Origin of the sequence: Affinirhizobium straminoryzae (assembly GCF_007004135.1) — a bacterium.
Lineage (GTDB): Bacteria > Pseudomonadota > Alphaproteobacteria > Rhizobiales > Rhizobiaceae > Neorhizobium > Neorhizobium straminoryzae.
In genome coordinates this window covers 54,368-150,553 of record NZ_VJMG01000030.1, presented here as the reverse complement: position 1 = coordinate 150,553, position 96,186 = coordinate 54,368, and the positions used below count along the sequence as shown (strand labels likewise).

Genomic DNA, 96,186 nt, shown 5'->3' with positions numbered 1-96,186 from the left:
CGTGAAGGTCCGGTTAACCCTCACCGCCGGTGGCGCACCTCTTACAACAGGGAGACGGCGGGGAAAAGATCAATCCTCCGCCTCCGCTTTCCCCAGCTTCCTCATCGATCCCGCGATTTCCACCACCAGATCGGGCAGGCCTTCGATCTCGCTCCAGCCCTTGCGGCCGCCCTTCGGGATCTCGGCCGAGGAGGCGGGCAGCATGGCGGAAGAAAAGCCCAGCTTTTCGGCTTCCTTGAGGCGCTGTGCCGTCTGCGAGACCGGACGCACCGCTCCCGACAGGCTGACCTCGCCGAAATAGACCCGCTCGGCCGGCAGGGGGGCTGCGGCCAGCGAGGAGACAAGTGCTGCCGCCACCGCCACATCGGCCGCCGGTTCCGAAATGCGGTAGCCCCCGGCCACATTGAGATAGACGTCGTGCTGGCCGAGACGCACGCCGCAATGGGCTTCCAGTACGGCAAGGATCATCGACAGGCGTGCCGAATCCCAGCCGACGACGGCGCGTCGCGGCGTGCCGAGCGAGGTGGGCGCCACGAGCGCCTGCACCTCCACCAGCACGGGACGCGTCCCTTCCATGCCGGCGAAGACGGCAGCACCCGGGGCCTTGGCATTGCGCTCGCCGAGAAAGAGTTCGGACGGGTTGGACACTTCCCGCAGGCCCTTGTCCGACATTTCGAACACGCCGATCTCGTCGGTCGGCCCGAAACGGTTCTTCACCGTGCGCAGGATGCGGTAATGATGGCCGCGGTCGCCCTCGAAATAAAGCACCGCATCGACCATGTGCTCGACGACGCGCGGGCCGGCGATCTGGCCTTCCTTCGTCACGTGACCGACCAGCACCATGGCGGCCCCCGTCTGCTTGGCAAAGCGGATCATCGCCTGCACGCCGGTGCGCACCTGGGTGACCGTTCCCGGCGCGGAATCGGCGGTATCGCTCCACAGCGTCTGGATGGAATCGATGATCACGAGGTCCGGCCGCTTGCCCTCGGCAAGGGTCGCCAGAATGTCCTCCACATTGGTTTCCGCCGCCAGCAGCACGTCGGAAGACGCCGCTCCCAGCCGCTGGGCGCGCAGGCGCACCTGTGCGACCGCCTCTTCGCCCGAGACATAGATGATCCGGTGGCCGCGCCGCGAGAGCGCCGCTGCCGCCTGCATCAGGAGAGTCGACTTGCCGATGCCGGGATCGCCGCCGACCAGAACGGCAGAGCCGCGCACGAAACCGCCACCCGTCACCCGGTCCAGTTCGTCAATGCCGGTCTGTACGCGCGGCGCTTCCTCCGTCTCACCGGACAGCGTCGTCAGCGCCACGGGCCGCCCCTTCTTCGGTGCCTTGCCGGGACCGCCGCCGATGCCCCCCATCGGGTCTTCCTCGACGATGGTGTTCCACTCGCCGCAGCCATCGCACTTGCCGGCCCAGCGGGTATGTACCGTGCCGCAGTTCTGGCACACGAATTGGGTCTTGGGTTTTGCCATCGAAAGGATCAGTCTTCTTGTTGTTCTTCGGGAAAGAGGTCGGCCGAGAGAGGCTGGTGGCCGTGCAGAACGCTGAGGATGATCACCTCCTCCGCCGTCGTGCGGAAGTAGATGCAGCGTCTGCGAAAGGGCAGTGCCTTCAAGCCGCTGCGCAGGTCATCACGTGGAACGCCGGGAAAGCCGCTTGCTGCTATCCATGCGATCTTGCTTGTTAGTTGACGCACGAAACGGCTTGCTGCGATGATGTCGCTTTCGCCAATATGGACAAAGATGTCGACGAGGTCCTGATCCGCGAGCCGCGTGTAGATCAGCTTTTTCGGTTTAATCGCCGCATCCCCCGCTCGATGACCGAATCAGCGATTGCATCCGCGTTTTCGAACGGAAGGGTATCGCCAGCTGCGACTTGAGCATCGGCGGCATCGATCGCCTGCCGAACATGCTCATCATCACGGTCCAGCAACTGCAGCCCCGCCCGCACCACGTCCTCGGCGCTTCGGTAGACACCGCTGCGCAGCTTCGCATCGATGAAGGCCTGTTCTTCCTCGGTCAGGTGGATCTCGGTCATTTCGATCTCCTTTTGTTCTCTTATAGCGCAGCATCCGCGCCCTGACCAGTGGGGACGAAAAGGCTCAGATGTCGTCTTCGCCGAGGCTCCGGCGCTCGTAGCGAAGCCCAAGGCCGGTGAGCAGTTCGTAGCCGATCGTGCCGGCAGCGGCCGCCACGTCGTCCAGCGCCATGTTGGGACCGAACAGTTCGATGTAATCGCCGGCGCGGATCGCAGGAATGGCCACATCCGTGACGTCGAAGATGGTGAGATCCATGGTGATGCGGCCAAGCACCGGCACGCGCGTTCCGGCGATGAAGCCGAAGGCGCCTGCCGGCACGCTGGCGCGCAGCGGTATGCCGCTGCCCGAAAGATTGCGCAGATAGCCATCGGCATAGCCGACAGACGCGACGGCGAGACGGCTGTCGCGGGCGAGGCGGTGCGTGCCGCCATAGCTGACGGTTTCGCCGGCTTTCGCCTCGCGGATCTGCACGATGCGCGCTTCGGCGGTGGCAACCGGCCGCATCGGATTGCCCATGCCGATGCAGGCCTGCCCGCCGTAGAGAGCAATCCCCGGCCGCGTCAGGTCGAAGTGATAGTCCGGCCCGAGGAAGATGCCGGCCGAGGCGGAGAGGCTGGCTTCGACGCCATCGAAGGCGGCGCTCACCGTCCGGAACAGATCGAGCTGCCTGCGGTTGGCCTCGGCGTCCGGCGTGTCGCCGCTGTGCAGATGAGAGAGAACAAGCACCGGTTCGAAACTCGTCGGGCGCGAGACGTCGTCGGCGAGCGCCAGTGCTTCGTCGACCGAAAGCCCCAGCCGGTTGAAACCGGTGTCGACCTGCAGCGCGCAGGGATAGGGACCATGCTCGGCAAGCACCGACATCCAGAAGGCCAGCTGTTCCTCGGAGGCGAGCACCGGAACAAGATCACTGTCGAAGAAGGTTTTCTCCTGTCCAGGCCAGATGCCGGACAGCACGAAGATCCGCGCCTCCGGCGCATAGGCGCGCAGCGTCTCGCCTTCGCTGGCGGAGGCCACGAAGAAATCGCGCGCCCCGGCCTCGTAGAGCGTCAGCCCGCAATCCTCGATGCCGAGCCCGTAGGCGTCGGCCTTCACCACCGCGCCGGCCCGCGCCCTGCCCGAGCGTGCCGCCATGTCGCGCCAGTTTTCGGCAAGCGCTTCCAGGTTGACGGTGAGACGGAGCGGGGCGGCATCGAAGGGATCGGTTTCCATCAGCTCATCGCGTCCGTCGGTCATTCGCATCATCCTTTGTCATTCATCGGGCGTCACCGGGCCGCTTTCCCGATCCGGTGCCGCAAAACCGGGTACAGGCGGGCGCGACCCTATCACGTCTGGAGCGGACGAAAACGATGATCCCGTGAATTCTTCGCACATGCACAGCGTTTGCGCGCAAAGGGATGACAGCCGAATGCCAGGGTTTCAAAATGCAGTTCTGTCCGGGCGCGCTCGCAATAGTGTCACATCTGGCCAGTAGAAGCGCGCCTCTGTCAGAACCGCGCCCGTTGCGATCAAGGAATCGATATCATGCAGCAGCATCCGGCATTCATCATCGAAGGCGCAACCGTGGTCTTTGCGGATCGCCTTGCGCCCGCCTGCGTCCACGTCGAAGACGGCCGCATCACCGCCATCGACGGCGCCCGCGACGGGGCATTCGTGATCGACGGCCGCGGCCAGATGCTTGCACCGGCCTTCGTGGACATTCATGGCGATGCCTTCGAGCGGCAGATCATGCCACGACCGGGCACGATGCTGCCAGTGGCGCCGGCGCTTCTGGAAACCGACCGGCAGCTTGCTGCAAACGGCATCGCAACCGCCTATCATGCACTGACGCTGAGCTGGGAGCCGGGGCTGCGTTCGGTGGAGAACGGTCGCGCCATCGTCGCCGGGCTTGAACAGCTGGCGCCGCGCCTCACCGTCGACAACCGCGTGCAGCTGCGCTGGGAAACCTTCTGCTTCGAGGCGATCGATCTCATCCGCGACGCGCTTGCCGGTCCGCGTCTGCCCTCGATTGCCTTCAACGACCATACCTCGATGCTGCTGCTCGATCCGGCGGTCCGGATGCAGGAGCGGCCGTTCGAGTTCGATCCGGCCTATCCGGCGCTGGAGCCGGAAAATCCGGTCTTCGCCGACAAGATGGCCGAGCGCGGCAAGCGGGCAAAGATACCTGCTGCCGATATGGTGGCGCTGACGCGTTCCGTCTGGGAGCGGCGTTCCGAGGTGCAGGCAGCGATTGACACGGTTGCTGCCCTTGGCCGCGCCGCCGATGCCCCGATGCTCTCGCATGACGACAGCCAGATCGAGACGCGCGATTTCTATCGCGGCCATGGTGCGCGCATCAGCGAGTTCCCGATGAACCGGCGGGTGGCCGAGGCGGCGCGCGCAGCCGGCGATTTCATTGTGTTCGGTGCGCCGAATGCCACGCGCGGCGGCAGCCATCTCGCCTCCATCGGTGCTGCCGACATGATCCGCGAAGGCCTCTGCGATATCCTCGCCTCCGATTACTATTATCCGGCCATGCTGCTGGGGCTTGCCCGCCTGCTGGCGGATGGCGTGGCGCCGCTGCATGCGCTCTGGCCGCTGGTTTCGGCCAATCCGGCCCGCGCCTCGGGGCTTGCGGATCGTGGCGTCGTCGAGGTCGGCCGCCGGGCCGATCTGGTGCTGGTCGAGTGGCCTGACGGCGGCGTGCCCTCCGTGCGGCGCACCTTCGTTGAAGGCCGCGAGGCCTATCGTGCCGTGCCGGCAGGGCATTGAGGCGCAAGGGCTGCGGCTTGATCCGTGACGCGGGTCAGCTCTCGGCGGACAGAGCCGCAGTCCCCCCTCTCTCTTCCTGGGAAATGTTTGCTCAGAAAGAGTGCGATCGCAGCGCGACCGGATAGATCGCCCGGTGTCCGTCCTCCAGTTCCACGAGGCGGCACTCCACGCCATAGATCTCCGCGATCATCTCCGGGTGAAGAACCTCGGCCGTGCGGCCGTGGTGGCGGATGTGGCCGTCGCTCAGGATCAGCGTTGCATCCGCATAGCGGCTGGCGAGATTCATGTCGTGCAGGATGGCGAGCGTGACGATGCCTTCGCGCCGCGTCACCTCGCGCACCGCGTCCAGCATCTGCAACTGGTTGGCCAGATCGAGCGCCGAGGTGGGCTCGTCCAGCAGCAGCAGGTCCGGCCGGCGCACCAGCGCGAGGGCGAGCGCGATCATCTGCCGTTCGCCGCCGGAGAGTTGCGACGGCTGCTTGCCGGCGAAATGGACAAGGTTCAGCGCCTCGAGAATCTGCCGGGCGCGGCGAAAACTGCCGCTTTCGGTCTTCCAGCCATGCCGGCCGCTGTTCTGGGCGAGAATCAGGAGGTCGAGCACCGTCATCTGCACATCGAGATGGGCGAGATCCTGCGCGACATAGCCCACCTTCTCGGCGCGTTCGGCGGGCGTGCTGTTCAGAAGATCGAAGCTGCCGAGCATGGCTTTGCCGCGGGCCTTGCGCAGGCCGCAGAGCCCCCGCACGAAGGTGGATTTGCCGGCGCCATTGGGGCCGAGCACGGCCAGGATTTCGCCAGGCCGCGCGCTCATCCGCGCATCCCGGATCACTGTCTGGCTGCCGATCGTGACGCTGTAATCTTCGACGACGAGGCTCATCGCAGGCTTCCCCGGCTCTTGCGCAGGATCAGGAAGATGAAGAAGGGAAGTCCAGCCAGCGAGGTCACCATGCCGAGCGGCAACACCGCGCCGGGCAGGATCACCTTGGACAGCAGCGAGGCGATCGTCACGAACAGGGCACCGACCGCCATGGTGGAGGCGATGGTGAAGCGGTAATCCTCACCGGTCAGCATGCGCGCCACATGCGGCGCGACAAGACCGATGAAGCCGATGATCCCGACCACGGCGGTGACAGAACCGGCGAGCAGCGCCGAAAGCACCAGCATCAGGGCCCGCAGCCGCCGCACCCGAACGCCGAAGACGATGGCCTGTTCGCCAAAGCTGCGCAGCGCCGTCAGCTGCCAGGCATGGAACAGCACGACGGGGAGCACGGCGAGCACGACGCTGCCGGTGATCGTCAGCTTCAGCCAGGTCGCCCGCTGCAGCGAGCCCATCAGCCAGAAGACGATGCTCTGCAACTGGTCGATGCTGGCGGTGTATTGCACGAGCGACAGAAGCGCGCTGAAGACGAAATGCAGCGCAATCCCGAGAAGCGTGATGATCTGCACATTGCGCGCGCCCTGCGAGAGGCCGAGCACCAGCAGGACGGCGAGAAGCGCAAAGACGAAGGCGTTGATCGAGATGACCAGCTCCGGCGGCACGCCGGGCAGAAGGGTCGAGACGGCAAAGCCGGCCGCGAGCGTCAGCGCCGCGCCAAAGCCCGCCGCCGAGGAAACGCCGAGCGTGAAGGGTTCCGCCAGCGGGTTGTCGAGGATCGTCTGCATCAGCAGACCGGCGAGAGACAGGCCGATGCCGGTGACCGCCGCCATCAGCGTCATCGGCATGCGCAGGCTCCAGACGATGAAGACCGCGCCGGGATCGGCATGCGCCGGGCTGAACAGGGCGGCCAGGACCTGCGAGAGGCTGAGCGTGCCGGAACCGATCATGATATCCAGCACGCCGAAGATGCAGGCCGCCCCGAAAAGGGCGGCAATGATGGCCACGCGTCGCCACGTTGCGGCATCCTGGCGAAAGCCAAGGTCTTCGGCAGGCTGCGCGATGTTGAGTGACGTCATGGCAGAGCGACCGTCACTTGCCGGCGAGCCTTGCCCCGAAGACAACAGGCACGTCGCCAAGGCCGGTCATCCGGGTCAGGATCGTCTTCAGGTCGGCATCGGGATCGATGGCCTTCGTCTCGTCCGGATGCAGCGCCTTGGCCAGATATTCGATGGCATAGATGTTCCAGACGCTGGAATAGAGCTGGTGGTAAAGGCCCACCACGTGGCCGTCCTGCACCGCCTTGATGTGCTCGAATCCCTTGCGCGCCATCAGCCGGGACATGCCCTGTTCGACGCTGGCCCGGTCGATGTCGAAGCCGAAGGCGGGCGAGACGGCCGCCTTGTCCTCGAACGGCGTGCCGCTCATCATGTAGACGTCCGGCTGGGCGCCGATGATGCTTTCCAGCGCCACGTCGCCGGTGCGGCCGCTCAGCATCCTGGTGCCGAGGTTTTCGCCGCCGGCGGCCTGAACGAGCTTGCCCCAATAGACATCGCCATGGGTGAAGCAGCAGAAATCGGCGCCCTTGCGACCGGCAAGCGCCTCGATGAACACCTTGGGCTTGGCCGTGCCGGCAATGGCGTCATCCACCGCCTTCTGGTGGCTGCGATAGAAGCCGGCATACTCTTCTGCTTCCTTCTCGCGGTTCAGCACCTTGCCCAGCAGCTCGACGCTCTTGACCGCATTGACCGCGGGCTCCATTTCGCTGTCGATCATCAGAACCGGCACGCCGAGCGCCTTCAGGCTGTCCAGCACATGGGCATCCTCCAGCGCCTGCTTGACGCGCGCATGCACGATGACGAGATCCGGCCTGGCCGCCACGATCTGCTCCATGTTCATCTGGCCGTCATCGCCGAACTTCATGTCGACCGGCCGTGCCGCCGATTCAGGCCATTTCTTCTGGAAAAGCGCCCAGCCCTGGCGATCGGAGCGCGACAGGATGTTGTTCCAGGCAACGACGCGCTGCAGCGGGTCCTGGCGGTCGAGCAGTGCCAGCGTGAAGAGATCGCGGCCATCCTGCAGCACGACGCGCTTCGGCTCCGACTTGATCTCGACGCTGCGGCCGGCAAAATCGGTAACCGTCAGCGGATAATCGGTGGCATGGGCGGTGAGGGCCGGCAGGGCAAACAGGCTTGCCTGGAGGGCCAGGCGCAAACGCGAAAAGAGCTTCATTGCTGTATCCAAGAAAGGGCTGGGAGGAAGGGCCGGGGATGGAAACGGATGGTGCGGCGCTTCTTGCGCCGAAAGATGATGTTGTCAATCAGGTTAACTTCACTTTTGCTCGATAGGTCGCGACAAGGGACAAGGCGCCGCAGGCGGGCTGTGCATGGCAGCCGGCTGCAAGGATGGGCAGCCGGACCTCACTTTTGTTCAAGACGGAGCGGGCAGGGCGCATTATGCTGATGTCATGCACAATGTTTCCCAGCAGCAGGCGGCCGAGGCGACGCCCGTCTCCCGGACGGAGCAGACCCGTTTCTGGCGCGACCGGCGTTTCCGCAACATGGAATGCCTGACGGCTTCCTTCATCACGCACGAATTTTCCCCGCATTCGCACGATACGTTTTCGATTGGCGCGATCGAGACCGGGTGCCAGGTGGCGATGATCCGCGGCGCGCGGGAGCATACTGGCCCCGGTGCGCTCTATCTGATCAATCCCGGCGAGATCCATGACGGTCAGCCCGGTGCGCCGGACGGTTATCGCTACCGGATGATCTATCCGGACCCGGCGCTTCTGACGGAGATCATCGAGGATATGACGGGCCGGGCCTTTCACGGCATGCCGAGCTTTTCACGCCAGCTTTTGACGGATGCGCCGCTCGCCACCGCCTTCAACCGGGCGCACCGTGCCATCGAGGAAGGCACCGCGCTGGAGGGGGAGGAGAGCATGTATGGCGTGCTTGCCACCATGTTCGCCCGTCACGGCAGCGCCATTATCAGCACGCGGGACTATCACGAACCGCTCGCCATGCGGCGGGTGAAGGATTTCATCGCCCGGCATTTCGACGCGGATATCGGGCTGGAAACCCTGGCGAAGGTGGCGGGTCTCAGCCGCGCCCACATGATCCGTGCCTTCCGAAAGCATTACTTCATCACGCCGCATGCCTACCAGACCGATCTGCGCATCCGGCATGCCCGCCACCTGCTGCGCAGCGGCGCGACACCATCCGACACGGCGGCGGCCTGCGGCTTTGCCGATCAGGCGCATCTGACGCGGCATTTCAAGGCGCGCACCGGGCTGACGCCGGCCGTCTTCCGCGCCGGCTGATCACTTTCCTTCAAGACCCGCGCCAGTCCGGACCTTTACAGCCTGTCTCGACAGGAGGTCTTCATGACATCACGGCATTTTCGGCGCGAGCTGCTCGACGGTTTGCGCGCCATTCTTCCCCTCGTGCTGGCGGCGCTGCCGATCGGCTTCGTGTTCGGCACGGTTGCGGCCGGCAATGGCCTTTCGCCGCTGGAAACCGTGCTGATGAGCGCGCTGGTGTTTGCCGGCGGCTCGCAATTCGTCGCCATGGATCTGTGGACACATCCGGCTTCCTGGAGTGCGCTCGGCTTTGCGGCGCTTCTCGTCAACCTCCGCCATATCCTGATGGGCGCCTCGCTGGCACGCAGTCTCGGCCTGTTCCGTCGCTGGCAGACGGTACCGGCGCTTCTCGTCATGGCGGACGAGAACTGGGCGCTGGCGGAAGCCCGCGCCCGCCGTCAGCCGCTGAGCCCGGCCTTCTATCTCGGCCTCGCGCTTCCCTTCTACTGCGGCTGGGTTCTGGCGAGCCTCGGCGGCTCGCTGTTCGGGGCGCTGCTGGGCGATGTCGCGGTCTATGGGCTCGACTTTGCCTTTCCGGCCGTCTTCATCGTGCTGCTGATGGGCTTCTGGAAGGGCGCCGATACGGGGCGGGTGCTCGCGGCCAGTGCGGTTGCGGCGCTGACCGTTCACAGCCTTGTGCCGGGCGCCTGGTATATCGCCGCAGGCGCGCTGGCGGGGCTTGTCGCAGCACTCCTCTCCCCGGTCCGGCAGGAGGTGGCGGCATGACGCTCGATCCCGCAACCCTTGCCGCCATCCTCGCCATGATGGCCGCCACCGTCTTCACCCGCCTCATCGGCGCACTGCTCGTCAGCCGGTTCACGCTGTCGCCGCGTCTGGAGCGGGCGCTGACGGCGGTGCCGCCTGCCGTGCTGATGGCCGTGGTGACCCCGACCGCGATTGCCACCGGTCCGGCCGAAACCATCGCCTGCCTCGTTGCGGCGCTGGCTGCGCTGCGTCTTCCGCTTCTGCCGGCGGCGGGTGCCGGTGTCGTCACCGTGGCGCTGCTGCGCGCCGCGGGGCTCTGACGCCCTTAGCCCCCGGCCTCCACCGGCATGAAGCGGGTGCGAAAGGCGGTGGGGCTGAGGCCAAGCCGCTTGCGAAAATGGTGGCGCAGTGCATGGGCGGAGCCGAAGCCGACGGCATGGGCGATCTCCTCCATCGGCGCGTCGCGCGCGCAAAGCAGCTGTTTGGCCCGTTCCATCCGTTCTGCTGCCAGCCAGTCGCCGGGGGAAACACCGGTTGCCTCGATGAAGCGGCGGATGAAGGTGCGCTCGCTCATCCGGCAGCTGCTGGCCATGCGGGCGATCGTCCAGTCGCCGGCAAGATCCTGCCGCACCTGATCGAGAAGGGGCGCGATCTCGCTGCCCGGCCGCAGCGCCACCGGTCGCTCCAGGAACTGCGCCTGGCCGCCGCTGCGGTGGGCCGGCATCACGATGCGCCGGGCCACCGAATTGGCGGCTGCCGCGCCAAAATCCCGGCGGACGATCTCGATCAGAAGATCGATGCCGGCTGCGCTGCCGGCGGCGGTGAAGATGCGGTCGTGAATGCGGTAGAGCGAGGTCTCGTCCACGCTCACCTGCGGGCGCCTTTGCTGCAGCTTCTCGGCATAGCGCCAGTGGGTCGCGGCGATGGCGCCGTCCAGCAGGCCGGTTTCGGCCAGCACCACGGCGCCCGAACAAAGCGAAACAAGCCGCGCGCCACGCACATGGGCCGCACGCAGCCGCGCGCAAAGATCGTCCGGCACCGGAAGATCGATGCCCCGCCAGCCCGGCACGACGATCATGTCCGCCCGATCGATCAGACTGACGTCGCCATCGGCCGTCACCGTCAGGCCGCCCTGCGCCCGCAACGGCCCGTTCTCGATGGCGGCGCTGGCGAAGCGATACCAGCCCGGCCCCATTTCCGGCCGGCTTAGCCCGAACACCTCTGCGACAATGCCGAATTCAAACGTGCACAGCCCGTCATAGACGAGCGCGACGACCAGCGGACCGCTAAGGGCAGGGGACAGGTTTGGCATGATCTCTACGCATATTGTCAAAGTTGCCAATTGGCAAGCCGGGCGGATTTGCCGATGGTCTGGCCGTTCACAGGACTGCTCTGCTCAAGGGAGATCGATCGATGCCAAGTTCCGTCACCGCCGTTGCCGCTGCCCCGAGCGAGGCGGCGCGCGCCCATTTCGCCGCAAGCTTCACCTTCGAGACCGATTGCTGGGATGTGCATGACGCGCTCGCCAAGGGCGCAGATTTCGTATTGCTTGATGTGCGCAGCCCTGCTCTTTATGCCGCCGGCCATGTGCCGGGCGCCATCAGCCTGCCGCATGGCAAGATCACCGCGCACCGCATGTCGGCGTGGCCGCAAGGCACGCTGTTCGTGACCTACTGCGCCGGCCCCCATTGCAATGGTGCTGCACGTGGAGCCCTGCGGCTTGCCGAACTTGGCCTCCCGGTCAAGCTGATGGCCGGCGGCATCACCGGCTGGCTGGACGAGGGGTTTGCGCTGGCGACGGGGGAAATCTCCTGACGTGCGGTCCCCAATGATCGGCCCGAACGGAAACGCCCCGCTTTTCGGGCGGGGCGCTGTCTTGTGGATCAATGTTCCTCGTACTGGGTAAAACTCGGGTCGGCCAGATCCGCGAAGCGGGTATATTCCGACTGGAAGGCGAGCTTGACAGTACCGGTCGGTCCGTGACGCTGCTTGGCGATGATCACGTCGGCCGTGCCCTTCACCTTGTCCATATGCGCTTCCCATTCCGGATATTTCGGGTCGTTCGGGTCGCGCGGTTCCATGTTCTTCACATAGTATTCCTCGCGGAACACGAAGAGCACCACGTCGGCGTCCTGCTCGATCGAGCCGGATTCGCGAAGGTCGGAAAGCTGCGGGCGCTTGTCCTCGCGATTTTCCACCTGACGCGAGAGCTGCGAGAGCGCGATGATCGGAACGTTCAGTTCCTTGCCGAGCGCCTTCAGGCCGGTGGTGATCTGGGTCACTTCCTGCACGCGGTTTTCCCCGGATTTGCCGGAGCCGGTCATCAGCTGGATATAGTCCACCACCAGCACATCGAGGCCGCGCTGGCGCTTCAGGCGCCGGGCGCGCGCCGACAGCTGGGCAATCGAGATGCCACCGGTCTGGTCGATGAACAGCGGCACCTTCTGCATCATCTGGCTGCAGGCGACGAGCTTTTCGAAATCGGCCTCGGTGATGTCGCCGCGGCGGATTTTCGAGGAGGAGACTTCCGTCTGCTCGGAAATGATACGGGTGGCCAGCTGTTCGGACGACATTTCGAGCGAATAGAAGCCGACGACACCGCCATTCTTGGCCTTGAAGGAGCCGTCCGGCAGCACCTCCGGCTCGTAAGCCGCCGCAATATTGTAGGCGATGTTGGTGGCGAGCGAGGTCTTACCCATGCCCGGACGACCCGCAAGTACGATCAGGTCGGAGCGCTGCAACCCGCCCATCTTGGCATCGAGCGACATGATGCCCGTCGAAATGCCGGAAAGGTGGCCGTCGCGCTCGAAGGCGGCGCCGGCCATGTCGATCGCCTGCGCCACCGCATCGGAGAAGGACTGGAAGCCGCCGTCGTAGCGGCCGGTTTCCGCCAGTTCGAACAGCCGGCGTTCGGTGTCCTCGATCTGCGCCTGCGGCGGCATGTCGAGCGGTGCATCATAGGCGATGTTGACCATGTCTTCGCCGATGGTGATCAGCGCGCGGCGCAGCGCCAGATCGTAAATGGCGCGGCCATAGTCTTCCGCATTGATGATGGTGACCGCTTCGCCGGCGAGACGCCCAAGATATTGCGCAAGCGTGAGGTCGCCCACCTTGGTGTCGGCGGGCAGGAAGGTCTTGATCGTCACCGGATGGGCGATCTTGCCCATGCGGATGATGTCGCCCGCCACCTCGAAGATCTTGCGGTGCAGCGGCTCGTGAAAATGCACCGGCTTCAGGAAGTCCGAAACGCGGTAATAGGCATCATTGTTGACAAGGATCGCGCCCAGCAGAGCCTGCTCGGCCTCGAGGTTGTTCGGGGCTTCGCGATAATGCGGTTCATTGGAGAGAGCGGGCGCGAGTTTGCGCGCGGCTTCGTTCATCGTATCGATCCAATCATTTTCATGTCGGGCATGTCTGGTGGTGTTCCACTCTACCGGACCGGCGCGCCGATCACAAACGATGGCCGTGAACTCACAACGATTCACAGGCCGCAGAAGCATCGACCGGAAAATGCGGCCATGCCCCGATAAATCCGTTGACTGTGATACGCGCCGAATCAGGAAGGCGAGACGCCAACTATAGCGCCTTCACCACCGTGGCGGGATGTTTCAAGACGGCTGCTTTGACATTTGCCAAATTTGCATGGCTGTCGTGCGAGCTATGCTCTTGAAGGCTTGTGGCTCCCGATATAGATAGCGGTTAAATAATTAGGATACTAATTGTAAGGTCGTATTATCAATGTCACGTCATACACTCAACGAGCGCCTGTTCGATGAAATGTCCGCCTTCAACAGGCGGCTCAGGGCGCTGTTCGACCTGCGGGCGCGGGAAACCGGGCTGACGCTGACGCGCGCCCGCGCGCTCTTTGCCCTCGGCCGTCGCGGCGTGCTGAGCCAGAAGGATCTGGCCGAAGAACTGGAGATCGAAACGCCGACGCTGGTGCGCGTGCTGGACGGCATGGAAAAGCAGAACCTCATCGAACGGCGCGCCGGCGATGGCGATCGCCGGGTGAAGGAAATCCACGTCACGCCGGACGGGGAGGTGGTGAGCCGCGACGTGCAGGATCTGGCGCGCAGCCTGCGCAACCGTCTGGTGGAAGGCATTGCGGAAGAGGACCTCGACACCGCCCTGCACGTTCTCCTGCAACTGAACCGGAACCTTGCCGTTTCCAGCGCCGAGGAGCAGAAGGCATGAGCACCGCCATCACCGTCAGTCGCGACGCAGACCAGGAGAGCGGTGCTCGGCGCCCGGAAGATGCCGCTGTGGCGCCGCAAGCTGTCCCGCAGGCAGCAAATGTCGCGCCCGCCGCAAAATCCTTGCCGGCCCAGCCGGTGCCGATCGAGGAGCGCCCGCTCTGGCTGACGCTCGCCTATATTGCCTCCGGCCTCCTGATGTTCATGACCCAGGGGCTCGGCATGAACATCGTCTCGGCCAATCTCTACCAGCTGCAGGGCACCTTCTCCGCCACGGTCGCGGAAGTCGCGGCGCTCTCGGCCGCCTATATGGCGCCCTATGCGAGCCTGTCGCTGGCGCTGTTCAAGATCCGCGTGCAATACGGCCTGCGGCCCTTCGCGGAACTCAGCATCGGCGCCTTCGTGCTGGCCTCGTGCCTGAACCTGTTCGTCACCGACCTGCATTCGGCGCTCGTCGTGCGCTTCGTCAGCGGTATGGCAGCCGCCCCCCTCTCTTCACTTGGCTTTCTCTACATCCTCGAAGCCTTTCCGCCGCAGAGAAAGCTGACGGTCGGTCTCAGCATCGCGCTCACAGGCACGCTGCTGGCGGCGCCGGTCGCCCGCATCATCTCGCCCGGCCTGCTCGATATCGATGGCTACGAGGCGCTCTATACGATGGAACTCGGCCTGGCGCTGATGGCGCTGCCGGTCATCTACATGCTGCCGCTGACCGCACCGCCCCGCGTCAAGGCGATCGAGCGGCTCGATATCTTCACCTATCTGCTGCTGGCCGTCGGTCTTGGCGCGTTTGCCGTCTTTTTCACGCTCGGCCGCTTCTACTGGTGGTTCGAGGCGCCGTGGCTCGGCGCGCTGGTGGCGCTTGCCATCGTGTCGCTGACACTGTTCGGCATGATCGAGCTGCGCCGCCAGAACCCGCTGCTCGACCTGCGCTGGATCTTCTCCTGGCCGAACCTGCATCTGGCCGGTGTGCTGATCGTCTTCCGCGCCGTCACTGCCGAGCAGTCCAGCACCATGGTCAGCTTCCTGCAGCAGCTTGGCATCCAGAATGACCAGATGGCGACCCTGTTTTCGCTGATCTTGCTTTGCTCGGTGCTGGGTGGCGCGGCCTGTGCCGTGCTGATGGTGCGCAGCCAGTCCGGCCTCGCCCATGTCATCGCACTCTCGCTGATCGCACTCGGCGCCTTCCTCGACAGCCAGTCGAACAATCTCACCCGGCCGGAACAGTTCTATCTCAGCCAGTCGATGATCGCCTTCGGCGCCGCCATGTTCCTGCCCCCGGTGATGCTGCGCGGTTTTGGCGCCGCCCTGCAGAAGGGGCCACCCTACCTCGTCAACTTCATCGCGATCTTCCTGTTTACCCAGATCAGCGGTTCGGTCATCGCAACGGGCCTGCTCGGCACCTTCGTGACGATCCGTGAAAAGGTCCATTCGACCCTGCTGGTCGAAAACGTCCTTCTGACGGATCCGGACGTCGCCCAGCGCGTCGCGCAGCTCTCCGGCGCCTATGCCAAGGCGCTGACGGACAAGACCCTTCTGAACGCCGAGGGACTGGCGCTGCTCGGCCAGCAGGTGTCCCGCGAGGCCTATATGCTGGCCTACAACGATACCTTTCTGCTGGTCGGTGTTGCCTCCGCGCTCGCGCTGATCGGTCTTCTCATCCATCTCGCCTGGGATCGGCTTGTTGCCTGGTCCACGCGCCGGCGTGCCGGTGCCGAGGCGGTTTCCAACGCTTAAGGTCTCACATCATGTTGAAACGCATTTTTTCTCCCGCCACCCTGATCCTGCTCGTTGTCGGCATCGTGGGCCTCGGGCTCGTCCTGTATGCCTGGCGCCTGCCGCCCTTTACCAGCAGCATAGAGATGACCGATAATGCCTATGTGCGCGGTTACGTGACCACGCTCAGTCCGCAGGTCAGCGGCTATGTCGTGGAGGTCCCGGTCAAGGATTATCAGAGCGTCAAGGCCGGCGACGTCGTGACGAGGATCGACGACCGGATCTACCGGCAGAAGCTGGCACAGGCCGAGGCGACGCTCGACAGCCAGAAGGCGGCGCTTGCCAATTCCCATCAGCAGGAAGTCTCCGCCAAGGCCAATATCGCCTCCAGCGAGGCGGCGGTGACGAGCGTGGAGGCGGCATTCACCCAGGCCCGCCTTGCCGAGGAGCGTCAGCAGAACCTTTCCAGGAGTGGTGTCGGTACCGCAAGTGGCCAGGAGGAGGCCGAGGCCAATCTCGAAAAGGCGCGCGCCGCCGTGCAGCAGGCCGAGGCCGCCCTCGAAGTCTCCCGCCAGCAGTTGCAGACCATCATCGTCAACCGCGCCTCGCTGGAAGCCGCCGTCGCCAGCGCCGAGGCGGCCGTCGAACTCGCCCGCATCGATCTCGACAACACCGCGATAAGGGCACCGCGCGATGGTCATGTCGGCGAGGTCGGCGCCCGCGTCGGCCAGTACGTGACGGCCGGCACCCAGTTGATGGCGGTGGTACCCGACGACGTCTGGGTGATCGCCAGCTTCAAGGAGACCCAGTTGCAGGGCATGCAGGCCGGCCAGCCGGTGACGATCAGCGTCGATGCGCTCGGCCACCGCAGGCTGACGGGTTACATCGAGCGCTTCTCGCCGGCGGCGGCCTCGGAATTCGCCGTTATCCGCTCCGACAATGCCACCGGTAATTTCGTGAAGATCGCCCAGCGTGTCGGTGTCCGCATCCGCTTCGACGACGGGCAGGATGCGATCCGCGATCTGCAGCCCGGTCTTTCTGTGATCGTGCGTGTCGACAAAACGCAGGCGCCGCGCAGCCTCGGCTGATCACCCTGTCAGCGAGCCAAAAAAGAAGCCCCGGATCTTGCGATCCGGGGCTCTTTTCATGCCATGATAGGCCGATCCAATCAGGCGTCGTCGCCGTCTTCGTCGTCCGGGTTGAAGAAGTCTTCCGGACGCAGGGCGTCTTCGTCCACGCCGTAGATGGCGTCGACGGAGTTGAGGTTTTCGCCCTTGGCCTGGCGCTCGGCTTCTTCGGCCGAACGGGCAACGTTGAGGGCGATTTCGATTTCGACTTCGGCATGCAGGTGCAGGGTGACGTTGTGCAGGCCGATCGACTTGATCGGGTTGTTCAGGTCAACCTGGTTGCGGGCAATGTTGAAGCCTTCGGCAGCCAGAACATCGACGATGTCGCGGGCGGCAACCGAACCGTACAGCTGGCCGGTTTCGCCAGCAGCGCGAACGACGATGAAGGACTTGCCTTCGAGGGCTTCGGCCACCTTCTGGGCTTCCGACTTGCGCTCGAGGTTGCGGGCTTCCAGCGTGGCGCGCTCGGATTCGAAGCGCTTCTTGTTGGCGTCGTTGGCGCGCAGCGCCTTGCCCTGCGGCAGCAGGAAGTTACGGGCGTAACCGTCGCGAACCTTGACGGTTTCGCCCATCTGGCCGAGCTTGGCGATGCGTTCGAGAAGAATGACGTGCATGGGTCTTGTCCTTTCAGATCAGGTCTTGGAGTCGGTGGATTTGGTATCGCGGGCCGGCGTCAGGGCGATCGTCCGGCGCGTATCGGTGAGCCCGATGACGAGGACGGCAATGGCCGGCAGCAGCATCATCGTGGAGAGGTAGATCAAGACGAGGCCCGGCAGGCGCCAGTCCTTGTCGCGCAGGCGAAAGTGCAGGGCGGCAAAGCCCGCCATCAGGAAGCCTGCGCCGAATGTGCCGCAGAGCGTCGCACCGATCATCGCCGGAACGCCGCCGAGGAAGGTCAGCACGATGCCGCACAGGAAGATGAAGATGGCATTGCGGTTCATGCGCAGCGCCGACGGCATGTCCTCGCGCGGACGAAGCGCCCGGCCGCTGCGCGAGACGATGCGCACGGCGAAATAGAAGGCGGCAAACAGCAGCATTACCCACAGGCCGCCCTGGACGATCGGCAGCATCAGCAAGATCATCCGCTTGGTCTGGGCGAGCGCTGCCGCATCCGGCACCATGGCCGGGTTCTGCTGGTTGAAGGTCTCCACCATGGCATCGACCAGCGCATTGGTCAGCGTCGGTCCATAGCCGATCACGACGCCGAGGATGACCACCGCAAGCGTCACCAGACCGCACAGATGCAGCAGGATGTCGGAGATCGGATACCAGGCCATCAGGTTGTCCGGACCGCCCAGTTCGGAGGCTGGACGCGCCAGATTGGCGAGATGGGACAGCCAGCCTGCCGGCACCAGCGTGAAGATCGCCATGGCAAGCGCGAACATTGGCGACACCAGGATGGCGCCGAGGATGGCAGCGGTGACGATGGCGACGATGGCGGTGCGATTGCCCCAGCCGAGGCCGGCGACCAGAACGGGAAGGGCGGAGGAGGCGTAAAGCACGGACGCGAACGAGGGCTGCGCATTCGCGCCCATCACGAGCAGCGTTGCGGCAATGCCGGCAAGAATGCCGGTCGTCAGCACTGTCTGGTTCAATCCGTACACGTCTCGCTGTCCTGCCTGTTCAAGCAGTTAGGGGAGCGGCCTGACAATTCTGTTTCAGGCACGTCATCCCCAACATGGGGTTTTCAAGGGTTCCGATCCGCGCCCATCGCGGAAGGGAGAATGCCGCCGGCGCGAAGTGCCGGCGGCAAGGGGTCGATCAGGATACGACGTAGGGCAGCAGGCCGAGGAAGCGGGCGCGCTTGATGGCCTGGGCCAGTTCGCGCTGCTTCTTCTGGGAAACGGCCGTGATGCGGGACGGAACGATCTTGCCGCGCTCGGAAATGTAGCGCTGCAGGAGACGAACGTCCTTGTAGTCGATCTTCGGTGCGTTGGCGCCCGAGAAGGGGCAGGTCTTGCGGCGGCGGTGGAACGGACGGCGTGCCGGAGCAGAGGATGCGTCAGCCATGGGTAATTCTCCTTGAAGCTCTCGGATTATGCACGATCTTCGCGCGGACGACGCTCGAAGCCGCCTTCACGCGGGCCGCGGTCTTCGCGGGGACCACGGTCCGAACGCGGGCCACGATCGCCGAATTCGCGGCGCGGGCCACGATCGTCGCCGTCACGACGCGGACGGTCGTCGCGGTCGCGCTTCTGCATCATGGCAGACGCACCTTCTTCGTGCTTCTCGACGGCGATCGTCATGTAGCGAAGAACGTCTTCGTTGATGCGCATCTGGCGCTCCATCTCGTGCACGGCCGGAGCCGGTGCGTCGATGTCCATCAGCGCGTAGTGAGCCTTGCGGTTCTTCTTGATGCGGTACGTCAGGGACTTGAGGCCCCAGTTTTCGATGCGCCCGACCTTGCCGCCATGAGCTTCGATGACACCCTTGTACTGTTCGACGAGGGCATCAACCTGCTGCGCGGACATATCCTGCCGGGCAAGGAATACGTGTTCGTAAAGAGCCATATCAGCTTGCCTTTCTTGCGGTTGTCTTGGCCCGGTAATCGGCGGCTAAGCCTCAACGACTGGTCTTGGAAGGAGCATTGCAGCCCCGGCAAGAAAAGCGTTACGATCGAGACGGTCGAGAGCGGAGACACGGGAGGCCGGAACCCTTGTGGTTCCTGCGGTTCCATGTACGGAACCGGCCCTCCGTTCAGCCACCAGCCAGAAGACCGGGCATTTCGAACAGCGCGCTTATACGCGCATTTTCCGGGAACGCAAGGCTTTTGCAGATTTTCTCCGCCGCGTTTGGCAATGCCCCATCGTCAGGGCAGGAGGCCTGCGTCGCGCAGGCGGGCCGCATGGGTGCGGCTGACGGGCAGCCGCTCGTCGGTCAGCGTCTCCACCTCGAGGCGGCCGTTGACCCGGTGGATCGCCCTTATCGCATCGACGGCCACCCAGTGCGAGCGATGCAGCTGCACGCCGTTCACGACACCCGCCTCCTCGATGGCGTCGCTGAGGCGCATCAGCAGCAGCGCCTTGCCCTTCAGCGTGGTCACCTCGACATAGTGGTCGCGTACGGTGAGGCTGACGATGCGTCCCCGCTTGTCGAGCGGCAGGCGGCGCACCAGAGCCGCGGCGGGGGCCAGAGCGGGGGCGGGTGGCATTTCCGGCTGCGCGGCCGTCGTCTCCTGCGCCTTTTCCTGCGGCGCCTCATCGGCGCGCCGGAACACGAATAAGATCACGGTGATCGTCATGGCGATCACAAGGGCATAGCCGAAGATGGTGATGAGCGTGCGTAGCGGATCGGCCCCCAAGCCGAAGACGACGTTTTGGATGACCGTGACGCCGAGACCGGCGGCAAGCCCCGCCGCAAGGCCGACCGGCACCAGCGCGCTTTGTCGGCGGATGCCGCGACGGGAAAGGGCAATGCTCGTCAGCGTCCCGGCGAAGTTCGCCAGGCCGAAGGTGAGGAGAACCATCGTTGCCCAGTAAAGAAGTCGCCCCACCGGCGGCAGTGCCTCATAGGTACCGAAGGGGCCGGAAAGGCTGAGGATGATGATTGCGCCGGCCAGCAGCACATGCGTCTTTGCGGAGACGAGATCGGCCTGCATTTCACGAAGCGCCAGTCGCAGGCTACTTCCGCCTGCGTATTTTTCCGGCCGTTCACGCATGCCGTTTTGATTCCCGTCCCGCTTTTCCGCTGTCTGCCGCCGGTTGCGGCCGCCGGCTGCCGTGCAGGGAGTATAAAATGCAATTCCTCGTCAAAGTCATCACGGGCGCTCCGGTCTGGGTGTGGTTCCTGCTGGTTTTTCTGTGCCTTCTCGGCGCTGCGCGCCTGCGCGACAGCCGGGTGTCGCCGCTGCGCCTGCTTCTGCCCTCGGTGATCTTCGTGCTGCTCGCCTGCGGCAAGCTGATCGCCGCGCACGGCGATCCCGCGGCGCTGGCCGGTGCCTTTCTCGGCGCCTTGATCGGGGCAGCGGCAGTCGCAGTGGTCAAGCCCGAGCGTCAGACGGAGCTGCTGCCGGATGGCCGCATCCTCATTTCCGGCGAATGGCATTCGCTGGCGCTGATTCTGCTGTTGTTCTGGACGAACTATGCCTATGCGGTGATGGCGGTGATCGCGCCGGCTGCGATCGCGACGCCGACCGCCCGGCTGGTCCTCTCGCTTCTCAACGTCTTCTCCACGGGGTTCATGCTCTGCCGCAGCCTCGCCCATCTGCGAAAGGTGCAGCGCCTGCAGCGTCCCGAGGTCGCGAAGGGGTGAGGGAGCGCCAGTCTGCCAGGGTTCTCTGGGGCTCGGCCAGGTCCAGCAGGCCGAAGCCGTCGTAGACAGGTGCATCACTATCCGCGAGGGCGACTGCGCATGTATGTTTCGATCACCGGTTTCCGGGCCCATTCCGTCTGGCACATGCCTCGCTTCTGGTGGCATGCGGTCGCGGCGATGCAGCAGGTGAAGGCAGCGCCCGGCCTCATCGAGGCGGATGCCCGCAGCATGGCGGGCGTGCAGCACACGCGCTCGGCCTGGACGGATCGCGCCGCCATGCTGGCCTTCATGGCATCCGGATCACACCGGCAGGCGATGCGGGTCTTTCCCGCGATCGGCGCCGGCTATGCCTTCGGCTTCGAGGCCGAACAGATGCCGGACTGGGCCACGGTCCGGGCGCTGTGGCTTGAGGAAGGAGAGCGCCGGGCCAGCGAGGCGGCCCGACGGCAGGTGGCGTCAGGCCTCAGATCGGGGCCGGATACTGACGGTGGATGGCGGCAATCGCCTTCATCACCTCATCCGACAGCTTGACGTCGGCCGAGCCGATGTTGAGCTTCAGCTGCTCCATCGAGGTCGCGCCGATGATGGCGGCGGCCGTGAACGGGCGCGTCAGGCAGAAGGCAAGCGCCATCTGCGAGGGGTCGAGCCCGTGGGTGCGGGCAAGCTCCACATAAGCGCGTGTTGCCGGCTCCTGCAGCGGCACGAGGCGTCCGCCGATATCGCCGTTGATCGAGCCGCGCGAGCCGGCAGGCTTGCCGCCATCGAGATACTTGCCGGACAGGATGCCGCCGGCGAGCGGCGAATAGGCGAGGAGGCCCACATCCTCGTGATGCGAAAGCTCAGCCATGTCGAGATCGAAGTGGCGGTAGAGCAGGCTGTACTCGTTCTGGACGGTGGCAACGCGCGGCAGGCCGAGCTGTTCGGCGATGGTCAGGAAGGCCTGCGTGCCCCAGGTCGTCTCGTTCGACAGGCCGATGGCGCGGATCTTGCCAGCCTTCACGCATTCGCCCAGCGCTTCCAGCTTCTCGGTGATTTCGGCCTTGGTCCTGGCCTTGTCCTGGTTGAAGGGGTTGTAGCCCCAGGCGCCGCGGAAGTGGAAATGGCCGCGGTTCGGCCAGTGGATCTGGTAGAGATCGATGTAATCGGTCTTGAGGCGCGCAAGGCTCGCATCCACCGCCTCGCGGATCGTATCGGCCGTGATCGGCGCGCCGCCGCGGATATAGGGACGCCCGGCACCGGCAACCTTGGTGGCCAGCACCACCTTGTTACGCTTGCCGGTCTTTTCGAACCAGTTGCCGATCAGCCGTTCGGTGTCGGCATAGGTGTCGGGCGAAAGGGGCGTGGTCGGGTAGAGTTCCGCTGTATCGAAGAAATTCACACCGTGATCGAGCGCATAATCCATCTGCTCGAAGGCTTCGGCTTGCGTGTTCTGCGAACCCCAGGTCATCGTTCCGAGGCAGATTTCGGACACGCTGAGTTCGGTTCGGCCGAGCGTCTTGTATTTCATGAGATCGTTCCCGTCTTTCAGGGGTTAGGGGCAGGCATTAAGCTTGGGACCGGTGCTGGGTCCCGGGAGGCGCAGCGAATGTAAGCCGGTTTTGCTGCAACGCAAGGGAAACCGATATTGCAACGCGTTCGCCGGAGGCTGCGGGCGCCGATGCACCGTGCCATGGCAAAAACCCTGTTCACGAGGGGCAAAAGGCTTGCATTGGCGGGCCTGGCGCTTGCTGCCGGCCTTGACTTGGCCGGAGAGAATGTGAATGGAAAGGCAAAAAAGGGAAGGATTACGACCCAATGAGCATCGCATTTACATTTCCCGGCCAGGGAAGCCAGGTCGTCGGCATGGGCAAGGATCTCGCAGACGCCTTCCCGGAGGCTCGCGCGGTTTTCCAGGAGGTTGACGAAGCGCTTGGCCAGAAGCTCTCCGACATCATGTGGAACGGACCCGAGGACCAGCTGACGCTGACGGCCAATGCGCAGCCGGCGCTGATGGCGGTGTCGATGGCGGTGATGCGCGTTCTGGAAGCCGGCGGCCTGAAACTCGCCGACAAGGTGTCCTATGTCGCCGGCCATTCGCTCGGCGAATATTCGGCGCTGTGCGCTGCCGGCACCTTCACGATTGCCGATACCGCCCGCCTGCTGCGCATCCGTGGCGATGCCATGCAGTCGGCCGTGCCGGTCGGCGAGGGTGCGATGGCGGCGATCATCGGGCTGGAACATGCCGATGTGGAAGCCGTCTGCGCCGAGGCGAAGGCCGCCGGCGTCTGCCAGATCGCCAATGACAATGGCGGCGGCCAGCTCGTCATTTCCGGATCCAGGGCAGCCGTGGAAAAGGCTGCCGCGCTTGCCTCGGAAAAGGGCGCCAAGCGCGCCCTCATGCTGCCGGTGTCGGCGCCCTTCCATTCGGACCTGATGGCACCCGCCGCCGATGCCATGCGCCACGCGCTGGACAAGGTTGCCAAGCAGGATCCGGTCGTGCCCGTCATCGCCAATGTGCGCGCCGCGCCCGTCCGCGATGCAAACGAGATCGCAACCCTGCTCGTTACCCAGGTGACCGGGCAGGTGCGCTGGCGCGAAACCGTGGAATGGTTCGGCGCCAATGGTGTGACGACGCTCTATGAAATCGGGACCGGCAAGGTGCTGACCGGGCTTGCCCGCCGTATCGACAAGACTGTCACTGGCATTGCCGTCAACGGTCCGGCCGATATCGAGGCCGCCCTCAAGACCCTGCTCGGCTGAACGCAAAAGGATTGAAACATGTTTGACTTGACCGGCCGCAAGGCTCTCGTCACCGGCGCAACCGGCGGCATCGGTGAGGAAATTGCCCGCATGCTGCATGCCCAGGGCGCAACGGTCGGCCTGCACGGCACGCGCGCCGAGAAGCTGGAAGCACTGGCTGGCGAACTCGGCGAGCGCGCTCATATCTTCCCCGCCAATCTTGGCGACCGGGATCAGGTGAAGGCGCTCGGCGAAAAGGCCGAAGCCGAGCTTGGCGGCGTCGACATCCTCGTCAACAATGCCGGCATCACCAAGGACGGTCTCTTCGTGCGCATGAGCGACGAGGACTGGGACGCGGTTCTGGAAGTCAACCTGACGGCGACCTTCCGCCTGACGCGCGAACTGACCCATCCGATGATGCGCCGCCGCTTCGGCCGCATCATCAACATCACCTCGGTGGTCGGCGTCACCGGCAATCCGGGCCAGGCCAACTACTGCGCCTCCAAGGCCGGCATGATCGGCTTTTCGAAGTCGCTCGCCCAGGAAATCGCCAGCCGCAACGTCACTGTCAACTGCGTGGCGCCCGGCTTCATCGAAAGCGCGATGACCGGCAAGCTGAACGACAAGCAGAAGGAAGGCATTCTGGGCGCCATTCCGATGAAGCGCATGGGCGCCGGTGCCGACATCGCTGCCGCCGTTCTCTACCTCGCCTCCAACGAGGCCGGTTATGTTACGGGCCAGACGCTGCACGTCAACGGCGGCATGGCAATGATCTGAGTGGCTTGCGCCGCCCCGCATGCCGCAGGCGCATTGCCTGTTGGTGGCCGGGTGGCGGGCCATTTTCTGGCTTTGCGACACGGTGAAACCGTGTTAAGCGGGCCATGACTGTGAACAGTCACCCCGAAAACTGACAGGCTGTCTGTTGATCTATGGAAGCTTGAAGTCTTTTCTCGGGTGAGCGAGTTTGCCCTGGAGCCGGCCTGAACATAGGCGGTCAGGGTTTCAACAGGGTGCGGATGCCGGTGAGGCAGTCCGAAAAGACAAAGGTCGAGGAAACCGACATGAGCGATATCGCAGAGCGCGTAAAGAAAATTGTCATTGATCATCTCGGCGTCGATGCCGACAAAGTTGTCGAAGGCGCGAGCTTCATCGACGACCTGGGCGCCGACTCGCTCGACACCGTTGAACTCGTCATGGCTTTCGAAGAAGAGTTCGGCGTTGAAATTCCGGACGATGCCGCTGACTCGATCCTGACGGTTGGCGACGCCGTCAAGTTCATCGAGAAGGCCCAGGCCTGATTTCGATCGACAGGTTAGGACCCGTCGCAAGATGAGGTTCCTCGACGGCCCGGCACGTTCGGGCCGTTTCAGTATTGTGATATTGCATAAGACATGCAGGGGTGGGACGCTGGCATGAGGCGTGTCGTTATCACTGGTACCGGTATGGTATCTCCTCTGGGTTGCGGAACGGACATCAGCTGGTCGCGATTGCTGGCCGGTCAGAATGCCGCGCGCCGCGTGACCGAATTCGAGGTCGAAGATCTGCCGGCCAAGATTGCCTGCCGCATTCCGACGGATCCCGGTACTGAAGGCGCCTTCATCGCCGACGACTGGATGGAGCCGAAGGAACAGCGCAAGGTTGACCCCTTCATCATCTACGGCGTGGCTGCTGCCGACATGGCGCTGGCCGATGCCGGATGGCAGCCGAAGACGGACGAGGACCAGTGTGCCACCGGCGTGCTGATCGGCTCCGGCATCGGCGGCATCGAGGGCATCGTGGACGCCGGCTATACCCTGCGCGACAAGGGCCCCCGCCGCATCTCGCCCTTCTTCATTCCCGGCCGCCTGATCAACCTGGTCTCCGGCCATGTCTCGATCAAGCACAAGCTGCGCGGCCCGAACCATTCGGTCGTCACCGCCTGCTCGACCGGCGCGCATGCCATCGGCGACGCCGCCCGCCTGATCGCCTTCGGCGATGCCGACGTGATGGTGGCCGGCGGCGCGGAATCGCCGATCAGCCGCATTTCACTGGCCGGCTTTGCCGCCTGCAAGGCGCTGTCGACCCAGCACAATGACGATCCGCAGAAGGCCTCACGCCCCTATGACCGCGACCGCGACGGCTTCGTCATGGGCGAGGGGGCAGGTATCGTTGTTCTGGAGGAACTGGAACATGCCAAGGCCCGCGGCGCCAAGATCTATGCCGAGGTGATCGGTTACGGTCTGTCGGGCGATGCCTTCCATATCACCGCCCCGTGCGAGGATGGCGACGGCGCCTTCCGCTGCATGACGATGGCGCTGAAGCGGGCGGGCCTGAAGCCCTCCGACATCGATTACATCAATGCTCATGGCACCTCGACCATGGCCGACACGATCGAGCTTGGCGCTGTCGAGCGTCTGGTCGGCGATGCGGCCTCGAAGGTGTCGATGTCCTCCACCAAGTCCGCCGTCGGCCACCTCCTGGGGGCTGCCGGTGCCATCGAGGCGATCTTCTCGACGCTTGCGATCCGCGACAACATCGCGCCGCCGACGCTCAACCTCTACAATCCGGACGTGGAAACGAAGATCGATCTGGTGCCGCACGTGGCGCGCAAGCGCGAGATCAATGTGGCACTTTCCAATTCCTTCGGCTTCGGCGGCACGAACGCCTCGCTCGTGCTGCGCCGCTACGAAGGCTGATCGACAGACGGGTCTGCCGGGCTGGTCAGCCGGGCTGTCGTCTTCTGAACCCTGTTTTCGCCGCATTGCTTGCCCAAAAGGCAGGCAATGCAAGAGTATCAGAAGGAGTGCCGGTGACCGACACGAACCACAGCAGCGACTCGTCTTCCGGCCGCAGCGATACCGGCGGCCCCTTCATTCCCAAGTCGCCGAACGAGGCGCTGAAGCCCGAGCGCGTGCCGGAACCGCCGCGCCGCTCGAAGAAGGCGCGCAGCCAGATCGTCATCTTCCTCAACTTCCTGATGACGATGATGGTGTTTGCCTGCGTGGCCGCCGTCGCCGGGTTCTATTACGTCATCACCGCCTATCAGAATCCGGGTCCGCTGGAGACCAACACGCATGTGGTCATCCGCGAGGGCGCTGGCCTCGTCGAGATCGCCCAGACGCTGGAGCGCAATGGTATCATCTCGGATGCCCGCATCTTCCGCTATGTCACCGATACCAATCTCGGCAAGAACCGCACGCTGAAGGCCGGCGAGTATGAGATCAAGGCCGGCGCCTCGATGAAGGACGTGGCCGAACTGCTGGAATCCGGCAAGTCCATCCTCTATTCCGTCTCCATGCCGGAAGGGCTGACGGTGCAGCAGATGATGAGCCGGCTGGCCGCCGATCCGGTGCTGGAAGGCAGCCTGCCGCAGGAACAGCCGCCGGAAGGCAGCCTGCGCCCGGATACCTACAAATTCACGCGCGGCACCAAGCGCACCGAGATCCTCGCCCAGATGCGCGCGGCGCAGGAACGTCTCGTCGACCAGATCTGGGCCAAGCGCGACCCGGATCTGCCGATCAAGACGAAGGAGGAATTCGTCGTCCTCGCTTCCATCGTCGAGAAGGAAACCGGCAAGGATGACGAGCGCGCCCATGTGGCCTCGGTCTTCATCAACCGCCTCAACAAGGGCATGCGCCTGCAATCCGACCCGACGATCCTCTACGGTCTGTTCGGCGGCGCCGGCAAGCCGGCAGATCGGGCGATCTACAAGTCGGATCTCGACAAGCAGACGCCCTACAACACCTACCAGATCAAGGGGCTGCCGCCGACGCCGATCGCCAATCCGGGCCGCGCCGCGCTCGAAGCCGTGGCCAATCCCTGGCGCACGAAGGATCTGTATTTCGTGGCCGATGGCACCGGTGGCCATGTGTTTGCGGCAACGCTCGACGAGCACAATGCCAATGTGCGCCGCTGGCGCAAGATCCAGGCCGAGCGCGGCAATGCCGGGACGGCCGACGAGGACGTGGTGGATGGACAGCCGGGCGGCAAGGATGCCGAAAAGCCTGCCTCCAACTAAGCGCGCTGTCGCGACGATGGCGACGGGCGGGGAAGGATTTGACGCATGACTGTTCAGTCCATGACGGGCTTTGCCCGCCGCGAAGGCACCGCCGGCCGTCATCGCTGGGTCTGGGAACTGCGCTCGGTCAATGGCAAGGGCCTTGACCTGAGACTGAGGCTTCCCCCCGGATTCGAGCCTCTGGAGGCCGAGGTGCGCCGGCTGACCGCGGCACGGCTCACGCGCGGCAATCTGCAGATGTCGCTGTCGGTCACGGTGGCGGAAGCGCGCATCGAAGCGGTCCTCAATCGCGATGCGCTGAACGCAGTCATAGCGCTCCGTGACGAACTCGGGCCGCTTGTCGATCCTTCTCCGTTGAAGCTGGACAGCCTGCTTGGCATTCGCGGTCTCGTCGATATCCGCGAGGCCGAGGAAAGCGCCGAGGCTGCCGCCGAGCGCGATGCGGCCATCCTTTCCGGGCTGGAAGCCGCACTTGATGACCTGGTTGCCATGCGCACCGGGGAAGGCCAGGCGCTGGTCGCCGTTCTGTCGGAGCAGGTGCGCACCATCGAGCGGCTTGCCGCCGTGGTGGAACAGGATCCCTCCCGCTCGCCGGAGGAGATCGCCCGCCGGCTTGCCTCCCAGGTGGCGACGCTGATGGACGCTGCCGGCACGCTGGACCGCGACCGGCTCTATGGGGAAGTGGCGCTGCTCGCCACCAAGGCGGACCTGCGCGAGGAGATCGACCGGCTGAAGGCGCATGTGGCGGCCGCCGACGAACTGCTTGCCAGGGGCGGGCCGATCGGGCGCCGGCTTGACTTTCTTGCACAGGAATTTAATCGCGAGTCCAACACGATCTGTTCCAAATCCAATTCCGCTCAGGTAACGGCGGCTGGTATAGAACTGAAGGTCGTGATCGACCAGTTTCGCGAGCAGATCCAGAATTTGGAGTAGTGCATGAGCCCGGCGCCGTCCTCGCCTGCCGTCAAGATCGCCCGTCGTGGCCTGATGCTGGTTCTCTCCTCGCCGTCGGGCGCGGGAAAGTCCACCATCGCCCGCAACCTGCTCGACACGGATCGAAGCCTCGAAATTTCCGTCAGCGTCACCACGCGGGCGAAACGCGGCAGCGAGATTGCCGGCAAGCATTACCACTTCATCAGCGTCCAGCAGTTCGAGAAGATGCGTGACGCCGGTGATCTGCTGGAATGGGCGGAGGTTCATGGCAATTTCTACGGCACGCCGCGCGAGCCGGTGGAAAAGGCAATGGCGGAAGGCCGCGACATGCTGTTCGACATCGACTGGCAGGGTGCCCGCCAGCTGCAGGAAAAGATGAAGGCCGATGTCGTCTCCATCTTCGTTCTGCCGCCGACCATGACGGAACTGCAGTCTCGCCTGCATCGCCGCGCCGAGGACACCGAGGAGGTGATCCGCACGCGGCTTCTCAATTCCCGGGCCGAGATCGAGCACTGGCGCGAATATGATTACGTCATCGTCAATGATGACCTTGATGAAGCCTTTGGCCATGTGAGCTGTATCGTCAATGCCGAGCGGATCCGCCGCGATCGGCGCTATGGCCTGTTTGACTTCGTCGGAAGCCTGCTGCAGGAAGAGCCTGATCTCTCCGGCCGCTGAGGCCGTTTTTCGACGGAACGACCCAGTGATGAACCGCAGCCCTGCGGTTCGCAGCTGGCCTTCACAGAAGGTTGGCGATCGTCACGAATTCCTCGACCGACAGCGTTTCGGCCCGCCTTGCCGGATCGATCCCGGCGCGCGTCAGGAGCGCCTCGCCGCCGAGCGGCTTCAGGCTCTGGCGCAGCATCTTGCGGCGCTGGCCGAAGGCGGCCTGCGTCACCCGCTCCAGCTTCTCCACATCGCAGGGCAGGGGCGTTTCGCGCGGCACGAGATGCACCACGCTGGAGGTCACCTTCGGCGGCGGCGTAAAGGCCTGCGGCGGCACGTCGAAGGCCATGCGGGCCTCGGTGCGCCAGCCGCAGAGAACGCCAAGGCGGCCGTAATGATTGTCGTCTTCCTTCGCCACGATCCGCTGGCCGACTTCCTTCTGGAACATCAGCGTCAGCGACCGCCAGAAGGGCGGCCACTGGCGCGGCAGAAGCCAGTTCACCAGCAGCTGGGTGCCGACATTGTAGGGCAGATTGGCAATGATGCGGATCGGGCCTTCCGGGGCCAGCGCCTCGAAATCCGTCTTCAGCGCGTCGCCCTCGATCACCTCGAGGCGGCCCGGATAATAATCCGCGACCTCGGCCAAGGCCGGCAGGCAGCGGGAATCGCGTTCCACGGCGATCACCTTCTTCGCCCCGAGCGACAGAATGGCGCGCGTCAGGCCGCCGGGGCCGGGGCCGACCTCGAACACCGTGCAGTCCTCCAGCGGACCGGCGGTGCGCGCGATCTTCTGAGTCAGGTTCAGGTCGAGCAGAAAGTTCTGGCCGAGCGCCTTGCGGGCATCGAGACCGTGGCGGTCGATCACCTCGCGCAGCGGCGGAAGTCCGTCAAGGGTCGCCATCAGGTGCGGTTTTCTTCTGTCTGTGAAGCGAGTTTGGCAGCAAGCTTCAGGGCGGCGATCAGGCTTGCCTCGCGGGCAATACCCTTGCCGGCGAGCCCAAAGGCCGTGCCGTGATCGGGCGATGTGCGGATGAAGGGAAGGCCGAGCGTCACATTGACCGAATCGTCGAAACCCAGCGCCTTGGCCGGAATGAGCGCCTGGTCGTGATACATGCACACGGCCACGTCATAGCGGCTGCGGGCCTCGTCGTGGAACATGGTGTCCGCGGGCAGCGGGCCGAAGGCGTTGATGCCGTCCTGGCGCAGGGTCGCAATCGCAGGCGCGATGAGGTATCGGTCCTCGAGACCCATGGCACCATCCTCACCCGCATGCGGGTTGAGGCCTGCCACGGCGAGACGTGGCTGCGTCAGGCCGAAGCGCGTGCGCAGGTCACGATCGGCAATCCGGCAGGTTTCCAGGATCGCTTCGCGCGTCAGCGCAGCCGGAACGTCCTTCAACGGAATATGGATCGTGACCGGAATGGCGCGCAGTTTTGGCCCGGCCAGCATCATGACGGGTGTGCAGGCTTTTCCTGTTGCCCGCATGGCGAGGTCCGCAAGGAACTCCGTATGGCCGGGAAAACCGAAGCCCGCCTCGTAGAGCACGGATTTTGCGATGGGATTGGTCACGACGGCAGCGGCCTCGCCCTTGAAGCAGAGTGCAACGGCGGTTTCGATCGCGCTGATCGTGCTTCTGGCTGCGGCCACATGCGGTCGGCCGGCTTCGATCGGATGGCCGACAGGCACGTCCAGAACGGGAAGGGCGCGCGCAAAGATTTCCGCAGCAGAGGCAGCGTCGCTTTGCTCCAGGGCGACAGTCACGCCCAGAAGATTGGCCCGTGCCGCAAGCACCTGTCGGTCGCCCACATAGAGAAAGGGGCGCAGATTGTGCGTCTCGCGCTGAAGCCAGGCGGCAAGTGCGATGTCGGGGCCTATGCCGGCCGGATCACCCTGCGTGAGGGCGAGGGGACGTGCCGTCAGGGCTGCCCCGCTCAAGGATAGACGATCTGTGCCTGCTGGCGCAGCTCCGCGAGATACTTGGCGTCGTTCGGATTTTCGCCACCCTTCTTCTGCTTGCCGATATCCTCGGCGCGGAAGACGATTTCGGCGGCGGTGTCGTCGGACACCTGGCGCTGGCTGCAGATGGCAAGGAATTCCACACCGCGCTCGGTCACGCGGGCGCCAGTTGTGCCATTCGCCGCCGGCTTTTCGATCAGCGGCCGCCATTCCTCCGGCAGTTCCGGCTTCATGACACGGCCGAGATCCCGAACGGAGACGTCGAGCATGGTCTTGGCAAAGTCCTTGGCCTTGTCGCAGCCCGGAAAATTGGGACGTGCCTTGTCCGCTTCCGCCTTGCGCTTGGCGAGAATCTCGTTGCGGCGGGATGCGGGTACGACGAAAATGATCTGCTGCAGGAAATATTCGGTGGTAACCGGCTTTTCCTTGTTTTCCTGCATGCGCTTGACCAGTTCGTCAGGCGACATCTTGCCGCTCGAGCCATAGCGCGCGTTGACGAGACGCGGCCAGCTCATCTGAACGGCGATGAAGGCCTTGAAATGATCGACGCCGACGCCGGCCCGATCCAGAATCTGGGTCATCTGGGCGGCAGACAGCTTGTTGCCCTGCGCGAAACGCTCGAAGGCGCGATCGACATCCTCGGTGCTGACCGACATGCGAAGCCGCGCAATTTCCTCGCGCTTCAGCGCCTCGTCGATCAACTGATCCTTGGCCATCTTCTGCAGGTTGCCGGTCTGGCGCTGCAGCTTCAGGAAGGCGACGCGTCGTGCGACGTCGGTATTGATGATCGGCGTCTTGTTGACGACCACCACGACCTCGCTTGCCGCAAGCGCCACACGGGGCGCCGGATCCACGACGAAGGCCATAGCGAGTGCGGTAGCGGCGAGTGCTGCCCGGCGCAAGGCAATGCTGGCAAACATCATTCGTCCCTTCTTGGCGTGCGGCGGCCCCTTCGGGCCGCCGGCTCAGTCGATTTCAGTTCTCGGTGTGGATTGCATAAACCATGCGGCGAAACAATGACAAGCACAAGGGTGCCGACATTAGTTGGTCGTGTTGCCGGTTGAGCCGACCTTGACGTCGCCCAGCGTACGGAACGTCAGACGCGCCGTCACGGTCCAGTCGTTCGGGTCGGTATTGGCCGGCTGGTCGCTGTAGGCCACGGTGAAGACCGTGCACTCGTCCGCATAGCTCAGACCCACGCCGCGACGCACCACATCCTGCTTCTGGATGTCCCAGGTGGCCGACGTTGCGAAGGACCAGTTCTGGTTGATCTTCAGGTTGTTGGAGGCCTTCAGATATTCCGCTGTGGTTGCTACGCCGTATTCGGGCTGGGGCTGGATGTTGGTGTAGATCAGCGAACCGCTGACGCGCGGCAGGTTATAGCTGAAGGAGGCGTCCGCCCGACGCAGTTCGAGCGTCTTCTCGTCGAAACGGCCCTGCGTCGAAATGCTGTAGCCATGCGGCAGGTCGATTGCCGCCATGGTGACGAAATCCGAGACATTGGTCTCAAGACCCGATTCGGCACCGGCATTGACCAGGTCGGATGTGGCAAAGGAATTCAGACCGGCGAGCTGATAGGACTGTCCGAAGATGCCACGCAGTCCGATGCCGTTGTCGAAGTTGCCGGAATAGCGGATGCCGACATTGGCGCGCGTTCCGCCTTCGATGCGGTCATAGCCCGAGAACTTGTCGCGGTCGAACAAGGTGGTGGCGTCGAAGACGAAGCTCTGCGCATCCTCGTTTGGCAAGCCGCCGGCGTGCTGTTCGTCCGGACGCGCGAAAATCTGCGCGATAGGCTCGATCACATGCGTGGCATGATCGGTCGTGATCAGCACGGGATAACGGGCTTCCATGCCTGCGGTCAGCATGTAGCGCGTGGAGGCACCGGAACCGGAGAAGTCGCCGGCATAGGTAGAGGTGCCGAAGCTCGGCGCGGTCGAGGCGGTGCTGCGCAGCGCATCGCCGCGGGCCGCCAGGATCGGCGTTACAAGCAGGCCTTCGTCGGTCGTGAAGGTGCGCTTCCACTCCGCCTCGGCCGTCATGCGGCTGTAGCTGCCTTCCAGGCCGCGATAGCGGGCGAAGCCGCCTTCGGTATAGAAATCGTCCTTGCGGCGCGACATGTTGGTGATGTTGGCGTTGAACGACAGTTCCCCGCCCGCCACCGGCTCGGGCGCATAGTAGCTGTAGTCGATGACCGGATAGACGATCGCCTGCTGCTTTTCGGCGTTGCTGTTGTAATCAGCATCCTGCACGTCGAAGTAGTAGCTGTGCAGATCGAAATAGTTCCGCGTCCCGATGCCCGTCAGGTACAGGTCATTGGTGAAATTGGTCGTATTGAGATCGTTCAGCTTGTAGGTCTTGGAGAAGTTATTGTCCGACTGGAGCATCACGTTCCAGCCGAAGGTCCAGCGCGGATTGATCTTGAACTCCGCCTTGGATGCGATCATCTCGCGGCTATTGGCCCGGGCATCGCTGGTGCCGGCATTGAAGACGTTCGAACTCTGCTGGTCGATATAGGCAAATCGCAGCGTGTGATCGCCGGTCTCGAAACGGTTGCGGACCTCGCCCTGCAACAGCAGGCCCTGCTTGGTGTAATAGGTCGGGCTCAGCGTCGCATCCATGCTCGGCGAGATGACCTGATAATAGGGAACCGTCGTGCCGAAACCCAGCTTGTCGGTGAGGCTTGCACTCGGGAACAGGAAGCCGGACTTGCGTTCCACCGTTTCGTCGGGAACCGTGATGAAAGGCACATAGCCGATCGGCATGCCGAACAGCTCGAAGCGGGCATGTTCGAGGCGAATCGTGTGGTTCTTGCCGTCGCGGATGACGCGCTGCGCCTTGACCTGCCAGAGCGGCGCCTTGTCCGGCCGCTGTGCGCAGGGCAGGCAGGCCGTATAGACCCCGTTGTTCAGGATCATCTTCTCGTCGGGCAACTGCTCGGCGCTCTCGGCAGCCATGCGTGTGTTGTCGGTGGTCTCGACACGCAGCGAATTCACGAAGCCCTGACCGAAGTCGTCGGTCACATCCAGCGAATCGGCATAGACGCGGTTGCCGTCCGGTTCGATCAGTTCGATATTGCCGGTCGCCATCACACGACCGGTCTTCTGGTCATATTCCACGCGCTGGGCCACCATGCGGTGGCGATTGTAATAGAGCTGCACGCCGCCGGTGGCGGTCACGTGCTGGCTGTCCTGATTATAGACGAGTTCATTGGCCCGCAGGAGCATTTTCGCTCCATCGGCTTCCTGAGGCACGAGGCGAGACGCCTGTGCGTGAACGGGCGACGGGTTGACGACCAATACGCATGCAGCCGTGCTGGTGAGCAAGGCGGCAAGAAGCCGTCTGATGTTCCCGCGGTCATGTACCGCCACTAGCCATCCTCCTGATGAAGCAGGATTGTTGCGCCGATTGCCATCGCGACCACGACCGGAATCCAGACGGCCACGAAGGGGGGCACAACGCCACTGCTTCCGAATGCTTTTACAAGCACGGTTACCACATAAAGCACGAAGCCACAGACGATTCCACCCAGAATCACCGAACGCGATTGTGCCATTCGGCTGAAGCGGAGGGAAACCGTCGCAGCGATCAGGGTCATTGCCACCAGAAGCAGCGGCAAGGACAGGAGCGAATGAAATTGGGTCTCGAAGGGCTTGGTGGAGATGCCGAACGAGCGAACAACTTCGATTTTTCGTAAAATGTCAAAGAAAGCAACGTTCTCCGGCTTCGACAGCGATTCCTGCAGATAGGCCTTCCGAAGGTTCGTGCGCACCTTGACCTCCGGCAGGCGAGCCGGGGGCGCATCGGTGCGCGTTTCCAGAACATTGTTAAGCAGCCAGTAACCATCCTCCAAGGTCGCGGTCTGCGCATCCTGCCGAAGCGTGATCCGACCCTGTGGATCAAAGTGGACAATGACCACGTCGATCAGCTGCGTTCCGCCGTTTTCAAAGCCCTTGGCGCCGATGACGGTATCGTCCGTGTTGCTGATCTGGCGGATCCACGGCAGGAAATTGGAGGCGCGGCTGGCATTGCTGGCCTTGCGCCAGTCCGATTCCATGGTGGAAGAGAGGTTCTGTCCCCAGGCGGCCAGCGGATTGATCACGGTCACCGTGGCAAGGCCGATCAGGAAGGCGCCGGCGACGAAGGGCAGCACGAACTGCCAGACAGAAAGACCGGCGGCGCGCGTCACCACGAGTTCGGAGCGACGGTTGAGGGTGATCAGCGTGGTCATGCCGATGAACAGGGTCAGCGTCGGAACGGTCTGCTGCACGATCAGCGGCAGGCGCAGCGCGCTCATCAGCAGGCCGCCCGGCACGGTGTAGCCGACGAAGCCGGACATGCGGCGGCTTGTCTCGCTGAAATCGGCCAGGAAGATGATCCCGCAGACGCCCAGGAGGAACCAGAGGGCGGTGATCATGTAGCGCTTGAAGAAATACCAGCTCAGCGTCCGCGCGATCATGGCTGTCCGCCTCCCTTCGAGCCGGACGCCATCTGGCGCAGTCCGCTTTCGGCCTTGTTCATCCAGCGACCGGTGTGATTGGCAAGGAAGGATGGCAGGCGAAGGCCGCGGTTGGTCATCAGCATCACGACGCAGATCGCCCCGAAGGCGGCCGGAACCAGATAGACCAGCGGCACCATGGCAGCGTTCGTCTTGGTCAGATTCACGATATAGAAGCTCAGCCAGCGCAGTGCGAAGGCCAGAATGAGCGCCAGCACCATCGGATGCATGCGGGTGCGGCGGCTGGAGCGTACATTACCGGCGACAACCAGGGAGATCAGGCCGAACACCACGGGCAGCATCCAGTCCGAGAGGCGGCGGTGCAGTTCCGAACGGAAGGCGCCCGGAGAGCTCAGGAAGGCCTTGTCGGTCGGGTCGGGCTTCAGCAGGAAGGCGAGGCTGCGATCGCTGGAAAACACCGCCTTGTCGCCCGTCGTCTCGTTCATGGAGGACAGGTCGAAGGCATAGGAGAGGAATTTCACGATGGAGATTCGGCCGTCCTTGGCTTTCCGGTGCACCTCGCCGTCACGCATTGTCAGCGTCGTGCCGCTCTCGTCGATCGAGCCTTCCCGCGCATAATAGATGAGTTCCATGTTCGGATCGCGGTAATCCACCAGGAACAGACCCTTCAGGATGCGGCCGGAATGGCGCTCCGAGATCTGCACATAGAGATTGTCCTCGATGCTGCGGAAGGTCTTTTCCTCGATCACCGAGGAGAGGAGATCCGCATAGGCCTCCGCCACCATGTCGCGCGCCTTGGTGCGCGAAGCCGGCTCGACGAAATTGGTGATCAGGAAGGAGAAGGCCGCCATGCCGATCGCCAGCAGCATCACCGGGCGGTAGAGCACCGAGCGCGGCGCGCCCGCCGCATCGATCACCGCCAGCTCCGAATCGTTGTTCATCGCGTTCAGCGTCTGCGTCACGCCGATCACGACGGCAAACGGCAGCACCACCGGTATGATTGTCGGCAGGATGAAGGTCGCGAGCAGGACGAACGAGCCCATCGACTGGCCGGTATCGGTGACGAGATTGATCCGCCCGAGCACCTGGATGGTCCATATGATCGTCAGCACCGGAATGAGGGTGATGAAGAACATCTGGAACGCTCGCCGAAAAATGTAGAGTTCGAGAAGCTTCATTCGGGTCCGGTCGGTAATGGCCTGGTGACGGCTGGTTCGCGGGTTCTAAGCAATTCGGTGCGCCATGGCGACAGCCGTCCTGTCACAAAACTGTTTGCTACCGGTGTTTTTTTTGTGTCTGTGTCATTTCGAAATAGCTGGCGACACCCGCATAGACGACGGCTGACGACAGGAAGCCAAGGATGACATCCGACAGATAGTGGCCGCCGAAGGACAGGCGAAGGCTGGCCGGAACGAGGCAGAGCAGCAGAAGCGGCGGCCCCACGACCGGTCGCAGGCGGGCTGGAAGCAGCACCACGAGACAGACGAGCCAGCCGGCGCTGGCCGCTTCCCCGGAAATGAACGAGCAGTTGTTGACGCAGCTGCCATGGAAGGTGCCTGCCGCGGTGAAAAACTCCGTGCCGCCGAAGAGATCCGTATTGTAGGGCCGCGAGCGACCGGAGATCGTCTTGAGAATCAGGTTTACCAGCACATAGGGACCGAGAAGGAAGGCTGTGAGCGCGATCGAGTAGCGCCGGGTCTTGCCCGCATCATAGGTCGCGCCGTGGTGCTGCAGGTTTTCAAGCAGCAACATCAGGATCACGATCGCGACCACGACGGGCAGGTAGAAGAAGAACTTGCGCAGCGCGATCAGGATCCCTTCGCTGGAATAGGCGAAGCTGCCGCAGATGCGGCCCGCGACCGTGTTCGCGCCGCAATCGATCGGATGGAAGAAGCTCTGCGCCACGGCGATGTCTATGCCCGGAAACAGGTAGAAGACGGCGAGAAGAACCCACCAGGCACAAAACAGCGTGACGAACCAAGCCTGCGGCCGCCGGAAACTTTGCCGAAGCCGCGGTCCGGAAAACAGGTTGGATGACTGGAACGCGTCTGCCAAAGTGTTTATTCCTTCCCCTATGATCGTTCCGAGCCTGGTAGCGGTTACGCAGATCGCATGACAACATTAAGACGTCGCCTTGCCAATGCCTGTCCGCTCTCTTGTCCTCGGCGGCCCATCCTCCCAGATTGGCCGTGAAGTCTTACATCATCCTCTGCCTCCGGAGAAGAAATGTCCGTTCAGTATACAATTCGTTTCGCACAGTTCGCAACCGTCAGTAGCGGTCTCGCCATCGGCCTGAAAGTGTCCGGTGATCATGCCGTGGCCGGGGCGGAATTTGCAGATCCTGCGCAGGTGCTCGGCCGTGCGGGCGAGGTTGCCGGCTTCTCCGCCAAGTCGATGAGCGTGCTCGATGTCCTGGCGCCACATCAGTCGCCGTTCGACCGGCTGGTGGTGCTGGGGCTTGGAAAGCCGGCGGACATCAGCGCCTATGACTGGCTGCGGGCCGGCGGCAAGGCGTCGAGCATGATCAAGCGTGCCGAGACGGTCACCATTTTCCTTGATGCGCCAGGCCTTGAGGTGGATGCAACCAAGGCCGTGGATTTTGCCACCGGCCTGCTGCTGCGGGCCTACAGCTTCGACAGCTTCAAGACGAAGAAGGCCGATGACGAGGACAAGAGCGCCAAGGCGGTCGAGATCACCATCGTCACCGCCCATCACGAGGCCGCAGCCGCGGGCTTCGGCTTTGCAGAGGCAGTGGCCGGCGGTGTCAACCTGGCCCGCGAGCTGGTGAACCTGCCGCCGAACGTTCTCGGCCCGATCGAATTCGCCGAGCGTGCAAGCGCGCTTCAGGCACTCGGCGTCGAGGTGGAGATCCTGACGGAAACCGAGATGCGCGCGCTCGGCATGGGCGCGCTGCTCGGCGTGGCGCAGGGTTCGGCCCGTCCGCCGCGCATGGCGATCATGCAGTGGAAGGGCGGCAAGACGGACGAGGCGCCGCTCGCCTTCATCGGCAAGGGCGTTGTTTTCGATACCGGCGGCATTTCGATCAAGCCGGCCGCCAACATGGAAGACATGAAGGGCGACATGGGCGGGGCTGCCGCCGTGACCGGCCTCATGCACACGCTGGCCGCCCGCAAGGCGAAGGTGAATGCCGTCGGCATCATCGGGCTTGTGGAAAACATGCCGGATGGCAATGCCCAGCGCCCCGGCGATATCGTCACCTCCATGTCCGGCCAGACGATCGAGATCATCAATACCGATGCGGAAGGCCGTCTCGTGCTCGCCGATGCGCTCTGGTATGCCAAGGAACGCTTCAAGCCGCGCTTCATGATCAACCTCGCCACGCTGACGGGGGCAATCCTGGTGGCGCTCGGCAACCTGCATGCCGGCCTGTTCTCCAACGATGACGAACTCGCGGCCAGCCTGCTTGCCGCCGGCGAGACGAGCGGGGAGAAGCTTTGGCGCATGCCGCTCGGCAAGGATTACGACAAGATCATCGATTCCCGCTTCGCCGACATGAAGAACAGCGGCGGGCGCTATGCCGGCTCGATCACGGCGGCGCAGTTCCTCAAGCGCTTCGTCGGTGACACGCCCTGGGCGCATCTCGATGTGGCCGGCACGGCCATGGGCTCGCCCGCCAGCGAGATCAACCAGTCCTGGGGCTCGGGCTATGGCGTGCGCCTGCTCGACCAGCTGGTGCGCGACCGCTACGAGGCGTGAACGGCACCATGACCGAGGTCCTCTTCTACCATCTGACCGAATCGAAGCTGGAGGATGCGCTGCCCGCGCTCCTCGAAAAGAGCGTCGAGCGCGGCTGGCGCGTCGTGCTCCAGACGGTGGAAGAGGCCCGGCGCGACCGGCTCGACCAGCATTTGTGGACGTTTCGGGAAGACAGCTTCCTGCCGCACGGGACCGATACCGGCGTTCTTGCCGCAGAACAGCCTGTGCTGCTGACGGTGAAGGACCACAATCCGAACGGGGCGAGCGTCCGCTTTCTGGTGGATGGTGCCGATCCCGGCGATCTCTCGTCCTATGAACGTGTCGTCTTCATGTTCGACGGTCATGATGCCGCCCAGCTGGAGGGCGCGCGGAGCCACTGGAAGCGCCTGAAGGGGGAGGGCCACCGGCTGACCTACTGGCAGCAGTCGGATGACGGGCGCTGGATCAAGAAGGCGTGAGCGGGGATGGGGATGGTCGAGCCGCTGATGACGGTGCGTGACGGCCCCTTGTGCGCCGCAGCACGGCTTGCTAGCTGATGGCATCCCACAGAAACAGGAGCCTGGAAGCCATGACTGCCAATACCCGCAAGGCCGATCATCCCGTCGCCGAGGTCTTCACCGGCCGCTGGTCGCCGCGTGCCTTCACCGATGCCACGATCTCGGAGCAGGAACTGCTCGGTCTTCTGGAAGCTGCCCGCTGGGCGCCGTCCGCCTTCAACGCCCAGCCCTGGCGCTTCATCTATGCGCTGCGCGGTGATGCCGTCTGGCAGCCGATCCTCGGCGCACTGCTGCCCTTCAACCAGAGCTGGGCCGAAAAGGCGTCCGCCCTCGTCATCGTTGCCTCGGCCACCCGCTTCACGGCACCCGGCAAGACCGAGCCGAGCGACAACGGCAGCCATACCTTCGATGCCGGCACGGCCTGGGGTTATCTTGCGCTGCAGGCCCACATGGCCGGCTGGGCCTCGCATGCCATGGCGGGTTTCGACAAGCAGGCCATGGCGAAGGCCGTGAACCTGCCGGAAGGCCACGTGCTGCACGCGGCTGTTGCGATCGGCAAGCAGGGCGATGCCTCTCTGCTGCCGGAAGCCCTGCAGGCCCGCGAAGTGGCAAGCCCGCGCCTGCCGCTGTCCGAAACCGTCGTGCACGGCGTCTTCAAGGACTGAGCCGAGTCACGATCGACGGGCATGAACCGGAGGACCGGTCTTCCACGGGGAGGGCCGGTCTTTTTTGTCTGCTGCGGTTCAGGCCTATGCCGGGAGTAGGCGGCATAGAGCGTTTCCGGGGAAAACGGGATCACCGGAAATGCTCTATCTCTTTGTTTTCACGCAACCCGGATGCAAAACCGCTGACGCACTTTTGGCTCGGACGTGCTCTCGCATCGCCCCGATCGAGTGACATCTGGCTCCGGCCTCCGGTTTCCCGATTGATGAACAACGGCGATGAAGGCTATCGGCCGGCTCGCGCTAATCGCACAGGCGGGGGCGACTTATATCCGGTGTGGAAATTGTCCCGCAAACCGGAGTGTCTCCCGATGCACGAACCTCGCGAACTTACCCCCGTCCCGGCCGGTGCCGAACCGCTCACCATGGCGCGCCGCGATCTTCTGAAGATCACCGGCGTCGGTCTTGCCGCCGCCGGTGCCGCAAGCCTTGCCACGACCGCGACCGCGCAGGCCCAGTCCACGGCCGCAGACTGGGACAAGGTGTTCCCGAAGAGCGACAAGGTCGATCACCAGAAGGTCAGCTTCAGGAATCGCTACGGCATCACGCTGTCGGGTGATCTCTATCTGCCGAAGAACCGCGCCGGCCAGGCGCTGGCGGCAATCGTTGTCGGAGGTCCCTTCGGTGCCGTCAAGGAGCAGTCCTCCGGCCTCTATGCCCAGATCATGGCGGAGCGCGGCTTTGCGACGCTGGCCTTCGACGGCTCCTTCACCGGCGAAAGCGGCGGCGAGCCGCGCAACATTGCCTCGCCCGACATCAATACCGAGGATTTCAGCGCTGCCGTGGACTATCTCGGCCTGCGCCCCGAGGTCGACCGCGAGCGGATCGGCATGATCGGCGTTTGCGGTTGGGGTGGTTTCGCGCTGAATGCGGTTGCCGTCGACAAGCGCGTGAAGGCCGTCGTCGCCAGCACGATGTATGACATGACGCGCGTGATGTCGAAGGGCTACAATGACAGCGTGACACTCGAACAGCGCACGCAGACGCTGGATCGGCTGAGCCGTCAGCGCTGGGTCGACGTGGCGAGCGGCAACACCGTCTACCAGCAGCCCTACAATGTACTGAAGGGCGGCGAGCCGCAATTCCTGGTCGATTACCACGATTACTACATGACGCCGCGTGGCTATCACAAGCGGGCCGTCAATTCCGGCAACGCCTGGTCGCAGACGACGCCGCTGTCCTTCATGAACATGCCGATCCTCACCTATATCGCGGAAATCTCGCCGCGTCCGGTGCTGTTCGTGCATGGGGAAAAGGCCCATTCCCGCTATTTCGCGGAAACCGCCTTTGCGGCTGCGGCCGAGCCGAAGGAACTGATGATCATTCCCGGCGCAAGCCATGTGGATCTCTATGATCAGGTCGACAAGATCCCGTTCGACAAGCTCGAATCCTTCTTCGGCCAGCACCTCAGCGCCTGACGCCCGCGCCTGTCGAAAGACAGAAAGGCCGCCCCGGGGCAGAGCGCTGCATCCCCGGGGCGGCCTTCCTGTGGCTGATGCCTTTCCTGCCGGTGATGAACGACCACCGGCCGATAGGCGTGGATCATGCGTGGCGGCGCATATCGCTGCGGGAGACTGCCGGAACGGTCGCGCGGGTTTTGGCGCGGCCGGCTGCCGGCGGTGTGTCGGAAGACAGCGTAAAGCGGTCGATGAGGCGGGAAAGCTGAAGTGCATCATCGGCCAGCCGGTTGGTGCTTGCCGTGGTTTCCTCCACCATCGCGGCATTGCGCTGGGTCACCTGATCCATCTGCCCGACGGCGGAATTGATTTCCTGCAGGCGGCCGGATTGCTGGTTGGAGGTGGCGGCGATTTCGTGCACCTCGCCATTGATGCTGTCGACATGGCCGCGGATCTGGGCGAGCGCGTCGCCCGTGGCGGTTACAAGCTTCACGCCCGAGGCCACTTCATTGCCGGACTTGGTAATGAGGGCCTTGATGTCCTTGGCCGCACCTGCCGAGCGCTGGGCAAGTTCGCGGACTTCCTGCGCCACGACGGCAAAACCCTTGCCGGCTTCCCCGGCGCGCGCGGCTTCCACGCCGGCATTGAGTGCCAGCAGGTTCGTCTGGAAGGCAATCTCGTCGATCACGTTGATGATCTGGCCGATTTGTCCGGAGGCCTGCTCGATCCGCTCCATGGCGGCAATCGCATCGCCCACCACCACGCTGGAAGCCTCGGTGCTGCGGCGTGCCTCATCCACCTTGCGGGTTGCTTCCCGGGCGCGGTCGGTCGCCTGGCGGACTGAGACGGTGATTTCCTCAAGCGCCGAGGAGGTTTCTTCCAGGGCCGCGGCCTGCTGCTCCGTGCGACGGGCGAGGTCATCCGAGGCGTGGCGCAGCTCGCCGGAGCCGGAATTGATCTGGTCGATCGACTGGCGTACCTCGGTCACGATCGAGCGCAGCGTATCCACGGTGGTGTTCACATTGTGCTGGAGTTCGGCGAATGCGCCGGTGAAGCTGCCGCGCATGCCGTCGGTGAGATCACCCTCGGCCAGGCGCCCCATCACGCGGCGTGTTTCGGCAAGACCGGCATCGATCGATTCGACCAGTTCGTTCATCGAGGCGGCAAAGGCGTTGAGATCGGCAAACTCGAAATCGCGGTTCATGCGGATGCTGAAGTCGCCCTCGACGGCCGCCGAGACGATCTGGCCCACGGCGGTGCGCAGGTCATGGCACTTCTCGTTGAAATGCTGTTCCTCTGCGCCAAGCGCCTGCACGCGAATACCGTTGTCCCTGAAGACGCCGACGGCCTTGGCCATCTGGCCGATCTCGTTGCGTCGTTCGAGATAGGGAATGGCAACCGCAAAATCACCCGCCGCCAGCCGGCGCATGATCGCCGTCATGCGGTCGATGGGGCGCGAGACATCACGGGACACGAAGATCATCGCACCGATGCCGGCAAGTGCACCGATCGAGAGCAGGATGGCGTTCTTGATGAGCGATGCCGTGAATTCGCTGGCACTTTCGGCATACATGTCTTCCGCAGCCTTCACATTGGCATCGCGGAAGGCATCGGCATAATCGTCCATGCGCTCGTAGCTCTTGACCATCTCGCCGGTCAGCAGGGCGGAGGCCTTCTGCTTTTCGCCGGCGCGCGAAAGGGCCAGCAGCTGTTCGTGCAGGCGCAGATATTCGGCTGCGGCCTGCTTGAACCCGTCGAAGGCGCGGCGCTCTTCCGCCAGCGATATCATCGGCTCGTAGGTCGCCATGCGATCCTTCAGTTTCTTGACCTCGCGTGCCAGCACCGCCTCGGCCTCTTCCAGCGCCTTTGGCTCGGTGGTCAGGATATGGCGTGTCTGCAGGCCGCGCAGATTGGCGATCGAGATGTTCAGGCGGTTCGTGATGTCGACCGCCGGTACGGCATCGTTGGCAAGCCCGTCGACATTGGTGAAGATGCCGCGCATGGAGGACAGCGCAACACCTCCCTGCAGCAGAAGCAGCAGAAGAAGAAGGGCGAAGGCAGATGTCAGGGATGTCTTCAGGGACAGAGCACGAAGCATTGCATGGGTCCAGAACAGGGGCGTGCCGTCATCATGGCGGCAGGTGCCGGAAACCGGAGGGACAGGGCCATCATCGGCCACATCCATGATGGCAGACACGCGTCATCCGTCACGGCGCGCGGCGCCGCGGGGCGGACACTGCGCGGAGCGCATGTCGGGCAGGATGGCAAGCCTGTCATTCCATCCCGCAGGATGGAGGCTCATGACCCGCTTGCCGTGTATAAAACGGAGAATGCGAGCGATGATGTTCAAGCTTTACTTAAGATTGTGCTAATTGACGTCGTTTCGCATATGCGGCAACGAAGTTTTATTACTTTCGCCCTAAGAATTGAGGGGTAAACGGATCTCGGCTTCTGCCAAGATCCGGCGCGAAAGCGGAAGACGCGCCTTGTCACTCCAAAAGACGGGCGAGGCAAGCCAGGATCAGCCTGCCATCGCCGCTTCATATTCGGCGGAAAGTTCCAGCCACTGTTCCTCGCAATCCGAAAGCTTCTGCGCGGCATCGCTGCGTTGCTTGGCCTTTTCTGCGGCCTTTGCCGGCGATTTCTCGTAGAGAGCCGGATCGGCCAGATCCTTGTCCAGCGCCTGGATCAGCTTCTCCAGCTTGGCGGTCATGGCTTCGAGATCGGTGATCTTCTTCTTCAGCGGCGCAAGCGAGGCGCGCTTTTCGGCATTGGCCTTGCGCTGGTCGGATTTCGAAACCGGCTCTTCGGCACCGGCCTGCGGCTTGTCGTCCTTGCGGCGCGAGGAGGCGACGATGATCGAGCGGTAATCCTCGAGATCGCCGTCGAAGGGGGCAACTGTGCCGTCATTGACCAGCCACAGGCGGTCGACGGTCGCTTCGATCAGATGGCGGTCGTGGCTGATCAGGATGACGGCGCCGTTGTACTCGTTCAGCGCCTCGATCAGCGCGCGGCGGCTGTCGATGTCGAGATGGTTGGTCGGCTCGTCGAGGATCAGGAGGTTCGGCGCGTGGAAGGCGGCAAGGCCCATCAGCAGGCGCGCCTTCTCGCCACCGGAAAGATCCTTGGCGGCCGTATCCATCTTTTCGGTGGCAAGTCCCATCTGGGCAACGCGGGCCCGCACCTTCGCCTCCGGCTGGTCCGGCATCAGGCGGCGCACATGGTCGGCGGCGGACTGATCGGGGATCAGGTCGTCCAGCTGGTGCTGTGCAAAGAAGCCGATCTTCAGGTTGGGCGCCACCTTCAGGTTGCCGGCTTCGGCATCCAGCCTGCCGCAGATGAATTTTGCGAAGGTGGACTTGCCGTTGCCGTTCGAGCCCAGCAGCGCGATGCGATCGTCATTGTCGATCCGAAGCGTGATGTTCTTCAGGATCGGCTTGCCCGGCGCATAGCCGACGGCACCCTTGTCGATGGCGATGATCGGCGAGGCGGGCTGCCGGTCCGGTTCCGGAAAGGTGATCGGGTGGACGTGATCCTCGATGACGGCCGACACGGTGCCCATGCGTTCCAGCGCCTTGATGCGGCTCTGCGCCTGGCGGGCCTTGGAGGCCTTGTAGCGGAAGCGGTCGATATAGCTCTGGATATGCTTGCGGGCGGCGTCGCTCTTGGCCTTCGCCTTCATCTGCAACTCGTCGGCTTCCGCCTTCTGCCGCTCGAAACTGTCATAGCCGCCGCGATAGAAGGTGAGCTTCTTCTGGTCGAGATGCACGATGGCGTTGACGGCATTGTTCAGCAGGTCGCGGTCATGGCTGATGATGACGACGGTGTGCGGATAGCGCCGGATATAATCTTCCAGCCACAGCGTGCCTTCCAGGTCGAGATAGTTGGTGGGCTCGTCGAGCAGCAGCAGGTCCGGTTCGGAAAACAGAACCGCGGCAAGGGCGACGCGCATGCGCCATCCGCCAGAGAAGGAGGAGGCGGGGCGGCGCTGCGCCTCCGCGTTGAAGCCGAGGCCGGCGAGAATGCTTGCGGCGCGCGCTTCGGCCGAATGGGCGTCGATATCGACGAGGCGTGTCTGGATTTCGGCAATGCGGTTGGGATCGGTCGCCGTCTCGGCCTCGGCAAGAAGCGCGGTGCGCTCCTTGTCGGCGGCAAGCACGATCTCGATCAGCGCATCCTCGGTGCCGGGCGCCTCCTGCGCCACCTGGCCGATGCGCGCATTCCTGGGCAGTGCGACCGATCCGCTTTCGGCGGCGAGATCCCCGGTAATGACGCGGAAGAGCGTGGATTTTCCCGCGCCATTGCGCCCCACGAGGCCAGCCTTGGTGCCGGTCGGCAGACTGACGCTCGCATGGTCCAGAAGAAGGCGGCCCGCGACGCGCGCGGAAAGGTCGGTAATCGTGATCATGCGCCGGGTTTTGGCCGAAGTTTTTCAGCGATGCAAGAGAGGCGACCCGTCGCGACCACGCTATTGCCAGCGCTGGCCGTCTGCGAGCACGAAATAGACGAGATCGATCGCGATACTGGGCTTGCCGAGACTGGTCAGGATCGTATGCACCTGGCCGCGATGATGGGTCTGATGGTTGAAGACATGCGCCAGGATCGGTCCGAGCCGCAGCTCGACCTTGGTCGGCGTGCTGATCGGCGTATAGGAAATGATGCGGGAAAGCTCCGCCTCCTGCAGGCCGTTCAGCCAGTCGATGATGCGCCGGTCCTCCGCCTCGCGTGCGGCGCGCAGTTCGGCGAAGTCCTCGAAGAGAACGGCGTCGAGGCCGGTCGGTGCCTCGCCTTCTCCGGTGAAGCGCTTCAGCCAGATGCGGTCGGCGGCTAGCAGGTGATTCAGCGTGCGCTCGGCCGAGCCGAAGAAGGCGCCCATGTCGGCGCGGTAATCCTCGCCGCTCAGCGTGGCGCAGGCCTCGTAGACCCGCTCATTGGCCCAGCGGTTGTAATCGGCAAACATCTGGAAGTGGCGAAGCATGCAGGTCTCCTTTTTGATTGGGGCGGGACGCTAACCGAAAAATGCTGCACTGCGTGTGATGCGACCGATGAAATTTCCTGATTTGATCGAGGCTGCCGTCTTGTTCCACCATGGAGCGCGACGATGGGGTCGATAAGGCCGCCAAAAGGGCGGCAGGGGAGCCGGGATAGCATGACCAGAATTCTGTATTCGCTGTGTGGTCGCGACGAGAGCCGGCCGTTTTCGCCGCATTGCTGGAAGGTGTCGCTGGCGCTCGCCCACAAGGGGCTGGACTTCATCGAGAAACCGGTGGCCTTCACCGAGATCCCCAAGCTGGAGGGCGGTTTTTCCAGGACCGTGCCGATTCTGAAGGACGGTGACAGACTGGTCCGCGACAGTTTCGACATCGCCCTCTATCTCGAGGACACCTATCCCGATCGGCCGACCCTGTTCGGCGGCGAGGGCGGCAAGGCGCTGTCGCGTCTGGTCGAAGGCTTTTCCCAGACGCTGATCCACCCGGTGCTGACGAAGATTGCCGTGAAGGACATTCACGACATGCTGGCGGAACCGGATCAGGTCTATTTTCGCGAAAGCCGCGAGGCGAGGCTCGGCCAGACGCTGGAGGCCTTCAGTGCTGCGCGTGAGGCGGCGCTGGCCGATCTTTCCCTGCGTCTGGAGCCCGTGCGTCACACGCTGAAGCTTCAGCCTTTCATCGGCGGTGCTACCCCGTTGTTTGCCGACTACATCCTGTTCGGCGCGCTGCAATGGGCGCGGGTCACGACGGGGCTTGCCCTTCTGCCGGACGAGGATCCGGTGGCGCTCTGGTTCGGGCGCTGCCTCGATCTTCATGGCGGAATGGGCCGGGCGGTGGCCTGAAGCGCGGAGCCGCCGGCCTTTGTGACGCAGGCGTGAAATTCGCATCTCCCCCTTGTCTTCGTGATTCGGGGCGGCTAAACACCGCCCACTTATCCCTGAAGAACAAGGATTTTCCGAAATGGCGATCGAACGCACTTTCTCCATGATCAAGCCCGACGCAACGAAGCGCAACCTGACCGGTGCCATCACCAAGGTCTTCGAAGAGAATGGCCTGCGCGTCATCGCTTCCAAGCGCGTCTGGATGAGCAAGCGCGAAGCCGAAGGCTTCTACGCCGTTCACAAGGAACGTCCGTTCTTCGGCGAACTGGTTGAAGGCATGACCTCCGGCCCGACCGTCGTTCAGGTTCTCGAAGGCGAAAACGCCATCCTGAAGAACCGCGAGATCATGGGCGCCACCAACCCGGCCAACGCCGCCGAAGGCACCATCCGCAAGACCTTCGCGCTCTCCATCGGCGAAAACTCGGTTCACGGCTCGGATGCTCCGGAAACCGCTGCCCAGGAAATCGCCTACTGGTTCTCCGAAACCGAAATCGTCGGCTGATCAGGCCCGGCTGCCGGTGTGACGGCAGATGACATTGCGAGGCCGCCTGCGACGGGATCGTCTCGGGCGGCCTTTTTCGTTTGAGGAAAGGCCCTGCCATGCTGCCCTGGATCGAGCTTGATCGCGCATCGGTGCCCGGCGATACGGCCGAACTGCGGCTGAAGCAGCGCGGCAGCGAATTTTCCATCATGCTCGGCGCCAACGAGCTGATGAACAGCCGTCTCAGCGGTTCGGAAGAGGCGCTGGCCACGCTGGCCGCCGAGCGACTCGGTCCGCAGCCGGCGCCGGTCGTTCTGATCGGTGGCCTCGGCATGGGCTTTACGCTGCGCGCGGCACTGCGCGTGCTGCCGGCCGAGGCGAAGGTGATCGTCGCAGAACTCGTGCCGGCAGTGGTCGCCTGGGCGCGGGGACCGATGGCCGCGGTCTTTCAGGGCTGCCTCGACGATCCGCGCGTTTCCGTTCACGTCGGCGATGTCGGCGCGCTGATCCGCAGCTCGAAATCGGCCTTCGACGCCATTCTTCTCGATGTCGACAACGGCCCGGACGGACTGACCCGCAGCAGCAATGACGGCCTCTACGATCATGCCGGACTGCGCGGCGCGCAGGTGGCGCTGAGGCCGAAGGGCGTGCTCGGCGTCTGGTCCTCGGGGCCGGACGACCGGTTCACGCGCCGCCTGAAGGAGTGCGGCTTTGCCGCCGAAGCGCTCTCCGTGCGGGCCAGCACGAAGCGCAGCGGTGCCCGCCATGTGATCTGGATGGCTGTCCGCCCCTGATCGTCACGCGCTCTCTCAGTCCTGCAGCCCCTCCAGCGCCGCGGCTACGCGCGGCAGGGCCTCGTCCGGGATCGGCAGTACCGGGCGGTGCGGGGCGGCGTGGAACAGGTCGAGCGTCGCGGCCATGGCATACATCACGCGAAAACTGCCGAATTGCTTGAACAGGGTCCAGAGCGGGTCGAAGGCCTGGTTCAGACGGTGCGCTTCGGCGGCATCGCCGGCCTGGGCGGCGCGGGTCAGCGCCAGAGCCTGGGCTGGCAGAAGGCCGGCGACCACGCTGTACCAGGCATCGGCGCCGGACAGCAGCGCCTCTGCCGCCCCCCAGTCACCGCTATAGCCGATGGCAAAGCCCTGCGGCAGGCGGGCGCGGAGCGCGGCCATTTCCGCCTCGAAACTGGCATCGACCGGCAGCGGCATTTTTACCGTCGCAATCTGCGGAATGGCGGAGAGCCGTACGATCAGGTCCGGGCTGAAGGTGAATTTCGTGGTGCCGGGATTGTTGTAGATGACCAGCGGCAGATCCGTCGCACCGGCCACCGCGGCAAAATGGGCAAACACCTCGTCCTCCGTCAGCGGCGTGTAGGAAACGGGGGCCAGCAGCAGGCCGTTGGCGCCGGCCTTGGCCGCATCTCCGGCGAGCGCCATGGCCTCGTCGGTGCGCAGCGCCCCGACGCCGACGATCAGCGGCGTGCGGCCGGCGAGCGTCTTAACCGCGATCTCGACGGCGCGGCGCCGCTCCGGACGCGACAGATAGGCATAGCCACCGGTGCTGCCGAGCAGGCCGATGGAATCGACGCCGGCGGTCGCGAGACGATCGACCAGGCGCGACAGGGCGTCCGGCTGCACGATGCCGTCCGCATCGGTCGGCGTGGGCGGAAAGGCGGAAAGACCACGGAACATGCTGCACCCTCGTCTGGCTGATGATGCCTCTGGTAGCACCGGCGCCGCGCGAGGTGAAGGCGGCTCAGGCCGGGCAATCCTGCACCGGCGTCAGGTCAATGTGGCCGCCGGGCTTGAACACCTTCGGGTTCATGTCATAGGCCGGGCCGACGACGATGGAATTGGCCGGCAGGATGCTCTGGTCGATGGTGGCGAGAACCCTGGTTTCCAGCTGCTGCAATACCTTGCCGTGGGCATCGGCCAGATCGATCTTCACCTCATAGGAACGCCCCTCGCGCACGCATTGCAGGTTGGGGCTTTCCAGCACGATCTTTTCCATCTTCGGATAAAGCTTTGCTTCCGTCACCAGGGGTGCGCCGCCGCGCGGGTTCTCGAAGCGGGCAATCGCCATGCCGCCGTCCGGCAGAGCGGCGGTCGGCCGCAGCGTCACGACGTAATTCGCCTTGGAGAGGCGATAGTTGAACACGAAGATGTGGCCGGAAAATTCCGCCAGCTTCTCCATCTCCCGCTGGCAGCCGGCAAGCGCCAGCAGGCCGAGCGCAGCCATGGTGATCTTTCTTCTCATTCCTGTTCCCCTTTCCTGCGTCGGTAATGGCGGGCGGCCTTGGCGCGGTTGCCGCACACGGCCATGTCGCACCAGAAGCGGCTCCTGTTCTTGCTGCGGTCGAGAAACAGCCAGCCGCAATGGCCGCAGATCTTCAGGCGGTCCGGCTCCGGCAAGGCGAGCAGCCTGAGCGCCGAGCGCACTGTCTGCCCCTCCAGACCATCCGCGTCGCAGGACAGCCGCAGCAGGCAGGCGCCCTGTTCCAGAAGATCGGCCAGCGTGTGGTCGGTGGATCCTCCCTCGGCCTCGGCCCGGAAATGCCGGTCGATTGCCTCGCGAAAGGTCAGAAAGACGTGTCGTGCCTCCGGGCGCACCGGCTTCAACGGCCCGAACAGCGCGCGCTCGGCGGAAAATTCCATTGCCGCCTGCGGGAAGGCGTCGAACTGTGCGGGGTCCGCAAAACGGTCGATGCTGCGGGCGGGGTCGAAGCGCAGGATCACGCTGTTGGCGACATCGAGCGCCAATGCGCCGCCGGCGAAACGGTGAGGGGTCCAGGAAAAGCTCATGCCTCAATATAACTGGTAAAATTGCGTTTACCAGTTATAATTCTCAGCACCCATTCCGGCTGGATCGCGCCATGCTCTACGCCCTGCAACAGCTTTTGAATGCCGTGCCGATCGCCAGCCTCTATGCGGCGCTCGCCTTCGGCTACGCGATTGCCTTTGCCGTCACCAAGCGGGCGGACATCAGCTATGGCGCGCTGTTTGCCGCCGCCGGCCACCTGTTCCTGCTGGTCGCCCATGCCGGCTGGAATGTTCTGTTCCTCACCTTTCCGGCAGCGCTCTCGCTGGGGGGCCTTGCGGCCGTGACGCTGGTGGCGGGCGGTGGTGTGGTCATCGGCCGGCAGGTGGTCGCGCCGCTGGCCCGCGTCTCGCCGAACGCGCTCACCGTTGCCTCGCTCGGCCTGCTGCTGGTCCTGATGGAAGCGGCACGGCTCGCCTCCGGCACGCGCGAACTCTGGCTGCCGCCCTTTCTCAATACGCCGCTCCGTCTCTGGCGCGGAGAGGAGGGCACGGCAAGTCTGACGCTCTTGCAGGCGCTGAACAGCCTTGTTCTGCTGCTGCTGGTCGCGGGCGGCGGATGGTTTCTCGCGGCAAGCCGCTGGGGGCGACACTGGCGCGCCGTCTGCGACGATCCGCTGGCCGCCGAACTCTGCGGGGTGCAGGCTGCCCGTATCTTTGCCGGCGCCTATGGGCTGGCTGCGCTGTTTGCGGCGCTCGCCGGCCTGCTCGCCACCGCCCATTACGGCACCATGGATTTCGGCGCCGGCATCCTCTTCGGGCTGAAGATCGTGCTGATCGCGGCGGCCGGTGGCCACAGCCATCCCCTGCGTGCGGCCGCGGGCGCCGCCCTGTTCGGCTTCGGCGAAACGCTGTGGAGCGGCTATGGCCCGGTTGCCTGGCGCGATACGGTCATGCTTGGCGCCCTGGTGGCGCTGCTGGTGATCAGCCGGAGGGAAAGGGTTCTGGTGTGAGACGAGTCAGCGCGTGATCCACTTGTCCCGCGCCCGATCGTCGGCATCCTTGGCCGAGACCCAGCCGCCTGCGGAGCCATCCTGCAGGTGCTCCTTCTTCCAGAAGGGGGCGGCGGTCTTCAGAAAATCCATTACGAAGCTGGCGCCGTCGAAGGCCGCCTGCCGGTGCGGGGCCGAGGCCACCACCATCACGATGGTCTCGCCCGGCGCGATCTTTCCATAGCGGTGCACGGCAGTGAGGCCGAGCAGGGAGAAGCGCGAAATCGCTTCCTCGCCGATGCGACGCATTTCGGCCTCCGCCATGCCGGGATAATGCTCCAGCTCCAGCGCCGTCAGGCTACCGCCTTCATCGCGGCAGAGGCCGGTAAAGGTGACGACCGCGCCGATATCCGCCCGCCCGGCCGTCAGCCGGTCAATTTCCGTCTGGAGGTCGAAATTTTCGCGCTGGACGCGGATGGTGGGTGTCGTCATGTCGAATGCCTCACCTTGTCCGGCACCTATGCCGTTTCGTGCGATGCCCGGCAGGGCATAGGGGGCTGCTCCCGGGCTTCACCCGCCCGTCATCGGCGGAAAAATGCCGATTTCACGGGCGCCGGCAATCGGTTCGTCGTGATCGACATGCTCCTGATTGACAGCAACCCGGATCACCTCCGGATATTGCAGGGCCGCTTCATAGCCGTCACCGAGCGTCTTCAGGTGCTGCAGCAGGTCGCCGGCCGTCACGACGCTGTCCGGCAGGTCGAGGTCCTCTTCCGGCTTGTCGATGCGCTCGCGCACCCAGGCGAAATAGACGAGCTTCACCTTCATTCTTCGTCCACCACATGCTTGAGGCCGGCCTTGAAGTAGTCATAGCCGGTATAGATCGTCAGGATGGCCGCAAGCCACAGCAGGGTAATGCCAAGCGTGGTCGTGTGAAGGCCGAACTTGTCGCCGGCGGGGCCCGCCAGCAGGAAGGCGATCGACACCATCTGGATTGCCGTCTTCCATTTGGCGATACGGGTGACCGGCACCGCCACCTTGAGGCCCGCCAGATATTCGCGAAGGCCCGATACGAGAATCTCGCGGCACAGAATGGTGATGGCGGCCCAGAGCGACCAGCCGGCAATCGTGCCGTCTGCGGCCATCAGCAGCAGCACGGAGGCCACCAGCAGCTTGTCGGCGATCGGATCGAGCATGCGGCCGATATTGGAGGTCTGGTTCCAGATGCGGGCGAGATAGCCGTCGAGGTAATCGGTGATCGAGGCAATGACGAAGATGCCGAGCGCCGTCCAGCGCGCCACGTCGGAACTCTGCAGCCGGCCTTCCACGAAAAAGCACGCGACGACGACCGGCACGGCCACGATGCGCGCATAGGTCAGGAGGTTGGGAATGTTGTATGCGCGCGATGCCATGACGAACCTGCTACCTGCTTGCTGGGCCCTTAGTTGATGCTTCGAAGGCCAAGCGTCAACTGCAATTCTGGCGGAATTCGCCCAGTAGCGACGATCACGGCGCGCGGCTTTCGTGAAAATGATTGTAGATCTGTTTGGCGACCGCCTCGGAAATGCCCTCCACGGCCATCAGGTCGTTGATGCCGGCACGCGACACGGCCTTGGCGGTGCCGAAGTGTTGCAACAGGGCACGCTTGCGGCTCGGGCCGATGCCGGAAATCTCGTCCAGCGGGTTCTTCACCATCTCCTTCTTGCGCCGCGCCCGGTGTGAACCGATGGCGAAACGGTGCGCCTCGTCGCGCAGGCGCTGGATGAAGTAGAGCACCGGGTCACGCGGCGGCAGCGAAAAATCGCTGCGGCCATCGGCAAAGAAGCGCTCTCTGCCGGCATCGCGATCGACACCCTTGGCGACGCCGATGGCGGTCACCACTTCGCGGATGCCAAGCTCGTCCAGAATGGCGCGCACTGCCGTCATCTGTCCCTGGCCGCCGTCGATCAGGATCACGTCGGGCCAGGCAGGAAAACCTGCATCGACGGCTTCTTCGGCCGCAGGCTGCGCCGTGCGGTCCGGCAGGCCCTCTTCCTTCAGCAGGCGCGTGAAGCGGCGGGTCATCACCTCGCGCATCATGCCAAAATCGTCGCCGGGGGTGATGTCGGTCGATTTGATGTTGAACTTGCGGTACTGGCCCTTCACGAAGCCTTCGGGCCCTGCCACCACCATGCCGCCCACCGCATTGGTGCCCATGATGTGCGAGTTGTCGTAGATCTCGATGCGGCGCGGCACATAAGCGAGGCCGAAGGTTTCGGCAAAGCCCTTCAGCAGCCGTTCCTGCGAGGCGGTTTCCGCCAGCTTGCGGCCATGCGCCTCGCGGGCATTGGCGAGAACATGGTCGACCAGGTCGCGCTTTTCGCCCCGCTGCGGCACCAGGATCGCCACCTTGTGCGCGGCCTTTTCCGTCAGCGCCTGGGACAGCAGGTCCTGTTCCTCGACGGTTTCCGACAGCAGGATCTGCCTGGGCACAGGCTTGTCGTCATAGAACTGCGCGAGGAAGGCGTTCAGCACCTCGGCGCCGGAAAGCTGCGGGTCGGCCTTCGGGAAATAGGCCTGGTTGCCCCAGTTCTGGCCGGCCCGGAAGAAGAAGACCTGGATGCAGGTAAGCCCGCCTTCGTGGTGGATGGCGAAAACATCCGCCTCCTCGACACCGGCGGGGTTGATGCCCTGGTGGCTCTGCACGTGGGAGAGCGCCGCCAGCCGGTCGCGATAGACCGCGGCGCGCTCGAAATCGAGATCTTCCGAGGCTTCCGCCATCTGCCGGGCGATCGCTTCCTTGACGTTCTGGCTGCGACCGGAGAGAAAATCCTTGGCCTCGTCGACCAGCCCCGCATAATCCGCGTCGGAGACCTCGTGCGTGCAGGGGCCGGAACAGCGCTTGATCTGGTAGAGCAGGCAGGGGCGGGTGCGAGCCTCGAACACGCTGTCGGTGCAGGTACGCAGCAGGAAGGCGCGCTGCAGCGAGTTGATCGTGCGGCCGACCGCGCTTGCCGAGGCGAAGGGACCGAAATAGTCTCCCTTGCGGGCACGCGCGCCCCGGTGCTTGTAGATCGCCGGCGCGCGGTGATCGCCGGTGATCATGATATAGGGAAAGCTCTTGTCGTCGCGCAGCAGCACGTTGTAGCGCGGGCGCAGGCGCTTGATGAGGTTGGCTTCCAGCAGCAGTGCCTCGGTTTCCGTCCGCGTGGTGACGAATTCCATCTGCACCGTCTCGCGCACCATCTTCGACAGGCGGTTGGAATGGACGCGGCCCTGCGCATAATTGGTCACGCGCTTCTTCAGGCTGCGCGCCTTGCCGACATAGAGCACGTCGCCGGCCGCGTTGAACATGCGGTAGACGCCGGGAGCATTGGGCAGATGCTTGACGAATTCGGCGATCAGCTCGGCGCCCGTCAGCCCGCTTTCATTGGCAAGGCCGTGATTCCATTCGATGCCGGCTACCGCGCGCGCGACATCGCCCTCCGGGGGGAGCATGTCGTCGTCATCATCGTCCGATTCGTCATAAAGAACGCCGCCGTCAGGCAGTTTCGTTCCATTCATTCAACAATCTCCGCCACATCAGGCGTTTCCCAGGCCAGGTGCTGGCCTCCATCCAGAGCGATCATTTGGCCCGTGATGGATGGAGTGTCAAAAAGAAATCGGATCGTGCGGCCGAATTCGCAAGGGGCGGGGCCGCGCTTCAGCGGCACGCCGGCCACCTGCTTGTCAAAATCCGCCTGGGCCTGACGCTCGCTCTTGAAGGAGGGGCCGGGGCCGATCGCATTGACCCGGACGCGCGGCGCATAGGCCTGCGCCAGCGTCTGCGTGGCGGTCCAAAGCGCCGCCTTGGAGAGGGTATAGGAATAGAAGTGCGGCGTGAGCTTCCAGACGCGCTGGTCGATGATGTTGACGATCAGGCCCTCGCGATCGGCCGGCAGCTGACGCAGCAGGGCCGCGGAGAGAATGGAGGGTGCCCGCACATGGATGGCGAAATGACGGTCGAAGGTCTCGGCATCGAAGGTTTCGGCCGTATCCTTCTGGAAGATCGATGCGCTGTTGACGAGGCCGGTAAGGGGGCCGAGTTGAGCCGCGGCCAGATCGATGAGCGCATCTGCTGCGGACGCATCGAGAAGGTTTGCCTGAACGGCCACGACTCGGTGACCCTCGGCCCGCAGACTCGCGGCCACCGATTGCGCCTCCTCGATCGAGCGGTCTGCGTGGATGGCAACGCCATAGCCATTGCGGGCCAGATCTTCGCAGATCGCCTTGCCCATGCGGCGCGCGGCGCCGGTTACAAGTACGGTAGGGGAAGAAGTCACGGATGATCTTGTCCTGTCGGCCTGCTTCGGGGTCATTCTGAGATGCAAGTGCTTTACGCCCGGATCAAGGCCGCGGATTGCTTGGATGTTGTTCTTTTTATTTCAGTATTATTACGTTGTATTCACGCGACCGTGACAAATAAAATCGAAGTTTATCGTCAATTAACCTTTCGTTAGGGTTAATAAATTCCATGTTGCGGGCAAGCAACATCCAGATTCAGCCATGTCTGTGCCACAATCAATTCACAATTCGGTACTTTCAATTCCTCAATTGGCCACCAAATTCCAACTCAACGAGCAGGGAGCGATGGCGTTGTCGCCTGAGAGAACAGCGCCTCCCGGCCCGCATTGAAAAGGAGATAAAGTATGCGTACTCTCGTAGCGTCCCTGATGGTTTCCGCCGCCAGCCTCATCGCCGTTTCGGCACAGGCCGCCGACGCCGTCACGCAGGTTCCGCAGGCTCCGGCTGCTTACGATGCGCCGGCCCCGGCTGCGACCTGGTCTGGTTTCTACCTCGGCGGTAACGGCGCCTATGACTGGGGCAAGGTCAAGGGTGACTCCACCAAGCCGAGCGCTGATGGCTGGGGTGGTGGCATTTACGGCGGTTACAACTGGCAGAGCGGCCAGATCGTTTACGGTGCTGAAGCCGACCTCGGCTACAACGACCAGAAGGGCTCCGCAAACGGCGTTACCACCGAAGAAAAGCTGAACGGCTCGGTCCGCGGCCGCGTCGGTTACGACCTGAACCCCTTCATGATCTACGGCACGGCTGGTCTGGCTGTTGGCAACCACGAAGTATCGAGCGCTGCCGGTTCTGACAGCAAGACCTCGGTCGGCTACACGGTTGGCGCCGGTGTCGAAGCTTTCGTGACCTCCAACATCACGGCTCGCCTCGAATACCGCTACACCGACTACAACGACAAGAACTACAACCTCGGCGGCACGAATGTTTCGCGCGGCTTCGACGACCAGTCGGTCAAGGTCGGTATCGGCGTAAAGTTCTGATCCGTCTCCAGCAGATCGAGAAGGGCCGGGGGGACACCTCCGGCCCTTTTTGCGTTGTATTGCCGTGTGACGTGTGGCGTGTCCGCGTGCAGTCCCTCCTGGTGCGGATAAGCCGGGCGCTTCGCCTCCGTGCCGCCACCCGCTGTTCTCGCCGGGCGTTGCCAGCCCCCAGCTTCCGCGGAACAAGGATCACGCGGCCGTCTTCATCTTCTGCTCGTGGAACAGGGCAGAGAACTGGCGTGGCCAGGCGGCAAGCCTGGGGCGGCCGACGGACCAGCGCCCGGCGTAGCGCAGATGCAGGTAGCCGATCAGGGCCGCCAGCGCGAAATGACCGCCGTTCAGCTTCTTCTCGGTCTTTGGCACGTGATTTTCCAGATAGTCGAGGCCGCGCGCCACCTTCACCCAATGGCGATCGATCCAGGGCTGGTACACCTTCTCCTCCGGCCGCAGCCGGCGTTCATAGGTGATGCAGAGCAGGCTGTCGGTAATGCCGTCGCAGAGCGCTTCCAGCATTTCGGCCTCGGCGCGCTTCTCCAGGCGCTTCGGGTAAAGCCGCCCCTGCGAGAGGCGGTCGAAGTAATGCATGATGGCGACGCTGTCGCACAGCGGCACTTCCCCGCTGCGGATCAGCATAGGAATTTTGCCCAGAGGGTTGCAGCCGGCCAGTTCCGGTGGCTCCTTTCCGTCTGTCGCGTTGACCTCCTCAAGGTTGATTCCAAGGTGGCGAGCAGCCATCCGGCATTTCGCCGAGTAGGGCGAAGCAGGCGAATAGAGTAGACGCACAACACAATCCTATCCAATATTTCCTCCGCCTTCCGATATAATGCAAATCAAAATTTGTCGCTAATAGATTCTTAATATTCACAGATAGATTATCTCGTATTGATCCATTTCGCATTCTAGACTCTGGCGGATGGAGAATTATTTGTGAAAAATCGAGTCTAGATGCTGTTTTGCCGAATAAGTGCATATCCTGGTACCGGAGATGTTTGACTGCGATCCCTTCGCGGTTGCAGCAATACATATTCCGGGCTTTTGCGGGGTTTTTGCATTGTGCAATGCCACCTTCGCTGCGATGCGTTGCGCCTGCTGGCGCGCATCTGCAAGGTCCGCAGAAAGCAAAAAAGGCAGCCGCTATGGCTGCCTTCCGGTTGTAGATGAACGAGGTGGTCGATGTCAGGAGCGTCGGGGCCGGCGCTTCTTCAGGCGGCCGGCTTCATGCTGGCGTGATCGGGAAAAAGCGCGGAAAATTTCTCCGGCCAGGCGGCGAGGTTGGGGCGTCCTTCGGCCCACTGGCCGGCAAAACGCAGGTCAAGGTAACCGATCAGGGCTGCCAGCGCGAAATGACCGCCATGCAGTTTCTTTTCCGTCTTCGGCAGGTTCTTTTCCAGATGGTCGAGACCGCGCACGACCTTCTTCCACTGCTTGTCGATCCAGTCCTGGTGAATCTTCTCTTCCGGACGGAAGCGGCGCTCGTAAATGATGGCGAGCAGGCAGTCGGTGATGCCGTCGCAGAGCGCTTCCAGCACTTCCGCATCGGTACGCTTCTCCGGCTTCTTCGGATAGAGCGCGCCATCCGATTCCCTGTCCAGGAAATGCATGATGGCCACGCTGTCATAGATCGGGGCGTCACCTTCTCGGATCAGGACCGGGATCTTGCCGAGCGGATTGTTGTCGACCAGTTCGGCAGGCTCGGCGCCGGTATCGGTGCGCACTTCCTCGACCGCGATGCCGAGATGGCGTGCGGCCATGCGGCACTTGGCCGAATAGGGGGAGGCGGGTGAATAGAGAAGTTTCATTGTCAGGGTCCTGTCGGGAGGGTCAGCGTGCCGGCGGCACGGTGATGCGGTTGAGTGAGCAGCCCTTGCGGTCCACCTCGGCGCAGGGGCGGAAGGCAAGATCCTTGGACATGCAGATGCGCACCTCTTCCAGCTGGTTGCGCTCGCAGCTCACGGCGATGGAGGAGGCGCCGAGCCCGGGATTGTCGCGGATAAAACTCTGTTCGATCTGGTCGGCGGTGAAGGTCTGTGCGGTGGTTGCGGTGACGATGCCGGCCGGCAGGCGGATTTTCTCGAAGGCCGCGCGGGTCTTGTCGAAATAGGCCTTCTGGCCGAGGCCGGAGCAGCTGCCGTGCTTGCGCCATTCATGGCCGATCAGGCCCATCGAGGGCATGATGTCGAAATAGGCGCGCCCCAGCGTTTCCGGCACCCGGCGTGGCTCCGTCGTCGCGCAGGATTGCGGATAGTCGTTTTCGTTCTGCGGCCAGAGGCCATGCACGATGAAGGCGAACTTTTTCTCCGGACCGCACTGTTCCTTGCTGTCCTTGCCTTTCGGCGAGGCGCAGTAGGTGGGCGACCAGGACAGCGACAGCACGTAGAAATCGAAGCGGGCGGCGGTATCGTCCGCTGCCGCGGGCAGGGCGGCCAGCATCAGAATGGCTGTCGTCAGGCAGCAAAGGAAACGGCGGATCATCATCGAAGCCTCCTCATCTCGCAACCGACCATGTCTCAGGCCGCTCGGCCCGGTCAAGTCCGTCGTGGGCGGGATGCGGACAAAGGCTCAGATCTCCTCGGGCTTTTCCTCGCCGCGCAGCCAGAAGGTGCGGGAGGAGGCGAAGCGATCCTGCGCCAGAATGTCCTTCAGCACGGGCAGAACGCGGTGCAGCTCGTCCTTCAGCGTGAAGGGCGGATTGACAACGATCAGGCCGGAACCGGAAAGCCCGGTCGCATCGCGATCGCTCTTCACCGAAAGTTCGGTGCACAGCATCTTCGGAATCTCGAGCGCCTGCAGCGCCTCGTGAAACGCCTTGATCGGCGCCCCCTTCTTCAGCGGATACCACAGGCAATAGGTGCCACCCGGAAAGCGTCGCCAGGCGGTGCCGAGCCCCTTCGCCAGCCGCTCGTATTCGCCCTCGATCTCGAAGGGCGGATCGACCAGCACGATGCCGCGCTTTTCCTTGGGCGGCAGATGGGCGCCGAGCGACAGCCAGCCGTCGAGTTCGGTCACGCGCACCTGAAAGTCGCCTTCGAACAGTCGGGCAAGGCGCAGGTAATCGTCCGGATGCAGCTCCATCGCCGCCAGCCGGTCCTGCGGGCGAAACAGCATGCGGGCCAGCTTCGGCGAGCCCGGATAGCGGGTGATCGCGCCCTTCGGGTTCAGCTCCCGCACGGCATCCAGATAGGGGGCCAGGATCTCGGCGGCCTGCGGCTCCAGCTCGGCCTCCATCAGCCGGCCGATGCCATCGCGCCATTCGCCGGTCTTCTGCGCCTCCTCGGAGGAAAGGTCGTAGAGCCCGATGCCGGCATGGGTGTCCAGCACCCGAAACGCCTTGTCCTTCTTCTGCATGTAGCGGATCAGCAGGCAGAGGACGGCGTGTTTCAGGACATCGGCGAAATTGCCGGCATGGTAGATGTGCCGATAGTTCATGACGGGGCCTTCTGGCTCTCTTGAATAGATTTGATGCATCGCAAAAGCGGCTTTCTGCGACGGTCTGCTTGTCCTATAGGAAAGGCATGAACGTTGCGACCCCGATCTCTTCGAAAAACACCGCCACCGCGTCCGCGGTGAGGGCCACCGTCTGCCCCCATGACTGTCCGTCTGCCTGCGCGCTCGAGGTCGATCTGACCGCCGAGGGACGTGTCGGCCGCGTGCGGGGCGCCAATGCCAACAGCTATACCGCGGGTGTCATCTGCGCCAAGGTGGCGCGCTATGCCGAGCGGCTCTACCATCCGGACCGGCTTCTCACGCCGAAGCGCCGCAAGGGCGCCAAAGGGGAGGGTGTCTGGCAGGAGATCTCCTGGGAGGCCGCCCTCGACGAGATTGCCAACGCCTTCGTGAAGGCGGAAGCCGCCCATGGCAGCGAGGCGATCTGGCCTTATTTCTATGCCGGCACGATGGGCCAGGTGCAGCGCGATTCCATCGAGCGGCTGCGCCATGCCAAGCGCTATTCCGGCTTCTTCGGCTCGATCTGCACCAACATGGCCTGGACGGGCTATGTGCTCGGCACCGGCGCGCTGCGCGGTCCCGATCCGCGCGAGATGGCAAAATCCGATTGCATCGTCATCTGGGGCACCAATCCGGTTGCCACCCAGGTCAACGTGATGACCCATGCGGTGAAGGCGCGCAAGGAGCGCGGCGCCAAAATCGTCGTCGTCGATATCTACGACAGCCCGACGATGAAGCAGGCCGATATCAAGGTCATCCTGAAGCCCGGCACCGATGCGGCGCTTGCCTGCGCGATCATGCACATCGCCTTCCGCGACGGGTATGCCGACCGCGCCTACATGGACACGTTTGCCGACGATCCCGCCGGTCTCGAAGCGCATCTCAAGACCAGGACGCCGGAATGGGCCTCTGCCATCACCGGCCTCCCGGTCGAGGAGATCGAGACCTTCGCGCGCCTCGTCGGCACGACGAAAAAGACCTTCTTCCGTCTGGGCTACGGGTTTACCCGCCAGCGCAACGGCACCATGTCCATGCATGCCGCGCTCTCCATCGCCACCGTCCTGGGGTCATGGCAGTATGAAGGCGGCGGTGCCTTCCACAACAATGGCGAGATCTTCCGGCTCGACAAGCGCGAACTGATGGGCACCGGCTATCTCGATCCGTCGATCCGCATGCTCGACCAGTCGCAGATCGGCCGCGTTCTGACGGGCGATCCGGTGGCGCTGCGGCAGGGCGGCCCGGTGACGGCGCTTCTGATCCAGAACACCAATCCGATGAACATCGCGCCGGAACAGCGTCTGGTGCGGCAGGGCTTTGCCCGCAGCGACCTGTTTGTTGCCGTGCACGAGCAGTTCATGACCGAGACGGCCGATATGGCCGATATCGTGCTGCCCGCCACCATGTTCGTGGAGCATGACGATCTCTACCGGGCCGGCGGGCAGAACCACATCCTGCTCGGGCCGAAGCTGGTCGAGCCGCCGGAGACGGTACGCACCAATCTCTTCGTCATCGAGGAACTGGCAAAGCGCCTCGGCGTCGCTCACTATCCGGGTTTCGGTCTGTCGGAGCGTGAACACATCGATCGCATGCTGCTGCCGAACGGCCTGCCGGGCTATGACCAGCTCTCCGTCGACAAATGGATCGACTGTCAGCCCGCCTTTGAGGATGCGCATTACCTGAACGGCTTTGGCTATCCGGATGGAAAATTCCGCTTCCGGCCGGACTGGTCGAATGGCCCGTCGCCCAACAAGACGCCGGAGAGCATCGGTCCGCTCGGGCCCCATGCCGAATTTCCGGTTTTCCCCGACCAGGTGGATGTGATCGAACTGGCGGATGCCGAGCATCCCTTCCGGCTCGCGACCTCGCCGGCCCGCAACTTCCTGAACTCCACCTTTGCCGAGACGAAGACCTCGCGCGAGAAGGAGGGGCGGCCGGAGGTGATGATCCATCCCGACGATGCGCAGGCGCTTGGCATTGTCGATGGCGCTGTGGTGCGCATCGGCAACCGTCGCGGCGCGCTTCGCATTCACGCGAAAATCATGCCCGGCGCCCGGCGCGGCGTGCTGATTGCCGAGGGCCTGTGGCCGAACAAGGCGCATCTCGACGGCGAGGGCATCAACGTTCTGACCGGTGCCGATCCGGTCGCTCCCTATGGCGGGGCGGCCGTGCATGACAACCGGGTCTGGCTGACGAAGGACGAGGCATGAGCCGCAGCAAGGACGCGACGATCCACATCGTCGAGAAGAAGCTTCTCTCCGACAACTGGTATCATCTCCACAAGGTCACGTTCGATTATACCGGCGCCAATGGCGTCACCCATCGGCTGGACCGCGAGGTCTATGATCGCGGCAATGGCGCGACCATCCTGCTCTACGATCCCGCCCGCGACGTGGTGGTGCTGGTGCGGCAGTTCCGTATCCCCGCCTATCTCAACGGCTATTCCGGCTGGCTGATCGAGACGCCGGCCGGCCTGCTGGATGGCGAGCATCCGGAAGAGGCGATCCGCCGCGAGGCGATCGAGGAGACCGGCTATCAGGTGCGCGATGTCCGTTTCCTGTTCAAGTGCTTCATGTCGCCGGGCGCCGTCACCGAGGTCGTGCACTTCTTCGCGGCGATCATCGATACCTGCGACCGCGTGACCGAAGGCGGCGGACTGGACGAAGAGAATGAGGATATCGAGGTTCTGGAAGTGCCGCTGGCAAGCGCGCTTGCGATGATCGAGACCGGCGAGATCGCCGACGGCAAGACGATCATGCTGCTGCAATGGGCACAGCTGAACCGCGCCTGCCTGCATTAAGATAACCGTCAACCGGATCAGGGACCGACCCTTCGGCCTTCGCCGTTCCTTGAAAACGGCGAAGGCTCTCTTGCGCTCAAACAATATACATTATATATAACTGTATATTGAAAGGCCAGGGAGCCCCGTCATGAACGCCATCCAGATCACTGATCGCCTCGCCATTGCGGCGCAGCCGACCGTCGAGGACATTGCCCGCCTGCGGGCGCAAGGTTTTGCTGCGCTCGTCAATCTGCGTCCCAACGGCGAGGAGGGCGCGCCCGGAGATCGCATCGAGCGCGAGGCGGCGGCCGAGGCCGGGCTTGCCTATCGGTTTCTGCCGGTCAGCATGGGCGCCATGACCGACGCGGATGTGGATGCGTTCCGTGCAGCGCTTGCCGAGGCGAAGGGACCGGTTCTGGCCCATTGCCGCACCGGCGCGCGGGCGCTTGCGCTCCATGCCCTCGGCGAGGCGCTGGATGGGCGCATGAGCGTCGCGGACATCGGCGCGCTCGGAACTGTCCACGGTCTCGACATGAGCGCGCCCATCGCCTGGCTCGAACGCCGCCTCCGCAGCCGTCCCGAGGTGAAGGGCTTCTTCGATCCGCGCACCTGGAGCGTGCAATATGTCGTCACCGATCCGGCGACGAAGCGCTGCGCCATCATCGATCCGGTGCTGGATTACGATGAGAAATCCGGCCAGACCTCGACCACCAATGCCGACCGCATCCTCGCCTATGTCGCCGAGAAGGGGCTGACGGTCGAATGGATCCTCGACACGCATCCGCATGCGGACCACTTCTCCGCCGCCCGGTATCTGAAGGAAAAGACCGGCGCGCCGACGGCGATCGGCGATCATGTCGTCGAGGTGCAGCGGCTGTGGAAGGGCATCTACAACTGGCCGGCGCTTCAGACCGACGGTTCGCAGTGGGACCGGCTGTTTGCCGAGGGAGACACCTTCAAGGTCGGTGGCATCGATGCGCGGGTGATGTTCTCGCCGGGTCATACGCTCGCCTCCATCACCTATGTCATCGGCGATGCAGCCTTCGTGCACGACACCATCTTCATGCCGGACAGCGGTACCGCCCGCGCCGATTTTCCGGGCGGCAGCGCACATGCGCTCTGGCAGTCGATCCAGGCGATCCTCGCCCTGCCGGAGGAGACGCGGCTGTTCACCGGCCACGACTATCAGCCCGGCGGGCGTCATCCCCGCTTCGAAAGCACGGTGGCCGAGCAGAAGCGCACCAACCCGCATCTCGCCGGCATTGCCGAAGCCGCTTTCGTAGACCTGCGTCAGGCGCGCGATCGCACGCTGCCGATGCCAAAGCTGATCCTGCATGCGCTGCAGGTCAACGTGCGCGGTGGGCGCCTGCCGGAGCCGGAAGACAATGGCCGGCGTTATCTGAAGATTCCGCTCAATGCGCTGGAGGGGGCCGCATGGTAACCGATTTTCTCGACAGGAAGCGCGCGCTCGGCATGAGCCCCAAGGCCATGGAGGCGCGTGCCTCGGAGGTGGCCGGGCACCTGAAGGTGCTGGCCCATCCGGTGCGCCTGATGCTGGTCTGTACCCTCGTGCAGGGCGAGTTTTCCGTCGGTGAACTCGAGGAAAAGCTCGACGTGCACCAGCCGACGCTCTCCCAGCAGCTGACCGTGCTGCGCGAGGCGGAGATCGTCGAAACCCGGCGGGAGGGCAAGCAGATCTTCTATCGCCTCACCGCGGCGAAGACGGCGCAGCTGATCGCCGCGCTGTTCGACATCTACTGCGCGGACATGCCGCGATGAGCCCGTACCTCACCTCCTTTGCCGGCGGGCTGCTGATCGGTCTCTCCGCCATCCTGTACCTCATCCTCACCGGTCGCATTGCCGGCATCAGCGGTATCGTCGGCCGGCTGGCGGAAGGGGCGAATGCCGCCCTGAACGGCGCCTTCGTGATCGGCCTGCTGCTCGGGCCGCTCCTCTATCACCTTGCCTTCGGCGCGTGGCCTGCGGTGACGATCAGCGCCTCACTGCCGGTGATCATTCTTGCGGGCCTGCTGGTCGGCATTGGTTCACGCATGGGCTCCGGCTGCACCAGCGGTCATGGCGTGCTCGGCCTTGCCCGTTTCTCGCCGCGCTCGATGGTGGCCGTCGCCACCTTCCTGATCACCGGCATCGTGACCGTCACCCTGATGAGGGCAAGCCTATGACCGCATCCTTTCGTTCCGTTCTGGCCGCCCTTGGCTGCGGCACGCTGTTCGGCTTCGGCCTTTCGCTCTCCGGCATGCTGGACCCCGCCCGCGTGCAGGGCTTTCTCGATCCGTTCGGCGCCTGGGATCCGAGCCTGATCTTCGTGCTGGGTGGTGCCGTGCTGGTGGCCATGGCGGGCATGGTTTGGGTCCGCCGCATGCCACAGCCGGTGCTGGCCGATCAGTTCCAGATCCCCGCCAACCGCCCCATCGACCGGCCGCTGGTGCTGGGCTCGGCCCTGTTCGGCATCGGCTGGGGGCTCGGCGGCTTCTGTCCGGGACCGGCGATTTCCGCGTTGCCGCTCGGCTTCGGGGCCGGGCTGCTGTTCGTCATCGCCATGGTGGCGGGCATGATCCTGCATGACCGCATGCTGGCGGGGAAGGTGTGATGACCGAACAGCTGATCGCCGCGCTCGGCTCCGGCGGGCTGGTGGGCTTCACGCTCGGCCTGCTCGGCGGCGGCGGCTCCATCCTCGCCACGCCGCTGCTGCTCTATGTCGTCGGTGTCGCGCAGCCGCATGTGGCGATCGGCACCGGCGCGCTGGCGGTTGCCGTCAATGCCCTTGCCAATTTCATCGGCCATGCGGCCAAGGGGCATGTGCGCTGGCGCTGCGGCCTGGTGTTTTCGGCCTTCGGCGTCGTCGGGGCCTTCGGTGGCTCGACGCTTGGCAAGGCGCTCGACGGATCGAAGCTGCTGTTCTTCTTCGGGCTGGTGATGATCGCGGTCGGGGCGTTGATGCTGCGCCGGCGACCGCTGGTGGAGGTCGCACCGCGCCCCGTCGATCGGCGCATGTGCGTGCTGACGGCCGTCATGGCATTGCTCGCCGGCGGCGCCTCCGGCTTCTTTGGCATTGGCGGCGGCTTTCTCATCGTGCCGGCGCTGATCCTGGCGACCGGCATGCCCATGATTGATGCGGTCGGCACCTCGCTGATGGCGGTCACCGCCTTCGGGCTGGCCACCGCTGTCAACTATTCGCTGTCAGGGCTGGTGGACTGGGCGCTGGCGGGCGAGTTCATCTTCGGCGGCGTGCTGGGCGGTCTGGTGGGAACGCTGGCGGCCACACGGCTTTCGGCACAGAAGAACATGCTGAACCGCATCTTTGCCGGCCTGATCTTTTGCGTCGCCCTCTATGTGATCTCCCGCAGCCTTGGCGCGATTGCTGGGTAAGGCGCTATCCGTCAGTGCCGGGGGCTCAGGCGCTGATCAGCCGGGCATCGGGGCTGACGATGCTTGTCATCCGCTCCACCCTTCCCTGGGCCGTCATCCGCACCGTGCCTTCCGCCACGAGGCGAAGCGCCAGCGGATAGGTATGATGCTCGACCGTCAGCACGCGGGCGGCGAGCGTGTCGGCGGTATCGCCCGGCATGACCGGCACCACGGACTGGGCGATGCAGGGGCCTTCATCCATGCCTTCGGTCACGAAATGCACCGTGCAGCCGGCAATCCGCACGCCGGCCTCCAGCGCGCGCTGGTGGGTGTGGAGGCCGGGAAACAGCGGCAGCAGCGAGGGGTGGATGTTGAGGATGCGCCCGTCATACGGACGGATGAAGTCCGCCGACAGAAGCCGCATGTAGCCTGCAAGGCAGACGAGGTCTGGCTGCAACGCCGCGAGGGCGCCGAGCACCGCCGCCTCGTGCTCGGCCTTGCTGGAAAAATCCTTGCGCTCGAAGGCGAAGGTGGCGATGCCGCGAGCACTCGCCTTCGCAAGCCCGCCCGCCGCCTTCTTGTCGGAGATCACGCCGACGATCTCGGCCGGGAAATCCGGTGCGGCACAGGCATCGGCCAGCGCCAGCATGTTGGAGCCGCTGCCGGAGATCAGCACGACGACGCGCTTCTTCTCCATGCTCATAGGCCAAGCGTACCCTTGTAGAGCGTCCCCGCGCCGCCTTCGGCGCGCGCGACGATGCGGCCGAGCGGCACGACGACTTCGCCTTCGCCCGCCAGAACGTCGGTGACGGCCGCGACATTTTCCGCAGCGACGACGGCGATCATGCCGACGCCGCAGTTGAAGGTGCGCAGCATTTCATTGGCTGCCACGCCGCCCGTGGCAGAGAGCCACGAGAAGACCGGCGGAACGGGAATGCTGCCGAGGTCGATTTCGGCGGCCAGAGTGTCGGGCAGAACGCGCGGAATATTGTCCGGAAAGCCGCCGCCGGTGATGTGGGCGAGCGCCTTGATGCCGGCCGTCTCGCGGATCGCCTTCAGGAGCGGCTTCACATAGATGCGTGTCGGCGTCAGCAGCGCTTCGCCGAGCGTCTTGCCGTCCGCAAAGGGGGCCGGCGCATCCCAGGCGAGGCCGGAAAGCGACACGATCTTGCGCACCAGCGAGAAGCCGTTCGAATGCACGCCCGACGATGTCAGGCCGAGGATCACATCGCCTTCGGCAAGGTCGCCGGAGGGCAGCAGCTGGCCGCGCTCGGCAGCACCGACCGCAAAGCCGGCGAGATCATAATCGCCGTCGCGGTACATGCCGGGCATTTCCGCGGTCTCGCCGCCGATCAGCGCGCAGCCGGCCTGGCGGCAGCCATCGGCGATGCCGAGCACGATGGCGGCACCCTGTTCCGGGTCCAGCTTGCCGGTTGCGAAATAGTCGAGGAAGAACAGCGGCTCGGCGCCCTGCACCACGAGGTCGTTGACGCACATGGCGACAAGGTCGATGCCGACGGTGTCATGACGGTTGGCGTCGATGGCGATCTTCAGCTTGGTGCCGACGCCGTCATTGGCGGCCACCAGAACCGGATCGGTAAAGCCCGCGGCCTTCAGGTCGAACAGGCCGCCGAAGCCGCCGATCTCGCCATCGGCGCCGGGGCGGCGGGTAGAGCGCACGGCCGGCTTGATCTTTTCCACCATCAGGTTGCCCGCATCGATGTCGACGCCCGCATCGCTGTAGGTGAGACCGTTCTTGCCTGCGTTGCTCATCGCCCGTCTCCGCTTGTCTGCGGCAGGTGTCGCGGTCGCATGCGTCGCGAGAAGAACCTGCGCCCTGATAAAAAGGAACAGGCCGCCCGCTCCGGGTCGCAAGACCGGCCAAGACCGGCAACGGAACGGGATTGCCTGGAGACGGTCGCCATTGCACGAGTGGGCGCGATATGCAAGCGGCAGACGCCTTGAACCCCGGTTTTCCCAGCTGTTCAGGCCCTCTCTTGTGCATTGCATCCGCAGCCTTGACCTTGCAACGGGCAAGCGCCTATCCCATGTCCTCGAGAGTGATGCAGGGGACGCAAGCGATGGCCTATCATATCAGTGGTGCGAGCCTCAGACGTTACGTGCTGTTCTGGTTCGGCGCGCTTCTTGTCTTCGTCCTGTTCCTGCTCGCCTTCCGCACCATCCTTCTGCCGTTCGTGGCGGGCATGGCACTCGCCTATTTCCTCGATCCGGTGGCAGACTGGCTCGAACGGCGCGGCCTTTCGCGCCTGATGGCAACGGTCGTGATCCTGATCGGCTTCGTGCTGATGTTCGCGATTGCCCTGATGGTGGTGATCCCGCTGATCGTCAGCCAGTTCAACGATTTCGCCAAGATGCTGCCGGGCTATATCACGCAGCTGCAGCAGGTGATCGCCAGCCCCGAAAACTCCTTCCTGCCGAAATGGCTGGTGACGCAGGTGCAGAACGCCAAGCAGAACTTTTCCAGCCTGATGTCGGAGGGCGCCGGTTTCCTCGGCGGCCTGCTCAGCCAGATCTGGAGTTCCGGCAAGGCCATCGTCGATGTCATCTCGCTGCTCGTCGTCACGCCCGTCGTCGCCTTCTACATCCTGCTCGACTGGGATCGCATGGTCGCCAAGGTCGACAGCTGGATCCCGCGCGATCAGGTGACGACGATCCGCCAGCTGGCGCGCGAGATGGATCAGGCGGTGTCCGGTTTCATTCGCGGACAGGGGTCGCTCTGCCTCATCCTCGGCCTCTTCTACGCGGTGGGGCTCTCCATCGTCGGGCTGAACTTCGGCCTTCTGATCGGTTTCGTCGCGGGCATGATCAGCTTCATTCCCTATATCGGCTCGCTGGTCGGGCTGGTGCTGGCCGTCGGCGTGGCGCTGATGCAGTTCTGGCCGGATTATCCCTGGATCATTGCCGTGGTCTGCGTGTTCTTCACCGGCCAGTTCATCGAGGGCAACATCCTGCAGCCGAAGCTCGTCGGCTCCAGCGTCGGGCTGCATCCGGTCTGGCTGATGTTTGCGCTACTGGCCTTTGGCACCATGTTCGGCTTCGTCGGGCTGCTGATTGCGGTTCCCGCCGCCGCCGTGGTCGGCGTGCTTGTCCGCTTCGCCCTCACACGGTATCTTCAAAGTGATATTTACTTCGGCCATTCGGCCGCGCTGCCCTGGGACGACAGGAACGGCGTGGAAGCCAGGGCCCTTGAAACGCCTCCGAACGACCATGACTGAGACGCTCGACAAACAGAAGCGTCAGCGCGCGGAACAGCTGCCGCTGGCGCTGACCCATGATGCCGCGACCGGCCGCGACGATCTCCTCGTCGCGCCCCCCGTCAGTGCGGCCGTTGCCATGATCGATGCCTGGCCGCACTGGCCGGCGCCTGTGGTGATCCTCACCGGACCCGCCGGCTGCGGCAAGTCGCATCTTGCCAGCATCTGGCGCGAACGCACCGGTGCCGCCGACATCCACCCGACCGCCGAAAGCGACGCGGCCCTCGTCGCCGCCCGCGGCCCTGTTCTCTTCGAGGATGCCGACCGGCGCGGCTTCGATGACAATGCGCTCTTTCATGTCATCAACAGCGTGCGCCAGCACCAGACGACGCTGCTCATCACGGCGCGGCTCTGGCCGATGTCCTGGCCGGTGATGCTTGCCGATCTGCGCTCGCGCCTGAAGGCCGCGACGGTGGTGGATATCGGCGAGCCGGATGAGGATCTGCTGGGGCAGGTGATCATCAAGCTGTTTGCAGACCGGCAGCTGCATATCGATGACCGCATCGTCGCCTATATCGTGGCGCGCATGGAGCGCTCGATGGAGGCGGCGCAAGGCGTTGTCGATCGCCTCGACCGGCTGGCGCTGGCGCGCGGTACGCGCATCACCCGCACGCTTGCGGCCGAAGTGCTGGAAAGCCTCGCCGGCCGGGACACCGCTGATTGACTGTCATCGCCGCGTCGTTGAAAAGGAATAGGGGCGAGTGCAACGTTCGGCGCATCGTCCGAGCGGTATGGCAATGGCAGAGGGAGCGACATGGACCAGATTTCCGAAACGCGGGAGAGCCTCCCGGAGATGACGGCGGAAGCTTCTGACCTGCTGACGAGCCCTGATCGCTTCATCAACCGCGAATTTTCCTGGCTCCAGTTCAACCGCCGCGTTCTCGAGGAGACGCTGAACACTGCGCATCCGCTGCTGGAACGCGTACGCTTCCTGTCGATCTCGGCGGCGAACCTCGACGAGTTCTTCATGGTGCGCGTCGCCGGCCTCGAAGGCCAGGTGCGCCAGAGCATCGTGGTGCGCAGCCCCGACGGCAAGACGCCGGCCGAGCAGCTCGACGACATCCTCAAAGAAATCGACAATCTGCAGATGGAGCAGCAGGCCTCGCTCGCCGTGCTGCAGCAGTATCTCGCCAAGGAAGACATCCTGATCGTCCGGCCGGCGGCGCTGTCGCCGGAGGATCGCAACTGGCTCGCCAGCGATTTCGAGGACAATCTGTTCCCGATCCTGACCCCGCTCTCCATCGATCCGGCCCATCCCTTCCCCTTCATTCCCAATCTCGGCTTCTCGATGGGCCTGCAGCTCGACAGCAAGAGCGGTCGCGAGCCGATGACCGGCCTGCTGCGCCTGCCGCCGACGCTCGATCGCTTCATCCGCCTGCCGGACGAGGGCCAGACGATCCGCTACATCACCCTGGAAGACGTGGTGTCGATGTTCATCGACCGCCTCTTCCCCGGCTACGAGGTCAAGGGCGCAGGCACCTTCCGCATCATCCGCGACAGCGATATCGAAGTGGAGGAAGAGGCCGAGGATCTGGTGCGTTTCTTCGAGACGGCGCTGAAGCGCCGCCGCCGCGGCAAGGTCATCCGCATTGAGACCGATTCCGAAATGCCGGCGTCCCTTCGCCAGTTCGTGGTGCAGGAGCTTGGCGTGCCCGACAATCGCGTCGCGGTTCTGCCGGGTCTGCTGGCGCTCAACACCCTTTCCGAAATCACCAAGGCCCCGCGCGACGACCTGCGTTTCGAGCCCTACAATGCCCGATTTCCGGAGCGCGTTCGCGAACACGCTGGCGATTGCCTTGCGGCCATCCGCGAAAAGGACATGGTGGTTCACCACCCCTATGAGAGCTTTGACGTTGTTGTGCAGTTCCTGTTGCAGGCGGCGCGCGATCCGGATGTGCTGGCGATCAAGCAGACGCTCTACCGCACCTCGAACGACAGCCCGATCGTCCGCGCCCTGATCGATGCGGCCGAGATGGGGAAGTCGGTAACGGCGCTGGTGGAGCTGAAGGCCCGGTTCGACGAGGAAGCCAATATCCGCTGGGCGCGCGACCTGGAGCGCGCCGGCGTTCAGGTGGTGTTCGGCTTCATCGAATTGAAGACGCACGCGAAGATGTCGATGGTGGTGCGCCGTGAGGACGGCAAGCTCAGGACCTACTGCCATCTCGGTACGGGCAACTATCATCCGGTCACGGCGAAGATCTACACGGACCTGTCCTTCTTCACCTGCAATCCGAAGATCGCCCATGACATGGCGAACGTGTTCAACTTCATCACCGGCTATGGCGAGCCGGAAGAGAGCATGAAGCTTGCCGTCTCGCCCTATACGCTGCGGCCACGCATCCTCAGGCATATCGAGGAGGAGATCGAGCACGCAGAAGCCGGGCGCCCGGCGGCCATCTGGATGAAGATGAACTCGCTGGTCGATCCCGACATCATCGATGCGCTCTACCGGGCAAGCCGGGCCGGCGTCGATGTCGATCTGGTGGTGCGCGGCATCTGCTGCCTCAGGCCGCAGGTGCCCGGCCTTTCCGACAATATCCGCGTCAAATCGATCGTCGGCCGCTTCCTCGAACACAGCCGCATCTTCTGCTTCGGCAATGGCCACGGCCTGCCCTCCGACAAGGCGCTCGTCTATATCGGCTCGGCCGACATGATGCCGCGCAACCTCGACCGGCGCGTCGAAACGCTGGTGCCGCTGCTCAATCCCACCGTGCACGAGCAGGTGTTGTCACAGATCATGCTCGGCAACCTGATTGACAACCAGCAGAGCTACGAGATATTGCCCGACGGTACGTCGCGTCGCATGGAAGTCCGTCAGGGCGAGGAACCTTTCAACGCGCAGCAGTATTTTATGACCAATCCGAGCCTTTCGGGGCGCGGGGAAGCCCTGAAGTCGAGTGCGCCGAAACTCATCGCTGGATTGATCTCCGGCCGCAAGAAATAGTGACGAATGGTACGATCTGAAGCCCAGGGGCGTCTCCCCGGAAGCGCTCCCGTTTCCGTTGTCGACATCGGCTCAAACTCGGTGCGCGTGGTGATCTATGAGGATCTGTCCCGCTCGCCGACCATCCTGTTCAACGAGAAGGTGCTGTGCGGGCTCGGCAAGGGCCTCGGCATCAATGGCCGCATGGACGAGGAGGCGGTCAAGCGCGCCCTGAGCGCGTTGCGTCGCTTCCGCGCGCTGTCCGATCAGGCCCGTGCGACGCGGCTGTTTGCGCTGGCGACCGCCGCCGCCCGGGAGGCCTCCAACGGCCCGGCCTTCATCGAGGAGGCCGAGCGCATCCTTGGCCAGCAGATCCGGGTGCTGTCCGGCGAGCAGGAGGCCTATTATTCCGCGCTCGGCGTGATCAGTGGCTTTAACGATGTGGATGGCATCGCCGGTGATCTCGGCGGCGGCTCGCTGGAACTGATCGACATCAAGGGCAGCAGCTTCGGCAAGGGAATCACGCTGCCGCTCGGCGGGTTGCGCCTGTCGGAATCCTCGGGAAATTCCCTGCAGAAGGCGCGAAGCCTTGCCCGCAACGAGGTCCGTAACGCCAAATTTCTCACCAAGGGAGAGGGACGCACCTTCTACGCGGTTGGCGGCACCTGGCGCAACATCGCCAAGCTGCACATGGAGATCACCCGCTATCCGCTGCACATGATGCAGGGCTACGAGCTGCAACTGAACGAGATGCAGAATTTCCTCGATCAGGTGGTTCTGTCGAAAGACTCCAAGGATCCCGCCTGGCAATCCGTCTCCAAGAACCGCCGCGCGCTTCTGCCGTTCGGGGCGGTCGCCATGCAGGAAGTGCTTGCCGTGATGAAGCCGGCCCGCGTGGTGTTTTCCGCGCAAGGGGTGCGCGAGGGGTTCCTCTTCTCCGAGCTTCCCGAGGACGAGCAGCAGAAGGATCCGCTGCTGCTTGCCGCCGACCAGCTCGCCATTCTGCGGGCCCGCTCGCCCGAACATGCGCGCGAGCTTGCGGACTGGACCGGCCGCATGGTGCCGATGTTCGGCATCGAGGAGACGGAAGAGGAGGCGCGCTATCGCCGTGCCGCCTGTCTTCTCGCCGATATCAGCTGGCGGGCCCATCCGGATTATCGCGGGCTGCAGGCGCTCAACCTGATCGCCCATTCCTCGCTGGTCGGCATCACCCATCCGGGCCGCGCCTATCTGGCACTGGCCAATTACTACCGGTTCGAGGGCCTGCATGACGACGGGGCGACAGGGCCGCTGTCGCAGATCGCAACGCCCAGGCTTCTGTCGCTTGCCAAGCTGCTCGGCGGGCTGCTGCGCGTCGTCTACCTGTTCTCGGCCTCGATGCCAGGGGTCGTGGACCATCTTTATTTCCGCCGCTCCGCAAGCCCCGATCTCGACCTCGATCTGGTGGTGCCGCACGACTACATTGATTTTGCCGGCGAACGTCTGGACGGGCGCCTTCAGCAGCTGTCGAAACTGACCGGCAGGCGGATCGCCTTCGTCTTCGAATAAGATCAGGACGCGCGGGGACGGGCCTCTGCCGTGCGGCCCTTGCCAGTCCGAGACAGGGCATAGACGTTGAGCGGCTCGTCGCGGCCCTTGACGAGATGCGCTCCCATCGGCTCGGCCAGTGTGCCCTGCGGCAGGGTCAGCCGTTGCATCAGATCGCTGGAGATCAGCACGGGGCGCTGCAATGTCCTGCACAGGGCCTCGATGCGTGCGGTGGTGTTCACGACATCGCCGAAATAGGTGATCTTGTGGTGGAAGACGCCGATTTCGGCCGTCACCACCGATCCGCCATGCAGCGCGGCAGACAATTGCGGCACGCGCCCGAAATGGGTCTCCCACCATGCGGCACGCACGGTGATGTCATCGAGAATATCGTGCAGGCACTGCACGCAACGCGCCTCCTTCAGTCCCTCCTGCATGGGCCAGGTGACGATCGCGCAATCTCCGACATAATCATCGATCTCGCCCTGATGCTTGCGCACGTGGCCGGCGAAATCCGCAAAGAGTTCGCCAAGAAATTCCTGGGCACGCAGGTCGCCGAACCCGCGGGCATAGGCGGTCGAGCCGACGAGATCAATGAACAGGAAGATGCGTTCCTCCTGGACGGGCGTGCGGTAGCGCCCGGTCAGCAGGCTGAGGAAGACGCGCCGTCCGAGGAGCTGGCGGACGCGCAGGATGGTGATCCCGCTCAGGAAGAAGGCCAGCGTGTAGAGGAAGGCCGGTGGGCGGATCAGCAGCACCTGCTTCCAGTGCGCGTCGATCATACCGGTCGTCTTCATGATAATGCCGGCGAGGGCGAACCCGACGCCCGAGAGCACGAAGTAGATGCCGAGGCTCGAGAGGAAATAAGCCGGCGTCGAGAAGCAGCGGATGCGCTGCAGCAGGGCTGGCAGCAGCAGACCACCTTCGAAGGCAATCAGCGGCACGCTGCAGGCGAGCGCGTAGAGCGAACCGATATAGAGTGCGCCATCGACCGAAAACAGCAGCATGAACAGCATGCCCGTCAGCGCGATGAAGGACAGCAACATGATGAGGCGCAGGCCGGAAAAGACGGCCCTCGCATTGATGACGGTCCGTCTCGCCCGCGTCATGGTCCCTCTGTCATCTCCCGCGGCAGATGGGCTTTACGCCTCGTCTGCCAGCTTCCCGAAGCGCACAATACGAGCTTTGCGGTCCGAGACAACTGCGGCAATTTGTGGGTGGGCGGCGGGATCGCAACGGGAACTCTCGCGTTCTGACCGAGGTTCCTTTGCCATCGGGCTGCAGCACCGGGGGCAGCGTCCTTTCTTCCCTGGTGCGCAGTGTCACGGCGGATCAAGCCGGCGTGACCGCGCCACGACCATCACTGGACCGACGGGCTGCGGGTATGGTTATAGTCTTGTGGGGGCAACGGCAGTCATGATCTGATCGGGGACGTGGCGTGCCGAAAAAAAGCATGGGGGATGAGGCGATTATCAGGAAATACGGTTGGTCGGTTCTCGGGCTCGCGGTCGTCGCGATCTCGGTCTGGTTTCTCTACAAGGAGCTGCGTGGTCTTTCTCTCGATGCGCTGGGCGACAGTCTGAAAGCCATATCGGCCATGCACTGGTGTCTGGCAGTGCTGAGTGCGCTCGGCGCCTATGTGGCGCTTGCGGGCTATGATGCGCTTGCGCTCGGCTATCTCGGGCGGCGGGTGAACGGATGGTTCATCATGCTCACCTCCTTCACCACCTATGCGCTCTCGCACAATCTGGGTGCTTCTGTGTTTTCCGGTTCGGTGATCCGCTACCGCGCCTATTCGTCGAAAGGCTTGAGCGCCATCCAGATCGGCCAGCTGGTGGCTTTCTGCTCGTTCACCTTTGCGTTCGGCACCATTCTCCTGTCCGGCATCACCCTGGTGCTCGAGCCCTCGCTCGGCGAGCGCTTCATCGAGGGTCTCTCGCCGGAGGTGTCGCGCGGGGCCGGCATCGCCGTCCTGTTGCTGACGGCAGCCTATGTCTATGGCAGCTGGCGCGGCTTCCGGCCGCTGGTGCTCGGTCCGATCCGTATTGCCTATCCGAACCTGCGGACGGTGATGCTGCAGCTGATCATCGGACCGGCGGAACTGATTGCGGCTGCCGCCATCATCTATTTTGCGCTGCCGGCGGCCGGCAATCCGGGCTTTTTCATCGTGCTCGGCATCTTCCTGATGTCCTTTTCGGCAGCCCTTCTGTCGACGGCGCCGGGCGGGCTCGGCGTCCTGGAGCTGGTCTTCGTCAACGGCCTGCCGGAAATGGACAAGCCGGACGTGCTGGCGGCTCTCATCGTCTTCCGGCTGCTCTACCTGATCATTCCCTTCGCCCTGTCGCTGATCGTCGTTCTCGTCTTCGAGAAACGTTCGCTGAGCGCCGGCCGCTAGAGGGCTCTTGCATCCCTGAAACGGAAAACGGGCACCGGAAACCCGGTGCCCGTCGCATGTCTGAATGCCGTCGGCTCAGCGGGCAGCGAGGAAATCGGCCACGTCGAGCAGCACGAACTCGTTGTCGTCGGCTCTGTCGATGAAGCGGCCGATGGAGAAGGGCAGATTGTTGTCGTTGCCGACGATGATATGCGTGGCATCGACCACATCGACGTTCTCGATCGTCACGAAGGGCATGGTGTAGATGCCGTCCTTCGTGCCCTGCTTGGCCTTCTTGTCCGGGTCGGCGATGTTCATCAGATCGATATAGCCGATCTTGCGGACGGCCTTCCCGACATTGGCATCGCTCATCTCGATCTTGTAGACGCGCTTGTGCCTGGCGGGCTTTTCGAAGCAATCGACCTGCGGCTTGGCCGGGTCGGCGCAGGCCTTGTCGGCGGTGCCTTCGCCGCCGTCACGCTCCAGAACGAGGCCGGTGGTGGCGTCGATCATGTTGAAATCGCCGATATTGGTGCCGCCGGCCGACAGCGGATAGAGCCAGCTGCGGCCCGTCCAGCCCTTGCCGGCCGTGTCGAATTCGATGACGCGCAGCGCGTTCTGGCCGTCCACCTGCTCGAACTTGCCGTCGCCCAGATAAAGCGGGCCTTCGAGCAGCGCATAAAGGCGCGCGCCGTCCGGCGACATGGCAAGGCCCTCGAAGCCGTTGGAGCGGCGCAGGGTGAAGGCCGGCATCGGCTTTGATGGATCAGACGGCAGCGCCAGCGTCGGATTGTCCGGCGACATCACGGTCTTGCCCTCGACGCTGGTCGCATAGACGGCGACCAGTTCGCCCTTCAGGTTGATCTTGATCAGGTAGGGACCGAATTCCTCGCCGATCCAGTAGCCGTCGGCCACCGGCTGGATGGATTCGATGTCGAAATCGGAGCCTGTCAGATAACGCTTTTCCGTGCCTTCCATGACGATCGGGAAGGGCGCGATCTTGTTCGGGTCGGAGAGGAACACGGTCTCCAGGCGGTCGACCTTGTTGTTGGCCCAGTCCATCTTCAGGTGGTGCAGCATCAGCATGGCATCGACAGAGTTCAGCTTGCTGCCGAAACCGTTGTCGGAAAGGCTCCAGAACGAGCCGTCCGGCATGGTCTTGATGCCGGAAAAGCCCTGCACGGCTTGGCCGTCGAATGGCATCGAGAGGCCGGTCGGGTGAATGCCGTCCATGCCCGGCACGGTGCCGAGACCATTGGCGCGCTTGCGGTCGGCGGTCGTGAACTTGGCGGCGGTCTTCAGCGCGTCCGGTGCATCGGCCGGAGCCGGAATGACGGTGTTGGCGGGCAGGATGGCCTGGGCCGAAAGTCTGGCCGGAAAGGCCTTTTCCTCGGCCTTGGCGCCGATGGCAAGCGCCAGAACGGCGGCGGACGCGAGCAGGATCGTCTTCATCTTGTATCCCCCGATGATGGAATCGAACGGGGCATGATTAGAAAAGCTGAATGTCGCTCGCATTGCGGGGGGATGAAGTTTTGGTGACGTTTCAGCATCGCGCCGCAAGACGGCGCCTGCCTCCGGGCGTCGCATCGTCTGGCTCCGGGGGGCGAGCGGAAATGATCACGGGAGTGACCGGATGCATCCCTGATGATCGGGTGTCACGATCAGGCGGTGAGCGCCAGCAGCGCAAAACTCGCCAGCCAGTGTTCGCCCATGTAATCGCCCGCCACATGCGGCAGCGCGGTCGCCAGATGGTGTTCCGCTGCCGTCTCTATCACGCCGCGGCGCGGATCTCCCTCGGGCAGCGAAGCCGTCAGCGTCCGGAAACACCAGGCGCGGCTGAGGTTCAGCCCGTCCAGATGGGCGATCTTTCCGTCGGACCGGTCGGACACGGTGGCGGGCGTAAACAGCGTCGCGGGCTCCTGTGCTCCGATCCGGGGCAGGAAGGCGTCGAACCAGGCGAGGAAGCGATCCCGCGGCAGAAGGCGACGCAGGCATTCTGCCTCGACAAGCGTTGACGACAGGAATTCGTCTCCGGACGGTTCGCCCCAGGCCGGGCAGTTTTCGTCGGCGCCATACCAGCGTTCGGCTGTCCCGGTCAGCAGCGCCATGAGATCGGCATCGCCGGCGGTTTCGGCATAATCGGCGGCAAGGCGCAGCGCAAAGGCCGTGTTGAAATGGGTTCCGACGCGCACCGGATAGGTGGCGAGCGGCAGGAAGGCCATGAAACGGTCGCGGATCACATCCGTCAGCGGTTGAAGGATCGCCGCCCAGCGGCCGTTTTCGAGCGGCATCAGGTCAGAGGCCAGCTTCAGCAGCCAGCCCCAGCCATAGGGCCGCTCATAGCCACGCGCCAGCGGCCGCGCGAAATAGGCGCGCTCGCCGGCCACCGCATCCGCCGTGATCTGCGCATCGAACAGGGCGCGGATGCGGCCTGCCTCCTGCATGTCGGGAAAGCGTCGCAGCAGGCTTGCCAGCAGCCAGTAGCCGTGCACGCAGGAATGCCAGTCGAAGCTGCCGTAGAAGAGGGGATGCAGCGCGCGCGGCGTGCCGAGATCCTCGGGGCCTTCGAACCCATGCGCGAGGTGGTTCGGATATTCGCGGGTGACATGGCCGAGCGCGATCGCGGCAAAACGATCGGCAAGCGCGATGGTCAGCCCGGGGGCGCTCACCCCTCAAGCTCCACGGCTTCCACTTTCTTGTCGGCGAAGCGCAGCGCTACCTTGCCGGAAATCAGTTTCAGCGCCGGCTCGCCGAACAGGTCGCGGCGCCAGCCGGTCAGGGCCGGCACCTCGGCGTTTTCGCCATCCACGGCAATCTTGTCGAGGTCTTCGCTGTTGGCGATCACCTTGGCGGCGACGCCATGCTGTTCGGAGATCAGCCGCAGCAGAACCTTGAGCAGCTCGACGGCGGACTGCGCGCCTTCCGGCGTGTGCACGTGCTTTGGCGCATGCGGCATGTCTGCCTTCGGCAGCGCCAGCGCCGCATTGACCGCTTCCACGATCGCGGCGCCGGAAGACGAGCGCTCCCAGCCCTTCGGCACCGTGCGCAGGCGCCCCAGCGCCTCGGTATCCTTCGGCTGCTGCTGGGCGATCTCGTAGATCGCGTCGTCCTTCAGCACGCGTGAACGCGGCACGTTGCGGCTGCGTGCTTCCCGTTCGCGCCAGGCGGCGACGAATTTCAGCACGGCCAGTTCCTGCGGCTTGCGCAGGCGCGATTTCAGCCGCAGCCACGCGTCGTCCGGATGCACGTCGTAGGTTTCGGGGTTTTCCAGGATCGCCATTTCCTCGGCGACCCAGGTGGTGCGGCCCTCGCTGTCGAGGCGGCTGCGCAGGCTCAGATACACGTCGCGCAGATGGGTGACGTCGGCCAGCGCATAATCCAGCTGCTTTTCGGAGAGCGGCCGGCGGCTCCAGTCGGTAAAGCGGGAGGACTTGTCGATCTGCACGTTCTTCGTGCGCTGCACCAGCTGGTCGTAGGAAATCGAATCGCCGAAGCCGCAGACCATGGCGGCCACCTGCGTATCGAAGATCGGATGCGGGATGAGCTTGCCGAGATGGTAGATGATTTCCAGATCCTGGCGCGCTGCGTGGAAGACCTTCACCACCGCCGGATTGGCCATCAGCGCGAAGAAGGGCGCAAGATCCAGCCCCTTGGCCATCGGGTCCACCAGCACCTCAAGGTCGGGGCTCGCCATCTGGATGAGGCAGAGTTCCGGCCAGAAGGTCGTTTCGCGGAGAAATTCCGTGTCGACGGTAACGAATTCCGACTGGGCGAGCTTGCGGCATGCTTCATCGAGGGCGGCGGTCGTGACAATCATCAGAATCGGTCGTGCGGCTTGAAGAAAGGGACGTGGTCAACCTTCCTTTCCCTTTCATCAGAGGATGTCAACAGAAGGCTGGCCTTCGCCGCCCGCATTTGCCGGTCCGCCCGCTATTCCCGGTGGAAAGTTCATGCCGGAAAAGCTCAGGGCGTGCGGCCAAGGCTTTGACGGAGCGTCTGGATATTGTCCCGGTGCACCTGCTCGTAAGGGGCGAAATAGCCGATGCTGCCGGTGGCGATTTCGGGTGCCACGAAGCTTTCCAGGCTCTCGGCGTCGAGCGAGGGGTCCTCGATGCGCGACAGAAGCCGCTCCAGATAGGCGCGGTTGGCGGTGATGAGATCGGGGCTGTAGCCGCCTGCGGCAATCGCCGCCTCGCTGCCGTGATTGGGCAGGATGCGGTGCACCGGCAGGCTTGCGAGACGGTGAAGCTCCGCGATATGGCGGCAGATGCCGTGCGGCTCGGAGACATAGGTCACCGTGTCCTCCAGCGTGTCGCCCGCGAGAAGCAGCCGCTCCTCGGGTAGCCACAGCACGGTGCCATCGGCGCTGTGGATGTCGAACTGCAAAAGATGCGCCGTCCGGTCGCCGACCGTCAGTTCCAGCCGGTCGTCGAACAGCCGGTTCGGCGGCACCAGCGGATGGATCGGCGGGTCCTTGGCGGCAAGCGCCGCCTCGTTCTCGACCATCGCCAGCGCCGTCAGCGGATTGGCGATGATGGGACAATCGGCAAAGGCGGTGATGCCGGCAATGTGGTCGGTGTGCCAGTGACTGAGCACCAGCGTGGTGTGCCGCACGCCGCGCTCGGCAAGATGCCGGCGGATGAGGGTCGCATGCGCGGTCGAGATATGCGTGTCGTAGACCAGCGCCTCGTCGCCGCAGATCAGCGCATAGCTTGCGATGCCGAGCGCATAGGCGCCGTCATCCATCCAGTTGCGCGCGTCCGAATGGAGGCGCTTGCCCGCAATGCGGCCGTCATAGAAGGCAAGGAGGCCGGGAGCGGGTTCCAGCACCCGAAGCGTGGCGGTCAGGTCACTCATGTCTGTCTCCCGGTCGGGACGTTCGGCGCGTGGCGTCACACCACCCGCACATAGCTCGTCATGCCGGCCTTCTGGTGTTCGATGATGTGGCAATGCAGAACCCAGTCGCCCGGATTGTCGGCCACCAGCGCCAGCTGCACCTTTTCGTCCGGCAGCACGAGATAGGTGTCGGAAATCAGCGGCGGGACGCTGCGGACGCTCGAGGAGACGACCTGGAAATTCATCCCGTGCAGGTGGATGGGGTGCAGATGCGGCGTGAGGTTTTCCAGGTTGAGGAGATAGGTGCGCCCGCGTTTGAGTTCCGCCAGCGGCGCCGTCGGGTCGGAGGTATCGCCCGGCCACGGCACCTTGTTGATCGCCCAGAAGGAATAGCCGAGCGAGCCGCAGAAGGATTCGCGCGCCGCGTTTTCCGCGGTGGCGCTCAGCACCAGCGGCACCGCCTCGGCATTCTTGAGGTCCGGCGGCGTGAAGGGATTGGCGGCGAGCGCCGCAACGGCGCGAAGGTCGCGCTTCAGCGAGGATCCGGTGGCGCGGAATGTGGCGACGGTTTTCGCGGTGGAGGGGCGCGCATCGACGAGCGATACCGTCTGACCTTCGCCATCCGGCATGCGCAGCACCAGATCGGCGCGCTGGCCGGGGCCGAGGACCGCCTGATCGAGCGGTACGGGGGCGGGCAGCGGCTGGCCGTCCAGCGCCACGATCACGGCGTCCGCCCCGGCAAGCTTGAGCGTATAGATGCGGGTCACGTCGGTCGCCACCAGCCGTACGCGCACCAGCCCGCCGGCGGGTGCATCGAAGGCCGGTTCCACCTGCCAGTTGGCGCCGCGCACGGTACCAAAGGTGCCGTTGCGGGCGGCGTCACGCGGCTTGAACTGCTCGATGAACTGGCCGTCGCTGCCCAGACGCCAGTCGCGCAGGTTGACGGCGATCTCGGCGTCGAAGGCGGGATCTTCGGGGTTTTCGACGATCAGCAACCCCGTCATGCCGCGGCCCATCTGGGTCAGCGTGTTGCAGTGCGGGTGATACCAGAAGGTGCCGGCATCCGGCGGCGTGAAGGCATAGTCGAAACTGTCGCCGGTATAGACGTAAGGCTGCGTCAGGAAGGGGACGCCATCCATGCGGTTATCGACCCGCAGGCCGTGCCAGTGGATGGTTGTCGGCTCGTCCAGCCGGTTGATGAGTTTGGCGGCAAAGGGTTCGCCCTTGCGCAGCCGCAGCGTCGGCGGCATCGGCGGGCCGGTCATCGCATCCGCCGCGCCGTCCGCGCCGTATGTCATCACACCCTTCGTCAGGTGCTGGCCGTCCAGCAGCGCATCGGCGGTCTTTGCTTCCAGCGTCACCGGAGTGGCGGCCTCCGCGCTGCGGTAAAGGCTCGCGGCCCCCAGCCCGATGCCGTAGGCGCCAAGCGCGGCGGCGCCCTTCAGCAGGGTGCGGCGGGACAGGTGAACCATGGCGTGGCCTCCGGCTGGCATGCATCTGCGTCCTGATTAAAGCTGAGCGCAGCATTCAGCAATAGAGAGGGATACGCGAATTTGCCGCAGGTCACGACCGGGGCGGGCCGTCCTTGCGGTCGTCGCCCGGCGCGCCGGCCAGCCGGTTGAAATAGGCAGAGGTGCGCAAGAGCGCGCGAAAACGTCCCGGTCGGCTTTCAGGCGGCACGGCGGGGCGGGCGCGCATGCGCACCAGCGTGTACCAGAGGAAGCCCATGAAGATGAACGAGGTGTAGATGAAGAACACCTGCGGCCCGATGAACTGCAACAGCAGCGAAGCGATCAGCGGCCCGACGGTCGCGCCGATCGACCAGAAGAACAGGAGGCCCGCCGAGACCAGCGCATGTTCGCCGGGCTTGGCGAAATCATTGCCATGCGCCGAACACAGCGAATAAAGCGGCATGGCGAAGGCGCCGTAGATGAAGATGGCGATGATATTGGCCGTCTCGTCGGTGCCGGCGAAGAAGGACAGGTAGCCGCCGGTCAGGATCGTGCCGATGGTCGCCCAGATGATCACCTTGCGCCGGTCGAGCCGGTCGGAAAAGATCCCGAGCGGATATTGCAGCACCACGCCGCCGATGATTCCGGCGCTCATGAAGGTGGCGATCTCGGTGATATCCATGCCGATATCCTGCGCATAGATCGGCCCGATATTGCGGAAGGCGGCCATGCTGAGGCCGACCGCGATGACGCCGACCACAGAGAGTGGCGAGATGCGCCACACGGCGCGGATATCGTAACTGATCGCTTCCGGCGGCGTCGGGCTGGAGCGATCGGCAACCGAGATCGGGACCAGCGACAGCGCCATGGCAATGGCGATAAGCGAGAAGATTACCGGCCCTTCGACGCCGAAGGTCGGAATGATGTATTGCGCCACCGTCACGGAACTGAGGTCCACCAGACGATAGACGGAGAGCGTGCGGGCGCGGTTCTCGTTGGTGACCTTGGCATTGATCCAGCTTTCCACCACGGCAAAGAGGCCCGCCACGCAGAGGCCGATGATGAAGCGCATCAGCGTCCAGAACAGCGGCGCGATGACGAGCGGCATCAGGATGGAACAGGAGGCGGCAATCGCCGCCATGGCCGCAAACGTGCGGATATGGCCGATCGAGCGCAGGATGCGGGTGATATAGAGGCAACCGAGCGCAAAGCCGATGCTGTAGCCCGCGCCGATCAGGCCGATGGTGGAGGGCGAAAATCCTTCCGCCGAACCGCGCAGCGCGATGAACGTGCCCTGCAGGCCGTTGCCGCCGATGAGAATGCCCGCCGTGACGAGAAGGGGAACAAGCGGACGTATGGTCGACATCGGCACCGGACAGCCATGAGAAGAACGCGGGGCCCTGCAACCTTCATCGCAAACCCTGCGATTCTTGTAGCCGCCTGCCGGCCGAGAAGATAGTTCACAGGATGAATTTGTCGATCAGCGGGCGTGATCGATGAGCACCACGGCACCGGCAGAGGGCCTGCGCGGCGGGAATGTGCTTGAACGGTGGCCGACAGGCTTCTACCAATGTCGCGCGGGTGTGCCGTAGCGGGGTTCGGTCGGTATCCGCCGGACGACTGCCCGCCCCAAAGGTCGAGCCGGCGGCGGAGGCGGCGTGCCATGGATTTCCTGCTGATCGCAGTCTTTCTGGTCGGGGCGGCGATTCGTCTCTCCAGTCTCGTGGTCTCGAAGCGGCATGAGGCGGCGCTGCGGCGCGACGGTGCCGTGGAGCACGGGGCGCTCAACACCCGCCTGCTGGCGTTCGCCCATGTACTCTACTATGTCGCCTGCCTCGGCGAGGGGATTGCACGCGCCACCCGGTTCGATGCGGTGTCGCTGACGGGATTTGGTCTCTATGGCGCCGCTATCCTGATGCTGGTCTGGATCGTGCGGCTGCTCGGGCCGATCTGGACGGTGAAGATCATGATCGCCCGCGATCATGTGGTGAACAGGCACTGGCTGTTCCGCACGGTGCGTCACCCCAACTATTTCCTGAACATCCTGCCGGAACTGATCGGCTTCGCCCTCATCTTCCATGCCTATGTGACGCTTGTCGTCGGTCTGCCGGTCTATCTGGTCATCCTGGTGATCCGCATTCGCCAGGAGGAAGCCGCGATGCGGGACCTGTTTTCCGCGAAGGACTGAGCCATGGCCGGCGGCGCGCGGACAGCCGCAATCGGGCGCAGAACCGGTTCCGCCTTGACAAAGCGGGCGGGCCATGCGCTTTTCCGCCCGATTTTCCCCTGCCGGCCCGGCCATTGCGGCCTGCGCCGGCACAAGTGATTCCAGGATCTCGAAAATGCACCGTTACCGCAGCCACACCTGTGCAGCCCTTCGCAAGTCCGATGTCGGCGAAACCGTTCGCCTGTCCGGCTGGGTTCACCGCGTCCGCGATCATGGCGGCGTTCTCTTCATCGACCTGCGCGACCATTACGGCATGACCCAGGTCGTCGCCGACCCCGACAGCCCGGCCTTCAAGGTGGCCGAGACCGTGCGCGGCGAATGGGTGATCCGCATCGATGGCGTCGTGAAGGCCCGCTCCGACGAGACGATCAACAAGCAGATGGCCACCGGCGAGATCGAACTCTATGCCAGGGAAATCGAAATCCTGTCTGCCGCCAAGGAACTGCCGCTGCCGGTGTTCGGCGAGCCGGACTATCCGGAAGATGTGCGCCTGAAGTACCGCTTCCTCGACCTGCGCCGCGAGACGCTGCACAAGAACATCGTGCGCCGCACGCAGATCATCGCCTCGATGCGGTCGGGCATGACCTCTGCCGGTTTTGCCGAATATTCGACGCCGATCCTGACGGCCTCCTCGCCGGAAGGCGCGCGCGACTTCCTCGTGCCGAGCCGCATCCATCCCGGCCAGTTCTTCGCCCTGCCGCAGGCGCCGCAGCAGTACAAGCAGCTCCTGATGGTGGCCGGCTTCGACCGCTATTTCCAGATCGCGCCCTGCTTCCGTGACGAAGACCCGCGCGCCGATCGCCTGCCGGGCGAATTCTACCAGCTCGACGTCGAAATGAGCTTCGTCACCCAGGAAGATGTCTGGGGCACGATGGAGCCGATGATGACGAAGGTCTTCGAGCAGTTCGCCGAAGGCAAGCCGGTGACAAAGCAGTGGCCGCGCATTCCTTACGACGAGGCGATCCGCAAGTACGGTTCCGACAAGCCGGACCTGCGCAACCCGATCGAGATGCAGAACGTCACCGAGCATTTTGCGGGCTCCGGCTTCAAGGTCTTTGCGAACATGATCGCGTCCAACCCGAAGGTTCAGGTCTGGGCGATCCCGGCCAAGACCGGCGGCTCCCGCGCCTTCTGCGACCGCATGAACGCCTGGGCGCAGTCCGCGGGTCAGCCCGGCCTCGGCTATATCTTCTGGAAGGAAGAGGACGGCAAGATCGGCGGTTCCGGCCCGCTCGCCAAGAACATCGGCGAGGAGCGCACGGAAGCCGTCCGCACGCAGCTCGGCCTTGAGGCTGGCGATGCCTGCTTCTTCGTCGCTGGCGAACCCGCAAAGTTCTACAAGTTTGCCGGTGAAGCGCGCACCCGCGTCGGCGAGGACCTGAACCTCGTTGATCGTGACCGCTTCGAGTTCTGCTGGATCGTCGACTTCCCCTTCTTCGAATGGAACGAGGAAGACAAGAAGATCGACTTCGCGCACAACCCCTTCTCGATGCCGCAGGGCGGTCTGGAAGCGCTGGAGAGTCAGGATCCGCTCACCATCAAGGCCTTCCAGTATGATGCCGTCTGCAACGGCTTCGAGATCGCGTCCGGTTCGATCCGTAACCAGTCGCCCGAATTGATGGTCAAAGCCTTCGAACTGGTCGGCCTTTCCAAGGCGGATGTGGAAGAGCGTTTCGGCGGCATGTACCGCGCCTTCCAGTATGGCGCGCCTCCGCATGGCGGCTGCGCCTTCGGCATCGACCGTATCGTCATGCTGCTCGTCGGTGCGAAGAACCTTCGCGAGATCACGCTGTTCCCGATGAACCAGCAGGCGCAGGATCTTCTGATGAACGCGCCCGCGCCGGCCATGCCGAAGCAGCTGATGGAACTGTCGCTGCGCGTCATCCCGCCGCAGAAGAAGGACTGAGGGGCTAGCCCCTCCCTTTGGAGAGATCAGACGCCGCCGGTGAGCCTCTCGCCGGCGGCGTTTTCACATTCGCGTGCGGTGCGGCCCACTCGGTTGCATTGCCACAAAATGGCCGGGGAGCGGGCGATCATCGGCAGGGCAGGGCGCCGCTTCCGCAGCATACGGGGATGCGGAAGAGCGACGTTCTTCATGACAGATCAATGGAGATAGCCATGCGTAACCTTCGTTCCCTCGTTCTTGCCGGCGCCGGTCTTGCGGTCGTGATGGCCGGCACCGCCTTTGCCCGTGATGCCATGCACGACATGACCGTCCGCCTGCCGGATGGCAGCATCGAGCACATCCGCTACCTCGGCGACCAGCCGCCGAAGGTAAGCTATGACACGCGCAGCGACCGCATCCTGGTGCCGGTCTTCGATGACGGTCTTGCCGCCGATCCCTTCGCCGCAATCGAGCAGATCTCGGCCGCGATGGATCTGCAGGCGGCCCGCATGATGCAGGCGTTTGATCACGCTGCACCTCTGACCGCACCTCTGGCGGCGGCCGGCCCCGGCCTTCTCACGGTCGACATGAGCCACCTGCCGCCCGGCGTGCAGGGCTATTCCGTCTATTCCGTGACGAGCGGCGGCAAGACCTGCTCGCAGGCGATCCGCTACCTGAATGACGGCAGCGGCGCGCCGAAGGTGGAAAAGACCGCATCGGGCAATTGTGATGCCATCGCGCCGTCCGTCTCGCCGCGCACGGTACGCCTCGCACCGGCGGTGCCCGCCGCGCCACAGCCGGCCGCACCGGTCCAGACGGCACCCTCGAACGGCCGCAACGGCAACATCATCGAGGCCAGCATCGCGGCGGACCGGACGGGGGTCCCTGCACAGCGCCTGCTGCGCAGTTTCTGACTGTTGTCTGATCACTTTGGCGGAGCGGGGCGGCCTCAGGGCGTCCCGCTCCGCGGAACCATCTCCCGGGCCGGACATTGTCCCGCCAGCATCAACGCCCGAGGAGAGCATCATGCTGAAGACCATCAGCCACACCCTCATGGCCGCATCGGCGGCCCTTCTCATCTCGACCGCGGCCTTCGCCCAGTCGACCGTCATCGTCACCGACCAGCCCGCGCCGGGCGCCGTCGTCGTGCGCGAGGTTCCCTCCAGTGTGCGCACCTATGTCATGCGCCAGGAGGTGCCGTCGGTGAACTATAATGGCGACGTGCTGGTCGGCCGCGTCCTGCCGCAGGAGGTGGAGACCCACGTGATCGACGGCGATGGCGGCTATGCCTATACCATTGTCAACCAGCGTCGCGTGGTGGTGGACCCGGAAACCCGCGAAGTGATCGAGGTTCTGGACTGATCCTTTGCAAGAGCGACATCTGTCGATGGGCAGGCGGGAAACCGCCTGCCCCTATCGTTTTACGGCCCCGTCTCTCCGGTGCGCGTCGAACTGGCGGGTGAAGCGGGGACGAAAGGCGGTGCCTGTCGTCCTGCAATCCTTTGTTGGTGCGGTCAATGCCGCAGCCGCGATCCGTGTGGTGACAACAGCGTAAAACTGTTGCCAAAGCTTTTCCGAAGTGGAAAAGTGTCGACATGTTGTCCGGCAAAATTCAAGGTGTTTTCAAAACGTTTTTTCAATCCTGATTGGCGTAACCTAAGACGTTCTCAAAGAGGAGAGGGTGTCGGATGTATGTGCTTTACGCCACGCGGGGATCAGGTAACTGTTTCAAGCCATTTCTGACCTTGTGTCAGCTTTCCATTTCCTTTTCTGTACTTGAGGTGGATGTCCTGAAGGGCGAGACACGCGGAGATGCGTTTCGCCGGATCAATCCTGCCGGCGCCGTGCCCTATCTGATGACCACGCAAGGCGTGGGCCTCGGCGAATCCAACGCCATGCTGTGGCTGATCGCGGATGGATCTTCCCTGATGCCGCAGACCGCTCTGGAACGAGCCAAAAGCCTGCAATGGATGTTCTTCGAGCAGTCCAAGCTGGAGCCCCATATTTCGCCCGCCCGATTCCTCGGCCACATCGCGCCGCATCTCGGCAAGGGACGCGAGGCGGACATCGCCGCCTGGCGCGAGAAGGCGAGGGCAGGGCTGGCAACACTTGATGCGCACCTGGCCGGCAATGCCTTCATGCTCGGCGACCGCTACGGCATCACCGACATCGCCCTTTATGGCTATGTGCATGTGGGCGACGAGGCTGGCATCGCCATGCAGGACTTCCCCTCCGTTTGTTCCTGGATGGAGCGTGTGCGCGAGCAGCCGGGCTACGTGCCGCTTTCGGAGCTCTGTTCCACTGCCAAACCCTTTGCTGCCGGACATGCTGCATGACAAAGGGCAGGGCCCACGCGACGGATCTCTTTGTCGCCGAGCAACCGGTGGGGCTGGTCAGCGACAGCCGCTGGATGCTGGAGCGGCTGAGCACTGCCGTGTGGGTGTTCGATTTCGACCACGGCCGGGTTGTGTGGGCCAATGCGGCGGCGCTGGAAATCTGGGCGGCCGATACGGCAGCAGAGCTTTATGCGCGCAACCTGAAGAACGGCATGTCGCCGGCGGTCGAGCGGCGTCTGCGGCAATACCAGGCCGATTTCATCGCCCGTGATGCCGTGTTCTCCGAAATGTGGACGCTTTATCCCCGCGGCGTGCCGCGCCCTTTGCGCGTGCGCTTCAGCGGAGTCAGGCTGGAAGACGGGCGCATGGCCATGCTGTGCGAGGGCCGGGACGAGGCGGGGCTGCCGCCGGAGGCGCTGCGCAGCGCCGATGCGCTGCTGCATACGCAGCTGATGATTTCCCTGCATGATCGCAGCGGCCGCACGCTTTATTGCAATCCGGCGGCGCGGGCCAGCTTCGATGCCAATCATGACCAGCTTGCCCGGCGTTTCATTCGCCCGGACGATTACGAGGCGCTGTTGTCCGGCGTCGGTACGAATGGCGAGGTGAGCCTGATCGCCGAGGTGTCCACCTCGCGCGGCATCCGCTGGCATGAGATGACGGCGCGCGCCTGCCACGACCCCGCGTCCGGCCAGCCCTCGATCCTGATCAGCGAGACGGATGTGAGCGAGTTGAAGGAGGCGGAAGAGCTTGCCCATTCGCGTGCACATCATGACCCGCTCACCGGCCTGCCGAACCGGCTTGCCATGCCGCTTCTGTTCGAGACGCTGGTGCGCCGCACGGAGGAAACCGGGGCAGGTATCGGCGTGCTGTTCATCGACCTCGATCAGTTCAAGGCCATCAACGACACGCTCGGCCATCTGCAGGGCGATGCGGTGCTGATGGAGGTGTCCCGACGGCTTTTTGCCCTGCGCGGCAAGCATGATGCCGTGATCCGCCTGGGGGGCGACGAGTTTCTGTTCCTGGCGGCGGAGGAACCGTACGAGAAGGGGCGCATCGAGGAGCTCGCAGGGCAGATCCTGACGCAGCTGGCCATGCCCGTCCAGGGCGCCCGCCGCAAGCTGATGGTGACGCCGAGTGTCGGCATTGCCCGCTTTCCCGAACAGGGCAGCGATCCGCAGCTTCTGATGCAGAAGGCGGACCTGGCCATGTACGAGGCAAAGGCGGCCGGGCGCAACCAGTTCTGCGTCTACGAGGAGCGCATGCGCCACCGCCGCGACGATGCGATGGAGCTTCTGGCGGATCTGCGGGAAGGGTTGCGGCGCGGCCAGATCGAAGCCTATTACCAGCCGCGCTGTTCGGCTGGAGATGGGCGTATCGTGGCGGTGGAAGCGCTCGCCCGCTGGAACCATCCGGATCGCGGACTGGTTTTCCCATCGGAATTCATTCCGCTGGCGGAAAAGGCCGGGCTGGTCAACCAGGTTGGCGCCATGATCCTCGAGCAGGCGTTGCGCCAGCAGCGCATCTGGACAGAGGCCGGCTTCGATCTCGCCGTTTCCGTCAATGTGTCCCTGCGCCAGTTGTGCGAGGCTGATTTTTCAGCCCTCGTGTGCCGCCTGATGGCCTGTTACGATGTCGATCCCGGCAAGCTGGAACTGGAGCTGACCGAAACGCTGCTGCTGGAAAGCAATCCGGTGGTGCACGAGAATCTGGCACAAGTACGGGCGCTCGGCGTGCGTATCGCGATCGATGATTTCGGCACGGGCTATTCCAATCTCGCGCGCCTGAACGAGATGGCCGTCGATTGCATCAAGATCGATCGCAGCCTGATCGGTGGCCTGCCGCGCAACGAGCAGATCCTGAGGCTCGTCATCGACATGTGCAATTTCATGCAGGTGCGGATCGTGGCGGAAGGTATCGAGACGCAGGCTGCCGCAGACTGGGCCTTTGCCCATGGCTGCCACGAACTGCAGGGTTTCCTGTATGGCCGGCCGGTGCCGGTGCCGGAACTGGAGGCCATGCTGTACAGCCAGAGGGAAGAGGATGCCCGGGCAGACAGCGCGCGGCATCTGGCGCTCGGCTGTCTGTGACCGTGGGCCAGAGGCCCGCCACATCGGGCGGCAGGCCTCTGGCATGCCTTGTGATTACTGGTTTGCCGAAACCTTGATGCCGAGCACGTCGGGAAGCGTGTTCGGGGCAGACTGCGCTGCGCCGATGATCATCGGGAACGGCACAGGGTTGGCCGGCTCGGCGGTGACCGTCAGGTTGCGCGGGTGATCGATGAAGGCGTTGACCGCTGCCGACAGGCTGTTCTGCAGCGTCGGAAGGTTCCACTGCGCCACGATCAGCGGCACCGAGCCCTTCACCATCATTGCCATCTGGTCGCCGGAAACGCCCTGGCTTTTGCCGGCGAAGGACAGCGCCCTGTTGGTGATGCCGGAATCGTCGAAGCGGACCTCGGCGCGGTTGAAGCTCAACTGCTGCAAGAGGCCGAAGATGGCGAACATCTGGGCCTGCTGGGCGGCTTCCTTGTTGGGATTGTTCTGCAGGGAGCGCGTTGTTTCCTGCACGGCTTTCATGAAGGCCGGTGTATAGCCGGAAATGGTGGCGGCAATGTTGAGGCGGCCGATATTGGCGAAGTCGAAGGCATATTCGCTGATGTCGAAGGTGCCGCTGGCGATTTCCCAGTCGCCCTGCATGGTGATCTTGCCGGCAATCTGCGTGAGGCCGAGGCTCTGCAGCGCTTCGCGCGTCTTGATGTCATCAATGCTGGAGAGGTCGGCCGCAATGCCATCGATGGTCCCGTCGAAGCTCAGGCCGGAATCGTCCTCGCTGCGCTCCATGGTCACCGAGATCTCGCTGATTGCCCAGACCTTCTGGCCCTCGACGGTGATCTGCATCGGCCCCATGTGGGCCTCGCCGTAAAAAAGCATGGAATCGAGGGTGTCTCCGCTGGTGTCGCCGGGAACCACGACGTCGGAGAGGTACATGTCGGAGGCGGAGATCTGTGCTTTCTCCTCGCTGAGGTTCACATTGGGAAAGGTGACCTTGTCGATCGCATAGGATCCGTTGGCTTCCTCGGTGACGCCGTCCAGCACCACGTCGCCAATGGTGAGACGTTCACCGCCGCCCTCGCCGACCGACAGGCCCTTCAGCGTGACACGCTGGCCGGACACGTCGATGCCGGTGACTGCCAGATTGCCCGCTTCCAGGTTTGCGGCGCGGGTGATCTTGTTGAGCAGGTCGGTGCCATCCAGTGCCCAGGCCGGTGCGGCAGCGAAGGCAAGCATACTGCCGGCAAGCAGAGTACGGGTTGAGCGAAGCAGGGTCATGCAATCCTCCAGGCGGCCGTAGGGCCAAAGTTTGTTCTGCAGCAGTTATAGGCTGACACCGTTAAAGGTCCACGGCCTTCGGATCATAAAAAATTGGCATGTGTGAGGATCAAAGCCCTTCATCCACAGGCGGTTCAGCGGCTTTTCTTGCCCGCAATTCGCCTTTCCGGTAGCAAGGAGGCATGGGACAGAACCTGACACCACCGCCCGGCGACGGCGACGACGACCATATCCTGCCGATCGATCTGAAGGCGGCGCTGGAAGAGCGTTATCTCGCCTATGCGCTCTCGACGATCATGCATCGCGCTCTGCCTGATGTGCGCGACGGCCTGAAGCCGGTGCACAGGCGCATCATCCACGCCATGAGCGAGATGGGCATCCGTCCGAACTCCGCCTTCAAGAAATGCGCGCGTATCGTTGGCGACGTCATCGGTAAGTTCCATCCGCACGGCGACCAGTCGGTCTATGATGCGCTGGTGCGTCTCGCCCAGGATTTCTCGCAGCGCTATCCGGTCGTCGACGGGCAGGGCAATTTCGGCAACATCGATGGCGACAGCGCTGCTGCCTATCGTTACACCGAAGCGCGCATGACCGAGGTTGCCGCCCTTCTGCTCGAAGGTGTCGACCAGGATGCGGTGGATTTCCGCCCCACCTACAACGAGGAAGACGAGGAGCCGACGGTTCTGCCGGGCGCCTTCCCGAATCTGCTGGCCAACGGCGCCTCCGGTATCGCGGTCGGCATGGCCACCTCCATTCCGCCGCACAATGCGCATGAACTCTGCGATGCCGCGCTGCATCTGATCCGCCATCCCGATGCCTCCATCGAGAAGCTCGTTGAATTCATTCCCGGCCCGGATATGCCGACGGGCGGCATCATCATCGACAGCCGTGAGCAGATCATCGACGCCTACCGGACCGGTCGCGGCGGTTTTCGCGTGCGCGCAAAGTGGGAGACGGAGGATCTCGGCCGGGGCGGCTACCAGATCGTCATCTCCGAAATTCCCTATCAGGTCCAGAAGTCCCGCCTGATCGAGAAGATCGCCGAACTGCTGGTGGCCCGCAAGCTGCCGCTGCTCGAAGACATCCGTGACGAGTCGGCGGAAGATATCCGCATCGTGCTGGTGCCGAAGAGCCGCACGGTCGATGCCACGCTTCTGATGGAATCGCTGTTCCGCCTCACCGAGCTGGAAAGCCGCTTCCCGCTCAACATGAACGTGCTGTCCATGGGCCGCGTTCCCAAGGTCATGGCGCTGAATGAAGTTCTGCTCGAATGGCTGCAGCACCGCAAGGAGGTGCTGATCCGCCGCTCGCGCTTCCGGCTCGCCGCCATCGACCGGCGCCTGGAAATCCTGGGTGGCCTGCTGATTGCCTATCTCAACCTCGACGAGGTGATCCGCATCATCCGCGAGGAAGACGAGCCGAAGCCGGTCATGGTCGCCAAATGGGATCTGACCGAGGTCCAGGTCGAAGCCATCCTCAACATGCGCCTGCGCAATCTGCGCAAGCTGGAGGAATTCGAGATCCGCAAGGAATTCGACGAATTGAGCCAGGAAAAGGCCGATATCGAGGCTCTGCTCTCCTCCGACGACAAGCAGTGGAAGGTGATCGAGCACGAGATCCAGGATGTGCGGAAAAACTTTGCCAAGGGCCGCGGCAAGCCCTTTGCCCGCCTGACGCAGTTCGCCGAGGCACCGGACGCCGATGTGGAAGCCATCCAGCAGGCGATGATCGAGAAGGAACCGATCACCGTCATCATCTCGCAGAAGGGCTGGATCCGTGCGCTGAAGGGCCATATCGCCGATACGTCCGGCCTCACCTTCAAGGAAGGCGACGGGCCGAAGCTCGCGTTCCCGGCCCAGACCACCGACAAGCTGTTGCTGGTTACCACTGGCGGCAAGGCGTATACGCTCGGCGCCGACAAGCTGCCGGGCGGGCGCGGCCATGGCGAACCGATCCGCATCATGGTCGACATGGAAAACGATCAGGATGTGCTGACCGCCTTCGTGCATGACCCGGCGCGCAAGCTGATCATCGCCTCCACGGCCGGCAACGGCTTCATCGTGGCGGAAAGCGAGATGATCGCCAACACCCGCAAGGGCAAGCAGATCATGAACGTGTCGATGCCGGACGAGACGAAGCTCCTCGTGCCCGTCAGCGGCGACCATGTGGCGATCGTCGGCGAGAACCGCAAGCTTCTGGTCTTCCCGCTGGCGCAACTGCCGGAAATGACGCGCGGCAAGGGCGTGCGCCTGCAGCGCTACAAGGATGGTGGCATTTCCGACATCAAGTGCTTCGCCATCGCTGACGGCCTGACCTGGGAAGACAGCGCCGGCCGCAGCTTCACCCGCAACAAGGACGAACTGGCAGAATGGCTGGCCGACCGCGCCACCGTCGGTCGCACCGTGCCGAAGGGTTTTCCGCGCAGCGGCAAGTTCAGCGGCTGACGTGATTTTGGCAAGACGGGCGCGCGACTTTGCCGTTGCAAGGGCGTGACACAGCAAGGGTCTATGCCAGCGGTTGCTCCGTGTTCACCGGATGGCGTTCCGGTGGTCACTCCCTTGCGAGCTTCTCCCGCGCGACATTGTATTTGCGCATGATCCATCGGGCCGCTTCAAGCTGCTGGTCAAAGGCGTCTTCGGCGGGCACCTCCGCCACGGACAGGTAGAGCCCCGTCTGGTCGAGATGCAGGTCGGCCGACTAGCCTTCGGGCAGTCCAAGGCGCCCGACGGCCTCCTGCGGCAGCGGCAAGACGAAGATATCACCTGATTTGCCGATGGTCACCTTGTATGCCATGGGCTCTCCTCCAGGATTGGGAGAGCTGAGCATGGCGCAGATCTGCGCATGCGACGAGAGGCGTGCCTGTGCGCACGTGTTGCATCAACCTTCGCTGTCGTCGGCTTCGCTGTAGCGTTCCCAGCCGCGCGGCGTCAGGTGTTCCTGCG

General features: G+C 64.0%; 92 protein-coding genes and 1 pseudogene (1 of these 93 running past the window's edge). 45 read left to right on the top strand and 48 right to left on the bottom strand.

The features are described from left to right. Positions 1 to 69: 69 nt before the first annotated feature. The 4 genes from radA to alr form a co-directional block, all read right to left on the bottom strand. Complete coding sequence (gene radA / locus FNA46_RS12910; RefSeq protein ID WP_143125606.1) at positions 70 to 1,473, bottom strand: DNA repair protein RadA; 1,404 nt, start codon at positions 1,471 to 1,473, stop codon at positions 70 to 72. 8 nt (positions 1,474 to 1,481) lie between these two features. Further along, positions 1,482 to 1,733, bottom strand: coding sequence for a type II toxin-antitoxin system RelE/ParE family toxin (locus tag FNA46_RS12905; RefSeq protein ID WP_246103059.1), 252 nt, complete (start codon positions 1,731 to 1,733; stop codon positions 1,482 to 1,484). A 47-nt stretch (positions 1,734 to 1,780) separates the two neighbouring features. Further along, positions 1,781 to 2,038 (bottom strand): type II toxin-antitoxin system ParD family antitoxin, encoded by a 258-nt coding sequence (locus FNA46_RS12900; RefSeq protein WP_143125605.1) that lies wholly within the window; start codon positions 2,036 to 2,038, stop codon positions 1,781 to 1,783. A gap of 64 nt (positions 2,039 to 2,102) precedes the next feature. Beyond that, the gene (alr, locus tag FNA46_RS12895; protein WP_143125604.1) at positions 2,103 to 3,272 is read right to left on the bottom strand and encodes an alanine racemase; all 1,170 of its coding nucleotides are present in this window, start codon (positions 3,270 to 3,272) and stop codon (positions 2,103 to 2,105) included. 288 nt (positions 3,273 to 3,560) lie between these two features. On the opposite strand from alr, the gene FNA46_RS12890 reads away from it, so the two are divergent. Continuing rightward, complete coding sequence (locus tag FNA46_RS12890; RefSeq protein WP_143125603.1) at positions 3,561 to 4,787, top strand: alpha-D-ribose 1-methylphosphonate 5-triphosphate diphosphatase; 1,227 nt, start codon at positions 3,561 to 3,563, stop codon at positions 4,785 to 4,787. Between the two features lie 91 nt (positions 4,788 to 4,878). Here the strand turns inward: FNA46_RS12890 and FNA46_RS12885 are convergent, their stop codons facing one another. From FNA46_RS12885 to FNA46_RS12875, 3 genes are read right to left on the bottom strand one after another with little or no spacing between them, the layout of a single operon-like run. Further along, complete coding sequence (locus tag FNA46_RS12885) at positions 4,879 to 5,664, bottom strand: ABC transporter ATP-binding protein (protein WP_143125602.1); 786 nt, start codon at positions 5,662 to 5,664, stop codon at positions 4,879 to 4,881. Further along, positions 5,661 to 6,740, bottom strand: a complete 1,080-nt coding sequence (locus tag FNA46_RS12880; RefSeq protein WP_143125601.1) for a FecCD family ABC transporter permease — start codon at positions 6,738 to 6,740, stop codon at positions 5,661 to 5,663. The genes FNA46_RS12885 and FNA46_RS12880 overlap by 4 nt, the downstream gene beginning before the upstream one ends. 13 nt (positions 6,741 to 6,753) lie before the next feature. Continuing rightward, positions 6,754 to 7,893, bottom strand: coding sequence for an ABC transporter substrate-binding protein (locus FNA46_RS12875; protein ID WP_143125600.1), 1,140 nt, complete (start codon positions 7,891 to 7,893; stop codon positions 6,754 to 6,756). A 235-nt stretch (positions 7,894 to 8,128) separates the two neighbouring features. On the opposite strand from FNA46_RS12875, the gene FNA46_RS12870 reads away from it, so the two are divergent. From FNA46_RS12870 to FNA46_RS12860, 3 genes are all read left to right on the top strand, one after another. Beyond that, entirely contained in the window at positions 8,129 to 8,986 is an 858-nt protein-coding gene (locus FNA46_RS12870; protein ID WP_143125599.1) for an AraC family transcriptional regulator, read from the top strand. Between the two features lie 63 nt (positions 8,987 to 9,049). Continuing rightward, positions 9,050 to 9,751: an AzlC family ABC transporter permease gene (locus FNA46_RS12865; RefSeq protein ID WP_143125598.1), complete on the top strand. Its 702-nt coding sequence runs from the start codon at positions 9,050 to 9,052 to the stop codon at positions 9,749 to 9,751. Further along, on the top strand, positions 9,748 to 10,050 hold the full coding sequence (locus FNA46_RS12860; protein WP_143125597.1) for an AzlD family protein: 303 nt from the start codon (positions 9,748 to 9,750) through the stop codon (positions 10,048 to 10,050). The genes FNA46_RS12865 and FNA46_RS12860 overlap by 4 nt, the downstream gene beginning before the upstream one ends. Before the next feature lie 5 nt (positions 10,051 to 10,055). Here the strand turns inward: FNA46_RS12860 and ftrA are convergent, their stop codons facing one another. Beyond that, positions 10,056 to 11,042 (bottom strand): transcriptional regulator FtrA, encoded by a 987-nt coding sequence (ftrA, locus tag FNA46_RS12855; protein WP_143125596.1) that lies wholly within the window; start codon positions 11,040 to 11,042, stop codon positions 10,056 to 10,058. A gap of 101 nt (positions 11,043 to 11,143) precedes the next feature. Here ftrA and FNA46_RS12850 point away from each other — a divergent pair, with 101 nt between their 5' ends. Then, positions 11,144 to 11,545, top strand: a complete 402-nt coding sequence (locus FNA46_RS12850; RefSeq protein ID WP_143125595.1) for a rhodanese-like domain-containing protein — start codon at positions 11,144 to 11,146, stop codon at positions 11,543 to 11,545. Between the two features lie 68 nt (positions 11,546 to 11,613). Here FNA46_RS12850 and FNA46_RS12845 read toward each other — a convergent pair whose 3' ends face one another. Next, positions 11,614 to 13,110 carry a replicative DNA helicase gene (locus tag FNA46_RS12845; protein ID WP_143125594.1) on the bottom strand — a complete coding sequence of 499 codons (1,497 nt, stop codon included), beginning with the start codon at positions 13,108 to 13,110 and terminating at the stop codon, positions 11,614 to 11,616. Between the two features lie 358 nt (positions 13,111 to 13,468). Here FNA46_RS12845 and FNA46_RS12840 point away from each other — a divergent pair, with 358 nt between their 5' ends. The 3 genes from FNA46_RS12840 to FNA46_RS12830 are packed head-to-tail and all read left to right on the top strand — an operon-like array spanning position 13,469 to position 16,724. Then, positions 13,469 to 13,924, top strand: coding sequence for a MarR family winged helix-turn-helix transcriptional regulator (locus FNA46_RS12840; protein WP_143125593.1), 456 nt, complete (start codon positions 13,469 to 13,471; stop codon positions 13,922 to 13,924). Next, the gene (locus tag FNA46_RS12835; RefSeq protein WP_143125592.1) at positions 13,921 to 15,657 is read left to right on the top strand and encodes an MFS transporter; all 1,737 of its coding nucleotides are present in this window, start codon (positions 13,921 to 13,923) and stop codon (positions 15,655 to 15,657) included. Before FNA46_RS12840 ends, FNA46_RS12835 begins: the two co-directional genes overlap by 4 nt. An 11-nt stretch (positions 15,658 to 15,668) precedes the next feature. Continuing rightward, entirely contained in the window at positions 15,669 to 16,724 is a 1,056-nt protein-coding gene (locus FNA46_RS12830) for an HlyD family secretion protein (protein WP_143125591.1), read from the top strand. 80 nt (positions 16,725 to 16,804) lie between these two features. Here FNA46_RS12830 and rplI read toward each other — a convergent pair whose 3' ends face one another. From rplI to FNA46_RS12800, 5 genes are all read right to left on the bottom strand, one after another. Beyond that, a complete protein-coding gene (rplI, locus tag FNA46_RS12825) occupies positions 16,805 to 17,377 on the bottom strand; it encodes a 50S ribosomal protein L9 (RefSeq protein WP_143125590.1) in 573 nt (190 codons plus the stop codon). An 18-nt stretch (positions 17,378 to 17,395) separates the two neighbouring features. After that, positions 17,396 to 18,367 (bottom strand): DUF2232 domain-containing protein, encoded by a 972-nt coding sequence (locus FNA46_RS12820; RefSeq protein ID WP_246103055.1) that lies wholly within the window; start codon positions 18,365 to 18,367, stop codon positions 17,396 to 17,398. Positions 18,368 to 18,524: 157 nt separating this feature from the next. Then, positions 18,525 to 18,773: a 30S ribosomal protein S18 gene (gene rpsR / locus FNA46_RS12815; RefSeq protein ID WP_143125589.1), complete on the bottom strand. Its 249-nt coding sequence runs from the start codon at positions 18,771 to 18,773 to the stop codon at positions 18,525 to 18,527. A gap of 26 nt (positions 18,774 to 18,799) precedes the next feature. Beyond that, entirely contained in the window at positions 18,800 to 19,273 is a 474-nt protein-coding gene (gene rpsF / locus FNA46_RS12810; protein WP_143125588.1) for a 30S ribosomal protein S6, read from the bottom strand. A gap of 299 nt (positions 19,274 to 19,572) precedes the next feature. Next, complete coding sequence (locus tag FNA46_RS12800) at positions 19,573 to 20,421, bottom strand: LytTR family DNA-binding domain-containing protein (protein ID WP_143125587.1); 849 nt, start codon at positions 20,419 to 20,421, stop codon at positions 19,573 to 19,575. A gap of 77 nt (positions 20,422 to 20,498) precedes the next feature. On the opposite strand from FNA46_RS12800, the gene FNA46_RS12795 reads away from it, so the two are divergent. Together FNA46_RS12795 and FNA46_RS12790 are read left to right on the top strand one after the other, a co-directional pair. Then, positions 20,499 to 21,014, top strand: coding sequence for a hypothetical protein (locus tag FNA46_RS12795; protein ID WP_143125586.1), 516 nt, complete (start codon positions 20,499 to 20,501; stop codon positions 21,012 to 21,014). Between the two features lie 99 nt (positions 21,015 to 21,113). Continuing rightward, positions 21,114 to 21,545 carry a hypothetical protein gene (locus tag FNA46_RS12790; RefSeq protein WP_185969837.1) on the top strand — a complete coding sequence of 144 codons (432 nt, stop codon included), beginning with the start codon at positions 21,114 to 21,116 and terminating at the stop codon, positions 21,543 to 21,545. Here FNA46_RS12790 and FNA46_RS12785 read toward each other — a convergent pair. Beyond that, complete coding sequence (locus tag FNA46_RS12785; RefSeq protein ID WP_143125585.1) at positions 21,478 to 22,521, bottom strand: aldo/keto reductase; 1,044 nt, start codon at positions 22,519 to 22,521, stop codon at positions 21,478 to 21,480. The two genes, FNA46_RS12790 and FNA46_RS12785, sit on opposite strands and share 68 nt — an antisense overlap. A 287-nt stretch (positions 22,522 to 22,808) precedes the next feature. Between FNA46_RS12785 and fabD the strand changes: the two genes are divergently transcribed. From fabD to gmk, 7 genes are all read left to right on the top strand, one after another. Continuing rightward, positions 22,809 to 23,753 carry an ACP S-malonyltransferase gene (fabD, locus tag FNA46_RS12780; RefSeq protein ID WP_143125584.1) on the top strand — a complete coding sequence of 315 codons (945 nt, stop codon included), beginning with the start codon at positions 22,809 to 22,811 and terminating at the stop codon, positions 23,751 to 23,753. An 18-nt stretch (positions 23,754 to 23,771) separates the two neighbouring features. Next, positions 23,772 to 24,509 (top strand): 3-oxoacyl-[acyl-carrier-protein] reductase, encoded by a 738-nt coding sequence (gene fabG / locus FNA46_RS12775; RefSeq protein ID WP_143125583.1) that lies wholly within the window; start codon positions 23,772 to 23,774, stop codon positions 24,507 to 24,509. 284 nt (positions 24,510 to 24,793) lie between these two features. Then, positions 24,794 to 25,030, top strand: a complete 237-nt coding sequence (locus FNA46_RS12770) for an acyl carrier protein (RefSeq protein WP_003502080.1) — start codon at positions 24,794 to 24,796, stop codon at positions 25,028 to 25,030. Positions 25,031 to 25,144: 114 nt separating this feature from the next. Then, complete coding sequence (fabF, locus tag FNA46_RS12765) at positions 25,145 to 26,407, top strand: beta-ketoacyl-ACP synthase II (protein ID WP_143125582.1); 1,263 nt, start codon at positions 25,145 to 25,147, stop codon at positions 26,405 to 26,407. Between the two features lie 113 nt (positions 26,408 to 26,520). Continuing rightward, a complete protein-coding gene (gene mltG / locus FNA46_RS12760) occupies positions 26,521 to 27,729 on the top strand; it encodes an endolytic transglycosylase MltG (protein WP_143125581.1) in 1,209 nt (402 codons plus the stop codon). A gap of 45 nt (positions 27,730 to 27,774) precedes the next feature. After that, the gene (locus FNA46_RS12755) at positions 27,775 to 28,662 is read left to right on the top strand and encodes a YicC/YloC family endoribonuclease (RefSeq protein ID WP_143125580.1); all 888 of its coding nucleotides are present in this window, start codon (positions 27,775 to 27,777) and stop codon (positions 28,660 to 28,662) included. A gap of 3 nt (positions 28,663 to 28,665) precedes the next feature. Continuing rightward, positions 28,666 to 29,340 (top strand): guanylate kinase, encoded by a 675-nt coding sequence (gmk, locus tag FNA46_RS12750; protein ID WP_143125579.1) that lies wholly within the window; start codon positions 28,666 to 28,668, stop codon positions 29,338 to 29,340. 61 nt (positions 29,341 to 29,401) lie between these two features. Here gmk and rsmA read toward each other — a convergent pair whose 3' ends face one another. The 7 genes from rsmA to FNA46_RS12715 form a co-directional block, all read right to left on the bottom strand. After that, a complete protein-coding gene (rsmA, locus tag FNA46_RS12745; RefSeq protein ID WP_143125578.1) occupies positions 29,402 to 30,229 on the bottom strand; it encodes a 16S rRNA (adenine(1518)-N(6)/adenine(1519)-N(6))-dimethyltransferase RsmA in 828 nt (275 codons plus the stop codon). Next, positions 30,229 to 31,263, bottom strand: coding sequence for a 4-hydroxythreonine-4-phosphate dehydrogenase PdxA (pdxA, locus tag FNA46_RS12740; protein ID WP_246103054.1), 1,035 nt, complete (start codon positions 31,261 to 31,263; stop codon positions 30,229 to 30,231). The genes rsmA and pdxA overlap by 1 nt, the downstream gene beginning before the upstream one ends. Beyond that, entirely contained in the window at positions 31,260 to 32,207 is a 948-nt protein-coding gene (locus FNA46_RS26375) for a SurA N-terminal domain-containing protein (protein WP_143125576.1), read from the bottom strand. The genes pdxA and FNA46_RS26375 overlap by 4 nt, the downstream gene beginning before the upstream one ends. A gap of 117 nt (positions 32,208 to 32,324) precedes the next feature. Further along, positions 32,325 to 34,655 carry an LPS-assembly protein LptD gene (locus FNA46_RS12730; protein WP_143125575.1) on the bottom strand — a complete coding sequence of 777 codons (2,331 nt, stop codon included), beginning with the start codon at positions 34,653 to 34,655 and terminating at the stop codon, positions 32,325 to 32,327. Next, on the bottom strand, positions 34,655 to 35,743 hold the full coding sequence (gene lptG, locus FNA46_RS12725) for an LPS export ABC transporter permease LptG (RefSeq protein WP_143125574.1): 1,089 nt from the start codon (positions 35,741 to 35,743) through the stop codon (positions 34,655 to 34,657). Before lptG ends, FNA46_RS12730 begins: the two co-directional genes overlap by 1 nt. Beyond that, entirely contained in the window at positions 35,740 to 36,921 is a 1,182-nt protein-coding gene (locus FNA46_RS12720; protein WP_143125573.1) for an LptF/LptG family permease, read from the bottom strand. Before FNA46_RS12720 ends, lptG begins: the two co-directional genes overlap by 4 nt. A 97-nt stretch (positions 36,922 to 37,018) precedes the next feature. After that, complete coding sequence (locus FNA46_RS12715) at positions 37,019 to 37,798, bottom strand: phosphatase PAP2 family protein (RefSeq protein ID WP_244617838.1); 780 nt, start codon at positions 37,796 to 37,798, stop codon at positions 37,019 to 37,021. 171 nt (positions 37,799 to 37,969) lie between these two features. On the opposite strand from FNA46_RS12715, the gene FNA46_RS12710 reads away from it, so the two are divergent. The 4 genes from FNA46_RS12710 to FNA46_RS12695 all read left to right on the top strand — a co-directional run bounded on the left by FNA46_RS12710 (position 37,970) and on the right by FNA46_RS12695 (position 42,097). Next, the gene (locus FNA46_RS12710) at positions 37,970 to 39,460 is read left to right on the top strand and encodes a leucyl aminopeptidase (protein WP_143125572.1); all 1,491 of its coding nucleotides are present in this window, start codon (positions 37,970 to 37,972) and stop codon (positions 39,458 to 39,460) included. An 8-nt stretch (positions 39,461 to 39,468) separates the two neighbouring features. After that, a complete protein-coding gene (locus FNA46_RS12705; protein WP_143125571.1) occupies positions 39,469 to 39,918 on the top strand; it encodes a DNA polymerase III subunit chi in 450 nt (149 codons plus the stop codon). Positions 39,919 to 40,028: 110 nt separating this feature from the next. Beyond that, on the top strand, positions 40,029 to 40,622 hold the full coding sequence (locus tag FNA46_RS12700; protein WP_143125570.1) for a nitroreductase family protein: 594 nt from the start codon (positions 40,029 to 40,031) through the stop codon (positions 40,620 to 40,622). Between the two features lie 368 nt (positions 40,623 to 40,990). Continuing rightward, positions 40,991 to 42,097, top strand: coding sequence for an alpha/beta hydrolase (locus FNA46_RS12695; protein WP_185969835.1), 1,107 nt, complete (start codon positions 40,991 to 40,993; stop codon positions 42,095 to 42,097). Between the two features lie 124 nt (positions 42,098 to 42,221). Here the strand turns inward: FNA46_RS12695 and FNA46_RS12690 are convergent, their stop codons facing one another. The 3 genes from FNA46_RS12690 to FNA46_RS12680 form a co-directional block, all read right to left on the bottom strand. Beyond that, positions 42,222 to 44,273, bottom strand: a complete 2,052-nt coding sequence (locus FNA46_RS12690; protein ID WP_246103052.1) for a HAMP domain-containing methyl-accepting chemotaxis protein — start codon at positions 44,271 to 44,273, stop codon at positions 42,222 to 42,224. Between the two features lie 324 nt (positions 44,274 to 44,597). Next, entirely contained in the window at positions 44,598 to 46,484 is a 1,887-nt protein-coding gene (locus FNA46_RS12685; RefSeq protein ID WP_143125569.1) for an ABC-F family ATP-binding cassette domain-containing protein, read from the bottom strand. A 60-nt stretch (positions 46,485 to 46,544) separates the two neighbouring features. After that, on the bottom strand, positions 46,545 to 47,054 hold the full coding sequence (locus FNA46_RS12680; protein WP_143125568.1) for a DinB family protein: 510 nt from the start codon (positions 47,052 to 47,054) through the stop codon (positions 46,545 to 46,547). Between the two features lie 171 nt (positions 47,055 to 47,225). On the opposite strand from FNA46_RS12680, the gene FNA46_RS12675 reads away from it, so the two are divergent. From FNA46_RS12675 to FNA46_RS12665, 3 genes are all read left to right on the top strand, one after another. After that, positions 47,226 to 47,909, top strand: a complete 684-nt coding sequence (locus FNA46_RS12675; RefSeq protein WP_143125567.1) for a glutathione S-transferase family protein — start codon at positions 47,226 to 47,228, stop codon at positions 47,907 to 47,909. Positions 47,910 to 48,027: 118 nt separating this feature from the next. Further along, positions 48,028 to 48,450 carry a nucleoside-diphosphate kinase gene (gene ndk / locus FNA46_RS12670; protein WP_143125566.1) on the top strand — a complete coding sequence of 141 codons (423 nt, stop codon included), beginning with the start codon at positions 48,028 to 48,030 and terminating at the stop codon, positions 48,448 to 48,450. 98 nt (positions 48,451 to 48,548) lie between these two features. After that, a complete protein-coding gene (locus FNA46_RS12665; protein ID WP_143125565.1) occupies positions 48,549 to 49,223 on the top strand; it encodes a spermidine synthase in 675 nt (224 codons plus the stop codon). Positions 49,224 to 49,238: 15 nt separating this feature from the next. On the opposite strand, the gene FNA46_RS12660 is transcribed toward FNA46_RS12665, so the two are convergent. The 3 genes from FNA46_RS12660 to FNA46_RS12650 all read right to left on the bottom strand — a co-directional run bounded on the left by FNA46_RS12660 (position 49,239) and on the right by FNA46_RS12650 (position 51,233). After that, entirely contained in the window at positions 49,239 to 50,123 is an 885-nt protein-coding gene (locus FNA46_RS12660; protein ID WP_143125564.1) for a dihydrodipicolinate synthase family protein, read from the bottom strand. Between the two features lie 64 nt (positions 50,124 to 50,187). Further along, on the bottom strand, positions 50,188 to 50,688 hold the full coding sequence (locus FNA46_RS12655) for a hypothetical protein (RefSeq protein WP_143125563.1): 501 nt from the start codon (positions 50,686 to 50,688) through the stop codon (positions 50,188 to 50,190). Continuing rightward, positions 50,685 to 51,233, bottom strand: coding sequence for a CGNR zinc finger domain-containing protein (locus FNA46_RS12650; protein ID WP_143125562.1), 549 nt, complete (start codon positions 51,231 to 51,233; stop codon positions 50,685 to 50,687). Before FNA46_RS12650 ends, FNA46_RS12655 begins: the two co-directional genes overlap by 4 nt. A gap of 71 nt (positions 51,234 to 51,304) precedes the next feature. Here FNA46_RS12650 and FNA46_RS12645 point away from each other — a divergent pair, with 71 nt between their 5' ends. Next, a complete protein-coding gene (locus FNA46_RS12645; RefSeq protein WP_143125561.1) occupies positions 51,305 to 52,201 on the top strand; it encodes a branched-chain amino acid ABC transporter permease in 897 nt (298 codons plus the stop codon). A 6-nt stretch (positions 52,202 to 52,207) separates the two neighbouring features. On the opposite strand, the gene FNA46_RS12640 is transcribed toward FNA46_RS12645, so the two are convergent. The 5 genes from FNA46_RS12640 to FNA46_RS12620 all read right to left on the bottom strand — a co-directional run bounded on the left by FNA46_RS12640 (position 52,208) and on the right by FNA46_RS12620 (position 56,517). Continuing rightward, positions 52,208 to 52,672: a molybdenum cofactor biosynthesis protein MoaE gene (locus FNA46_RS12640; RefSeq protein WP_143125560.1), complete on the bottom strand. Its 465-nt coding sequence runs from the start codon at positions 52,670 to 52,672 to the stop codon at positions 52,208 to 52,210. Positions 52,673 to 52,750: 78 nt separating this feature from the next. Continuing rightward, positions 52,751 to 53,008: a molybdopterin converting factor subunit 1 gene (gene moaD / locus FNA46_RS12635; RefSeq protein ID WP_143125559.1), complete on the bottom strand. Its 258-nt coding sequence runs from the start codon at positions 53,006 to 53,008 to the stop codon at positions 52,751 to 52,753. Next, positions 53,005 to 53,592, bottom strand: a complete 588-nt coding sequence (gene pgsA / locus FNA46_RS12630; RefSeq protein ID WP_143125558.1) for a CDP-diacylglycerol--glycerol-3-phosphate 3-phosphatidyltransferase — start codon at positions 53,590 to 53,592, stop codon at positions 53,005 to 53,007. Before pgsA ends, moaD begins: the two co-directional genes overlap by 4 nt. 94 nt (positions 53,593 to 53,686) lie before the next feature. Further along, positions 53,687 to 55,723 carry an excinuclease ABC subunit UvrC gene (gene uvrC / locus FNA46_RS12625; protein ID WP_143125557.1) on the bottom strand — a complete coding sequence of 679 codons (2,037 nt, stop codon included), beginning with the start codon at positions 55,721 to 55,723 and terminating at the stop codon, positions 53,687 to 53,689. Continuing rightward, entirely contained in the window at positions 55,720 to 56,517 is a 798-nt protein-coding gene (locus tag FNA46_RS12620) for an SDR family oxidoreductase (RefSeq protein WP_143125556.1), read from the bottom strand. Before FNA46_RS12620 ends, uvrC begins: the two co-directional genes overlap by 4 nt. A 330-nt stretch (positions 56,518 to 56,847) precedes the next feature. Here FNA46_RS12620 and FNA46_RS12615 point away from each other — a divergent pair, with 330 nt between their 5' ends. Further along, on the top strand, positions 56,848 to 57,486 hold the full coding sequence (locus FNA46_RS12615; protein WP_143125555.1) for an outer membrane protein: 639 nt from the start codon (positions 56,848 to 56,850) through the stop codon (positions 57,484 to 57,486). A gap of 189 nt (positions 57,487 to 57,675) precedes the next feature. On the opposite strand, the gene FNA46_RS12610 is transcribed toward FNA46_RS12615, so the two are convergent. From FNA46_RS12610 to FNA46_RS12595, 4 genes are all read right to left on the bottom strand, one after another. Beyond that, positions 57,676 to 58,269, bottom strand: a complete 594-nt coding sequence (locus tag FNA46_RS12610; protein WP_143125554.1) for a glutathione S-transferase family protein — start codon at positions 58,267 to 58,269, stop codon at positions 57,676 to 57,678. Positions 58,270 to 58,688: 419 nt separating this feature from the next. Then, positions 58,689 to 59,285 carry a glutathione S-transferase gene (locus FNA46_RS12605; RefSeq protein WP_143125553.1) on the bottom strand — a complete coding sequence of 199 codons (597 nt, stop codon included), beginning with the start codon at positions 59,283 to 59,285 and terminating at the stop codon, positions 58,689 to 58,691. Between the two features lie 22 nt (positions 59,286 to 59,307). Next, positions 59,308 to 59,961 carry a ribonuclease T2 family protein gene (locus tag FNA46_RS12600; protein WP_342782391.1) on the bottom strand — a complete coding sequence of 218 codons (654 nt, stop codon included), beginning with the start codon at positions 59,959 to 59,961 and terminating at the stop codon, positions 59,308 to 59,310. Positions 59,962 to 60,045: 84 nt separating this feature from the next. Then, complete coding sequence (locus FNA46_RS12595; protein ID WP_143125552.1) at positions 60,046 to 60,912, bottom strand: 23S rRNA (adenine(2030)-N(6))-methyltransferase RlmJ; 867 nt, start codon at positions 60,910 to 60,912, stop codon at positions 60,046 to 60,048. An 86-nt stretch (positions 60,913 to 60,998) separates the two neighbouring features. On the opposite strand from FNA46_RS12595, the gene FNA46_RS12590 reads away from it, so the two are divergent. The 7 genes from FNA46_RS12590 to FNA46_RS12560 all read left to right on the top strand — a co-directional run bounded on the left by FNA46_RS12590 (position 60,999) and on the right by FNA46_RS12560 (position 67,099). Continuing rightward, a complete protein-coding gene (locus FNA46_RS12590) occupies positions 60,999 to 63,137 on the top strand; it encodes a molybdopterin-containing oxidoreductase family protein (protein WP_143125551.1) in 2,139 nt (712 codons plus the stop codon). Then, entirely contained in the window at positions 63,134 to 63,727 is a 594-nt protein-coding gene (locus FNA46_RS12585; RefSeq protein WP_143125550.1) for an NUDIX domain-containing protein, read from the top strand. The genes FNA46_RS12590 and FNA46_RS12585 overlap by 4 nt, the downstream gene beginning before the upstream one ends. Positions 63,728 to 63,857: 130 nt before the next feature. Beyond that, a complete protein-coding gene (gene blh / locus FNA46_RS12580; protein ID WP_143125549.1) occupies positions 63,858 to 65,150 on the top strand; it encodes a bifunctional sulfur transferase/dioxygenase Blh in 1,293 nt (430 codons plus the stop codon). Beyond that, positions 65,144 to 65,488: a sulfite-sensing transcriptional repressor BigR gene (gene bigR, locus FNA46_RS12575; protein ID WP_143125548.1), complete on the top strand. Its 345-nt coding sequence runs from the start codon at positions 65,144 to 65,146 to the stop codon at positions 65,486 to 65,488. Before blh ends, bigR begins: the two co-directional genes overlap by 7 nt. Next, the gene (locus tag FNA46_RS12570; protein ID WP_143125547.1) at positions 65,485 to 65,892 is read left to right on the top strand and encodes a YeeE/YedE family protein; all 408 of its coding nucleotides are present in this window, start codon (positions 65,485 to 65,487) and stop codon (positions 65,890 to 65,892) included. Before bigR ends, FNA46_RS12570 begins: the two co-directional genes overlap by 4 nt. Beyond that, positions 65,889 to 66,320: a YeeE/YedE family protein gene (locus FNA46_RS12565; protein ID WP_143125546.1), complete on the top strand. Its 432-nt coding sequence runs from the start codon at positions 65,889 to 65,891 to the stop codon at positions 66,318 to 66,320. Before FNA46_RS12570 ends, FNA46_RS12565 begins: the two co-directional genes overlap by 4 nt. Beyond that, on the top strand, positions 66,320 to 67,099 hold the full coding sequence (locus tag FNA46_RS12560; protein WP_143125545.1) for a sulfite exporter TauE/SafE family protein: 780 nt from the start codon (positions 66,320 to 66,322) through the stop codon (positions 67,097 to 67,099). Before FNA46_RS12565 ends, FNA46_RS12560 begins: the two co-directional genes overlap by 1 nt. Before the next feature lie 25 nt (positions 67,100 to 67,124). On the opposite strand, the gene purN is transcribed toward FNA46_RS12560, so the two are convergent. Both purN and purM read right to left on the bottom strand, forming a co-directional pair. Beyond that, positions 67,125 to 67,781: a phosphoribosylglycinamide formyltransferase gene (gene purN / locus FNA46_RS12555; protein WP_143125544.1), complete on the bottom strand. Its 657-nt coding sequence runs from the start codon at positions 67,779 to 67,781 to the stop codon at positions 67,125 to 67,127. After that, positions 67,778 to 68,851 (bottom strand): phosphoribosylformylglycinamidine cyclo-ligase, encoded by a 1,074-nt coding sequence (gene purM, locus FNA46_RS12550; RefSeq protein WP_143125543.1) that lies wholly within the window; start codon positions 68,849 to 68,851, stop codon positions 67,778 to 67,780. The genes purN and purM overlap by 4 nt, the downstream gene beginning before the upstream one ends. 308 nt (positions 68,852 to 69,159) lie before the next feature. Between purM and FNA46_RS12545 the strand changes: the two genes are divergently transcribed. The 4 genes and pseudogenes from FNA46_RS12545 to ppx all read left to right on the top strand — a co-directional run bounded on the left by FNA46_RS12545 (position 69,160) and on the right by ppx (position 74,824). Next, positions 69,160 to 70,314 carry an AI-2E family transporter gene (locus FNA46_RS12545; protein ID WP_143125542.1) on the top strand — a complete coding sequence of 385 codons (1,155 nt, stop codon included), beginning with the start codon at positions 69,160 to 69,162 and terminating at the stop codon, positions 70,312 to 70,314. Continuing rightward, on the top strand, positions 70,307 to 71,017 hold the full coding sequence (gene hdaA / locus FNA46_RS12540; RefSeq protein WP_143125541.1) for a DnaA regulatory inactivator HdaA: 711 nt from the start codon (positions 70,307 to 70,309) through the stop codon (positions 71,015 to 71,017). The genes FNA46_RS12545 and hdaA overlap by 8 nt, the downstream gene beginning before the upstream one ends. Positions 71,018 to 71,107: 90 nt before the next feature. Next, a pseudogene (locus FNA46_RS12535) lies at positions 71,108 to 73,258 on the top strand (RNA degradosome polyphosphate kinase); the annotation flags it as partial. Positions 73,259 to 73,303: 45 nt separating this feature from the next. After that, entirely contained in the window at positions 73,304 to 74,824 is a 1,521-nt protein-coding gene (gene ppx / locus FNA46_RS12530; protein ID WP_143125539.1) for an exopolyphosphatase, read from the top strand. 2 nt (positions 74,825 to 74,826) lie between these two features. On the opposite strand, the gene FNA46_RS12525 is transcribed toward ppx, so the two are convergent. Next, positions 74,827 to 75,912, bottom strand: coding sequence for an adenylate/guanylate cyclase domain-containing protein (locus FNA46_RS12525; protein ID WP_143125538.1), 1,086 nt, complete (start codon positions 75,910 to 75,912; stop codon positions 74,827 to 74,829). A 344-nt stretch (positions 75,913 to 76,256) separates the two neighbouring features. On the opposite strand from FNA46_RS12525, the gene FNA46_RS12520 reads away from it, so the two are divergent. Next, entirely contained in the window at positions 76,257 to 77,198 is a 942-nt protein-coding gene (locus tag FNA46_RS12520; RefSeq protein WP_143125612.1) for a lysylphosphatidylglycerol synthase transmembrane domain-containing protein, read from the top strand. A gap of 75 nt (positions 77,199 to 77,273) precedes the next feature. Here FNA46_RS12520 and FNA46_RS12515 read toward each other — a convergent pair whose 3' ends face one another. The 6 genes from FNA46_RS12515 to FNA46_RS12490 form a co-directional block, all read right to left on the bottom strand. Next, positions 77,274 to 78,629, bottom strand: coding sequence for an esterase-like activity of phytase family protein (locus FNA46_RS12515; RefSeq protein ID WP_143125537.1), 1,356 nt, complete (start codon positions 78,627 to 78,629; stop codon positions 77,274 to 77,276). 209 nt (positions 78,630 to 78,838) lie between these two features. Beyond that, positions 78,839 to 79,846: a DUF2891 domain-containing protein gene (locus tag FNA46_RS12510; RefSeq protein WP_143125536.1), complete on the bottom strand. Its 1,008-nt coding sequence runs from the start codon at positions 79,844 to 79,846 to the stop codon at positions 78,839 to 78,841. Then, positions 79,843 to 80,994: a ribonuclease D gene (gene rnd, locus FNA46_RS12505; RefSeq protein ID WP_143125535.1), complete on the bottom strand. Its 1,152-nt coding sequence runs from the start codon at positions 80,992 to 80,994 to the stop codon at positions 79,843 to 79,845. Before rnd ends, FNA46_RS12510 begins: the two co-directional genes overlap by 4 nt. A gap of 146 nt (positions 80,995 to 81,140) precedes the next feature. Further along, positions 81,141 to 82,034, bottom strand: a complete 894-nt coding sequence (locus FNA46_RS12500) for an MBL fold metallo-hydrolase (RefSeq protein WP_143125534.1) — start codon at positions 82,032 to 82,034, stop codon at positions 81,141 to 81,143. A 35-nt stretch (positions 82,035 to 82,069) separates the two neighbouring features. Next, positions 82,070 to 83,485 (bottom strand): multicopper oxidase family protein, encoded by a 1,416-nt coding sequence (locus FNA46_RS12495; protein WP_143125533.1) that lies wholly within the window; start codon positions 83,483 to 83,485, stop codon positions 82,070 to 82,072. A 91-nt stretch (positions 83,486 to 83,576) separates the two neighbouring features. Further along, positions 83,577 to 84,830: an MFS transporter gene (locus tag FNA46_RS12490; protein ID WP_143125532.1), complete on the bottom strand. Its 1,254-nt coding sequence runs from the start codon at positions 84,828 to 84,830 to the stop codon at positions 83,577 to 83,579. Positions 84,831 to 85,127: 297 nt separating this feature from the next. On the opposite strand from FNA46_RS12490, the gene FNA46_RS12485 reads away from it, so the two are divergent. The 6 genes from FNA46_RS12485 to FNA46_RS12460 all read left to right on the top strand — a co-directional run bounded on the left by FNA46_RS12485 (position 85,128) and on the right by FNA46_RS12460 (position 92,002). After that, positions 85,128 to 85,652 (top strand): isoprenylcysteine carboxyl methyltransferase family protein, encoded by a 525-nt coding sequence (locus tag FNA46_RS12485; protein ID WP_185969834.1) that lies wholly within the window; start codon positions 85,128 to 85,130, stop codon positions 85,650 to 85,652. 154 nt (positions 85,653 to 85,806) lie between these two features. Further along, positions 85,807 to 87,597, top strand: coding sequence for an aspartate--tRNA ligase (gene aspS, locus FNA46_RS12480; RefSeq protein ID WP_143125531.1), 1,791 nt, complete (start codon positions 85,807 to 85,809; stop codon positions 87,595 to 87,597). 212 nt (positions 87,598 to 87,809) lie between these two features. After that, the gene (locus FNA46_RS12475) at positions 87,810 to 88,490 is read left to right on the top strand and encodes a hypothetical protein (protein ID WP_143125530.1); all 681 of its coding nucleotides are present in this window, start codon (positions 87,810 to 87,812) and stop codon (positions 88,488 to 88,490) included. A gap of 124 nt (positions 88,491 to 88,614) precedes the next feature. Continuing rightward, entirely contained in the window at positions 88,615 to 88,938 is a 324-nt protein-coding gene (locus FNA46_RS12470) for a DUF1236 domain-containing protein (protein ID WP_143125610.1), read from the top strand. 326 nt (positions 88,939 to 89,264) lie between these two features. Further along, positions 89,265 to 89,912, top strand: a complete 648-nt coding sequence (locus FNA46_RS12465; RefSeq protein ID WP_143125529.1) for a glutathione S-transferase family protein — start codon at positions 89,265 to 89,267, stop codon at positions 89,910 to 89,912. Continuing rightward, positions 89,909 to 92,002 carry a putative bifunctional diguanylate cyclase/phosphodiesterase gene (locus tag FNA46_RS12460; protein WP_143125528.1) on the top strand — a complete coding sequence of 698 codons (2,094 nt, stop codon included), beginning with the start codon at positions 89,909 to 89,911 and terminating at the stop codon, positions 92,000 to 92,002. Before FNA46_RS12465 ends, FNA46_RS12460 begins: the two co-directional genes overlap by 4 nt. 54 nt (positions 92,003 to 92,056) lie before the next feature. Here the strand turns inward: FNA46_RS12460 and FNA46_RS12455 are convergent, their stop codons facing one another. Next, positions 92,057 to 93,244, bottom strand: a complete 1,188-nt coding sequence (locus FNA46_RS12455; protein WP_143125527.1) for a hypothetical protein — start codon at positions 93,242 to 93,244, stop codon at positions 92,057 to 92,059. A 182-nt stretch (positions 93,245 to 93,426) separates the two neighbouring features. On the opposite strand from FNA46_RS12455, the gene parC reads away from it, so the two are divergent. Further along, the gene (gene parC / locus FNA46_RS12450) at positions 93,427 to 95,688 is read left to right on the top strand and encodes a DNA topoisomerase IV subunit A (protein WP_143125526.1); all 2,262 of its coding nucleotides are present in this window, start codon (positions 93,427 to 93,429) and stop codon (positions 95,686 to 95,688) included. A gap of 433 nt (positions 95,689 to 96,121) precedes the next feature. Here parC and FNA46_RS12445 read toward each other — a convergent pair whose 3' ends face one another. Beyond that, positions 96,122 to 96,186 carry the 3' end of an arginyltransferase gene (locus FNA46_RS12445; RefSeq protein ID WP_143125525.1) on the bottom strand. It continues 703 nt past the right edge of the window, so 65 of the gene's 768 nt are visible here — the last part of the coding sequence; its start codon lies off the right edge, out of view; it ends in the stop codon at positions 96,122 to 96,124.

Coding starts and splice junctions, on each gene's coding strand:
- FNA46_RS12570 (WP_143125547.1), top strand. CDS start 65,485: ATGAGCCCGTACCTCACCTCCTTTGCCGGCGGGCTGCTGATCGGTCTC.
- FNA46_RS12495 (WP_143125533.1), bottom strand. CDS start 83,485: ATGGTTCACCTGTCCCGCCGCACCCTGCTGAAGGGCGCCGCCGCGCTT.
- FNA46_RS12710 (WP_143125572.1), top strand. CDS start 37,970: ATGTCCGTTCAGTATACAATTCGTTTCGCACAGTTCGCAACCGTCAGT.
- aspS (WP_143125531.1), top strand. CDS start 85,807: ATGCACCGTTACCGCAGCCACACCTGTGCAGCCCTTCGCAAGTCCGAT.
- FNA46_RS12515 (WP_143125537.1), bottom strand. CDS start 78,629: ATGAAGACGATCCTGCTCGCGTCCGCCGCCGTTCTGGCGCTTGCCATC.
- FNA46_RS12560 (WP_143125545.1), top strand. CDS start 66,320: ATGACCGAACAGCTGATCGCCGCGCTCGGCTCCGGCGGGCTGGTGGGC.
- FNA46_RS12500 (WP_143125534.1), bottom strand. CDS start 82,034: ATGAGTGACCTGACCGCCACGCTTCGGGTGCTGGAACCCGCTCCCGGC.
- FNA46_RS12640 (WP_143125560.1), bottom strand. CDS start 52,672: ATGACGACACCCACCATCCGCGTCCAGCGCGAAAATTTCGACCTCCAG.
- FNA46_RS12830 (WP_143125591.1), top strand. CDS start 15,669: ATGTTGAAACGCATTTTTTCTCCCGCCACCCTGATCCTGCTCGTTGTC.
- FNA46_RS12605 (WP_143125553.1), bottom strand. CDS start 59,285: ATGAAACTTCTCTATTCACCCGCCTCCCCCTATTCGGCCAAGTGCCGC.
- FNA46_RS12695 (WP_185969835.1), top strand. CDS start 40,991: ATGCACGAACCTCGCGAACTTACCCCCGTCCCGGCCGGTGCCGAACCG.
- FNA46_RS12675 (WP_143125567.1), top strand. CDS start 47,226: ATGACCAGAATTCTGTATTCGCTGTGTGGTCGCGACGAGAGCCGGCCG.
- alr (WP_143125604.1), bottom strand. CDS start 3,272: ATGACCGACGGACGCGATGAGCTGATGGAAACCGATCCCTTCGATGCC.
- moaD (WP_143125559.1), bottom strand. CDS start 53,008: ATGAAGGTGAAGCTCGTCTATTTCGCCTGGGTGCGCGAGCGCATCGAC.
- ppx (WP_143125539.1), top strand. CDS start 73,304: ATGGTACGATCTGAAGCCCAGGGGCGTCTCCCCGGAAGCGCTCCCGTT.
- FNA46_RS12680 (WP_143125568.1), bottom strand. CDS start 47,054: ATGCTTCGCCACTTCCAGATGTTTGCCGATTACAACCGCTGGGCCAAT.
- FNA46_RS12485 (WP_185969834.1), top strand. CDS start 85,128: ATGGATTTCCTGCTGATCGCAGTCTTTCTGGTCGGGGCGGCGATTCGT.
- FNA46_RS12795 (WP_143125586.1), top strand. CDS start 20,499: ATGCAATTCCTCGTCAAAGTCATCACGGGCGCTCCGGTCTGGGTGTGG.
- FNA46_RS12790 (WP_185969837.1), top strand. CDS start 21,114: ATGTATGTTTCGATCACCGGTTTCCGGGCCCATTCCGTCTGGCACATG.
- FNA46_RS12845 (WP_143125594.1), bottom strand. CDS start 13,110: ATGAACGAAGCCGCGCGCAAACTCGCGCCCGCTCTCTCCAATGAACCG.
- FNA46_RS12565 (WP_143125546.1), top strand. CDS start 65,889: ATGACCGCATCCTTTCGTTCCGTTCTGGCCGCCCTTGGCTGCGGCACG.
- FNA46_RS12835 (WP_143125592.1), top strand. CDS start 13,921: ATGAGCACCGCCATCACCGTCAGTCGCGACGCAGACCAGGAGAGCGGT.
- rpsF (WP_143125588.1), bottom strand. CDS start 19,273: ATGGCTCTTTACGAACACGTATTCCTTGCCCGGCAGGATATGTCCGCG.
- FNA46_RS26375 (WP_143125576.1), bottom strand. CDS start 32,207: ATGATGTTTGCCAGCATTGCCTTGCGCCGGGCAGCACTCGCCGCTACC.
- rplI (WP_143125590.1), bottom strand. CDS start 17,377: ATGCACGTCATTCTTCTCGAACGCATCGCCAAGCTCGGCCAGATGGGC.
- FNA46_RS12475 (WP_143125530.1), top strand. CDS start 87,810: ATGCGTAACCTTCGTTCCCTCGTTCTTGCCGGCGCCGGTCTTGCGGTC.
- FNA46_RS12665 (WP_143125565.1), top strand. CDS start 48,549: ATGCTGCCCTGGATCGAGCTTGATCGCGCATCGGTGCCCGGCGATACG.
- FNA46_RS12800 (WP_143125587.1), bottom strand. CDS start 20,421: ATGCGTGAACGGCCGGAAAAATACGCAGGCGGAAGTAGCCTGCGACTG.
- FNA46_RS12650 (WP_143125562.1), bottom strand. CDS start 51,233: ATGAGCTTTTCCTGGACCCCTCACCGTTTCGCCGGCGGCGCATTGGCG.
- FNA46_RS12520 (WP_143125612.1), top strand. CDS start 76,257: ATGGGGGATGAGGCGATTATCAGGAAATACGGTTGGTCGGTTCTCGGG.
- FNA46_RS12490 (WP_143125532.1), bottom strand. CDS start 84,830: ATGTCGACCATACGTCCGCTTGTTCCCCTTCTCGTCACGGCGGGCATT.
- fabF (WP_143125582.1), top strand. CDS start 25,145: ATGAGGCGTGTCGTTATCACTGGTACCGGTATGGTATCTCCTCTGGGT.
- FNA46_RS12525 (WP_143125538.1), bottom strand. CDS start 75,912: ATGACGCGGGCGAGACGGACCGTCATCAATGCGAGGGCCGTCTTTTCC.
- FNA46_RS12590 (WP_143125551.1), top strand. CDS start 60,999: ATGAACGTTGCGACCCCGATCTCTTCGAAAAACACCGCCACCGCGTCC.
- rsmA (WP_143125578.1), bottom strand. CDS start 30,229: ATGGCGACCCTTGACGGACTTCCGCCGCTGCGCGAGGTGATCGACCGC.
- FNA46_RS12875 (WP_143125600.1), bottom strand. CDS start 7,893: ATGAAGCTCTTTTCGCGTTTGCGCCTGGCCCTCCAGGCAAGCCTGTTT.
- FNA46_RS12785 (WP_143125585.1), bottom strand. CDS start 22,521: ATGAAATACAAGACGCTCGGCCGAACCGAACTCAGCGTGTCCGAAATC.
- FNA46_RS12685 (WP_143125569.1), bottom strand. CDS start 46,484: ATGATCACGATTACCGACCTTTCCGCGCGCGTCGCGGGCCGCCTTCTT.
- fabD (WP_143125584.1), top strand. CDS start 22,809: ATGAGCATCGCATTTACATTTCCCGGCCAGGGAAGCCAGGTCGTCGGC.
- fabG (WP_143125583.1), top strand. CDS start 23,772: ATGTTTGACTTGACCGGCCGCAAGGCTCTCGTCACCGGCGCAACCGGC.
- FNA46_RS12615 (WP_143125555.1), top strand. CDS start 56,848: ATGCGTACTCTCGTAGCGTCCCTGATGGTTTCCGCCGCCAGCCTCATC.
- FNA46_RS12705 (WP_143125571.1), top strand. CDS start 39,469: ATGACCGAGGTCCTCTTCTACCATCTGACCGAATCGAAGCTGGAGGAT.
- radA (WP_143125606.1), bottom strand. CDS start 1,473: ATGGCAAAACCCAAGACCCAATTCGTGTGCCAGAACTGCGGCACGGTA.
- FNA46_RS12660 (WP_143125564.1), bottom strand. CDS start 50,123: ATGTTCCGTGGTCTTTCCGCCTTTCCGCCCACGCCGACCGATGCGGAC.
- FNA46_RS12620 (WP_143125556.1), bottom strand. CDS start 56,517: ATGACCCCGAAGCAGGCCGACAGGACAAGATCATCCGTGACTTCTTCC.
- FNA46_RS12545 (WP_143125542.1), top strand. CDS start 69,160: ATGGCCTATCATATCAGTGGTGCGAGCCTCAGACGTTACGTGCTGTTC.
- FNA46_RS12850 (WP_143125595.1), top strand. CDS start 11,144: ATGCCAAGTTCCGTCACCGCCGTTGCCGCTGCCCCGAGCGAGGCGGCG.
- FNA46_RS12860 (WP_143125597.1), top strand. CDS start 9,748: ATGACGCTCGATCCCGCAACCCTTGCCGCCATCCTCGCCATGATGGCC.
- FNA46_RS12600 (WP_342782391.1), bottom strand. CDS start 59,961: ATGATGATCCGCCGTTTCCTTTGCTGCCTGACGACAGCCATTCTGATG.
- FNA46_RS12465 (WP_143125529.1), top strand. CDS start 89,265: ATGTATGTGCTTTACGCCACGCGGGGATCAGGTAACTGTTTCAAGCCA.
- FNA46_RS12900 (WP_143125605.1), bottom strand. CDS start 2,038: ATGACCGAGATCCACCTGACCGAGGAAGAACAGGCCTTCATCGATGCG.
- FNA46_RS12880 (WP_143125601.1), bottom strand. CDS start 6,740: ATGACGTCACTCAACATCGCGCAGCCTGCCGAAGACCTTGGCTTTCGC.
- FNA46_RS12455 (WP_143125527.1), bottom strand. CDS start 93,244: ATGACCCTGCTTCGCTCAACCCGTACTCTGCTTGCCGGCAGTATGCTT.
- purM (WP_143125543.1), bottom strand. CDS start 68,851: ATGAGCAACGCAGGCAAGAACGGTCTCACCTACAGCGATGCGGGCGTC.
- bigR (WP_143125548.1), top strand. CDS start 65,144: ATGGTAACCGATTTTCTCGACAGGAAGCGCGCGCTCGGCATGAGCCCC.
- FNA46_RS12585 (WP_143125550.1), top strand. CDS start 63,134: ATGAGCCGCAGCAAGGACGCGACGATCCACATCGTCGAGAAGAAGCTT.
- rnd (WP_143125535.1), bottom strand. CDS start 80,994: ATGATTGTCACGACCGCCGCCCTCGATGAAGCATGCCGCAAGCTCGCC.
- rpsR (WP_143125589.1), bottom strand. CDS start 18,773: ATGGCTGACGCATCCTCTGCTCCGGCACGCCGTCCGTTCCACCGCCGC.
- hdaA (WP_143125541.1), top strand. CDS start 70,307: ATGACTGAGACGCTCGACAAACAGAAGCGTCAGCGCGCGGAACAGCTG.
- FNA46_RS12890 (WP_143125603.1), top strand. CDS start 3,561: ATGCAGCAGCATCCGGCATTCATCATCGAAGGCGCAACCGTGGTCTTT.
- ftrA (WP_143125596.1), bottom strand. CDS start 11,042: ATGCCAAACCTGTCCCCTGCCCTTAGCGGTCCGCTGGTCGTCGCGCTC.
- FNA46_RS12595 (WP_143125552.1), bottom strand. CDS start 60,912: ATGAACTATCGGCACATCTACCATGCCGGCAATTTCGCCGATGTCCTG.
- ndk (WP_143125566.1), top strand. CDS start 48,028: ATGGCGATCGAACGCACTTTCTCCATGATCAAGCCCGACGCAACGAAG.
- purN (WP_143125544.1), bottom strand. CDS start 67,781: ATGAGCATGGAGAAGAAGCGCGTCGTCGTGCTGATCTCCGGCAGCGGC.
- blh (WP_143125549.1), top strand. CDS start 63,858: ATGAACGCCATCCAGATCACTGATCGCCTCGCCATTGCGGCGCAGCCG.
- FNA46_RS12865 (WP_143125598.1), top strand. CDS start 9,050: ATGACATCACGGCATTTTCGGCGCGAGCTGCTCGACGGTTTGCGCGCC.
- lptG (WP_143125574.1), bottom strand. CDS start 35,743: ATGATCGCGCGGACGCTGAGCTGGTATTTCTTCAAGCGCTACATGATC.
- FNA46_RS12840 (WP_143125593.1), top strand. CDS start 13,469: ATGTCACGTCATACACTCAACGAGCGCCTGTTCGATGAAATGTCCGCC.
- FNA46_RS12700 (WP_143125570.1), top strand. CDS start 40,029: ATGACTGCCAATACCCGCAAGGCCGATCATCCCGTCGCCGAGGTCTTC.
- FNA46_RS12645 (WP_143125561.1), top strand. CDS start 51,305: ATGCTCTACGCCCTGCAACAGCTTTTGAATGCCGTGCCGATCGCCAGC.
- FNA46_RS12460 (WP_143125528.1), top strand. CDS start 89,909: ATGACAAAGGGCAGGGCCCACGCGACGGATCTCTTTGTCGCCGAGCAA.
- parC (WP_143125526.1), top strand. CDS start 93,427: ATGGGACAGAACCTGACACCACCGCCCGGCGACGGCGACGACGACCAT.
- FNA46_RS12770 (WP_003502080.1), top strand. CDS start 24,794: ATGAGCGATATCGCAGAGCGCGTAAAGAAAATTGTCATTGATCATCTC.
- gmk (WP_143125579.1), top strand. CDS start 28,666: ATGAGCCCGGCGCCGTCCTCGCCTGCCGTCAAGATCGCCCGTCGTGGC.
- pgsA (WP_143125558.1), bottom strand. CDS start 53,592: ATGGCATCGCGCGCATACAACATTCCCAACCTCCTGACCTATGCGCGC.
- FNA46_RS12755 (WP_143125580.1), top strand. CDS start 27,775: ATGACTGTTCAGTCCATGACGGGCTTTGCCCGCCGCGAAGGCACCGCC.
- uvrC (WP_143125557.1), bottom strand. CDS start 55,723: ATGAATGGAACGAAACTGCCTGACGGCGGCGTTCTTTATGACGAATCG.
- FNA46_RS12885 (WP_143125602.1), bottom strand. CDS start 5,664: ATGAGCCTCGTCGTCGAAGATTACAGCGTCACGATCGGCAGCCAGACA.
- FNA46_RS12870 (WP_143125599.1), top strand. CDS start 8,129: ATGCACAATGTTTCCCAGCAGCAGGCGGCCGAGGCGACGCCCGTCTCC.
- FNA46_RS12655 (WP_143125563.1), bottom strand. CDS start 50,688: ATGAGAAGAAAGATCACCATGGCTGCGCTCGGCCTGCTGGCGCTTGCC.
- FNA46_RS12720 (WP_143125573.1), bottom strand. CDS start 36,921: ATGAAGCTTCTCGAACTCTACATTTTTCGGCGAGCGTTCCAGATGTTC.